The sequence below is a fragment of the Pengzhenrongella phosphoraccumulans genome (assembly GCF_045689905.1).
Classification (GTDB): Bacteria; Actinomycetota; Actinomycetes; order Actinomycetales; family Cellulomonadaceae; genus Pengzhenrongella; species Pengzhenrongella phosphoraccumulans.
The window spans coordinates 2626782-2738584 of record NZ_CP144210.1 but is presented as its reverse complement, the minus strand read 5'-3'; the positions used below and the strand labels follow the sequence as shown (position 1 = coordinate 2738584).

Annotated in this window: 118 protein-coding genes, 4 tRNA genes and 1 pseudogene (2 of these 123 cut by a window edge); 32 read left to right on the top strand and 91 right to left on the bottom strand. The window is 70.0% G+C overall.

Annotated features, from left to right (window positions below; all coding sequences use genetic code 11):
- Window positions 1–41, bottom strand: partial view of a DUF222 domain-containing protein gene (locus tag VTA80_RS12730; protein ID WP_407341465.1) — the 5' end (the start) only. It extends 1417 nt beyond the left edge of the window; 41 of the gene's 1458 nt are visible here — the first part of the coding sequence; it begins with the start codon at window positions 39–41; its stop codon lies off the left edge, out of view.
- A 47-nt stretch (window positions 42–88) separates the two neighbouring features.
- The gene (locus VTA80_RS12725; protein ID WP_407341464.1) at window positions 89–1159 is read right to left on the bottom strand and encodes an NAD-dependent epimerase/dehydratase family protein; all 1071 of its coding nucleotides are present in this window, start codon (window positions 1157–1159) and stop codon (window positions 89–91) included.
- 84 nt (window positions 1160–1243) lie between these two features.
- On the opposite strand from VTA80_RS12725, the gene arfB reads away from it, so the two are divergent.
- Window positions 1244–1672, top strand: a complete 429-nt coding sequence (arfB, locus tag VTA80_RS12720; RefSeq protein ID WP_407341463.1) for an alternative ribosome rescue aminoacyl-tRNA hydrolase ArfB — start codon at window positions 1244–1246, stop codon at window positions 1670–1672.
- Here arfB and VTA80_RS12715 read toward each other — a convergent pair.
- On the bottom strand, window positions 1638–2516 hold the full coding sequence (locus tag VTA80_RS12715; protein ID WP_407341462.1) for an SURF1 family protein: 879 nt from the start codon (window positions 2514–2516) through the stop codon (window positions 1638–1640). The two genes, arfB and VTA80_RS12715, sit on opposite strands and share 35 nt — an antisense overlap.
- A gap of 250 nt (window positions 2517–2766) precedes the next feature.
- Between VTA80_RS12715 and VTA80_RS12710 the strand changes: the two genes are divergently transcribed.
- The 3 genes from VTA80_RS12710 to VTA80_RS12700 are packed head-to-tail and all read left to right on the top strand — an operon-like array spanning window position 2767 to window position 8593.
- Entirely contained in the window at window positions 2767–5250 is a 2484-nt protein-coding gene (locus VTA80_RS12710) for a phosphoketolase (RefSeq protein ID WP_407345768.1), read from the top strand.
- Window positions 5247–7403, top strand: coding sequence for a phosphate acetyltransferase (pta, locus tag VTA80_RS12705; RefSeq protein ID WP_407341461.1), 2157 nt, complete (start codon window positions 5247–5249; stop codon window positions 7401–7403). The genes VTA80_RS12710 and pta overlap by 4 nt, the downstream gene beginning before the upstream one ends.
- On the top strand, window positions 7400–8593 hold the full coding sequence (locus VTA80_RS12700) for an acetate/propionate family kinase (protein ID WP_407341460.1): 1194 nt from the start codon (window positions 7400–7402) through the stop codon (window positions 8591–8593). Before pta ends, VTA80_RS12700 begins: the two co-directional genes overlap by 4 nt.
- A gap of 158 nt (window positions 8594–8751) precedes the next feature.
- Here the strand turns inward: VTA80_RS12700 and VTA80_RS12695 are convergent, their stop codons facing one another.
- The 3 genes from VTA80_RS12695 to VTA80_RS12685 all read right to left on the bottom strand — a co-directional run bounded on the left by VTA80_RS12695 (window position 8752) and on the right by VTA80_RS12685 (window position 13097).
- Window positions 8752–9639 (bottom strand): alpha/beta hydrolase fold domain-containing protein, encoded by an 888-nt coding sequence (locus tag VTA80_RS12695; protein ID WP_407341459.1) that lies wholly within the window; start codon window positions 9637–9639, stop codon window positions 8752–8754.
- The gene (locus tag VTA80_RS12690; protein WP_407341458.1) at window positions 9636–11255 is read right to left on the bottom strand and encodes a succinic semialdehyde dehydrogenase; all 1620 of its coding nucleotides are present in this window, start codon (window positions 11253–11255) and stop codon (window positions 9636–9638) included. Before VTA80_RS12690 ends, VTA80_RS12695 begins: the two co-directional genes overlap by 4 nt.
- 93 nt (window positions 11256–11348) lie before the next feature.
- Complete coding sequence (locus VTA80_RS12685; protein WP_407341457.1) at window positions 11349–13097, bottom strand: alcohol dehydrogenase catalytic domain-containing protein; 1749 nt, start codon at window positions 13095–13097, stop codon at window positions 11349–11351.
- Window positions 13098–13716: 619 nt separating this feature from the next.
- On the opposite strand from VTA80_RS12685, the gene VTA80_RS12680 reads away from it, so the two are divergent.
- The 3 genes from VTA80_RS12680 to VTA80_RS12670 all read left to right on the top strand — a co-directional run bounded on the left by VTA80_RS12680 (window position 13717) and on the right by VTA80_RS12670 (window position 17780).
- The gene (locus tag VTA80_RS12680) at window positions 13717–15342 is read left to right on the top strand and encodes a PTS mannitol transporter subunit IICB (RefSeq protein ID WP_407341456.1); all 1626 of its coding nucleotides are present in this window, start codon (window positions 13717–13719) and stop codon (window positions 15340–15342) included.
- Window positions 15339–15773 carry a PTS sugar transporter subunit IIA gene (locus VTA80_RS12675; RefSeq protein ID WP_407341455.1) on the top strand — a complete coding sequence of 145 codons (435 nt, stop codon included), beginning with the start codon at window positions 15339–15341 and terminating at the stop codon, window positions 15771–15773. Before VTA80_RS12680 ends, VTA80_RS12675 begins: the two co-directional genes overlap by 4 nt.
- Before the next feature lie 372 nt (window positions 15774–16145).
- On the top strand, window positions 16146–17780 hold the full coding sequence (locus VTA80_RS12670) for a DUF222 domain-containing protein (protein ID WP_407341454.1): 1635 nt from the start codon (window positions 16146–16148) through the stop codon (window positions 17778–17780).
- Window positions 17781–18002: 222 nt separating this feature from the next.
- Here the strand turns inward: VTA80_RS12670 and VTA80_RS12665 are convergent, their stop codons facing one another.
- Window positions 18003–19127 carry a GuaB3 family IMP dehydrogenase-related protein gene (locus tag VTA80_RS12665; RefSeq protein ID WP_407341453.1) on the bottom strand — a complete coding sequence of 375 codons (1125 nt, stop codon included), beginning with the start codon at window positions 19125–19127 and terminating at the stop codon, window positions 18003–18005.
- A gap of 102 nt (window positions 19128–19229) precedes the next feature.
- Here VTA80_RS12665 and VTA80_RS12660 point away from each other — a divergent pair, with 102 nt between their 5' ends.
- On the top strand, window positions 19230–19961 hold the full coding sequence (locus VTA80_RS12660) for an exonuclease domain-containing protein (protein ID WP_407341452.1): 732 nt from the start codon (window positions 19230–19232) through the stop codon (window positions 19959–19961).
- A 22-nt stretch (window positions 19962–19983) separates the two neighbouring features.
- Here VTA80_RS12660 and guaB read toward each other — a convergent pair whose 3' ends face one another.
- The 3 genes from guaB to VTA80_RS12645 form a co-directional block, all read right to left on the bottom strand.
- Window positions 19984–21513 (bottom strand): IMP dehydrogenase, encoded by a 1530-nt coding sequence (guaB, locus tag VTA80_RS12655; protein WP_407341451.1) that lies wholly within the window; start codon window positions 21511–21513, stop codon window positions 19984–19986.
- Window positions 21514–21553: 40 nt separating this feature from the next.
- The gene (locus tag VTA80_RS12650) at window positions 21554–22216 is read right to left on the bottom strand and encodes a LuxR C-terminal-related transcriptional regulator (protein WP_407341450.1); all 663 of its coding nucleotides are present in this window, start codon (window positions 22214–22216) and stop codon (window positions 21554–21556) included.
- 184 nt (window positions 22217–22400) lie between these two features.
- The gene (locus tag VTA80_RS12645; RefSeq protein WP_407341449.1) at window positions 22401–23291 is read right to left on the bottom strand and encodes a MerR family transcriptional regulator; all 891 of its coding nucleotides are present in this window, start codon (window positions 23289–23291) and stop codon (window positions 22401–22403) included.
- A gap of 222 nt (window positions 23292–23513) precedes the next feature.
- Between VTA80_RS12645 and VTA80_RS12640 the strand changes: the two genes are divergently transcribed.
- A complete protein-coding gene (locus VTA80_RS12640) occupies window positions 23514–23804 on the top strand; it encodes a WhiB family transcriptional regulator (RefSeq protein WP_407341448.1) in 291 nt (96 codons plus the stop codon).
- A 90-nt stretch (window positions 23805–23894) separates the two neighbouring features.
- Here VTA80_RS12640 and groES read toward each other — a convergent pair whose 3' ends face one another.
- Window positions 23895–24191 (bottom strand): co-chaperone GroES, encoded by a 297-nt coding sequence (gene groES / locus VTA80_RS12635; RefSeq protein WP_407341447.1) that lies wholly within the window; start codon window positions 24189–24191, stop codon window positions 23895–23897.
- 209 nt (window positions 24192–24400) lie between these two features.
- Here groES and VTA80_RS12630 point away from each other — a divergent pair, with 209 nt between their 5' ends.
- Together VTA80_RS12630 and VTA80_RS12625 are read left to right on the top strand one after the other, a co-directional pair.
- Window positions 24401–25588, top strand: a complete 1188-nt coding sequence (locus VTA80_RS12630) for a THUMP-like domain-containing protein (RefSeq protein WP_407341446.1) — start codon at window positions 24401–24403, stop codon at window positions 25586–25588.
- Window positions 25585–26721 carry a glutamate--cysteine ligase gene (locus VTA80_RS12625; protein ID WP_407341445.1) on the top strand — a complete coding sequence of 379 codons (1137 nt, stop codon included), beginning with the start codon at window positions 25585–25587 and terminating at the stop codon, window positions 26719–26721. Before VTA80_RS12630 ends, VTA80_RS12625 begins: the two co-directional genes overlap by 4 nt.
- A gap of 21 nt (window positions 26722–26742) precedes the next feature.
- Here VTA80_RS12625 and tsaD read toward each other — a convergent pair whose 3' ends face one another.
- Entirely contained in the window at window positions 26743–27786 is a 1044-nt protein-coding gene (gene tsaD / locus VTA80_RS12620) for a tRNA (adenosine(37)-N6)-threonylcarbamoyltransferase complex transferase subunit TsaD (protein WP_407341444.1), read from the bottom strand.
- A 99-nt stretch (window positions 27787–27885) separates the two neighbouring features.
- On the opposite strand from tsaD, the gene VTA80_RS12615 reads away from it, so the two are divergent.
- On the top strand, window positions 27886–28524 hold the full coding sequence (locus tag VTA80_RS12615; RefSeq protein ID WP_407341443.1) for a malonic semialdehyde reductase: 639 nt from the start codon (window positions 27886–27888) through the stop codon (window positions 28522–28524).
- Between the two features lie 45 nt (window positions 28525–28569).
- On the opposite strand, the gene VTA80_RS12610 is transcribed toward VTA80_RS12615, so the two are convergent.
- The 6 genes from VTA80_RS12610 to VTA80_RS12585 form a co-directional block, all read right to left on the bottom strand.
- The gene (locus VTA80_RS12610; RefSeq protein ID WP_407341442.1) at window positions 28570–29445 is read right to left on the bottom strand and encodes a sulfurtransferase; all 876 of its coding nucleotides are present in this window, start codon (window positions 29443–29445) and stop codon (window positions 28570–28572) included.
- Complete coding sequence (gene rimI / locus VTA80_RS12605) at window positions 29442–30077, bottom strand: ribosomal protein S18-alanine N-acetyltransferase (RefSeq protein ID WP_407341441.1); 636 nt, start codon at window positions 30075–30077, stop codon at window positions 29442–29444. The genes VTA80_RS12610 and rimI overlap by 4 nt, the downstream gene beginning before the upstream one ends.
- On the bottom strand, window positions 30074–30781 hold the full coding sequence (tsaB, locus tag VTA80_RS12600; RefSeq protein ID WP_407341440.1) for a tRNA (adenosine(37)-N6)-threonylcarbamoyltransferase complex dimerization subunit type 1 TsaB: 708 nt from the start codon (window positions 30779–30781) through the stop codon (window positions 30074–30076). Before tsaB ends, rimI begins: the two co-directional genes overlap by 4 nt.
- Window positions 30782–30786: 5 nt before the next feature.
- The gene (gene tsaE / locus VTA80_RS12595; protein ID WP_407345767.1) at window positions 30787–31278 is read right to left on the bottom strand and encodes a tRNA (adenosine(37)-N6)-threonylcarbamoyltransferase complex ATPase subunit type 1 TsaE; all 492 of its coding nucleotides are present in this window, start codon (window positions 31276–31278) and stop codon (window positions 30787–30789) included.
- 77 nt (window positions 31279–31355) lie between these two features.
- Window positions 31356–32528: an alanine racemase gene (alr, locus tag VTA80_RS12590; RefSeq protein ID WP_407341439.1), complete on the bottom strand. Its 1173-nt coding sequence runs from the start codon at window positions 32526–32528 to the stop codon at window positions 31356–31358.
- A gap of 37 nt (window positions 32529–32565) precedes the next feature.
- Window positions 32566–34197 (bottom strand): bifunctional ADP-dependent NAD(P)H-hydrate dehydratase/NAD(P)H-hydrate epimerase, encoded by a 1632-nt coding sequence (locus tag VTA80_RS12585; RefSeq protein WP_407341438.1) that lies wholly within the window; start codon window positions 34195–34197, stop codon window positions 32566–32568.
- A gap of 142 nt (window positions 34198–34339) precedes the next feature.
- Between VTA80_RS12585 and VTA80_RS12580 the strand changes: the two genes are divergently transcribed.
- Window positions 34340–35329 carry a TIGR03560 family F420-dependent LLM class oxidoreductase gene (locus VTA80_RS12580; protein ID WP_407341437.1) on the top strand — a complete coding sequence of 330 codons (990 nt, stop codon included), beginning with the start codon at window positions 34340–34342 and terminating at the stop codon, window positions 35327–35329.
- A 119-nt stretch (window positions 35330–35448) separates the two neighbouring features.
- Here VTA80_RS12580 and VTA80_RS12575 read toward each other — a convergent pair whose 3' ends face one another.
- Both VTA80_RS12575 and glmS read right to left on the bottom strand, forming a co-directional pair.
- Entirely contained in the window at window positions 35449–35799 is a 351-nt protein-coding gene (locus tag VTA80_RS12575) for a holo-ACP synthase (protein ID WP_407341436.1), read from the bottom strand.
- A 30-nt stretch (window positions 35800–35829) separates the two neighbouring features.
- Complete coding sequence (glmS, locus tag VTA80_RS12570; protein WP_407341435.1) at window positions 35830–37689, bottom strand: glutamine--fructose-6-phosphate transaminase (isomerizing); 1860 nt, start codon at window positions 37687–37689, stop codon at window positions 35830–35832.
- Window positions 37690–37761: 72 nt separating this feature from the next.
- Here glmS and coaA point away from each other — a divergent pair, with 72 nt between their 5' ends.
- Window positions 37762–38718, top strand: a complete 957-nt coding sequence (gene coaA, locus VTA80_RS12565) for a type I pantothenate kinase (RefSeq protein ID WP_407341434.1) — start codon at window positions 37762–37764, stop codon at window positions 38716–38718.
- Here the strand turns inward: coaA and VTA80_RS12560 are convergent.
- The 6 genes from VTA80_RS12560 to VTA80_RS12535 form a co-directional block, all read right to left on the bottom strand.
- Window positions 38715–39368, bottom strand: coding sequence for a DedA family protein (locus VTA80_RS12560; protein WP_407341433.1), 654 nt, complete (start codon window positions 39366–39368; stop codon window positions 38715–38717). The two genes, coaA and VTA80_RS12560, sit on opposite strands and share 4 nt — an antisense overlap.
- 108 nt (window positions 39369–39476) lie before the next feature.
- Window positions 39477–40160, bottom strand: coding sequence for a peptide deformylase (locus tag VTA80_RS12555; protein ID WP_407341432.1), 684 nt, complete (start codon window positions 40158–40160; stop codon window positions 39477–39479).
- 18 nt (window positions 40161–40178) lie between these two features.
- Window positions 40179–41528 (bottom strand): phosphoglucosamine mutase, encoded by a 1350-nt coding sequence (gene glmM, locus VTA80_RS12550; protein WP_407341431.1) that lies wholly within the window; start codon window positions 41526–41528, stop codon window positions 40179–40181.
- A gap of 103 nt (window positions 41529–41631) precedes the next feature.
- Window positions 41632–42120, bottom strand: coding sequence for a 30S ribosomal protein S9 (rpsI, locus tag VTA80_RS12545; protein ID WP_407341430.1), 489 nt, complete (start codon window positions 42118–42120; stop codon window positions 41632–41634).
- A gap of 44 nt (window positions 42121–42164) precedes the next feature.
- Window positions 42165–42614 carry a 50S ribosomal protein L13 gene (gene rplM, locus VTA80_RS12540; protein ID WP_407341429.1) on the bottom strand — a complete coding sequence of 150 codons (450 nt, stop codon included), beginning with the start codon at window positions 42612–42614 and terminating at the stop codon, window positions 42165–42167.
- 220 nt (window positions 42615–42834) lie between these two features.
- Window positions 42835–44517 carry an ABC-F family ATP-binding cassette domain-containing protein gene (locus tag VTA80_RS12535; RefSeq protein ID WP_407341428.1) on the bottom strand — a complete coding sequence of 561 codons (1683 nt, stop codon included), beginning with the start codon at window positions 44515–44517 and terminating at the stop codon, window positions 42835–42837.
- A gap of 122 nt (window positions 44518–44639) precedes the next feature.
- Here VTA80_RS12535 and VTA80_RS12530 point away from each other — a divergent pair, with 122 nt between their 5' ends.
- Window positions 44640–45050, top strand: coding sequence for a DUF5709 domain-containing protein (locus VTA80_RS12530; RefSeq protein ID WP_407341427.1), 411 nt, complete (start codon window positions 44640–44642; stop codon window positions 45048–45050).
- Between the two features lie 49 nt (window positions 45051–45099).
- On the opposite strand, the gene truA is transcribed toward VTA80_RS12530, so the two are convergent.
- Window positions 45100–45972 (bottom strand): tRNA pseudouridine(38-40) synthase TruA, encoded by an 873-nt coding sequence (truA, locus tag VTA80_RS12525; protein ID WP_407341426.1) that lies wholly within the window; start codon window positions 45970–45972, stop codon window positions 45100–45102.
- A 148-nt stretch (window positions 45973–46120) separates the two neighbouring features.
- Between truA and VTA80_RS12520 the strand changes: the two genes are divergently transcribed.
- Window positions 46121–46885: an ROK family protein gene (locus tag VTA80_RS12520; protein WP_407345766.1), complete on the top strand. Its 765-nt coding sequence runs from the start codon at window positions 46121–46123 to the stop codon at window positions 46883–46885.
- A 132-nt stretch (window positions 46886–47017) separates the two neighbouring features.
- Here the strand turns inward: VTA80_RS12520 and VTA80_RS12515 are convergent.
- From VTA80_RS12515 to VTA80_RS12300, 44 genes and pseudogenes are all read right to left on the bottom strand, one after another.
- A pseudogene (locus VTA80_RS12515) lies at window positions 47018–47569 on the bottom strand (alpha/beta fold hydrolase); the annotation flags it as partial.
- 188 nt (window positions 47570–47757) lie between these two features.
- The gene (gene rplQ, locus VTA80_RS12510; RefSeq protein ID WP_407341425.1) at window positions 47758–48288 is read right to left on the bottom strand and encodes a 50S ribosomal protein L17; all 531 of its coding nucleotides are present in this window, start codon (window positions 48286–48288) and stop codon (window positions 47758–47760) included.
- A gap of 70 nt (window positions 48289–48358) precedes the next feature.
- The gene (locus VTA80_RS12505; protein WP_407341424.1) at window positions 48359–49372 is read right to left on the bottom strand and encodes a DNA-directed RNA polymerase subunit alpha; all 1014 of its coding nucleotides are present in this window, start codon (window positions 49370–49372) and stop codon (window positions 48359–48361) included.
- A 203-nt stretch (window positions 49373–49575) separates the two neighbouring features.
- A complete protein-coding gene (rpsK, locus tag VTA80_RS12500; RefSeq protein ID WP_407341423.1) occupies window positions 49576–49977 on the bottom strand; it encodes a 30S ribosomal protein S11 in 402 nt (133 codons plus the stop codon).
- A gap of 85 nt (window positions 49978–50062) precedes the next feature.
- Entirely contained in the window at window positions 50063–50443 is a 381-nt protein-coding gene (gene rpsM, locus VTA80_RS12495; RefSeq protein WP_407341422.1) for a 30S ribosomal protein S13, read from the bottom strand.
- Between the two features lie 197 nt (window positions 50444–50640).
- Window positions 50641–50754 (bottom strand): 50S ribosomal protein L36, encoded by a 114-nt coding sequence (rpmJ, locus tag VTA80_RS12490; protein WP_009740505.1) that lies wholly within the window; start codon window positions 50752–50754, stop codon window positions 50641–50643.
- Between the two features lie 73 nt (window positions 50755–50827).
- Window positions 50828–51049 carry a translation initiation factor IF-1 gene (gene infA, locus VTA80_RS12485; protein ID WP_024286981.1) on the bottom strand — a complete coding sequence of 74 codons (222 nt, stop codon included), beginning with the start codon at window positions 51047–51049 and terminating at the stop codon, window positions 50828–50830.
- A 222-nt stretch (window positions 51050–51271) separates the two neighbouring features.
- A complete protein-coding gene (gene map, locus VTA80_RS12480) occupies window positions 51272–52117 on the bottom strand; it encodes a type I methionyl aminopeptidase (protein WP_407341421.1) in 846 nt (281 codons plus the stop codon).
- 61 nt (window positions 52118–52178) lie between these two features.
- A complete protein-coding gene (locus VTA80_RS12475; RefSeq protein ID WP_407341420.1) occupies window positions 52179–52757 on the bottom strand; it encodes an adenylate kinase in 579 nt (192 codons plus the stop codon).
- Complete coding sequence (gene secY / locus VTA80_RS12470) at window positions 52754–54052, bottom strand: preprotein translocase subunit SecY (RefSeq protein ID WP_407341419.1); 1299 nt, start codon at window positions 54050–54052, stop codon at window positions 52754–52756. Before secY ends, VTA80_RS12475 begins: the two co-directional genes overlap by 4 nt.
- Window positions 54053–54215: 163 nt before the next feature.
- Window positions 54216–54800: a 50S ribosomal protein L15 gene (rplO, locus tag VTA80_RS12465; RefSeq protein ID WP_407341418.1), complete on the bottom strand. Its 585-nt coding sequence runs from the start codon at window positions 54798–54800 to the stop codon at window positions 54216–54218.
- Window positions 54800–54982 (bottom strand): 50S ribosomal protein L30, encoded by a 183-nt coding sequence (gene rpmD / locus VTA80_RS12460; RefSeq protein WP_407341417.1) that lies wholly within the window; start codon window positions 54980–54982, stop codon window positions 54800–54802. The genes rplO and rpmD overlap by 1 nt, the downstream gene beginning before the upstream one ends.
- A complete protein-coding gene (gene rpsE, locus VTA80_RS12455; protein ID WP_407341416.1) occupies window positions 54982–55626 on the bottom strand; it encodes a 30S ribosomal protein S5 in 645 nt (214 codons plus the stop codon). The genes rpmD and rpsE overlap by 1 nt, the downstream gene beginning before the upstream one ends.
- A 40-nt stretch (window positions 55627–55666) precedes the next feature.
- Window positions 55667–56038: a 50S ribosomal protein L18 gene (gene rplR / locus VTA80_RS12450; protein ID WP_407341415.1), complete on the bottom strand. Its 372-nt coding sequence runs from the start codon at window positions 56036–56038 to the stop codon at window positions 55667–55669.
- A gap of 3 nt (window positions 56039–56041) precedes the next feature.
- Complete coding sequence (rplF, locus tag VTA80_RS12445; RefSeq protein WP_407341414.1) at window positions 56042–56581, bottom strand: 50S ribosomal protein L6; 540 nt, start codon at window positions 56579–56581, stop codon at window positions 56042–56044.
- A gap of 24 nt (window positions 56582–56605) precedes the next feature.
- Entirely contained in the window at window positions 56606–56998 is a 393-nt protein-coding gene (gene rpsH / locus VTA80_RS12440) for a 30S ribosomal protein S8 (RefSeq protein ID WP_407341413.1), read from the bottom strand.
- 78 nt (window positions 56999–57076) lie between these two features.
- Complete coding sequence (locus tag VTA80_RS12435; protein WP_407341412.1) at window positions 57077–57262, bottom strand: type Z 30S ribosomal protein S14; 186 nt, start codon at window positions 57260–57262, stop codon at window positions 57077–57079.
- A gap of 1 nt (window position 57263) precedes the next feature.
- Window positions 57264–57851, bottom strand: coding sequence for a 50S ribosomal protein L5 (rplE, locus tag VTA80_RS12430; protein WP_407341411.1), 588 nt, complete (start codon window positions 57849–57851; stop codon window positions 57264–57266).
- Window positions 57851–58192 carry a 50S ribosomal protein L24 gene (gene rplX / locus VTA80_RS12425; protein WP_407341410.1) on the bottom strand — a complete coding sequence of 114 codons (342 nt, stop codon included), beginning with the start codon at window positions 58190–58192 and terminating at the stop codon, window positions 57851–57853. Before rplX ends, rplE begins: the two co-directional genes overlap by 1 nt.
- A 2-nt stretch (window positions 58193–58194) precedes the next feature.
- On the bottom strand, window positions 58195–58563 hold the full coding sequence (rplN, locus tag VTA80_RS12420; RefSeq protein ID WP_130102614.1) for a 50S ribosomal protein L14: 369 nt from the start codon (window positions 58561–58563) through the stop codon (window positions 58195–58197).
- Window positions 58564–58708: 145 nt separating this feature from the next.
- On the bottom strand, window positions 58709–58990 hold the full coding sequence (gene rpsQ, locus VTA80_RS12415; RefSeq protein ID WP_407341409.1) for a 30S ribosomal protein S17: 282 nt from the start codon (window positions 58988–58990) through the stop codon (window positions 58709–58711).
- 8 nt (window positions 58991–58998) lie between these two features.
- A complete protein-coding gene (gene rpmC / locus VTA80_RS12410; protein WP_130102616.1) occupies window positions 58999–59238 on the bottom strand; it encodes a 50S ribosomal protein L29 in 240 nt (79 codons plus the stop codon).
- Window positions 59238–59657: a 50S ribosomal protein L16 gene (gene rplP / locus VTA80_RS12405; RefSeq protein WP_407341408.1), complete on the bottom strand. Its 420-nt coding sequence runs from the start codon at window positions 59655–59657 to the stop codon at window positions 59238–59240. The genes rpmC and rplP overlap by 1 nt, the downstream gene beginning before the upstream one ends.
- A gap of 3 nt (window positions 59658–59660) precedes the next feature.
- A complete protein-coding gene (rpsC, locus tag VTA80_RS12400; RefSeq protein WP_407341407.1) occupies window positions 59661–60509 on the bottom strand; it encodes a 30S ribosomal protein S3 in 849 nt (282 codons plus the stop codon).
- Window positions 60509–60877, bottom strand: coding sequence for a 50S ribosomal protein L22 (gene rplV / locus VTA80_RS12395; RefSeq protein WP_130102619.1), 369 nt, complete (start codon window positions 60875–60877; stop codon window positions 60509–60511). The genes rpsC and rplV overlap by 1 nt, the downstream gene beginning before the upstream one ends.
- 71 nt (window positions 60878–60948) lie before the next feature.
- The gene (gene rpsS, locus VTA80_RS12390) at window positions 60949–61230 is read right to left on the bottom strand and encodes a 30S ribosomal protein S19 (RefSeq protein WP_130102620.1); all 282 of its coding nucleotides are present in this window, start codon (window positions 61228–61230) and stop codon (window positions 60949–60951) included.
- 11 nt (window positions 61231–61241) lie between these two features.
- Window positions 61242–62078, bottom strand: a complete 837-nt coding sequence (rplB, locus tag VTA80_RS12385) for a 50S ribosomal protein L2 (RefSeq protein ID WP_130102621.1) — start codon at window positions 62076–62078, stop codon at window positions 61242–61244.
- A 32-nt stretch (window positions 62079–62110) separates the two neighbouring features.
- A complete protein-coding gene (gene rplW, locus VTA80_RS12380) occupies window positions 62111–62413 on the bottom strand; it encodes a 50S ribosomal protein L23 (RefSeq protein WP_407341406.1) in 303 nt (100 codons plus the stop codon).
- A complete protein-coding gene (gene rplD, locus VTA80_RS12375; protein ID WP_407341405.1) occupies window positions 62410–63111 on the bottom strand; it encodes a 50S ribosomal protein L4 in 702 nt (233 codons plus the stop codon). The genes rplW and rplD overlap by 4 nt, the downstream gene beginning before the upstream one ends.
- A 1-nt stretch (window position 63112) precedes the next feature.
- On the bottom strand, window positions 63113–63772 hold the full coding sequence (rplC, locus tag VTA80_RS12370) for a 50S ribosomal protein L3 (RefSeq protein ID WP_407341404.1): 660 nt from the start codon (window positions 63770–63772) through the stop codon (window positions 63113–63115).
- A gap of 22 nt (window positions 63773–63794) precedes the next feature.
- Entirely contained in the window at window positions 63795–64103 is a 309-nt protein-coding gene (rpsJ, locus tag VTA80_RS12365) for a 30S ribosomal protein S10 (protein WP_012867945.1), read from the bottom strand.
- A 351-nt stretch (window positions 64104–64454) separates the two neighbouring features.
- Complete coding sequence (gene tuf / locus VTA80_RS12360; protein ID WP_407341403.1) at window positions 64455–65648, bottom strand: elongation factor Tu; 1194 nt, start codon at window positions 65646–65648, stop codon at window positions 64455–64457.
- Window positions 65649–65771: 123 nt separating this feature from the next.
- Window positions 65772–67874 carry an elongation factor G gene (gene fusA / locus VTA80_RS12355; RefSeq protein WP_407341402.1) on the bottom strand — a complete coding sequence of 701 codons (2103 nt, stop codon included), beginning with the start codon at window positions 67872–67874 and terminating at the stop codon, window positions 65772–65774.
- 62 nt (window positions 67875–67936) lie between these two features.
- Window positions 67937–68407 (bottom strand): 30S ribosomal protein S7, encoded by a 471-nt coding sequence (gene rpsG / locus VTA80_RS12350; RefSeq protein WP_407341401.1) that lies wholly within the window; start codon window positions 68405–68407, stop codon window positions 67937–67939.
- The gene (gene rpsL / locus VTA80_RS12345) at window positions 68408–68782 is read right to left on the bottom strand and encodes a 30S ribosomal protein S12 (RefSeq protein WP_130102628.1); all 375 of its coding nucleotides are present in this window, start codon (window positions 68780–68782) and stop codon (window positions 68408–68410) included.
- Window positions 68783–69208: 426 nt separating this feature from the next.
- Complete coding sequence (locus VTA80_RS12340; protein WP_407341400.1) at window positions 69209–73084, bottom strand: DNA-directed RNA polymerase subunit beta'; 3876 nt, start codon at window positions 73082–73084, stop codon at window positions 69209–69211.
- A 124-nt stretch (window positions 73085–73208) separates the two neighbouring features.
- Entirely contained in the window at window positions 73209–76715 is a 3507-nt protein-coding gene (gene rpoB / locus VTA80_RS12335) for a DNA-directed RNA polymerase subunit beta (protein ID WP_407341399.1), read from the bottom strand.
- Window positions 76716–77042: 327 nt separating this feature from the next.
- On the bottom strand, window positions 77043–77426 hold the full coding sequence (gene rplL, locus VTA80_RS12330) for a 50S ribosomal protein L7/L12 (RefSeq protein WP_407341398.1): 384 nt from the start codon (window positions 77424–77426) through the stop codon (window positions 77043–77045).
- A gap of 87 nt (window positions 77427–77513) precedes the next feature.
- Window positions 77514–78050: a 50S ribosomal protein L10 gene (gene rplJ / locus VTA80_RS12325; protein WP_407341397.1), complete on the bottom strand. Its 537-nt coding sequence runs from the start codon at window positions 78048–78050 to the stop codon at window positions 77514–77516.
- Window positions 78051–78389: 339 nt separating this feature from the next.
- The gene (gene rplA / locus VTA80_RS12320) at window positions 78390–79112 is read right to left on the bottom strand and encodes a 50S ribosomal protein L1 (protein WP_407341396.1); all 723 of its coding nucleotides are present in this window, start codon (window positions 79110–79112) and stop codon (window positions 78390–78392) included.
- A gap of 144 nt (window positions 79113–79256) precedes the next feature.
- Entirely contained in the window at window positions 79257–79688 is a 432-nt protein-coding gene (gene rplK, locus VTA80_RS12315) for a 50S ribosomal protein L11 (RefSeq protein WP_407341395.1), read from the bottom strand.
- A gap of 85 nt (window positions 79689–79773) precedes the next feature.
- Window positions 79774–80601: a transcription termination/antitermination protein NusG gene (gene nusG / locus VTA80_RS12310; RefSeq protein WP_407341394.1), complete on the bottom strand. Its 828-nt coding sequence runs from the start codon at window positions 80599–80601 to the stop codon at window positions 79774–79776.
- 55 nt (window positions 80602–80656) lie between these two features.
- Window positions 80657–80950, bottom strand: a complete 294-nt coding sequence (gene secE / locus VTA80_RS12305) for a preprotein translocase subunit SecE (protein ID WP_407341393.1) — start codon at window positions 80948–80950, stop codon at window positions 80657–80659.
- 83 nt (window positions 80951–81033) lie between these two features.
- Window positions 81034–81106: transfer RNA gene (locus tag VTA80_RS12300), tRNA-Trp, on the bottom strand.
- Window positions 81107–81257: 151 nt separating this feature from the next.
- On the opposite strand from VTA80_RS12300, the gene VTA80_RS12295 reads away from it, so the two are divergent.
- The 4 genes from VTA80_RS12295 to VTA80_RS12280 all read left to right on the top strand — a co-directional run bounded on the left by VTA80_RS12295 (window position 81258) and on the right by VTA80_RS12280 (window position 85145).
- Entirely contained in the window at window positions 81258–82490 is a 1233-nt protein-coding gene (locus VTA80_RS12295) for a pyridoxal phosphate-dependent aminotransferase (protein WP_407341392.1), read from the top strand.
- Between the two features lie 77 nt (window positions 82491–82567).
- Window positions 82568–82957 (top strand): hypothetical protein, encoded by a 390-nt coding sequence (locus tag VTA80_RS12290; protein ID WP_407341391.1) that lies wholly within the window; start codon window positions 82568–82570, stop codon window positions 82955–82957.
- A gap of 1 nt (window position 82958) precedes the next feature.
- Window positions 82959–84470, top strand: coding sequence for a sensor histidine kinase (locus tag VTA80_RS12285; RefSeq protein ID WP_407341390.1), 1512 nt, complete (start codon window positions 82959–82961; stop codon window positions 84468–84470).
- Window positions 84471–85145 carry a response regulator transcription factor gene (locus tag VTA80_RS12280; protein ID WP_407341389.1) on the top strand — a complete coding sequence of 225 codons (675 nt, stop codon included), beginning with the start codon at window positions 84471–84473 and terminating at the stop codon, window positions 85143–85145. It begins immediately after the preceding gene.
- Window positions 85146–85230: 85 nt separating this feature from the next.
- Here VTA80_RS12280 and VTA80_RS12275 read toward each other — a convergent pair whose 3' ends face one another.
- From VTA80_RS12275 to VTA80_RS12265, 3 genes are all read right to left on the bottom strand, one after another.
- On the bottom strand, window positions 85231–85644 hold the full coding sequence (locus VTA80_RS12275) for a hypothetical protein (RefSeq protein ID WP_407341388.1): 414 nt from the start codon (window positions 85642–85644) through the stop codon (window positions 85231–85233).
- A 124-nt stretch (window positions 85645–85768) separates the two neighbouring features.
- Window positions 85769–87043 (bottom strand): phosphotransferase, encoded by a 1275-nt coding sequence (locus tag VTA80_RS12270; RefSeq protein ID WP_407341387.1) that lies wholly within the window; start codon window positions 87041–87043, stop codon window positions 85769–85771.
- Between the two features lie 30 nt (window positions 87044–87073).
- On the bottom strand, window positions 87074–87439 hold the full coding sequence (locus VTA80_RS12265) for a hypothetical protein (RefSeq protein ID WP_407341386.1): 366 nt from the start codon (window positions 87437–87439) through the stop codon (window positions 87074–87076).
- 142 nt (window positions 87440–87581) lie between these two features.
- On the opposite strand from VTA80_RS12265, the gene VTA80_RS12260 reads away from it, so the two are divergent.
- Both VTA80_RS12260 and VTA80_RS12255 read left to right on the top strand, forming a co-directional pair.
- A complete protein-coding gene (locus VTA80_RS12260; protein ID WP_407341385.1) occupies window positions 87582–88607 on the top strand; it encodes an adenosine deaminase in 1026 nt (341 codons plus the stop codon).
- A gap of 202 nt (window positions 88608–88809) precedes the next feature.
- The gene (locus VTA80_RS12255) at window positions 88810–90204 is read left to right on the top strand and encodes a DUF222 domain-containing protein (protein WP_407341384.1); all 1395 of its coding nucleotides are present in this window, start codon (window positions 88810–88812) and stop codon (window positions 90202–90204) included.
- On the opposite strand, the gene VTA80_RS12250 is transcribed toward VTA80_RS12255, so the two are convergent.
- Window positions 90155–91396 (bottom strand): hypothetical protein, encoded by a 1242-nt coding sequence (locus VTA80_RS12250; protein ID WP_407341383.1) that lies wholly within the window; start codon window positions 91394–91396, stop codon window positions 90155–90157. The two genes, VTA80_RS12255 and VTA80_RS12250, sit on opposite strands and share 50 nt — an antisense overlap.
- A 452-nt stretch (window positions 91397–91848) precedes the next feature.
- Between VTA80_RS12250 and VTA80_RS12245 the strand changes: the two genes are divergently transcribed.
- Window positions 91849–92628, top strand: a complete 780-nt coding sequence (locus VTA80_RS12245; protein WP_407341382.1) for a hypothetical protein — start codon at window positions 91849–91851, stop codon at window positions 92626–92628.
- 188 nt (window positions 92629–92816) lie between these two features.
- On the opposite strand, the gene VTA80_RS12240 is transcribed toward VTA80_RS12245, so the two are convergent.
- Entirely contained in the window at window positions 92817–94211 is a 1395-nt protein-coding gene (locus VTA80_RS12240) for a recombinase family protein (protein ID WP_407341381.1), read from the bottom strand.
- A gap of 508 nt (window positions 94212–94719) precedes the next feature.
- Here VTA80_RS12240 and VTA80_RS12235 point away from each other — a divergent pair.
- Both VTA80_RS12235 and VTA80_RS12230 read left to right on the top strand, forming a co-directional pair.
- The gene (locus VTA80_RS12235) at window positions 94720–95667 is read left to right on the top strand and encodes a hypothetical protein (RefSeq protein WP_407341380.1); all 948 of its coding nucleotides are present in this window, start codon (window positions 94720–94722) and stop codon (window positions 95665–95667) included.
- Complete coding sequence (locus VTA80_RS12230; protein WP_407341379.1) at window positions 95664–96041, top strand: GntR family transcriptional regulator; 378 nt, start codon at window positions 95664–95666, stop codon at window positions 96039–96041. The genes VTA80_RS12235 and VTA80_RS12230 overlap by 4 nt, the downstream gene beginning before the upstream one ends.
- Before the next feature lie 79 nt (window positions 96042–96120).
- On the opposite strand, the gene VTA80_RS12225 is transcribed toward VTA80_RS12230, so the two are convergent.
- From VTA80_RS12225 to VTA80_RS12215, 3 genes are read right to left on the bottom strand one after another with little or no spacing between them, the layout of a single operon-like run.
- Entirely contained in the window at window positions 96121–97275 is a 1155-nt protein-coding gene (locus tag VTA80_RS12225; RefSeq protein ID WP_407341378.1) for a UDP-N-acetylmuramate dehydrogenase, read from the bottom strand.
- Between the two features lie 10 nt (window positions 97276–97285).
- A complete protein-coding gene (locus VTA80_RS12220; protein WP_407341377.1) occupies window positions 97286–98557 on the bottom strand; it encodes an MFS transporter in 1272 nt (423 codons plus the stop codon).
- 13 nt (window positions 98558–98570) lie between these two features.
- Entirely contained in the window at window positions 98571–100082 is a 1512-nt protein-coding gene (locus VTA80_RS12215) for an MFS transporter (RefSeq protein WP_407341376.1), read from the bottom strand.
- 279 nt (window positions 100083–100361) lie between these two features.
- On the opposite strand from VTA80_RS12215, the gene VTA80_RS12210 reads away from it, so the two are divergent.
- Window positions 100362–101444, top strand: coding sequence for a LacI family DNA-binding transcriptional regulator (locus tag VTA80_RS12210; RefSeq protein ID WP_407341375.1), 1083 nt, complete (start codon window positions 100362–100364; stop codon window positions 101442–101444).
- Window positions 101445–101481: 37 nt separating this feature from the next.
- Here VTA80_RS12210 and VTA80_RS12205 read toward each other — a convergent pair whose 3' ends face one another.
- On the bottom strand, window positions 101482–101811 hold the full coding sequence (locus VTA80_RS12205) for a hypothetical protein (protein ID WP_407341374.1): 330 nt from the start codon (window positions 101809–101811) through the stop codon (window positions 101482–101484).
- 137 nt (window positions 101812–101948) lie between these two features.
- On the opposite strand from VTA80_RS12205, the gene VTA80_RS12200 reads away from it, so the two are divergent.
- The 4 genes from VTA80_RS12200 to VTA80_RS12185 all read left to right on the top strand — a co-directional run bounded on the left by VTA80_RS12200 (window position 101949) and on the right by VTA80_RS12185 (window position 104302).
- Window positions 101949–102812: a sigma-70 family RNA polymerase sigma factor gene (locus tag VTA80_RS12200; protein WP_407341373.1), complete on the top strand. Its 864-nt coding sequence runs from the start codon at window positions 101949–101951 to the stop codon at window positions 102810–102812.
- Between the two features lie 5 nt (window positions 102813–102817).
- Window positions 102818–103054 carry a hypothetical protein gene (locus VTA80_RS12195; RefSeq protein WP_407341372.1) on the top strand — a complete coding sequence of 79 codons (237 nt, stop codon included), beginning with the start codon at window positions 102818–102820 and terminating at the stop codon, window positions 103052–103054.
- Between the two features lie 45 nt (window positions 103055–103099).
- Window positions 103100–103534 carry an iron chaperone gene (locus tag VTA80_RS12190; protein ID WP_407341371.1) on the top strand — a complete coding sequence of 145 codons (435 nt, stop codon included), beginning with the start codon at window positions 103100–103102 and terminating at the stop codon, window positions 103532–103534.
- Between the two features lie 156 nt (window positions 103535–103690).
- Complete coding sequence (locus tag VTA80_RS12185; protein WP_407341370.1) at window positions 103691–104302, top strand: hypothetical protein; 612 nt, start codon at window positions 103691–103693, stop codon at window positions 104300–104302.
- 13 nt (window positions 104303–104315) lie between these two features.
- On the opposite strand, the gene VTA80_RS12180 is transcribed toward VTA80_RS12185, so the two are convergent.
- From VTA80_RS12180 to VTA80_RS12155, 6 genes are all read right to left on the bottom strand, one after another.
- Complete coding sequence (locus tag VTA80_RS12180; protein WP_407341369.1) at window positions 104316–104762, bottom strand: MaoC family dehydratase; 447 nt, start codon at window positions 104760–104762, stop codon at window positions 104316–104318.
- On the bottom strand, window positions 104759–105217 hold the full coding sequence (locus VTA80_RS12175; RefSeq protein ID WP_407341368.1) for a MaoC family dehydratase N-terminal domain-containing protein: 459 nt from the start codon (window positions 105215–105217) through the stop codon (window positions 104759–104761). Before VTA80_RS12175 ends, VTA80_RS12180 begins: the two co-directional genes overlap by 4 nt.
- Before the next feature lie 24 nt (window positions 105218–105241).
- Complete coding sequence (gene rpmG, locus VTA80_RS12170; RefSeq protein ID WP_227423372.1) at window positions 105242–105409, bottom strand: 50S ribosomal protein L33; 168 nt, start codon at window positions 105407–105409, stop codon at window positions 105242–105244.
- Between the two features lie 87 nt (window positions 105410–105496).
- A tRNA-Met gene (locus VTA80_RS12165) sits at window positions 105497–105573 on the bottom strand.
- Between the two features lie 49 nt (window positions 105574–105622).
- Window positions 105623–105695 (bottom strand) — tRNA-Thr (locus VTA80_RS12160).
- Between the two features lie 169 nt (window positions 105696–105864).
- Window positions 105865–105946, bottom strand: a tRNA-Tyr gene (locus VTA80_RS12155).
- A 118-nt stretch (window positions 105947–106064) separates the two neighbouring features.
- On the opposite strand from VTA80_RS12155, the gene VTA80_RS12150 reads away from it, so the two are divergent.
- Together VTA80_RS12150 and VTA80_RS12145 are read left to right on the top strand one after the other, a co-directional pair.
- A complete protein-coding gene (locus tag VTA80_RS12150; protein ID WP_407341367.1) occupies window positions 106065–106562 on the top strand; it encodes a YajQ family cyclic di-GMP-binding protein in 498 nt (165 codons plus the stop codon).
- A 308-nt stretch (window positions 106563–106870) separates the two neighbouring features.
- Complete coding sequence (locus tag VTA80_RS12145; protein WP_407345765.1) at window positions 106871–107455, top strand: DUF1345 domain-containing protein; 585 nt, start codon at window positions 106871–106873, stop codon at window positions 107453–107455.
- Window positions 107456–107570: 115 nt separating this feature from the next.
- Here VTA80_RS12145 and VTA80_RS12140 read toward each other — a convergent pair whose 3' ends face one another.
- The 5 genes from VTA80_RS12140 to VTA80_RS12120 all read right to left on the bottom strand — a co-directional run.
- Window positions 107571–108599, bottom strand: coding sequence for a YihY/virulence factor BrkB family protein (locus VTA80_RS12140; protein WP_407341366.1), 1029 nt, complete (start codon window positions 108597–108599; stop codon window positions 107571–107573).
- A gap of 49 nt (window positions 108600–108648) precedes the next feature.
- Window positions 108649–110079: a protein kinase domain-containing protein gene (locus tag VTA80_RS12135; RefSeq protein WP_407341365.1), complete on the bottom strand. Its 1431-nt coding sequence runs from the start codon at window positions 110077–110079 to the stop codon at window positions 108649–108651.
- Between the two features lie 50 nt (window positions 110080–110129).
- On the bottom strand, window positions 110130–111197 hold the full coding sequence (locus VTA80_RS12130) for an FUSC family protein (protein ID WP_407341364.1): 1068 nt from the start codon (window positions 111195–111197) through the stop codon (window positions 110130–110132).
- 46 nt (window positions 111198–111243) lie between these two features.
- Window positions 111244–111513 (bottom strand): GlsB/YeaQ/YmgE family stress response membrane protein, encoded by a 270-nt coding sequence (locus tag VTA80_RS12125; RefSeq protein WP_407341363.1) that lies wholly within the window; start codon window positions 111511–111513, stop codon window positions 111244–111246.
- 151 nt (window positions 111514–111664) lie between these two features.
- Window positions 111665–111803, bottom strand: partial view of a hypothetical protein gene (locus tag VTA80_RS12120; RefSeq protein ID WP_407341362.1) — the 3' end only. Its footprint extends 248 nt past the window's final position; the window shows 139 of its 387 coding nt (coding positions 249–387); its start codon lies beyond the right edge, outside the window — the gene reads right to left on this strand; its stop codon occupies window positions 111665–111667.

Sequence of the window (111803 nt, the reverse complement as noted above, 5' to 3'; positions counted from 1 at the left end):
TGACCAGCCATGACGCCCCGGGAACGCGATTGTTCGAACATGTGTATGACTCTAGAACGAGCCACTGACATGCGCTCTCGACCCCGCGTCAGACCCCGCCGGGGCGGGCGCCCTCAAGGAGCGCGCCCTCGATCGCCGGAGGCAGACCGAACGCGGGCCGGCCACCGCCAGTCGCCGGCGCGGACCCAGCCGCCGACGGCACCGTCCGAAGCCACGACCAGGTGTCCCGCAGCGTTTCCGCGATCGGGCGGCTCGCCAGGCCTGCCGCCCGAGCGCTCGTGGCATCCACCTGCCACGCGGTGCGGGCGGCGTCCGCAGCGAGCCAGAACGGCAGGTGGGTCCACTCCTGCGCACCCGCGGCCACGAGCGTGTCGTCGTCGAGCGGGACCCACCGGACCGGCCGCTCGACGTCGTCCCCGATCACCGCCCGAGCCGTCTCGAGGAGCCCGCCGTAGGTGGTCATCCCCGCGTCGCCGGTCGCGTTCACCACGCCGCCGGCCCGCCGGTGCGCGGAGTCCACGAGCCAGTCAGCCAGGTCGCGCACATCCACGAACGCGACGGGCACCTCGAGGTTCGACGCCGGCACGACGACGTCCCCGCCCCGCGCGATGCGGCGCAGCCACCAGCCGAGCCGACCCGTCGGGTCGCCCGGTCCGATGATCAGGCCCGGCCGGGCGATCAGGAGCCGGTCGCCGAGCACGCCCTCGAGCACCCGCTCGCACTCCGCCTTCATTGGGCCGTAGCCCTCGGGTTCGGCGTCGGCGTCCGGATCGGCATCCGGCCCGACGACGCGTTCCGACCCGAACGTCGGGTCCCCCGTCCCCGTGATCGGCCCCGGCGGCCAGTCGCGATACGCGCTGATGGAGCTCACGAAGGCGTAGTGCCCGACGTCGGCCAGGTGGGCCGCCGTCGTCCGGACGCCCGCGACGGTGTACCCCGCGGTGTCGACCACGGCGTCGAACCTCCGGCCGGCGAGCGCAGCGGTGACGTAGGCCGGTGACGAACGGTCGGCGACGAGGGCGTGGACCCCGGTCGGTGACGGGGCAGTTCGTCGGGCGATCCCCCGGGTCAGCGTCGTCACGTCGTCGCCCCGCCGCACGGCCGTCGCCACGACGCAGCCGCCGAGCCAGCCGGTGCCGCCGATCACGAGGAGCCTCATGCGGCTGCCCCCACGGCGGCCCACGCCGCGACCGCCGCGGAGAAAGGGTTCGCGGTTCGCGCCCGGACGCGAGATCCTGGACGCATGTTCGGACCGGTGATGCTGCGCGGCGGCGTCGTCGTACCCGAGGACGAGCTGTCGTGGCGGTTCTCGCGTTCGAGCGGTCCGGGCGGGCAGTCGGTCAACACCGCCGACTCGCGCGTCGAGCTCACCTGGGACGTGGCCCGGACCGGCGTGCTGACGCCCGAGCTGCGCGAGCGGGCCATCGACCGGCTGGCCGGCCGGCTCGTGGGCGGCGTGCTCACGATCGCCGCGTCGGAGTACCGCTCCCAGCTGCGCAACCGTGAGGCGGCGCTGGTGCGGTTCGTCGCGCTCCTCGACTCCGCACTCGCGCCCCCCGGTCCGGTGCGGCGGGCCACCCGCCCCAGCCGCGGCTCCCGGAGACGCCGGACGGCGTCCGAGCGCCGACGCCGGGACATCAAAGCCGGTCGCCGTCGGCCGCCGACGGACTGAGCGAGCTGGGCGACGGCGTCGTCGGCTCGGGCTCGGGCTCGGGCTCGGGCTCGAACTCAGGCTCGCCCGCCGCCTCGTCCTTGACCAGCCGCAGCCACAAGAACAGCGCGAACCCGCCGAAGATCCACCACTGCAGCGCGTAGGCGAGGTTCTGGATGTTCCAGCGCCCCCCGTCGCTCTCGAGCGTCGGCGGTCCCAGCACGGAAAGGCCGGCCGGCTGCGGCGGCTGCGCCGTCTCGAGCACCACGTACGCCGAGTAGATCGGCCCACCCCACTCGTTGACGAGCTCGGCCGAGCTGATCGCGTCCACCTGCCCCGCGGGCGCGGCTCCGTTGCCCGGCGCCTCCGAGCCCTGCAGGAAGCCTGTGAGTTCCACCACGCCGTCGTCCACCGCGAGCAGGTCGCTCGCGCCCGGGTCCGCCACCCAGCCGCGCACGACGGGCAGCACCGGATCCGGACCCGCCCAGCCCGCGGCGCCGTCCGCCCCGGTCGCGCGCAGCGGGGTCAGCACGAGGTAGCCGGTGCGCCCGTCGAGCACCCGGCCGGGCACCAGTCGCTGGCCGGCGACGTCGTAGGTCCCGGTGACCGTCACCCGGCGTCCGACCAGGTCACCGCGGAACGACGCCTGGGGAGCGAGCACGTCGCCGAGCGGCGCCGGAGCCGCGGCCTCCTGCGACGCGACCTGCGCCTGGCCCTCCCTGTCCCCCCGCGCCTGGGCCCGGTCGAGCTGCCACACCCCGAGCCGCGCGCAGAGCGCCGCCGCCCCGAGCAGCACCACGAGCAGGACGAGCATGCGCGGGCGCACGGCGGCGCGCACGAGGGTCGTCGGCTGGTGCGGGGACACCCCCGCACGGTACCCGGCCCGGCCGCGGTCGAGGCAGCCCGCGCGGCGAGGGTCCGCGCCGCGGATATGGTTGCACCACGGGTACGCCTGATGATGGGCCGCCAAGAGCAATGTGCAGGGCAAAAGCCCTGTGGCTCCACCAGAGCTCGCGGGCTTCGTGCGTCATCAAGCCGACGGACCGGTGACGCGACCGCGTCCCGGGTGGCTACGTCAGCACAGGAGACGATTCATGCACACGCAAGCAATCGCAATGACGCCGGGGACCGCCACCCCCTGGGCCGGACGGCCGGATCAGCCCGTCAGCGACGCCACGCTCGACCTCGTCGACGGCTGGTGGCGCGCCGCGAACTACTTGTCGATCGGGCAGATCTACCTGCTCGACAACGCGCTGCTCCGCCGCCCGCTGACCCGCGACGACGTCAAGCCGCGCCTGGTCGGCCACTGGGGCACGACCCCGGGCCTGAACTTCATCTACGCGCACCTCAACCGCGCGATCGTCGAGCGCTCGCAGTCCACGATCTACATCACCGGCCCCGGCCACGGCGGGCCCGGCCTGGTCGCCAACGCGTACCTCGACGGCACCTACACCGAGATCTACACCGACATCACGCAGGACGACGAGGGGCTGCACCGGCTCTTCCGGCAGTTCTCGTTCCCGGGCGGGATCCCGAGCCACGTGGCGCCCGAGACGCCCGGCTCGATCCACGAGGGTGGCGAGCTCGGCTACGCGCTCTCGCACGCCTACGGCGCCGCGTTCGACAACCCCGACCTGCTGGTCGCGTGCGTCGTCGGCGACGGTGAGGCCGAGACCGGGCCGCTGGCGACGAGCTGGCACTCGAACAAGTTCGTCAACCCGGTCCAGGACGGCGTCGTCCTGCCGATCCTGCACCTCAACGGGTACAAGATCGCCAACCCGACAGTGCTCGCGCGCATCCCCGAGGAAGAGCTGCTCGACCTCATGCGCGGCTACGGGCACAAGCCGCACGCCTTCACCGGCGGGTTCGACGGCGAGGACCACGCGGCCGTGCACCGCCGCTTCGCCGAGCTGCTCGACGTCGTCCTGGACGAGATCGCCGAGATCAAGGCGAACGCCGCCGCCGGCGACCTCACGCGGCCGAAGTGGCCGATGATCATCATGCGCACCCCCAAGGGCTGGACCTGTCCGCCCGTCATCGACGGCAAGCAGGTCGAGAACTCCTGGCGCTCGCACCAGGTCCCGCTGTCGAGCGCGCGCGACACCGACGCGCACCTCAAGGTGCTCGAGGGCTGGCTCAAGTCCTACCGCGCCGACGAGCTGTTCGACGCGACCGGGCACCTGATCCCCGAGCTGCAGGCCACCGCGCCCGTCGGCCACCTGCGGATGAGCGACAACCCGGTCGCCAACGGTGGGCTCCTGCTGCACGACCTGCGGCTGCCGGACTTCCGCGACTTCGCCGTCGAGGTCCCGGTCCCGGGCGGCTCCATCAGCGAGGCGACCAAGGTCCTCGGACAGTGGCTCACCGAGGTCATCCGCCTCAACCCGACGAACTTCCGGATCTTCGGCCCGGACGAGACGGCGTCGAACCGGCTGCAGGCCGTGTACGACGTCACGAACAAGCAGTGGAACGCCCAGTACCTCGACACGGACGAGGGCGAGCACCTCGCCCGCGCCGGTCGGGTCATGGAGATGCTGTCCGAGCACCAGTGCCAGGGCTGGCTCGAGGGCTACCTGCTCACCGGCCGCCACGGCATGTTCAACTGCTACGAGGCGTTCATCCACATCGTCGACTCGATGTTCAACCAGCACGCCAAGTGGCTCAAGGTCTCCCACGAGATCCCGTGGCGCCGCCCGATCGCGTCGCTCAACTACCTGCTGTCCAGCCACGTGTGGCGCCAGGACCACAACGGCTTCAGCCACCAGGACCCCGGCTTCATCGACCACGTGATCAACAAGAAGGCCGAGATCGTCCGGGTGTACCTGCCGCCGGACGCCAACACGCTGCTCGCGACGTACGACCACTGCCTGCGCAGCAAGGACTACGTCAACGTCGTCGTGGCCGGCAAGCAGCCGGCGCCGAACTTCCTCACCATGGACCAGGCCGTGGCGCACTGCGCCCGCGGCCTCGGGATCTGGGAGTGGGCCGGCAACGAGAAGGACGGCGAGGAGCCCGACGTCGTCCTCGGCTGCGCGGGCGACGTCCCGACGCTCGAGACCCTCGCGGCCGCGGACCTGCTGCGCACCTACCTGCCCGACCTCACCGTGCGCGTCGTGAACGTGCTCGACCTGATGCGCCTGCAGGACGCCGGCGAGCACCCCCACGGCCTGTCCGACCGGGACTTCGACGCCCTGTTCACGACCGACAAGCCGGTCGTCTTCGCTTACCACGGGTACCCGTGGCTCATCCATCGCCTGACCTACCGCCGCCACGGCCACTCCAACATCCACGTGCGCGGGTACAAGGAAGAGGGCACGACGACGACGCCGTTCGACATGGTCATGCTCAACGACCTCGACCGGTTCCACCTCGTCATGGACGTCATCGACCGCGTGCCGAAGCTCGGCTCACGCGCCGCCGGCCTGCGCCAGCGGATGACCGACGCGCGCCTCGAGGCGCGCCAATACACCCGGGAACACGGTGAAGACATGCCCTGGATCGCCGACTGGGTGTGGCCCGACGCCGGGACCAACGCTTCCGAGACCGGCGCTGCCCCGCGCGGTTCCTCGGTAGTTGCAACAGGAGGAGACAACGAATGACGGATTCACTGCATCTTGCGGAACCCGAGGCTGCGGCACCCACCGCCGTCGCCGCCGCAGCCGCTCGGAGCATCTACATCACCTCCCCCGAGGGAGACACCGGGAAGTCCACGGTGGCCCTCGGGGTGCTCGACCACCTGACGCGCAAGGCACAGCGGGTAGGGGTGTTCCGCCCGGTCGCCCGGTCGGGAGACGCCCGCGACTACGTCCTGGAGCTCCTCCTCGCCCACGACGGTGTCGACCTCACCTATGACCTCTGCGTGGGTGTCACCTACGAGCAGGTCCACGACGACCCGGAGCAGGCCCTCGCCGACATCGTGGCCAAGTACCACGAGGTCGCGCGCCAGTGCGACGTCGTCGTCATCGTCGGCACCGACTACACCGACGTGGCCGGCCCGACCGAGCTGTACTACAACGCCCGCATCGCGGCCAACCTCGGCGCCCCCGTGCTGCTCGTGGTCAGCGGCGACGGCCGCAGCCCGGACGAGATCCGCCAGGTCGTCGGCGTCGCGATCGGCGAGCTGCGCACCCACCACGCCCAGGTCATCGGGATCGTCGCGAACCGCTGCCTGACCACGGACCTCGCCCGCGTGCGCGCGGCCCTGTCCGGCCCGGCCCCCGTGTGGACCATCCCGGAGGAGCCGTTCCTGTTCGCTCCCACCGTCGGTGCCCTCATGACGGCCGTCGAGGGACGGCTCGTGATCGGCGACGAGGAGCTCCTCAGTCGCGAGACGCTCGACGTCCAGGTCGGCGCGATGTCGTTCGAGCACCTGCTGGACCGGCTGTCCGACGGCGCCGTCGTCATCACCCCCGGCGACCGGTACGACATCCTGCTCGGCCTGCTCACCGCGCACGCTGCGAACGGCTTCCCGTCCCTCGCGGGGATCATCCTCAACGGCGGCTACTACCCGCCCGCGTCGGTGGCCCGCCTGGTCGAGAGCCTCGGCCAGCGCCTGCCGATCATCCGCACCGACCTCGGCACGTTCCGGACCGCGAACGCGGCCGCCACCACCCGCGGCCGGCTCTCGGCCGACTCGCAGCGCAAGATCGACACGGCCCTCGCGCTCTTCGAGAACCACGTCGACGGCGCCGCGCTGCTCGCTGCGCTGGACGTCCCGCGCACCGAGGTCGTCACCCCGCTGATGTTCGAGTACAACCTCCTGGACCGCGCCCGCGCGGACCGTCGCCACCTGGTCCTGCCCGAGGGCGCGGACGACCGGATCCTGCGCGCCGCGAGCAGCCTGCTCCAGCGCCAGGTCGCCGACCTCACGCTCCTCGGCGACGAGACGGCGATCCGCACCCGCGCGACCGAGCTCGGCCTCAACATCGACGAGGCCAAGATCATCGACCCGCGCTCGGGTGAGCTGCACGAGCAGTTCGCCAAGGCGTACACCGGGCTGCGTGCCCACAAGGGCATGACGCTCGAGCGGGCCCGCGAGATCGTGGCGTCGGTGTCGTACTTCGGCACCATGATGGTCGGCCTCGGCCTGGCGGACGGCATGGTCTCGGGTGCGATGCACACCACCGCGCACACCATCAAGCCGTCGTTCGAGATCATCAAGACGGTCCCGGGCGTCTCGGTCGTCTCCAGCGTGTTCCTCATGTGCATGACGGACCGCGTGCTGGTCTACGGCGACTGCGCCGTGAACCCGGACCCGACCGCCGAGCAGCTGGCCGACATCGCCATCTCCTCGGCCGAGACCGCCGCGCAGTTCGGCATCGAGCCGCGCATTGCGATGCTCTCGTACTCGACCGGCGAGTCCGCCGGCGGGGCCGACGTCGACAAGGTCCGCACCGCGACCGAGCTGGTCCGGGCGCGCCGTCCCGACCTGATCATCGAGGGACCGATCCAGTACGACGCCGCGGTCGACGCCTCCGTGGCCAAGACCAAGATGCCGGACTCGCTCGTCGCTGGCCGCGCCACCGTGTTCATCTTCCCGGACCTCAACACGGGGAACAACACGTACAAGGCGGTCCAGCGCTCGTCGGGCGCCATCGCCATCGGACCGATCCTGCAGGGCCTGCGCAAGCCGGTCAACGACCTCTCCCGAGGCGCGAACGTGCAGGACATCGTCAACACCGTCGCCTTCACGGCGATCCAGGCCCAGGCGCTCCGCGCGCAGTCCCAGCACACCTTGGAGCAGAACACGTGAGCTCGCTAGTCCTCGTCATCAACTCGGGGTCCTCGTCGATCAAGTACCAGCTGGTCGACGCCGACTCGGGCGACGCGCTGGCCGGCGGCATCATCGAGCGCATCGGTCAGCCGATGGGCTCGATCAAGCACGACGGGCTCGACGGGCGCACCAAGCTCGAGGAGCCGGTCGCCAACCACGAGGCCGGTCTTGCGACGATCCTCGGGCTGTTCGCCACCCACGGCCCCCAGCTCGAGGCCTCGAAGCTGACCGCCATTGGGCACCGCGTCGTGCAGGGCGGTACCCAGTTCACGGGTCCGACCCTGATAGACGACGACGTGGAGAAGGCCATCGAGGAGTGGTCCACCCTCGCGCCGCTGCACAACCCGCCGAACCTGGACGGCATCCGTGCCGCCCGGGCCGCGTTCCCCGGGGTGCCCCACGTCGCGGTCTTCGACACGTCGTTCCACACGACCCTGCCGGCCGCCGCGTACACGTACGCGATCGACCGCAAGGTCGCCGCGGACTACTCGATCCGTCGCTACGGCGCGCACGGGACCTCGCACCAGTTCGTCTCGCGGACCACCGCGGAGCTGATGGGCAAGGACCCGAGCGAGGTCAACGTCATCGTGCTGCACCTCGGTAACGGCGCGTCGGCCACGGCCGTGCGCGGCGGGCTCTCCGTCGAGACCTCGATGGGGCTCACGCCGCTCGAGGGCCTGGTCATGGGCACCCGGTCCGGGGACCTCGACCCGGCGCTGCTCATCCACCTCGGCCGGGTCGCCGGCATGAGCCTCGACGACCTGGACGGGCTGCTCAACCGCACGTCCGGAATGCTCGGGCTGTGCGGGTTCTCGGACATGCGCGACGTGCACGCCGCGGTCGAGGCAGGCAACGAGGACGCCGCCACGGCGCTCGAGGTCTACTACCACCGGATCAAGGGCTACGTCGGCAACTACTACGCCCAGCTCGGGCACGTGGACGCGATCGCGTTCACGGCCGGGATCGGCGAGAAGGACAGTGCGGTGCGCGCCGGCGCCCTGGCCGGTCTCGAGGGCCTCGGCATCGAGATCGACCCGGTCCGCAACGCGGTCCGGTCCGACGACGCGCGGATCATCTCGACGGACGCCTCCAAGGTGACCGTCTGGGTCGTCCCGACCAACGAAGAGCTGGAGATCGCCAGGGAATCGGTCAAGGTCGTCACGGCCTGACCCGCACTCCCACCCAGCATCACCACCCGCAGGTAGAACCACCAGCAGGTAGAACCACCAGCAGGTAGAACCACCCCGCGAACTCGGACATCCGGTTCGAACTAGGACACTGCAGTGTCCTAGTTCGAAGGATTCCTCCGAGTTCGCGGGGTGGTTTTCTATGCCAGGTGGGTGGTGAAGTGCTTGACCGTCTCGTCCAGCGGGGGGCGGGGGTCGGTGCCCTCGAAGCAGTGGTCCGCGCCCGGGACGAGGGTCAAGGTGACGTCGCGGGCGCCGGCGGCCAGCAGGGCGTCGCGCAGGCGCACGCTCTGGTCCAGTGGCACGATCGTGTCCGCGTCGCCGCTCAGCAGGAGCATCGGGGGGGCCGACGACGTCGCGTGCGTCACCGGCGACGCGGCCGCGGCCCACGACGGCGCGTCGGCCGGGGTGAAGCCGAGGAACCTCGCCTCCACGGCGTCCGACTCGTCGTCGGACGCGAGCGGGTGGGCGGACCGCCGCGATGTGAAGTCGGTGACGCCGTAGAGGATCGCTGCGGCCTGCACCGCGGTGCTCGGTCCGGCAAGACCGACGTCGCCCTCGAACGCCGGGTCGTCGCCGGTCAGGGCGATCATGGCCGCGAGTTGCCCCCCGGCGCTCTCCCCGCACACCCCGAACCGGCCGGGGTCGATCCCCAGGTCGCCCGCGTGCGCGCGCAGGAACCGCACCGCAGCCTTCACGTCGTGCAGCGCCGCCGGGTAGCGCGCCTCGCCCGAGAACCGGTAGTCCACGGTCGCGACCGCCAGGCCCGCGGCCACGAGCGCCTCGAACAGGTAGTCCGGCGGCCAGGTCGACGGCGTGAACCGACGGTCGCCGGCCTCCCAGCCCCCGCCGTGCACCCACACGACGCACGGCACGGACCCGGTGACGCCCGTTGGGACGTGCACGTCCAGCAGCAGAGGGCGGAACCCGCCGACCTCCGCGAAGGTCACCCCGCGGTGGCTCGTCGCACCGCGGATCGTCGCCGGGACGTCGAGCTTTCCGCCGACGAGACCACCCGTGACCGTCACGCCCGACCGACAGCCTTGAGGACCCGCAGCGCTCTCGTGAACAGCGCCGTCCACTGCTCGGCGGGCAGCCCGTAGAGCCGCCCGAGCCCGAGCTGCACCCCGTGCGCGCCCCGCTGGACGGCGATCGTCTGCACGTCGGTGACCTGCTCGATCCCCTCCGCCCCGTGCCGCGAACCCAGGCCCGACGCCTTGCGGCCACCCTGCGGCGCCGCGACCGATCCCCACGCCGCGGCGTACCCCTCGTTGACGTTGACCGTGCCGGCCACGATGCGCGCCGCGATCGCGCGCCCACGCGCCCCGGACCGCGTCCAGATGCTCGCGTTCAGCCCGAAGTCGGTGTCGTTCATCGCGGCGACCGCCTCGTCGTCGGACGCGACGCGGTACACGGACACCACGGGCCCGAAGGTCTCCTCGCGGTACACCGCGGCGTCGGTGGGCACGCCCTCGAGCACCGTCGGCTCGTAGAAGAGGGGCCCGAGGTCTCCGCGCTGCACCCCGCCCACCAGCGCGCGGGCACCGCGCGCAAGCGCGTCGTCGACGTGCGCAGTCACCTGGGCGAGCTGCGCGGCCGTGGTGAGCGAGCCGACGTCGGCCGTGTAGGCCAGGGCGCCGCCGAGCGTCAGCGCACGGATCCGACGAAGGAACGCGGCGATGAACTCGTCGGCGACGTCCTCGTGCAGGTACAGCCGCTCGATCGAGATGCACAGCTGACCGGCGCCCGAGAAGCACGCGCGCACGGCACCCTCCGCGGCCACCTCGACGTCGACATCCTCCGCGACATACATCGGGTTCTTTCCCCCGAGCTCGAGGCTGGCCCCGATGAGCCGCCCGCCGGCCCGCGCCGCGACCGAGCGGCCGGTCGCCGTCGAACCGGTGAACAGGACGTGGTCGACGGCGTCGACGACCGCGGACCCGATCGAGGGGCCGTGCCCGACGACGACCTGGAGCAGCCCGGCGGGCAGGCCCGCGGCTTCGAGCTGCTCGACCCCCCACAGCGCGGTGAGCACGGTCTGCGTGTCGGGCTTGAGCACGACCGCGTTGCCCGCGACGAGGGCCGGCAGAACATCGCCGAGCGAGAGGGCGAGCGGGTAGTTCCACGGCGAGATCACGCCGACGACGCCGACCGGGTGGTGCAGCACGGTCACGCCGGTGAGCACCGGGACGAGCCCGGGAACGCGGCGCGCGGCGAGGTAGTCGGCGGCGCGCAGACCGTAGTGGCGGGCCACCTGAGCGACGTCGACCACCTCTTCGAACGCGGCCGCGCGCGCCTTGCCGGACTCGAGCTGGATGAGGTCGAGCACGTCGGACTGGTTCGCCAGGATGAGGTCGTGCAGACGCAGCAGCACCGCGGCGCGCTCACGCACGGGCGTCAGCGCCCAGGGGCGTTGGGCCGCGCGGGCCCGGATGGCCGCCCGGGCGACGTCGTCGGGCGTGGAGAGCGGGACGGCCGCGAGCGGGCCGCCGGTGAAGGGCGCGTAGGTCGTCTCCGTCCCGGCCCCGGCGGACACCGCGATCCGGACCAGGAGCGCGCGGACGTCGTCGGGTTCCAGGACGTAGGTCGCGCGGGGGTCCGTCTCCGGATCGATCAGGTGGTGCGCATGCGGGTCGGAAGCCATGTCGGCCAGGCTACGACCTGGGGACAGGTCCGCACACGGCAACGCCGGAGCCCCGCACATCAGGGCCCCGACGTTGGTCGTGCTCGAGCATGCCTACGGCTCGATCGTGACCTTCCAGTAATTGTCGATGAACGCCTTTTCCGCCTCGTTGTTCCACATATCGCCGGACCCCAATTTTTCGGCGACCTCCGGCAGTTTCTCCTTGAGTTCACCGAGCCCCATCAGGGGAAGGTCGTGGATCTGGGGGAAGATGATGACCTTTCCGGAGTACCGACCTTCGACCAAAGCCCGGAGACCGTCCTTGGCCGCCCGCATGCCGCCGATGGCGCCCACGATGGACCCCGGAGAGAGAGCGCCTTGATCGGCCAGGTCCACCACCTGCTGCTGATCGCCTATGGTCAATCCGGAGGTCCCCGTGTATTGGGCATTGTTGAGGTAAACCGCACTCAGGTTCAACGGCGCCAGGGTGCCGTTGGGAACGCCGGCGAAAAAGACCAGCATGCCGTCGGCACTCATCACCGTGCCAGCCTCGGCCATCACGTCGGCGATGGGGACACTGACCACCACGTCGTCGGCCCCCTTGTTGTGGGTGACCTCCATCACGAAATCGTGGAGGGACTGGCTCTGGGTCTGGGGATTAAAGGTGAGCAGCTCGCAGCCGTTGCTCGCCGCGAGGGGGGCCAGACGTTCCAGGAGGCTCTTCAGGCGGTCATCGCTCATCTCCGTGGCGACAATCCTGCGAGGACCGTCGGACTGCTGAATAGCCCGCTGGACATGCATCAACCCCATGGGGCCGCCGGCGCCCACGAAAACGGTGGTGCCCCCGGAACGCAGATCGCAGCGGTTGCGCGCATCCCCGTAGGAGGCGGCGATATCCGGTCCCTGGTTGCCGAGGTAGGCGGTGTAGTCGTAATGCATGCGGCCCACATCGGTGCTCACCAGACCGTCCAGGGCGGTCTGCCCCACCAGGTTGAGGGTGCCCCGCCGGGCGATGCGCTTGGCCACGGCACCCACCGTCGCTGCGGACCGGGGATCGAGCACGACGATGTCGTCAAAGCCGATGCCGTCAGTCAGCTCGTCCACGAGAGCTTGATACTGGTCGGCGCCGATGTCATTGCGCACGATCACGTTGGCCGAGGTCTGCGCCACCAGTTTTTGCACCGTGGCGGGCACGTCGGTCATCACAATGGTGGCCGGGGCGTCCAGACCGGAGGAGAAGCGGTATTCCCGCTCATCGTCGGGCCGGCCCATGATCCACATGATCCCGCCGGTCTTGGGTTCCAGGCGGCGACGTTGGGTATAGGCCGCCATTACACAGCCCCAAGGCTCCAGCGTGGAGGCCTCCGCATAACCCATGCTGTCATTGAGGGGCAACAGGCAGACGCCGGCGTCGGTGTCGAGCATTTCCGAGCCCATCACGTGATACTGAATCAGGCCCCCGGGAATGGTGTAGCCGTACGCCGTACTCTTACCGTTCTGGAAGATATCGGGCTGCACGGCGAGCCGCTGGCCGTGGTGATACCGGTCTTTGAGGTTTTCTCCGACCTCGATGACCGTCAGGCTGACCTCGTGCCCTAGCCGCGTGGGATTCTTGCTCAGATCGCGATTGTAGAGCTTCGGGTGGCTGCCGCCCGCGCGCATGATCTTCACGTCGGAAAAGCAGAGTCCCACGCTGTCGATGCGCACCAGCATCTGGTCGGCATTCGGCTGGGGGATGGGCAGCAGTTCGGGTTCATCATGCGTGCCAAAGTTCTCTTCGCCCGCGCCATGCAAATTCCAGGCCCAGACTTCTTCGGGCAGGGCGATATCGGCCGCGCGGTAGCGGTTGTAAGCAGATGTCATAATTCCTCCGTGTTGGACCGGAGGATGCCCGTCTCGGGTTCCTCCGCAGTACACAGCGCTTCGGCGCGCGTGACGGACGGGCTGTTGAGGGATAGAGCTGCGTCGAGGACGTGGAGGCCGGCTCACCGACTCCCCTGTCCACATCCAATCCGTCGTCGAGTCCATCCTCGGTTTCGGCCTCGATGTACGGCGCCCTCCGTCTTAGGTCTACAAGAAGATGCGCCCCAAGTCAAACCCATTCGGACACGTTCGGAGGCAAACGGACATGGAGCGAGGTGGCATAGGTAGTACTTGTACGCGCGCGCCCTGCGCCGGATGGGTGTCGTGATGTGACATCGCCTGTGCGATCGGAGCTCAGGGCTTGACTGCGCGGCAAAACAGAAGTATACAAAGACATAGCAACATCGAGATGAGTTGCGACAGCATCAGACAACGAAGTCGGGAGCAGGCGTGGATGGGCTGTCGCACCATCGGCAGCACCCACGCCCGACCTGAGGGCGTCCTCGCTCGGCAGCACTGGTCAACAAGTCAGCACTGGTCGAAAAGTCAGCACTGGTCGAAAAAGTCAGCACTGGTCGAACCGTCAAGTTCGAACCGTCGAAGAGAAAGCGTGTCAATGATGACAACGGTTGCAGCTGGTCCCCCGAGCAGGTCAGGGGCGAAGACCGCTCAGGTGGGCGTCCAACGGTTCGGAGCCTTCCTGACCGGCATGATCATGCCGAACCTCCCCGCGTTCGTCGCCTGGGGGTTGATCACGTCACTGTTCATCGCCGTCGGGTGGACGCCGAACGGCATCCTCGGTGGGTTCGGCAATGCCGACGCGATCGGCTGGCAGGGTGCGGCAACCGCGCTGGCCACTGCCGCGGACGGCACGACGTTCCACCAGTACATCGGGCTCGTCAGCCCGATGATCGTGTACTTGCTGCCGCTGCTCATCGCCAACCAGGGCGGCCGGATGGTCTACGGCGAGCGTGGTGGCGTGGTCGCCTCCATCGCCTGCATGGGTGTCATCGTCGGTAGCTCGGTCCCCATGTTCCTGGGCGCCATGATCGTCGGCCCGCTGGCCGGCTGGCTCATGATGAAGATCGACCGGCTCTGGGACGGCAAGATCCGGCCCGGGTTCGAGATGCTCGTGAACATGTACTCGGCCGGGATCCTCGGCATGGGGCTCGCGATCGGAGCGTTCTTCGGGATCGCGCCCATCGTGACCAAGTTCAGCGAGATCCTCGGCAACGGCGTCCAGTCGCTGGCCGACGCGAACCTCCTGCCGCTGATGAGCATCATCGTGGAACCCGCGAAGGTGCTGTTCCTCAACAACGCGATCGGCAACGGCGTCCTCGTTCCGCTCGGAGTTCAGCAGACGCTCGACGCCGGCCAGTCGCTCCTGTTCCTCGTCGAGGCCAACCCTGGCCCCGGCCTCGGCCTGCTGCTCGCGTACATGCTCTTCGGGGTCGGCAGTGCCAAGGCCTCCGCACCCGGCGCGATCATCATCCAGTTCTTCGGTGGCATCCACGAGGTCTACTTCCCCTTCGTGCTGATGAAGCCGATCCTCATCATCGGCGTCATCGCCGGTGGCATGACCGGGGTCGCCACGAACCAGCTGCTCGGTACCGGGCTGCGAGCACCCGCCGCTCCCGGCAGCATCTTCGCCGTGCTCGCGCAGACGCCGAAGGGCAACTTCTTCGGCGTGATCCTCTCGGTGGTGCTCTCAGCCGCCGTGACGTTCCTCATCTGCGCCGTCCTGCTGCGGGCCTCCCGCTCGCGGGACCTCGCCTCCGGCCTGGGTAGCGACCTCGAGGCCGCCATCGCCCAGACCGAGGCCAACAAGGGCAAGAGCAGCAGCGTCCTCGGCGGCCTCAAGGCCACCGCGCCCGTCGCCGCTCCCGTCGTCCCCGCTCCGGTCAACGCATCGACGGCCACCGCCGTGCTGACCCGGCCGATCCAGAGCATCATCTTCGCCTGCGACGCGGGGATGGGCTCGAGCGTCATGGGCGCGAGCGTCCTGAAGTCCAAGCTGAAGAAGGCTGGCATCGAGGGCGTCTCGGTCGTCAACATGGCGGTCGCCAACCTCAAGGACGACGCCGACATCGTGATCAGCCAGATCCAGCTGACCGACCGGGCCCGACGCAACGCGCCGACCTCGGTGCACATGTCGGTCGACAACTTCATGAACAGCCCGGTCTACGACACGGTTGTCCAAGAGGTGCTCGCCTCCCGCGAGCAGCCCGGCGGGGTGAGCGTATGAGTGGGGTCCTGACGCCGGCGCTGATCAGCGCCTCGGGTACCGCGACCACGAAGGCCGAGGCCATCCAGGAGGCGGGCGACCTGCTCGTCAAGGCGGGCGCGGTGACCCCCGCGTACGTCGACGCCATGCGGGAGCGGGAGCTCACGGTCTCCACCTACATGGGCAACTTCCTGGCGATCCCGCACGGCACGAACGAGGCCAAGGAGGACATCCTGCACTCGGCCGTCTCGTTCGTCCGCTATGCCAGCCCGCTCGACTGGAACGGGCACGAGGTGCGCGTGGTGGTCGGGATCGCCGGGATCGGCAACGAGCACCTCGGCATCCTGTCGAAGATCGCGGTGATCTTCTCGGACATGGACGAGGCCCAGAAGCTCATCGACTCGACCACCGTCGAGGAGCTGTTCGAGCTGCTGGAGAACGTCAACGCCTGAGCGCGGCTGACTGCACGAGAACCACGAGGACCTCCTGACACATCCGGTGTCAGGAGGTCCTCGTGCGTGCAGGGCATGCCTGGGTGGGTGGTCGACGGCGGCCTCATCAGCAACGTCGCCCGTCGTTGGACGACGCCTTTCTCGTCGCCCAGCTGGCCGCCGTATTGCGATCAATGAGCCACCCCCAGTCAGAGCTCGCGAATGCTCATCCACAGATTTCGGTGTGTTGTTCTTTGTCCACATCCCGTGCCCGACGACGGGGCGGGGAATGTCAGTGGCCCCGGTTAGTGTGGGTTGCATCGGAATGGTGAGGGTTCACCGGTTCTGAGGCGGCAGGGGTATTCCCGACGAGCGGCGATGTGGGGGTGTGAGATGACCTTTAAGGAGGACGAGCGCGCGTCGGCGCGGCCGGCTGCACCCACTCCGCCAGCCGTCGCGCAGCGGCCCGCGTCGACGCCGCCATCCCCGCAACGGCCCGCGGCAACGCCGCCATCCCTGCAGTCGACGCCCGCGCCCACCTCGCCGCTCGGCGAAGGTCCGTCCCAGCCGCCCGCACCCACGCCCACGGCGCCAGCCTCGTTGTCGTTGGCGGATCGGGCAGCGGCGATCCGGGAGCACGTGGACGCGTTGGCAGCCGTGTCTCCGCGGGATCTGGACGGGGCCGGGGCGTTGGAGCTGTTCGACAGGGTGTTTGAGCTCTCGGACCGGTTGCAGGCCATCGCCACCCGCGCGCTGCCCGTGGTGGAGTCCGACGTGCCGTGGAACGTCAGCGGGGCGCGCACGTTCCCGACGTGGCTGGCCCGCCGCGCGCACCTGACCTACGCGAAGGCCAAGCGGATGACCCGCCTGGCTCACGCGTTGCGCGACGAGCTGCCGTTGACCGCCGCGGCGGTGGTCACCGGGGGTGAGGGTCGGGTCAGTGTGGAGCAGGCCGAGATCCTGACCACGGCCGCGGCGACCAGCGACCTGCGCCGGAAGGTGTTGTCCGACCCCGACGCCCCGGTCGGGGAACGGTTCCTGCTGGACCAGGCCGCGCAGGTCAGCGCCGACACGTTGCGCATGCTCGCCCGCCGGTGGGCCGCCGCTGCGGACCCGGAGGCGGACGAGCGCGGGTACGCCGGCGCCACCGAGCGGGAGTTCTTCGACGTGTCCGCCACCACCGGTGGGTGTCATCTGTCCGGGTTCTTGACCACTGAGCACGGCCAAGGGCTGCTGGTCGCCCTGCAGGCCGTGCAGGGCGTCCCGGTCGCCGGGGATGACCGGACCGCGTCGCAACGTCGCGCGGGGGCGTTGTCGGACCTGGCCCGGTTGACGTTGGACCAGGGCCTGACCGGCAAAGGCGCCTCGGTACGACCGCACATCAGTGTGCTGGTGGACTACCCGACCCTGATCGCCATGACCACCCGCGCCGGGGTGACCCACCTGCTCGACCCGGCCCTGCACCCCACCGACTGCGGTCGGGTGGACCCGGCCCTGCTGTTCCCGCCCCCCGCACCCGGCGGCCTGCTCGACCCCGGGCTGTTCGACCAAGGCCTGCTCGACCCTGCGGTGCTCAACTCCGGTGTGCTCGACCCCGCACGGACCCACGGGTCGCCGCTGGTCCCGCAGGTGCTGCGTCCGGCGGTGTTCGAGGACGGGCAACCGGTCTCACGCAAGGTGCTGGACCGGCTGTTGTGCGACGCGGAGATCAGCCGGTTCATGTTCAGCCCCGATTCACAGCTCATCAATATCGGCCGATCCAAACGCACCTTCACCGGACAATTACGTCGGGCGATCATCGCCCGCGACAAACATTGTCAGTACCCCGGTTGCACCGCGCCGCCGCGCATGTGTGAATGCCACCATTCCATCCAGTGGTTCCGTGATCACGGTGACACCGATGCCACCACCGGGGTGCTGCTGTGCTGGCACCACCACGACCACACCCACGACCACGGCATCGAGATCACCTGGACACCTCACGGCTGGCAATTCACCGACCGCCACGGCGTCGTGATCCGCCGCTGACCCGAGGCCCGCAGCCCTGACGCGCCGCTGAACCGACGCCTCGCAGACCTGACGCGCCTCTGAGCCGATGCCCGCTGAACTGGCGCGCCGCTCAACCCGAGCCGGGATCGGACGTCGCAGCCGCGGGCGGAGAGATCGGTTGAGGCATCCAGCGGGAGCCCCTGCGATGATCGCCGGGGCTCCCAGGTGCGCGTTCCGGTGCGGCTAGTGCGGCTAGCGCGACTAGTGCGGCTGGTACGGCGAGACGACGACCTCGACGCGCTGGAACTCCTTGACGTCGGAGTACCCGGTCGTGGCGAGCGCGCGCTTGAGCGCACCCATGAGGTTCAGCGTTCCGTCGGCCTGGCGGCCCGGCCCGAACAGGATCTCCTGGAGCGTCCCGGCGGAGCCCACGTGCACGCGCTCGCCGCGCGGAAGCTCGGGGTGGTGCGCCTCCGAGCCCCAGTGCCAGCCGCGCCCCGGAGCCTCGGTGGCGCGCGCGAGCGCGGCCCCGAGCATGACGGCGTCGGCGCCGCACGCGACGGCCTTGACGAGGTCGCCGGAGCGGCCGACGCCGCCGTCGGCGATCACGTGCACGTAGCGGCCGCCGGACTCGTCGAGGTAGTCGCGGCGCGCGGCGGCGACGTCGGCCACCGCGGTCGCCATCGGCGCGTGGATGCCGAGCGAGACGCGCGTCGTGTGCGCGGCGCCACCGCCGAAGCCGACGAGCACGCCGGCCGCGCCGGTGCGCATCAGGTGCAGCGCCGCGGTGTAGGTCGAGGCCCCGCCGACGATGACGGGCACGTCGAGCTGGTAGATGAAGCGCTTGAGGTTGAGCGGTTCGGCGCGGCTCGAGACGTGCTCGGCCGAGACGGTGGTGCCGCGGATCACGAACAGGTCGACGCCGGCGTCCACGACGGTCTGGGAGAACTCCTGCGTGCGCTGCGGAGACAGCGCCCCGGCGACCGTCACGCCTGCGGCCCGGATCTCCTGCAGCCGCTGGGTGATCAGCTCGGCGCGGATCGGGGCCGAGTACAGCTCCTGCATCCGGGCGATCGAGCGCTGGGCGTCGAGCTGGGCGATCTCCGCGAGCAGCGGCTCGGGGTCGTCGTACCGCGTCCACAGGCCCTCGAGGTCGAGCACGCCGAGGCCACCGAGGTTTCCGAGCGCGACGGCGGTCGCCGGGCTCATGACCGAGTCCATCGGGGCGGCCATGACGGGCAGCTCGAAGTGGTACGCATCGATCTGCCAGCCGACCGAGACGTCCTCCGGGTCGCGCGTGCGCCGCGAGGGCACCACGGCGACGTCATCGAAGGAGTAGGCGCGCCGTCCGCGCTTGCCTCGGCCAATCTCGATCTCGTTGCTCACGCCCCCAGGTTACCGGGGGTTCGTCGGGGCCTTGAGCCGCGTCGGTCCCGGGGAGTGTGGGTGGCCGGTGGCAGGCTGCGAGCCAACCGCAAGGAGAACACGATGAACTGGATCGACGGGCCGATGCTCGGATTCGACACCGAGACGACCGGGGTCGACGTCGACTCCGACCGGATCGTCACGGCCGCGCTCGTCCGGCGGGACGCGACCGGCACGCACGTGCGGACCTGGCTCCTGGACCCCGGGGTGGACATCCCGGAGGGCGCCACCGCGATCCACGGCATCACCACCGAGCACGCGCGTACGCACGGCGAGCCCGCGGCCATCGCGCTGGAAGAGATCGCCACCGTGCTCGCCGAGTCGATCGCCGCGGGGGTGCCGGTGGTGGCCTTCAACGCCACCTTCGACCTGTGCATCCTCGCGGCGGACCTGCGCCGCCACGGCCTTGCGACCCTGTCCGAGCGCCTCGGACGCGAGGTCGTGCCCGTCATCGACCCGCTCGTGCTCGATCGGTCGGAGGACCGCTACCGCTCCGGCAAGCGCAAGCTCGTCGACCTGTGCGGCATCTACCAAATCGCCGACGGCGGCCGCCTGCACACCGCCGATGTCGACGTCATCGCCACCCTTGATGTGCTCACGGCGATCGTCGACCGCTACCCGCACCTCGGCGTGCTCGAGCTGTCGGGCCTGCACGCCTATCAGGTCACGGCCCACCGGGCGTGGGCCGAGGGGTTCAACGCGTGGCGAACCCGCAAGGGCCTGACCGGTCCGGGTGCCGAGCTCACCTGGCCGCTGCGGCGTCCCGAGCCCGCGGCTGCCGGGGTCGCGGGGTGACCCGCAGCCCCGGCAGGAGGCGTCAGCGGCTGGTGTAGTTCGGCGCCTCGATCGTCATCTGGATGTCGTGCGGGTGGGACTCCTTGAGTCCCGCCGGCGTGATCCGGATGAACTGGCCCTTGTCCTGCAGCTCCGGGATGGTGCGTGCGCCGACGTAGAACATCGACTGGTGCAGACCGCCGACGAGCTGGTGGGCGACGAAGCGCAGCGGTCCACGGAAGGGCACCTGGCCCTCGATGCCCTCGGGCACGATCTTCTCGTCGCTGACCACGTCGGCCTGGAAGTACCTGTCCTTGGAGTACGAGACCCGACCGCGCGACGCCATCGCGCCGAGCGATCCCATGCCGCGATAGTGCTTGTACTGCTTGCCGTTGACGAACACGAGGTCTCCCGGGCTCTCCTCGCAGCCCGCGAGCAGGGAGCCGAGCATCACGGTGTCAGCCCCGGCGACGATCGCCTTGGCGATGTCCCCGGAATACTGCAGACCGCCGTCGCCGATCAGTGGCACGCCCGCGGGCTTCGTCGCCTTGGACGCCTCGTAGATCGCGGTGATCTGCGGGACGCCGACGCCGGCCACCACTCGCGTGGTGCAGATCGAGCCCGGTCCGACTCCCACCTTGACGCCGTCGACGCCGGCGTCGACGAGCGCCTGAGCGCCCGCCCGTGTGGCGACGTTCCCGCCGATCACCTCGACGCCCCGCGCCGCGGGGTCGGTCTTGAGGCGGCGGATCATCTCGAGCATCGCCTGCGCGTGCCCGTGCGCGGTGTCCACGACGATGATGTCGACGCCCGCGTCGACGAGCGCGATAGCGCGCTCCCACGCGTCACCGAAGAAGCCGACGCCGGCGGCGACCCGCAGGCGCCCCTCCTCGTCCTTCGTCGCGTCGGGGTACTGCTCGGTCTTGACGAAATCCTTCACCGTGATGAGGCCCGAGAGGCGTCCGGCCGGGTCGACCAGCGGGAGCTTCTCGATCTTGTGCTTCGCGAGCAGCGCCGCGGCGTCGTCCCGCGTGCAGCCGACCGGCGCGGTGATGAGCGGCATCGGCGTCATGACCTCGTGCACGCGGCGCGCGGCGAAGTCCGACTGGGGCACGAAGCGCAGGTCGCGGTTGGTGATGATGCCGAGCAGCACACGGTTCTCATCGATCACGGGCAGGCCCGAGACCCGGTACTTGCTGCACAGCGCGTCGAGCTCGGCGAGCGTCGCCTGGGGACCCACGGTGACCGGGTCGGTGATCATGCCCGACTCGGAGCGCTTGACCAGGTCCACCTGGTGCGCCTGGTCCGCGATCGACAGGTTGCGGTGGAGCACGCCGATGCCGCCCTGGCGCGCCATCGCGATCGCCATGCGCGCCTCGGTGACCGTATCCATGGCTGCGGAGGCCAGCGGGACCGCGACGGAGATCTTGCGGGTCAGCCGAGAGAAGGTGTTCACCTCGGACGGGACGACGTCGCTCTCGCCGGGCAGGAGCAGGACGTCGTCATAGGTCAGGCCGATGAGGCCGAACGGGTCGCGGGGAAGGGAGGATCCGGGAGTGCCGAGCTCGGTCATCGGGTGATTCTACGTCGACGCGTCGACGCACCAGATCGGCCTAGAGGATCAGCCCGCGCCGGAGACCGATCGCGACCGCCTGGGCGCGGTCGGACGCACCCAGCTTGCGGAACAGGCGGCGCGCGTGGGTCTTGACCGTGTCCTCCGAGAGGTATAAGTCCGCGCCGATCTGCGCGTTCGACCGGCCGTGGCTCATCCCGGAGAGGACCTCGAGCTCGCGCTTGGTCAGCTCGGGCACCACGACGCCGTCCACCGTGAGGCGTCGGCGCGGGTCGTTCTGCGCAGGGACGGCGACGCCGCCGGCGCGGACGTTGCGCGCCATGGCCTGCGGGGAGAGCGGGGTTGACAGCACGTGGGCGGCGACCGCGGCGAGCTCTGCGCGGCCGACGTCGGGCGCGAGGAATCCGCGCGCTCCGAGGACGATGGCGCGGTCGAGCGCGATCTCGTCGCCGGGCTGAGCCAGCATCACGATGACGGCGCCGACGTTCATCAGGCGCAGCCGGCGGATGGCCTCGACCGGTCCGGTCCCCGGCAGGTGGGCGTCGAGCAGGACGATCGTCGGCGGCTGGCGGCGTGCCAGGACGAGAAGCTCCTCGCCCGAGGCAGCCAGGCGCGCCGGCGCGAGAGCGGCAATTCCCTGCGCGGCACCGACGAGACGCTCGCGCACTACCGGTGAGCCGTGGCACACAACTACGCCCGTCACTCCGACCCTCCCTTGTGCTTCCCACGCCACTGCATGGTGCAGCCGCGACCCTCTGTCGAAGATCACTATCGACCTGGCCCCGGCGTACTTGAGGTACCACCAGGTGAAAACACAGGACGAACCCGAGCAGAACCGGGGCAAACCGCCCGCAATCCGTCAGTTCAGCCCCCGCCAGGCACCCACGTCAGCCGGTGACTGCCAGGACCTCGTCGACCAACCCGGCCAGTCCGCGCGCGCGCTGCCCGCCCGCCATCTCCAGCACGACCGGGATGCCGGGCTCCGCCGCCACCAGTGCTGCCACCACCGCGAGGTCCGGTGCGGTGCGCTCGCTGAGCAGAGCCACCGCCACCGGTCGCGCCTGCGCCACGAGCTCGAGCAGGTGACCCGGGTCGACCGCCCCGGTGACCACCCGGGCGTCGAGACCCCGATCGAAAAGGCCCAGCGCGAGAGCGTGCGCCAGGAGCGACGGCCGCTCCGGGGGGACCGCGAACACGAGCACGGGTCGATCTGGGGCGTCCGGGTCGCCGGTCGACGTGACCCGGCTCCGCAGCGCCGCGAGCGCCGCCGACTCGAGCACCCCGGCGGGGTCCTCGCCCGCGTGCGCGAGCACGGTGATCGCCCCCAGAGCGGCACGGGCGGGTTCGACGAGCTCGCACCACCACGTCAGGACGTCCGGCGCGACCGCCAACAGCTGCCGGCACGCGCCCTCGTCCGGGCGCAGCGCGGCCTCGACGAGCGCGGCGAGCCGGGCCGCCTCGTGCCCGACGTCGGTCGGCCGCGCCGGTCCGGCCGCCAAGGCCGACCGGGCCGCATCGCCCGGGGCCACTCCCCCGGAGGTCAGCCGGCGCATCACGACCAGGCGGGCGACGTCGTCCGTCGTGTAGCGGCGGTGGGAACCCGCGGAGTGCGCCGTCGGCCCGAGCCCGTACCGGCGGTCCCAGGTCCGCAGCGTCGCGGGTGCCACGCCGAGCCGCCGCGCGACGACGGCCACGGCCAGCGGCAGCTGATCACCAGTCTTCGTGTCGGTGGGTGCTTTCCCGGTCTGATCGCCCCGGGGTGCCCGAGCGGCGCTCATGAGGCCGATTCTGCCGACCCGCCCGGAGGCGTGCCACCGGAAAAATCCAGGACCACCAGGGCCTTGAACAACTTTTGAAGCGGTTGTAGCGTTCGATTCACCAGCGTTCACCAGCACAGACGTTCCTCAGCACAGACACAGATGTTCACCACGCGAATCGCAGAACCGCGATCGGCCCGGAGCAATGTTGCTCCAGCCGGTTACCGAGTCGAGGAGGACCCCGTGACCGAGATCTCGCGTCTGCCAGGACCAGTGATGGACCTGTGGGAGTGGCAGTTCGAAGGAGCGTGCCGCGACGTCGAGGAGACGCTCTTCTTCCACCCCGAGGGCGAGCGGGGCTCAGCCCGCCGTCGCCGCGCCGAAGCGGCCAAGGCGGTGTGCTCGACCTGCCCCGTCATCAAGGAGTGCCGCGAGCAGTCGCTCACCGTCCGCGAGCCGTACGGCGTGTGGGGCGGGCTCTCGGAGGACGAGCGGGCGGCGATACTCTCCCATCCGATCAAGAAGGCGATCTGACGTACGACGACGCCCCCGCACCCCGGTTCTCACCGGGGTGCGGGGGCGTCGTCGTACGTGCCGTGGTGCAGAACTACAGGTGGTGCAGGACTACTTGACGACGATCGCGAGGATGTCGCGAGCGGAGAGGATGAGGTACTCCTCGCCGTCGTACTTGACCTCGGTGCCGCCGTACTTGCTGTAGATGACCTTGTCGCCGACGGCTACGTCCATGGGGACGCGGACGCCGTTGTCGTCGACACGGCCGGGACCAACAGCAAGGACTTCGCCCTCCTGGGGCTTCTCCTTGGCGCTGTCCGGGATGACCAGGCCGGAGGCCGTCGTCTGCTCAGCCTCGAGCGTCTTGACGACAATCCGGTCCTCGAGCGGCTTGATGGAGACCGACACTGCGGACCTCCCCTTCGCTTGTGAGATGTGAACGTCGAATGTCGCACCCAGGGTTTCGCCCGTCATCGCGGGAGCCGGGAGAACCTGTCGATGCGATTGGCGTCCTCGTGTCGAGAGCGCCATCCCTCACTCTAGGAACCCATTAGCACTCGGTCAAGGTGAGTGCCAGCCTTTCCCCGACTTCAGGCCGCCCGTGGCAGGATCGCGCCATGGATGCCGCAGGCCTGGCCAAACTGCTCAGCCCCGACGGGTGGGCCCTGCTGTCAGCGCTGCCGCCCTACGACGAGACGCGCACGATGGCCCTCTCGGACCGCCTGCGCCGGGAGGGCATCGACCCCGAGCTCACAGCGGCCGCGCTCACGCAGTCCCGGCTGCGCGCCAAGGCGCACGCGAAGTTCGACCTGTTCGCCGACGGGATGCTGTTCACCCCGGCCGGGCTCGAGCAGGCCACCCGGCTGACCGTGGCGGCCCATCACGCGCGGCGTTACATCGCCGCCGGGGTGACCAAGGTGGCGGATCTCACGTGCGGCATCGGCGCCGACTCGATGGCGTTCGCGGGCGTGGGCCTCACCGTCCTCGCGACGGACACCGACGAGCTGACGGCGGCGCTCGCGACCGTCAACCTCCGGCACTTCCCGGAGGCCGAGATCCGGCACGCCGACGGGCTCACGCTCGATCTGGCCGCCGAGGGTGTGGACGGGCTCTACGCGGACCCGGCGCGCCGGGCGTCGTCGGGCAAGCGCGTGTTCGACCCGGCCGCGTACTCCCCGCCGCTCGATGCGGTGCTCGCGCTGCGCGCCCAGGTCCCGGCCCTCGGGGTCAAGATCGGCCCCGGCATCCCGCACACCGCGCTCCCGCCCGACGCCGAGACGCAGTGGGTGTCGGTCGACGGCGACGTGGTCGAGGCCGGGCTGTGGTTCGGCCCGCTCGCGCCCGACGGCCCCGGGCGCACCGCCCTCGTGCTGCGCGGGTCGTCCGCGCGGGTGGTGCGCGACGAGTTCGGGGGCCAGCCGCCCGCCGTCGGCCCCGTCGGCGAGTACCTGTACGAGCCCGACGGGGCGGTGATCCGCGCGGGGCTCGTGGCGCAGGTGGCGCTCGAGACCTCCGGCCGGCTCGTGGACGCCACGATCGCCTACGTCACGTCCGACATCCTGCACCTGAGCGACGCGGCCACCGGGTACCGCGTGCTCGACACCCTCCCCTTCGGCCTGAAGCGCCTGCGCACCTACCTGCGCGAGCGCGACGTCGGTCGGCTGACGATCAAGAAGCGCGGCACGGCGGTGCTGCCCGAGCAGCTGCGCAAGCAGCTCGACCTGCGGGGCACGCAGGAGGCGACCATCGTGCTGACGCGCGTGGCGGGCGTCCAGCACATCATCGTCGTCGAGCGGCTCGCATGAAGATCCCGTTCGCGCGGTCCGCGCGCTCGAGCGTCGGCATCGAGTGGGAGCTGGCGCTCGTCGACAAGGACTCCGGCGACCTGCGCCAGGTCGCCCAGACGGTGCTCGACGCCGTCCGGCCCGAGGCCGGCGTCGACCATCCGAGCATCCACCAGGAGCTGCTGCTCAACACCGTCGAGGTGGTCTCGGGCGTGCAGGAGACCGTGGGGGCGGCCGGGGCGGACCTGCAGCGCGCGATCGACGAGGTCCGGGTGGTCACCGACCCGCTCCGCGTCGAGCTCATGAGCGCAGGCACGCACCCGTTCGCCCGGTGGTCGCAGCAGAAGGTCTCCGACAAGCAGCGCTACGCGATCCTCATCGACCGGACCCAGTGGTGGGGCCGGCAGATGCTCATCTACGGGGTGCACGTGCACGTGGGCATCGAGGACCGCGACAAGGTCCTGCCGATCCAGCGCGCGATGCTCACGTGCTTCGCCCAGCTGCAGTCGCTCTCGGCGTCGAGCCCGTACTGGGGCGGCCGCGACACCGGCTACGCCTCGAACCGCGCGCTGATGTTCCAGCAGCTGCCGACGGCGGGGCTGCCCTTCCAGTTCGAGCGCTGGGACCAGCTCGAGGCGTACGTCGCCGACATGGTGCACACGGGAGTGATCGACCAGGTCGACGAGGTGCGCTGGGACGTGCGCCCGTCGCCGCGGTTCGGCACCCTCGAGATGCGCATCTGCGACGGCGCGTCCAACCTCACCGAGGTCACCGCCCTCGCCGCGCTCACGCACTGCCTGGTGGAGCACTTCTCGACGATGCTCGACGAGGGCCGCGAGCTGCCCACCATGCCGCCGTGGTTCGTCCAGGAGAACAAGTGGCGCTCGGCGCGCTACGGCATGGACGCGATCATCATTCTGGACGCGGCCGGCAACGAGGAGCTCGTGACCGACGCCGTCGGGCGGATGCTGGTCGAGCTGCGCCCGGTCGCCGAGCGGCTCGGCTGCGTCCCGGAGCTCGATGCCGTCAAGGTCATCCTGCGCCGCGGGGCGTCGTACCAGCGCCAGCGTGCGGTCGCGCGGCACCACGCCGGCGAGCTGGACGCGGTGGTCGCCTCGCTGGTCGCGGAGATGCGGGCGGGCCGGCCCCTCTGACCCTGCGGGCAGGGAGTGGGGCTACGCGGTGGTCCGGGTGAGCGGCATCGACGAGTCGACCGGGAGGTCGAGGCTGCTCGGGGCGACGCCACGCTCCAGGGCGGCCGACCCGAGGGCCGCGATCATGGCGCCGTTGTCGGTGCAGAACCGGATCGGCGGGATGCGCAGCTCGATCCCCGCCTCGGCGCACCGCAGCGCGGCGAGCTCACGCAGCTGGGAGTTGGCCGAGAAGCCGCCGCCGATCACGAGCGTGTCGATCGAGTGGCGCCGGCACGCCGCGATGGTCTTGGCCGTGAGCACGTCCGCGACCGCCGCGGCGAACGATGCCGCGACGTCGGCCACGGGGATCTCCTGCCCGGCGTCCGCGCGCGTCTCGACCCAGCGCGCGACCGCCGTCTTGAGCCCGGAGAACGAGAAGTCGTAGGCGTGCAGCCCCTGGTCCTTCGGCGCGGTCAACCCGCGCGGGAACCGGATCGCGGTCGGATCGCCCTCACGGGCGAGCCGGTCGACGTGCGGACCGCCGGGGTAGGGCAGCCCGAGCAGACGCCCGACCTTGTCGAAGGCCTCCCCGGCCGCGTCGTCGAGCGTCGAGCCGAGCTCGGCCACCCCGGTCACGATGTCGTCCACCAGGAGGAGCGACGAGTGCCCGCCGGAGACCACGAGCGCCATCAGCCGCTCCGGGAACTGCCCGTGGACCAGCTCGTCGACGGCGGCATGCCCGATGACGTGGTTGACGCCGTACAGCGGGACACCGAGCCCGATCGAGAGGGCCTTGGCCGCGGCGGCGCCGATCGTGAGCGGCCCGACCAGCCCCGGCCCCGCCGTCACGGCGATCGCGTCGACCTGGCCCAGATCGACGTCGGCACCCTCGAGCGCCCGCCGGATCGTCGGCACCATCGCCTCGAGGTGGGCGCGCGAGGCGACCTCGGGGATGATCCCGCCGTATCGGGCGTGCTCGTCCATCGAGCTCGCGACCGCGTCGAAGAGCAGTTCGCGGCCTCGGACGAGCGCGACGCCGGTCTCGTCGCAGGACGTCTCGATGCCAAGGACGAGGGGGGCAGACATGACATCCAGGGTAGTCGGACCGGCTCGCAGCCCCCTCCCGTGAGGTAGGTCACACCAAGCCGGGGTATCACGGCGGGATAGTTGAACGTTCTAGCAACCATGACCATTGACACGTCCCTGACGGAGCTCGACTTCACCCCCGGCGAGCTCGTCGTGAGCCCGATCGTCGCCGACCTGCTGTTCCGCGAGGCACACACGGTCAGCACGTTCCACGACACCGACGTTCCGGACGAGCAGATCCAGGCGGCCTACGACCTGCTGCGCTGGGGCCCGACCGCGATGAACACCCAGCCGCTGCGTCTGCTCCTCGTGCGTTCCCCGCAGGCCCGGGCGAACCTTGCCGTGCACATGTCCGAGGGCAACCGGGCGCGCGTCCTCGGCGCCCCGCTGACGATCGTGGCCGCGGCCGACACGAACTTCCACGAGAACCTCGACACGCTTGTCCCGCACCTGCCCCACGCCCGCGACATGTTCGCCGGCGACGCGGCCGGGCGCGAGACGATGGCACGGACCTCGGCGCTGATCCAGGTCGGCTACCTCATCGTGTCGCTGCGCGCCGCGGGCCTGCACGCGGGCCCCATGGGCGGGATGGACGCGGCGGCGATCGACGCGGAGTTCTTCGCCGAGAACGGCTGGAAGTCGCTCCTCGTGATCAACGTCGGCACCCCCGCGGGCCCCGCGTCGATCCGGCCGCGCGCCCCGCGCCTCGAGTTCGCGCAGGCCTCGTCCTCGGTCTGACCCCTGGCGGTCAGACCCGTGATGGTGTGACCGCGATGCGGTAAATCAGCCTGGATCCGGCCCGACGACGACGTCGCGGGCCGGGTCGGCCGACCACGCCGACCACGAGCCGGGGTACAGCGCCGCGACGACACCGATCGACGCCAGCGCCGCCACCTCGTGCGCCGCCGTGACGCCGGACCCGCAGTAGACGCCGACCGGGCTGGCCCCCACGCCGAGCGCCTCGAACCGCGCGCGCAGGACGTCGTCGGGCAGGAAGCGACCCGCGGAGTCGAGGTTCGCTCCCGTCGGGGCGCTGACCGCGCCGGGGACGTGCCCGGCACGCGGGTCGATCGGCTCGACCTCGCCGCGGTACCGCTCGCCGGCGCGCGCATCCAGCAGCACACCGCCGGCGCGGTCCCCCGCGAGGGTGGCGGCCTGATCGGCGTCGAGCGTCGGCAGCGCGCCCGGCACCAGGGTCACGTCGCCGGACGACGCTCGCGGCACCGGGACGACGATGCCCGTCTCCAGCTCGCCGCCGCCTGCGACCCAGGCGGCCAGCCCGCCGTCGAGCAGCCGGACGTCGCTCACGCCAGCCCAGCGCAGCAGCCACCACGCGCGCGCGGCCGACTGGCCACCGAGCGCGTCGTAGACCACCACCGGCGTACCTGCGCGCACCCCCCAGCTGCGGGCGGCGGCCTCGAGGCTCGCCACGGGCGGGAGCGGGTGCCGTCCGGCCGCGGGGCTCGGTGGTCCGGCGAGCTCGGTGTCCAGGTCGACGTACACCGCCCCGGGCACGTGACCGGCGGCGTGCTCGGCGCGGCCGTCCGCGCGGCCGAGTGCCCATCGGACGTCCAGGAGCACGACCGTCTCGCCGGCCGCGATCAGCGCGGCCAGCGCCTGCGCCGTGACGAGCACGGCGTCCCGGGAGCTGCGGGTCACGCCTGCCCGGCGTGGTCAGGTACTGCGTGGTCAGCAAGGGCGTGGTCAGGCACGGCGTGGTCAGGCACGGGATGGGGGTCGCGCGTGTCGCTGGCGTTGCGGCCCTGGCGCAACGAGGCGCCGATGGTCGGCTGGGCCTGCACCTGGCCGGGCAGCGCGAGGCGCATGGTCCACGCGTCCACGTTCTCGGGCTGGTAGTAGCCGCGTCGCAGGCCGAGCCGCTGGAACCCAAAACGTTCGTACAGCGCGAGCGCGGCCTCGTTGTCGACCCGGACCTCGAGCAGCACCGATCGGGCGCCGACATCCTTCGCGCGCCGCACGAGCGCCGCGAGGAGGGCGCCGCCGATCCCGCGACCCTGGAGCGAGTGCGCGACAGCGATCGTCATGACCTGCGCGTCGTCGCCGTCGAACCACAGCCCGGCATACCCCACGAGGCGCTCGGCGTGCGAGCTGGGCTCGGCGGGCAGGTCGGCCGCGACGTACCAGCGCCCGGGCCCGTCGAGCTCCTCGGCGAGCATGACCCCGGACCACGCACTCAGGCCGAACAGGACGCCCTCGAGGGAGACGACCGTCGGCAGGTCCGCGGCGACGAGCGGCCGCAGGAGCACCGACAGGTGCGACTGGCCCCTCATGCCAGGGCCCGCTTCCGTGCGGCGGGCGGCATGACGTCGGGTCGACGCAGGTACAGCGGCGTGGTCGGGAGGTCCTCACCGTGGGCGACCCGCGCGAGCGCGAGCTGGGCGAGCACGACCGGGTCGGGGTCGATCGGCGCCCCCGGGACCGGAGCGAACACCTCGGGGTACAGGCTCGCACCCGGCCCGACGACGACGGCGCCCTCGGCGTACCCCTCGGCGGCGACCTGGGCCGCGCTGGCGACCCCCGGGCCGGCGACGAGCGTGACGGTCACGGAGCTGGTCGGGACGGCGCTGCGCGAGCGGCTGACGCGGTACCGCGCCCAGTAGACCTCGCGGCGTCGGGCGTCGGTGACCACGAGCACCTCGGTCGCGCTCGCGAGCGAGAGGTCGACGGCCGCCTGCGCAGCGATGGCATCGAGCCCGCACACGCCGTAGACCGGGATGTCGAGGGCCAGCCCGAGCGTGCGGGCGGAGACGAGGCCGACGCGCAGGCCGGTGAACGGGGCCGGGCCGGTGCCCACGACGACGCTGGTGAGCTCGGTGCGGTCAGTCCCGGTCTCGGCGAGCACCTCGGCGATCATCGGCGCGAGCTGCTCGGAGTGCCGCCGCTGCTCGTGGACGACCCGAGAGGCCAGGGTCACACCCTCCTTGATGAGGGCTACCGAGACCGCTGCGGACGTGTCGAGCGCGAGAACAGGCACGGAGGTCAGGATACGACCGGAAACCGCACCGCGGACCATCGCGGGCCCCGTGCCCGGATATGTACCGTGCGCGTTCCCCCGGCCGGGTCCAGGTCGTCGGACGCGAGGTCGAGCCCGCCGTGCGGCCGCTCGATGTCGATCTCGAGGCGGTCCGGCGCGAGCGCCTCGAGCAGCCCGGACCCCCACTCGACGACGGTCACGGACTCCTCGAGGCTGGTGTCGAGGTCGAGCGCCTCCACCTCGTCGAGCGAGCTCAGCCGGTAGGCGTCGACGTGCACGAGCGCGGGGCCGTCGCCGAGCGACGGGTGCACGCGGGCGATGATGAACGTCGGCGACGCGACCTGGCCCCGGACGCCGAGGCCGGCTCCGATGCCCTGCGTGAGGGTGGTCTTGCCGGCCCCCAGCGCGCCGCTGAGCAGCACGAGGTCCCCGGCGCGCAGCAACCCGGCCAGGGCGTGGCCGTAGGCGCGGGTGGCCGCCGCGTCGGGCAGCTCGATCCACGCCTCGGGCTCGGTCGCCTCCGGCTCGTTCGACTCCGGCCCGGTCGAGTCCGGCCCGGTCGAGTCCGGCCCGGTCACGGTGCGGCCGCCGGCTGCGGCGCGTTCAGGTAGACCCGCGGGACCCGCGCCCCGAGGCGCGTGACGATCTCGTAGTTGATCGTGTCGGCCGCCTGCGCCCAGTCCTGCGCGGTCGGGCCGCCGTCCGCGCCCGTGCCGAAGAGCTCGACGCGGTCCCCGGCCGCGTCCGTCGCACCCGGACCGAGGTCGACGACGAACTGGTCCATGCAGACGCGGCCCGCGACCGCGAGCCGGCGCCCGCCGACCTGGACCGGCCCGCCCGGGCGGACCGGCAGCGATCCGGAGGCGTGCCGCGGGATGCCGTCGCCGTACCCGAGCGGCACGACCCCGAGCGTCGTGGTCCGCGTCGTCGTGTAGGCGTGCGCGTACGAGACGCCCTGCCCGGCCGGGACCACCTTGACGCTCACGAGCTCGGCCTCGAGCGTCATCGCAGGCACGAGGCCGAAGTGCTCCGGCCCCGCGAGCTGCGGCACCGGCGAGAGCCCGTAGACCGCGATCCCCGGTCGCACGAGGTCGTAGTGGACCCCGGGGTTGGTCAGCGTCGCGGCCGAGTTCGCGATGTGCCGCACCTCGAGCGCGGCGCCGCGGGACTCGGCGAGCGCGACGGCGGCGGCAAAGACGTCCGCCTGGGCGATCACTGTCGGGTGGGCGGGCTCGTCGGCGAACGCGAAGTGCGACCAGACCCCGACGACGGCGACGGCGCCCTCGGACTGGGCGCGGACGGCGTCGTCGACCACCGCCGCGAACACGGGCGGGAGCATCCCGTTGCGGCCGAGGCCGGTGTCGATCTTGAGGTGGATGCGGGCGGTGCGACCGCACTCGCGCGCGGCGCGCACGACGGCGGCCAGCGCCCACGGGGCGGCCACGGACAGGTCGACGTCGGCCTCGATCAGCTCGCGCAGGGGCGCGTCCGGCCCGTACAGCCAGGTGAACACCCGCGTGCCGATCCCGGCGGCCCGCAGGGCGAACGCCTCGTCCGCCTGGGCGACCCCGAGCCAGGTGGCACCGCCGGCGAGCGCGGCCTGGGCGACCGGGACCAGACCGTGCCCGTACGCATCGGCCTTGACGACCGCCATCACCTGGGCCGTCGGGGCGTGGTCCGCCAGGACCCGCACGTTCGAGCGGATGGCGGCGAGGTCGACGACGGCACGTGCGGGGTAGTGGCTCACGGGGGCCAGTCTGGCATCAGCGGTGGAGCGCCCCCGGTCACTCCCCGGCGAGGACCCCGGCCACGGTGGCCGGCAGCGCGTCGGCCACCGCGAGGGCGCTCACGGGTCCCCCGGGCTGCGCGCGGTGTGCGGCCCGGCCGTGCACGAGCGCAGCGGCCGCGGCCAGCGCGGCCGCGAGCGACGGCTCCTCGACGACGTCGGCCGCCCGACCCGCGAGCAGCGCCCCGAGCACGCCGGTCAGGACGTCCCCGGCCCCGGCGGTCGCGAGCCACGCCGGGCCGTCGGCCTGCGCGTACACGGCGCCACCCGTCCCGACGACGACGGTCGTGGCGCCCTTGAGCAGCACGGTCGCACCGGTGAGCTCGTGGGCACGGCGGGCCCAGCGCAACGGCTCCGCCTCGATCGCGCTCCTGTCGATGCTCTCCCCGCGCTCGACGAGCAGCGCCGCGAGCTCACCGGCGTGCGGCGTCAGCACGACCCACGGCGCGAGCAGGTCCGGCAGCAAGGTCAGCGCGCCGGCGTCGACCACGGCCGGGATCGCCGTCGTCAGCGCCCGGGCGAGCGCGTCACGTGCCCGGGTGGCCTGCGCGCTGTCGTCGGGGTCCAGCCCCGGCCCGAGCGCCCACGCCTGCACCCGCCCGTCCCCGGCCACCACCTCGGGCCGCGCGGCCAGCACGACGGCGGTCACCCCGGGTGAGCCGGTGAACCGCACCATCCCGGCACCGGCGCGCACCGCCGCGGTGACCGTGAGGACGGCAGCACCGGGGTAGGCCGGTGTGCCGGCCACGACGCCGAGCACGCCGCGCGTGTACTTGTGCGCCGTCCGGGCCGGCACGGGCCAGAGCCCGGCGACGTCCGCACCCTCCAGGCGCGCGCAGGCCGGCTCCGCCCCGACGAGGTCGAGCCCGAGGTCGACGAGCTCGACGCGTCCGGCCACCTCGCAGGCCGGGGGCAGCAGCAACCCGGCCTTGACCGCCCCGAAGGTCACCGTGAGCTCCGCGCGCAGCACCGGGCCCGGCAGCGCGCCGTCGTCCACGCCGATCCCGCTCGGGGTGTCGACCGCGACGACGAACGGGCGCGGGCGGGGGGTACGGGCCCGGTCGCCGTCGGTCTGGTCACCGTTGGTCTGGTCGCCGTTCTCCAGTCGCAGGGCGAGTGCGCGGACGACGTCGGCCGCAGGGCCCCGCAGCGCGCCGCGCGCCCCGATGCCGAGCAACCCGTCGAGCACGACGTCGGCGCCGACGCACGCCGCGACGGCGTCGGCCAGGGGCACGAGCGCTGGCGCTGGAACTGGGACGCCTGGGCCGCCGTCGGCCAGCGTGACGTCTGCCAGCGTGACGTCTGCCAGCGTGACGACGCGACCGCCCGCCGTGCGCAGTGCGACCAGGCCGCCCGGGTGGATCGACGCCGCGGTGGCGACCGCGATCACGCGCGCGCCCCGGCGGGCAAGCTCGGCGCCGGCGTAGAGCGCGTCACCGCCGTTGTTGCCGGGCCCGACGAGCAGCATCACCGACGCCCCACCGACCCGACCCCGGCGCGCCCGCAGCGCCCGGGACACGTGGACCGCGAGCGCGAAGGCCGCCTGCTGCATGAGCGAGTCGGGCGGGGAGGTGTCGAGCAGAGGCTGTTCGGCGGCCCTGACCTGGGCGGCGGCGTATCCGAGGAGCACGCTGCCATCATGCCGCGCGGGCGGGTGTCGCGGCGGCTCGGCGGGGCGGGACCCGCGGGCGGCTTCAGGTCAGGTTCGGGTCAGGCGCAGGGCAGAGTCAGGGCAGGTTCAGGGCAGGTTCGTATCACGGTAAGTTCGGGCCATGCGCTTCGGACTCTTCATCCCGCAAGGCTGGCGACTCGACCTCACCGGCATCGACCCCCGCGACCAGTGGGGTGCGATGCACGCCGTCGCCGCCCACGCGGATGCGGGCGACATCTGGGAGTCGGTCTGGGTCTACGACCACTTCCACACCGTCCCGGAGCCGACGCACGAGGCGACGCACGAGGCGTGGTCCCTGATGGCCGCCCTGGCGGCGAGCACCTCGCGGGTGCGCCTGGGGCAGATGTGCACCTGCATGGCGTACCGCAACCCCGCCTACCTCGCCAAGGTCGCCGCGACCATCGACGCCATCTCCGGCGGGCGCGTCGAGATGGGGATCGGCGCCGGCTGGTACGAGCACGAGTGGCGCGCGTACGGCTACGGCTTCCCGGGCGCCGGTGCGCGGCTCGCGGCGCTCGCGGAGGGCGTGCAGATCATGCGCCAGATGTGGGAGACCGGCTCGGCGACGCTCGCGGGCGAGTACTTCCAGGTCGACGGCGCCCGGGCCTACCCCCTGCCGCTCCAGGAAGGCGGGATCCCGCTGTGGATCGCCGGTGGCGGGGAGAAGAAGACGCTCCGGATCGCTGCCGAGCACGCCACCTACACGAACTTCGACGGCTCGCTCGAGGGGTTCGCGCACAAGTCCGAGGTGCTCGCCGCGCACTGCCGCGACCGGGGCCGGGACTTCGCCGAGATCACTCGGAGCGCCAACTACAACGTGGTGATCGGCGAGACCGCGGCCGACGTCGAGGACAAGCTCGCGTGGATCGACGCGCACTACCGCAAGACCGTTCCAGAGCGCGCCGACGGCGTCGTGGCGGACTTCCGCGGCGGCCCGCTGGTCGGCACCCCGGAACAGATCGTCGAGCGCCTGCAGGAGCTCAACGCGCTCGGCATGACGTACGCGCTGACCTACTTCGCGGACGCCGCCTACGACCGCTCGAGCATCGAGCTCTTCGAGCGCGAGGTCGTCCCGGCACTGAGCCGCTGACGGCCCCACCCCGTCGAACGGCGTCGAACCCGGAGTTGTGGTCGTCCTGATCGACTCAGGACGACCACAGCTCGCGGTTCGGTGGGCCCACCGGCTCGGTGAGGTGCCTGCCGGGGTCGTCAGCGTTCGGCGATGACCATCGCGGAGGCGATGCCCGCGTCGTGCGAGATCGACAGGTGGAAGCCCGTCACGCCCAGCTCGGCGGCCTTCGCCGCGACCGAGCCGATCACCTCGACGACGGGCTGCGCTCCCGGCGTCCGCCGGATGGTCGCGTCCTGCCAGCTCATCCCCGCCGGCGCGCCGAGCGACTTGGCGATCGCCTCCTTGGCGGCGAAGCGAGCCGCGAGCGAGGCGGGCGGCAGATGCCGCTCGTCGGGCGTGAATAGCCGCTCGCGCAGCGCCGGGACACGCTCGAGCGTCGCGAGGAACCGCGCGATGTCGACGACGTCGATCCCGACCCCGACGATCATCGGTGCGCGGCGATCATCGGTGCGCGGCGATCATTCGACCGTGACGGACTTGGCGAGGTTGCGGGGCTGATCGACGTCGAGCCCCCGCGCGGTGGCGAGCTCGCACGCGAAGATCTGCAGCGGCACCGTCGCGAGCAGCGGTGACAGCAGCGTCGGGCACTGCGGGACGTAGAACACGACGTCGGCGTACGGGAGCACGTCCACGTCGCCGTCCTCGGCGATCACCAGCGTCCGGGCACCGCGAGCGCGGATCTCCTGGATGTTCGAGATGACCTTGGAGTGCAGCGAGTCGCGGCCCCGAGGCGAGGGCACGACCACGAAGACGGCCTGTCCCTCTTCGATCAGCGCGATCGGGCCGTGCTTGAGCTCGCCGGCCGCGAAGCCCTCCGCGTGGATGTAGGCGACCTCCTTGAGCTTGAGCGCCCCCTCGAGCGCGACCGGGAAGCCCACGTGCCGGCCCAGGAAGAGCACCGAGGTCGTGTCGATCATGTCCCGTGCGGTCTGGCGGACGTCGTCGGCGCGGTCGAGGACCACCTGGATCTTGTCGGGCATCTGGCGCAGCTGCTCGAAGATCTCCTTGATCTCGTCCGGGAACTTGTTGCCGCGCAGCTGGGCGAGGTAAAGGCCCAGCACGTAGGCGGCGGTGATCTGTGCCAGGAACGCCTTGGTGGAGGCGACCGCGATCTCCGGTCCGGCGTGCGTGTAGAGCACGGCGTCCGACTCGCGCGGGATGGTCGACCCGTGCGTGTTGCAGATCGCCAGCACCTTTGCGCCCTGCTCCCGCGCGTGCCGCACGGCCATCAGGGTGTCCATGGTCTCGCCCGACTGGGAGAACGCCACGACGAGCGTGCGCGCGTTCACGACCGGGTCGCGGTAGCGGAACTCGTGCGCGAGCTCGACCTCGACCGGGATACGGCACCAGTGCTCGATCGCGTACTTCGCCACGTGCCCCGCGTAGGCGGCCGTGCCGCACGCGACGACGACGATCTTGTCGATGGACCGGAGCACGGCCTCGTCGATGCGCAGGTCGTCGAGCACGAGCTTGCCGGTGAGATCGGTCCGGCCGAGCAGGGTGTCCGCGACGGCCTGCGGCTGGTCGTGGATCTCCTTGTCCATGAACGACGAGAAGCCACCCTTCTCGGCCGCGGCGGCGTCCCAGTCCACCGTGAACCGCCGGGCCTGCGCCGGGGCGCCGTCGAAGTCGGTCACCGTGACGGCGTCGGGCGTGATGGTGACGACCTGGTCCTGGCCGAGCTCGAGCGCCTCACGCGTGTGGGCGATGAACGCGGCGACGTCGCTGCCGAGGAAGTTCTCGCCCTCGCCGATCCCGACGACGAGCGGGGAGTCGTGCCGGGCGCCGACGACGACGTGGGGGGCGTCCGCGTGCACCGCCAGCAGGGTGAAGGTGCCGTGCAGGCGGCGGGCGACGGCACACATCGCGACGGACAGGTTGCCAGCCTCGACGTAGGCGCGCGCGAGCAGGTGCGCGGCGACCTCGGTGTCGGTCTCGGAGCGGAACACCACACCGGCGGCGACCAGCTCGGCCTTGAGCGGGGCGAAGTTCTCGATGATCCCGTTGTGGATCAGCGCGATCGGGCCTGCCACGTGCGGGTGCGCGTTGACGTCGTTGGGCGCGCCATGGGTGGCCCACCGCGTGTGCCCGAGGGCGACCGTCGCCGCCGGGAGCGGGTGCTCCTCGAGCTCCTCGATCAGGTTGATGAGCTTCCCGGCCTTCTTGGCGGTCACGAGACCGCCACCCTCCCCGGTCACCAGTGCTACCCCGGCCGAGTCGTAGCCCCGGTACTCCAGTCGTCGGAGCCCCTCCATCACGACCTCGAGCGGTCGATTGCTCGCCTGACGGGGACCGACGTAACCCACGATTCCGCACATGGCCGGGAAGTCTACTAAGAGCCCCGACCCGGTACGGTGCGTCCGGCCGCCTGCATCGGGCACAATCGCCACGTGGCAACAACCGTTCAGCTCACGCCGTCCACGCCGTATGTGGAGCTGGACCGCCAGGTCTGGACCCGGCTGTCCGGCACCACCCCTCTTCCGCTGACCGACGCGGACGTCGAGCGGCTGCGCGGACTCGGCGACCCGATCGACCTCGCGGAGGTCGATGCGGTCTACCGACCCATGTCTCGGTTGCTGAACCTCTACGTCGAGGCGACCAAGAACCTGCACAAGGCGTCGTCGACGTTCCTGGGCGAGAACTCAGGCGGAACACCGTTCGTGATCGGCATCGCGGGCTCGGTCGCGGTAGGCAAGTCGACCACCGCACGCCTGCTGCGTGAGCTGCTCGCGCGCTGGCCCGAGACGCCGCACGTCGAGCTCGTGACGACCGACGGCTTCCTGCTCCCCAACGCCGAGCTGGCCCGGCGTGGACTGATGGACCGCAAGGGTTTCCCCGAGTCCTACGACCGGCGGGCCCTGGTCAGGTTCCTGTCCAAGGTCAAGGCAGGGGCGGCAGAGGTGCGCGCACCTGTCTACAACCACCTCACCTACGACATCGTGCCGGGCGCGGAGATCGTCGTGCGCCGGCCGGACGTGCTGATCGTCGAGGGCCTCAACGTGCTGCAGCCCGCCCGCCCGTCGCCCGTCGGCACCTCCGACCTGGCGGTGAGCGACTTCTTCGACTTCTCGATCTACGTCGACGCCCGGTCGTCGGTCGTGCGGCAGTGGTACATCGACCGGTTCTTGTCCCTGCGCGCGACGGCGTTCACCCGGCCCGAGTCGTACTTCCACCGGTTCGCCTCGCTGTCGGACGAGGACGCGACCGCACGGTCGGCCGAGATCTGGGACTCGATCAATGCCCCCAACCTCGTGCAGAACATCCTGCCTACCCGCAGCCGGGCCACGCTGGTGCTGACCAAGAGCGCGGACCACTCCGTCCAGCGGATGCGGCTGCGCAAGCTCTAACCGCCCTTGCGCACGCCCTCCGGGGCTGAGGCGTTCGAGGACGCGGCCGCATCCTCGCCTGAGCCCCTGCGCCGCTGCAGGAACCCGAGGACCCAGTCGAGCGCGAGCCCGATGATCAGGCCGCCGACGACGCCGACCACGATCGCGACGAAGGGGTGGCCCTTGAACCACGCCCCGGCACCGAGCCCGATCGCCGCGGAGTACATGGCCCAGGTCACCGCAGCGAGCGCGGTCAGCCCGACGAACCGGCGGCGCGGGTAGCCGACGGCGCCCGCCGTCATGTTCACGGCCACGCGCCCGACCGGGATGTAGCGCGCAGCGAGGATGAAGGACGGCCCGCGACGCGCGAGCGCACGCTCCGCCCAGTCGAGCGTCTTCTGGCCTCGCGGGCCGCGCAGGAAGGCCACCTGGCGGACGTTGATCCGCTTGCCGATGGAGTAGGCGACCTGGTCCCCGGTGAACGCCCCCGCCGCGGCGACCAGCACGATCAGGGCGAGGTTCGGCTGCCCGGTCGACATCGACAGCGCAGCGAGCGCGATGACCACGGACTCGGAGGGGATCGGCGGGAAGAAGCCGTCGATCGTCGCGAAGACGTACAGACCGAGATAGACGAGTGGCGAGGCCGCCAACGCAAGAATCCAGTCCTGCACGTGTCATCTGCTCCCGGGTCGATGGCGCGGAGATGAGCGGAGCACACCGGTCCTCACCGGCTGAGACCACCCTAAGCACCTCGAGCCTGCCGCGCCCAGAGAGCAGCGTCATCCACCTCCGGGGGGACCGCCCGCTCCCCCGAGGGGACCACCCGCGCCTTGCGCGAGATCGAAGCCGAGCACCCGGGCCGCCGTCGTCGGGGACGGCTCCGAGCCCAGGATCGCGCCGATGCCCTCGTCGGCGATGAGCGAGCGCAGCTCGGCGCGATCGATGTAGAGCATCCCGCCGAGATGGTCGGTCTCGTGCTGGACGATCCGCGCCGGCCAGCCGGTGACGACCTCGTCGATCGCCTGCCCGGTCTCGTCCGAGCCGGTCAGCCGCACGGTCCGGTACCGCGCCACGACCGCCTGCCAGCCCGACACGCTCAGGCACCCCTCGTAGAAGGACACCCGCTGGGCACCCACGGGCTCGTACACGGGGTTGATCAGCACCCGGAACGGCAGCGCGGCACGCTCGCGCACGTCGATCACGTCCGAGTCGAGCGCGCCCGGGTCCTCCAGGACGGCGATGGCGAGCGGCAGCCCGATCTGCGGGGCGGCCAGCCCGACGCCGGGAGCGTTGTGCATCGTGCGCCGCATGAGCTCGATCAGGTCGTGCAGCATCCCGGGCTCGAGCTGCCCGCGGTAGGGCGCCGCGTGGGCCCGCAGCACGGGGTGCCCCGCCTGCACGATGGCGGCGGGGTCGGGTCCCGCGAGCAGCAGCCCGACACGCTCGACGAGACTCAGGGTCACCGGATCACCGCGATCGCGTCACAGCGCCAGGCGCACGCGCACGACGCCCGCGAGCTCCCCAGCCACCCGCTCGGCGTGCTCGAGGCTCGCCGCCTCGACCATGACCCGCACCAGCGGCTCGGTGCCGGACGAGCGCAGCAGCACCCGCCCGGTCTGGCCGAGCTCGGCGGACGCCGATGCGACGGCGGCCAGCAGGCCCTCGTCGGTTGCCGAGCGGCTCCGGTCGACGCCACGCACATTGATGAGCACCTGCGGCAGCCGGTTGACGACGCTCGCGAGCTCCGACAGATTCTGACCGGTCGCGGCGACCCGGGCGGCCACGTGCAGAGCGGTCAGCGTCCCGTCACCCGTCGTCGAGTGCGCGCCCATGATCACGTGGCCCGACTGCTCGCCGCCAAGGGAGTACCCGCCGAGCCGCATCTCCTCAAGGACGTACCGGTCGCCGACGCCGGTCTCGATCATCGAGATGCCGGCGGCGTTCATGGCCAGCCGCAGTCCGAGGTTGCTCATCACGGTCGCGACGAGCGTGTCGCTCGCGAGCTGGCCGGCGTCGCGCATCGAGATCGCGAGCAGCCCCATGATCTGGTCGCCGTCCACGAGTGCGCCGGTGTGGTCGACCGCGAGGCAGCGGTCGGCGTCGCCGTCGAACGCCACCCCCAGGTCGGCGCCCGAGGCCACGACGGCGGCCTGGAGCTGCTCGGGGTGGGTCGATCCGCACTGCTGGTTGATGTTGCGGCCGTCCGGCGACGCGTTGATGACCACGACGTCGGCGCCCGCGGCGCGTAGCGCGGCCGGCCCGACCTCGCTGGCCGCACCGTTCGCGCAGTCGACCGCGATCCGCAGGCCGTCCAGCCGGGTGGTGAGCGTGCCGACCAGGTGCTCGACGTACTCCTCGCCCGCGTGGCCCGAGTCCATCGTGATGCGCCCGACGGCGGCTCCGGTCGGCCGGTCCCACGGCTCGCGCAGCCGGGCCTCGATCGCGTCCTCGACCACGTCGTCGAGCTTGAGGCCGCCGCGCGTGAAGAACTTGATGCCGTTGTCCGGCATCGGGTTGTGCGACGCCGACAGGACAACGCCGAGGTCGGCGCCGAGCTCACCGGTGAGGTAGGCGATGGCCGGCGTGGGCAGCACCCCGACGTTCACCACGTCGACGCCGGCGCTCGCCAGGCCGGCGGCGGTGGCGGCGGAGAGGAACTCGCCCGACACGCGCGAGTCGCGCCCGATCACGGCGCGGGGACGGTGGTCACCGAACGCGCCGCTCGACCCGAGCACGTGGGCCGCGGCGACGGCGAGATCCAGGGCGAGCTCTGCGGTGAGGTCCCGGTTGGCGAGGCCTCGCACCCCGTCGGTTCCGAACAGGCGTGCCATCAGATGTCTCCTTCGTCGTCGTGCCACTGCGTCACCACAGGATTTGATACGCAAATGGCCCCGATGGAGTATCCATCGGGGCCATCGGCCAGCGCGAGACGAATCAGCGCTTGGAGTACTGCGGGGCCTTGCGGGCCTTCTTGAGCCCGGCCTTCTTGCGCTCGACGACGCGAGAGTCACGCATGAGGAAGCCGGCCTTCTTCAGCGCGGCACGGTTGTGCTCCTCGTCGATCAGGTTGAGCGCACGGGCGATGGCGAGGCGCAGTGCGCCGGCCTGACCCGAGACGCCGCCACCGGTGATCTTCGCGACCATGTCGAAACGACCCTCGACGTCGACCAGCTTCAGCGGCGAGTTGACGAGCTGCTGGTGCACCTTGTTCGGGAAGTAGTCCTCGAGGGTGCGGCCGTTGACCTTCCACGTCCCGGTGCCGGGCACCAGGCGAACGCGAGCGATCGCTTCCTTGCGTCGGCCGAGGGCCGCGCCGGGAGCCGTCAGGCTCTGTCCGCGGCCCGCGGGGGCCGTGGTCTCAGAGGTATAGCTGCTGGGCGTGTCGTCGCCCGCGACGTCGATATCGACGGTGGTCTCGGCCACTGGTGGTGTCCTCGCGTCCTGTGTTGTGACTACTCGCGGCAGGCCTAGGCCTGCTGCGAAACCTGGGTGATGGTGTACGGCGTGGGCTGCTGCGCGCTGTGAGGGTGCGCAGAGCCTGTGTAGACCTTGAGCTTGGTGATCTGCGCGCGAGCGATCGAGTTCTTGGGGAGCATGCCGCGAACAGCCTTCTCCACCGCCCGATCGGACTTGGTTGCCAGCAGGTCGCCGTAGCTGGTCGCGGTGAGCCCGCCCGGGTAACCGGAGTGGCGGTACGCGATCTTGGTCTCACGCTTGTTGCCGGTCAGGGCAACCTTGTCGGAGTTGATGACGATGACGAAGTCACCGTTATCGATGTGGGGGGCAAATGTCGCCTTGTGCTTGCCGCGCAGCAGCGTGGCCACGTGTGTGGCCAGACGGCCCAGGACGACATCGGTCGCATCGATGACGTACCAGGTCCGCTCGACGTCGCCGGGCTTCGGGGTGTACGTGCGCACGGTCGTAGCCTTCGTTTCGAGTAGCTGAATGTGTTCACTCCCGACGCAGCCGAAAAACGTGGCTGGTCGAGGAATGCTCGCCCGCGCATCACCCTCCACGAGACCGGAGAGTGGGATCACCGGACCGCTGGGGACGCACAACGACACATCAGAGTAGCCGTACGCCTCGGAGCGGTCAAAACGTGGCCAGAACCGACCCCGTTCGCCAGCGCCCCGCCGCCTACCGGCTGCGGTGCACCCGCCCTGCGTCCCACACGGCCTCGGGGGTCTCGACGACCTCGCCGTCGGCCCCGAAGACGAGGAACCGGTCGAAGCCGCGCGCGAACCAGCGGTCGTGCGTGACGGCCACGACCGTGCCCTCGAACGCCGCGAGACCCACCTCGAGCGCCTCGGCGGAATGCAGGTCGAGGTTGTCGGTCGGCTCATCGAGCAGCAGCAGGGTCGCGCCGGACAGCTCGAGGAGCAGGATCTGGAAGCGCGCCTGCTGGCCGCCCGAGAGCGTCTCGTAGACCTGTTCGGCAGCCGCGACGAGCTCGTAGCGGTCCAGCGCCTTGCTCGCAGGCTCGCGCCCCATCCCCGAGCGGTGCGCATCCCCGCGGTGCAGGATCTCGAGGAGCGTGCGCCCGACGAGCTCGGGATGCGCATGGTTCTGCGCGAACCAGCCCGGTCGCACGCGCGACCCGAGCATCGCCCGGCCCGCGTGCTTGACGGGGATGATCTCGGCATCGTCGACCGGGGCGTGCTCGAGATCGGGGTCGGACCCGCCCGCGGCGAGCAGCCGCAAGAAGTGCGACTTGCCTGACCCGTTCGACCCGAGCACCGCGAGCCGCTCGCCGAACCAGACCTCGAGGTCGAACGGCTTCATCAGCCCCGACAGCTCGAGCCCCGTCGCGACGATCGCTCGCTTGGCCGTGCGCCCACCCACGAGGCGGACCTTGACGTTCTGGTCGCGCGCCATCACCTGCGGCGGACCGGCTTCCTCGAACTTGCGCAACCGGGTCTGGGCCGCCGAGTACCGGGAGGCCAGCCCGTCGTTGAACGCGGACTTGTTCTTGAGCGTGAACACGAGCAGCTTGAGCTTGGCGTGCTCCTCGTCCCAGCGCCGCAGCAGCTCGTCGAGCCGCGAGCGCCGGTCGTCGCGCGCCGCCGCGTAGGTGGCGAACCCGCCACCGTGCACCCAGATCGTCGAGCCGGCCGGGGTCGGCTCGACGCTCGCGACCTGCGTGGCCGTGCGGGCGAGCAGCTCGCGGTCGTGGCTCACGTACAGCACCGTCTTGGGGGATGCCGCGAGCTGCGCCTCGAGCCACCGCTTGGTGGGCACGTCGAGATAGTTGTCCGGCTCGTCGAGCAGGAGCACCTCTTCGGGGCCCCGCAGCAGCGCCTCGAGCACGAGCCGCTTCTGCTCACCCCCGGACAGCGTGCGGACCTCGCGCCACTGAGCGGCGTCGAAGGGCATCGAGAGCACGGCGTCGGTCACCTTGTCCCAGCCCGTCTCGGCCTCATAGCCGCCGACGTCGGCCCAGTCCACCAGGGCGCTCGCGTACCGCATCTGGGCGGGCTCGTCGTCGACCGCCATGATCCCCAGCTCGGCGGCCGCGAGCTCGACCGCGGCGTCCCGCACCGCGGCCGGGGCCAGCGAGGACAGCAGCTCGCGGATCGAGCGCTCGTCGGAGATGCGCCCGACGAACTGCCGCATGACGCCGAGCCCGCCGCTGCGCGAGACGGTCCCCGAGTGCGGGGCCAGGTCGCCGGCCACGATCCGCAGGAGCGTCGTCTTGCCCGCGCCGTTCGGGCCGACCAGGGCCACCTTGGCGCCGTCGGCGACCCGGAGGTCCACCTCGTCGAGGAGGGGTCGCCCGTCGGGCAGGAAGAAGCTCACGGCGCTGATGTCGAGGTGTCCCACCACCCCATTCTGCGCCGGTCGTCGCACCGGCCCTCCATTCGCGAGGTCTGCGCCGTTCTGGACCCAAATCGCCCCGGCGATTACCCCTGGCGGGAGGCGGTTCGCGGTGACACCGTGGATGCATGAGCGAAACCACGCCCGCCACCAGCGCCGATCCGGAGACCGGGGTCGAAGGCAACACCGACCAGCTCCCGCTCGAGGACACCCTCCTCGACCGCGGCGTCGACGATCTCCTCGACGAGGGCTACTCGCCGCCGGAGCGACCGCGGTCCAACCGCCACGGCGAGACGGCCTGGGAGCAGGCGCACGGCGAGACGCTCGACCAGCGGCTCGGCGAGGAGGAGCCCGAGATCTGGGAGGCCCCGGAGCGCGGCGCCCGCGAGCCCGACCGCGCGGGTCGACTGGTGCAGGACGACGACGCGCTCGAGGGCCACCGCCCGAACGACACCTTCGCGCGGGAGGTCGGCATCTCCGGCGGCGCCGCGAGCGCCGAAGAGGCCGCGATGCACATCATCAAGAAGCCCCGCCGCTGAGGAACCCACCGCTGAGAAGCCCCGCCGTCAGAAGTGAGACGCCCTGCCGTCAGGAAGCCCCGCCGAGCTCGACGCCCGACCAGCCCCGGCCGCGCCGGTTGCGCGTCTGCTGGGCCCGCAGCGCCAGCTCGGCGTCGTCCGGGTAGGAGACCTCCTCGAGTGTGAGGCCGCGCGCGGGTGAGACCCCCGCGCCGGGGTCCCGCAGCCCCGCGGCGAGCAGCACCTCGGGGAAGTCGTCCGACCGGCGGTGCTCCCCGACCGCGATGCAGGCGCCGACCAGCGCCCGCACCATGTGGTGGCAGAACGCGTCGGCCTGCACGACGGCGACCACGAGGCCGGCGTCCGGCCCGTCGACAGGCCGGCTCCAGTCGAAGATCTCGAGCGTGCGGATGGTGGTCGCGCCGGGGCGCGGCTTGCTGAACGCCGCGAAGTCGTGCAGGCCCACCAGGGGGCGCGCCGCGGAGTGCATCGCCTCGACGTCGAGCGCGCGCGGGTGCCACAGGATCTGGTCGCGGCGCAGCGGGTCGCGCAGCGCGGGGTCGTCGGCGATCCGGTATGCGTAGCGCCGCCGGAGCGCGGAGAACCGCGCGTCGAACCCGGGGGACGCCGGCTCGGCCCGGCGCACGACGATGTCGCGCGGCAGGAGTCCCCCCAGGCGCGCGACGAGCGTGTTCCCCGGGGTCCGCGGCGCCCGGCCCGCCAGGCTCGCCCAGGCGTCGTCCTCGACGTCGACGTGCGCCACCTGGCCCTGGGCGTGGACCCCGGAGTCGGTCCGCCCTGCCACGGTCACCCGCACGGGCGCCCGCAGCACGACCGCGAGGGCCCCCTCGAGCAGGCCCTGCACCGTGCGCAGGCCCGGTTGGATCGCCCATCCGGCGAAGGCCGTGCCGTCGTAGGCGAGGTCGAGGCGGATCCGGAGCACGGGCCAAACCTATCCGCTCGCCCCGCCGCCCCTCCCCGACGCCTCCACGGTGGCCCGGCGGTGGTCCGGCGGTGGCCCGGCGGTGGCCCGCAGGTGGCCCGCAGGTGGCCCGACGCCGAACGATCGGTAGCCTGGCCGCGTGATCGAGATGCCGAGCGCACAGCTGCACACCCTGGCCGTCGACTGCGGCGGCGGTGGCATCAAGGCCTCGGTGCTCGACGCGGCCGGGACGCTCCGCGCGCCCGCGGTGCGCGTGCCGACGCCGTACCCGCTGCCGCCCGAGCGCCTGGTGGAGACGCTGGTCGAGATCGCCGCCTCCCTGCCGGTCGCGCAGCGCGTCACCGTCGGGATGCCGGGGATGATCCGGCACGGCGTCGTTGTCGCGACCCCCCACTACGTGACCCGCTCCGGCCCGCACAGCCGGGTCCTGCCCGAGCTCGTCGAGGCCTGGGCCGACTTCGACATGGAGGCCGCCGTCGGCGCCGCCTTCGGCCTGCCCGCGCTCGTGCTGAACGACGCCGAGGTGCACGGCGCCGGGGTGGTGGCGGGCAGCGGCCTCGAGCTCGTGCTCACGCTCGGCACCGGTCTCGGCTCGGCCCTGTTCGACGGCGGCGTCCTGGCACCGCACCTCGAGTGGTCGCACGCGCCGGTCCGGTGGGGCACCAGCTACGACGACTACGTCGGGCAGATCGAGCGCGCCCGGCTCGGCGACGGACGGTGGTCGCGCCGCGTCCGTCGCGTGGTCGACGGCCTACGACCGGTGTTCGTGTGGGACCGGCTGTACCTCGGCGGCGGAAACTCGCGCCAGATCACGCCGCAGGTGCTCGCGCGGCTGGGGGACGACGTCGTCGTCGTCCCCAACTCCGCGGGGATCGTCGGCGGGGTGCGCGCGTGGAGCCTGCGCGGACGCTGAGCCCGCTGCCGGCTCGAGCCCGGCCCGCTCGACCTCGAGCCGCACGAGCGCCTCGAGCAGCACGCGGTCGAACGGCACGGGGGCGTCCAGGCTCACGAGATGCTTCGCCCCGGGCACGACGACGAGCCGGCCGTCCCGGCACGCCGCGAGGTACGCCCGCTCCTGGCTGCGGAAGTGGTCGAGGCGGCCGTTCACGAGCCAGACCGGCACCGGCACGCGGGCGAGATCGGCGACCGGGTCGAGCCCCCGCACGGCGCGCAGCGCGTCGATGACCACGTCGTACGCGAAGCCGCCGGCCGCGACGTCGGCGGCGCCGACGGGGTTGAGCGTGCGGTCCACCAGGAACTGGTTGAGCCGCGCGCCCGAGTCGGGCAGGCGTGCGATCGCGCGCGCGGCGAGGACCCATGCGTCGACCACGGGCCGGGTGGGTCGCGTCGAGCAGGACGCAGCCACCAGGCCGGCCACCTGGTCCGGGTAGCGGGCAGCGTGCGTGATCGCGACGTAGCCCCCGAGCGAGAGGCCGACGACGAGCGCCCGCTCCCCCGCGGCGATCGCCTCACCGATGGCGCCGACCGCACCGTCGAGCGTGAACCGTTCGGCCCGGCGTCGGCCATGCCCCGGCAGGTCGATGGCGACCGCGCGGTGACCCGCACGGGTGAGCGCCTCGACCTGCGCGCGCCACATGGTGCGCGAGGTGCGCAACCCGTGCACCAGCACCACCGGAACCGGCGCACAACCCCCGTCCAGACCCATACCGGCGACCCTATGGCGCCGCCGGCCGGCCCACCCCCGCACAACAGAACAACGCCCGAGCGCTGAGGTCCTGGTGGACGTCAGCGCTCGGGCGTTGCGGACTGCAGTGGTGCTGGTCGTCAGGCCTTGTCGGCCTCGACGGGCTCCGCCGTGTCGGCCACGGGGGCCTCCTCGACGGGGGTCTCGACGACAGCCTCGTCGGCCGACTTCTCGACCTTCTTGGCGGACTTCTTCGGCGCGGCCTTCTTCGTGGCCTTCTCGGCCTCGCGGACGGTGGCCTGCTTCGGGCTGAGCGGCTCGAGCACGAGCTCGATCACGGCCATCGGCGCGTTGTCGCCCTTGCGGGGACCGATCTTCGTGATCCGGGTGTAGCCACCCTGACGCTCGGCCACGGCCGGCGCGATCTCGGTGAACAGGACGTGCACGACGTCCTTGCTCTTGACGACCGTGAGCACGCGACGACGGGCCTGCAGGTCACCGCGCTTGGCGAACGTGATCAGGCGCTCGGCGAGCGGGCGAAGGCGCTTGGCCTTGGCCTCGGTCGTCGTGATGCGCTTGTGCTCGAACAGGCTCGTGGCCAGGTTGGCCAGGATCAGCCGCTCGTGCGCCGGGCCGCCACCGAGCCGGGGACCCTTAGTGGGCGTAGGCATGGTCTAACTCCTCAAAGTTCCAGTGATGAACGAGCGAGGCGGGCACAGGTGCCCTCCGCCCGACGCAGCGTCAGTACTGCTCTTCCTCGGTGAACTCGCCCTCTTCGCCGTCGTAGTACCCGGCGGCCTTGGTCGGATCGAAGTCGAGCGGGCTGTCCTTGAGGGACAGGGTCAGCTCAGCAAGCTTCTCCTTGACCTCGGTGATCGACTTCGCACCGAAGTTCCGGATGTCGAGCAGGTCGGCCTCGCTGCGAGCCACGAGCTCACCCACGGTGTGGATGCCCTCGCGCTTGAGGCAGTTGTACGACCGGATCGTCAGCTGAAGGTCCTCGATCGGGAGCGCGAGGTCAGCGGCGAGGGCGGCGTCCGTCGGGGACGGGCCGATCTCGATGCCCTCGGCCTCGACGTTCAGCTCGCGGGCGAGACCGAACAGCTCGACGAGCGTCTTACCGGCCGAGGCCAGTGCGTCGCGGGGCGAGATCGAGTTCTTCGTCTCGACGTCGACGATCAGCTTGTCGAAGTCGGTGCGCTGCTCGACACGCGTGGCCTCGACCTTGTAGGTCACCTTGAGAACCGGCGAGTAGATCGAGTCGACCGGGACGCGCCCGATCTCGGCGTCGTACGACTTGTTCTGCGAGGCAGAGACGTACCCGCGGCCACGCTCGACCGTGAGCTCGATCTCGAGCTTGCCCTTGTCGTTCAGGGTCGCGATGTGCAGGTCCGGGTTGTGGACCTCGACCCCGGCCGGCGGGACGATGACGGCGGCCGTGACGGCGCCGGCACCCTGCTTGCGCAGGTACATCACGACGGGCTCGTCGTTCTCCGACGAGACCACGAGGTTCTTGATGTTGAGGATGATCTCCGTGATGTCTTCCTTGACGCCCGGCACGGTGGTGAACTCGTGCAGCACGCCGTCGATCCGGATGGACGTCACGGCAGCACCCGGGATGCTCGAGAGCAGGGTGCGACGGAGGGAGTTTCCGAGCGTGTAGCCGAAGCCCGGCTCCAGTGGCTCGATGGAGAACCGCGACCGGTACTCCGAGATGACCTCTTCGGTCAGGGTGGGGCGCTGTGCTATGAGCACTTCTGGGTTCCTCTCAGTGAGCGTCCGCCATATGACGCTCTGCGGTGGTGCGAGCCTGCCGGGTCTCGGTCTACCGAGCAGGCAATCTGCGCGAAAGCTGCCGGGCCTGCGGAGGGGCCCGTCAACCGGTCAAGCAAACCGTCCGACCGAACGAGCCGCGCGGTGAACCGAAGTCACCGCGCGGACTCGCGCGTTCGAGCAGATCAGACGCGGCGGCGCTTGGAGGGACGGCAGCCGTTGTGAGCCTGGGGCGTCACGTCCTGGATCGAGCCGACCTCGAGGCCGGTCGCCTGGAGCGAACGGATCGCGGTCTCGCGACCTGAACCCGGGCCCTTGACGAAGACGTCGACCTTCTTCATGCCGTGCTCCTGCGCGCGGCGAGCAGCGGCCTCGGCCGCGAGCTGGGCCGCGAACGGGGTCGACTTGCGCGAACCCTTGAAGCCGACCTGGCCGGACGAGGCCCAGGCGATGACGGCACCCGTGGGGTCCGTGATCGTGACGATGGTGTTGTTGAACGTGCTCTTGATGTGCGCCTGGCCGTGGGAGACGTTCTTCTTCTCCTTGCGGCGCGGCTTGCGCACGGCGGTACGAGTCTTGGGAGGCATGTGCTTGTTTTCTCCTGGTCTGGGTCGGCTGAGTGCAGTACCGCTCTCGGGCTGGCGCTAGGCCTGACCGGGCGGGCTACTGCTGCTACTTGCGACCGGCCTTCTTCTTGCCGGCGACGGTGCGCTTCGGGCCCTTGCGGGTGCGCGCGTTGGTCTTGGTGCGCTGACCGCGCACCGGGAGGCCACGGCGGTGCCGCAGGCCCTCGTAGCAGCCGATCTCCACCTTGCGGCGGATGTCAGCTGCGACCTCGCGCCGAAGGTCACCTTCGAGCTTGAAGGAGGCCTCGAGGTAGTCGCGCAGGGCGACCAGCTCAGTGTCGCCCAGGTCCTTCACGCGGACGTCCGGGCTGATGCCCGTGGCGGCCAGCGTCTGCTGGGAGCGGGTACGGCCGACGCCGTAGATGTAGGTGAGCGCGATCTCGAGCCGCTTATCGCGGGGGAGGTCGACTCCGACAAGACGTGCCATGTGACTGGTGACTCCTGTACTGCGTCGGAGGCCGTCCGCATCACCCTCCCGCGTGTTCCGCGGGCCTCGGCCTCCGACCGAGGGTTCGCCGCCTGCGGCCCGTGGGGCCGAGGAGGAGTGGTGGTGCGCTGGTGGTGCCTCGCCTGATGGCTCGGAACCGGACGATCTGCTCGGGTGCGTCCCCGAGCGTCAGGGCTTCAGCCCTGGCGCTGCTTGTGACGCAGGTTCTCGCAGATCACCATGACGCGACCGTGCCGGCGAATCACCTTGCACTTGTCGCAGATCTTCTTGACGCTGGGCTTGACCTTCATGCTTTGTTCCTCCGCCGCCGCGGTTCGCGTCCGTACCCGCAGGTACGAGCGCGACGGCGTGATCGAGTGATGGTTACTTGTAGCGGTAGACGATCCGGCCGCGGGACAGGTCGTACGGGCTCAGCTCAACAACCACGCGGTCCTCGGGGAGGATCCGGATGTAGTGCTGACGCATCTTGCCCGAGATGTGGGCGAGCACTCGGTGGCCGTTGGCCAGCTCCACGCGAAACATCGCGTTCGGCAGGGCCTCGACAACGCTGCCCTCGATCTCGATGACACCGTCCTTCTTTGCCATATCCTCCGCTAACTCTCGGTTGCTATATCTCCCCGGCGCCACCCGTTCGCAGTCACGTTCGATCACGAGGGGTCGAGCCGGATTGGTGGCGCACCGACACGGCGCGCGCACCCAACGGGCTACCCTACGGCATCGAAGGGGTGAGCGGAAACCGCTGAGCCCCTCGAAGACGCTCCGGTGCCGTCGGTGCCCCTCGAGGACGCAACGGCGCCGTCGGTACCACTAGTCGGCGAGCGGGGTGACCCGCACGCCCAGGGCGGCGAGGCGCTCGGCGCCGCCGTCCTGCGCGGTCAGCACCCAGATGCCGTTCTCCAGGAGCGCGACCGAGTGCTCCCAGTGCGAGGCCCGCGAGCCGTCGTCGGACACGACGGTCCAGTCGTCCTCGAGGGTCTGGGTCGTGCGGTCACCGCGCACGAGCATCGGCTCGACGGCCAGGCACATGCCGGGCTTCAGCCGGGGTCCACGGTCGCGGGTGCGGTAGTTGAGCACGTCGGGCGGCTGGTGCATCGCGCTGCCGATCCCGTGGCCGACGAACTCCTCGATGACCCCGTACCGGGCCCCGGCGTTCGCGCCGGCCGTCTGAGCGGCGTCGACGACGTCCTCGACGGCCTCCCCCACGCCGCCGAGGCGGTTACCGGTCGCCAGCGCGGCGATGCCGGCCCACATGGCATCCTCCGTGGTCGTCATGAGCTCGACGTCGAGCGGGTCGGCGTCGGGCAGCACGAGCGTCATCGCCGAGTCCCCGTGCCAGCCCTCGACGATCGCACCGCAGTCGACCGAGACGACGTCGCCGGGCTCGAGCACGCGCGGTCCGGGGATCCCGTGCACGATCTCGTCGTTGACCGACACGCACAGCGTCCCGGGGAAGCCGTCATACCCCAGGAACGACGGCGTGGCGCCCGCCGCCCGGATGATCTCGGCCGCGATCGCATCGAGGTCGGCCGTCGTCTGCCCGGCCCGGGCCTGGGCCCGTACCGCCGCCAACGCGTCGGCGACCACGAGTCCGGCGCGCCGCATGAGCAACACCTGCTCGTGGGTCTTGTACTCGATCTTGTCGCGCCCGAACATGACTGGTCCAGCTCCTCGTCGCTTGGTCAACGCACGCGGTGTGCCCCGCGTCGGCGGGTCTTCAGCCCACGTGGGTCGCGAGGGCGGCAAGCAGCCGCTCCGTGACGTCGTCCACGTCGCCGATGGCGTCCGCGACGACGAGCAGGCCGCGCTGGGCATAGCTCGTCGTGAGCGGAGCGGTCTGCTCCGCGTAGATCTCGAGCCGGCGACGGATCGCGTCCTCGGTGTCGTCCGCGCGGTTCTCGATCTCCGCGCGCTTGTGCAGCCGGGCGAGCAGCTCCTCCCGGGGCGCGTCGAGCTCGAGGACCGCATCCAGCGCGGTCCCGGCACTCGCGAGCACGCCGTCGAGCACGTCCGCCTGGTCGGCGGTGCGCGGGTAGCCGTCGAGGATGAACCCGTCAGCGGCGTCGGGCTCGGCCAGGCGGTCCGCGACCATGGCGTTGGTGATCTCGTCGGGGACGAGGTTGCCCGCATCGGTGAACACCTGCGCGCGCTTGCCCAGCGGGGTGCCGCCCTTGATGTTCGCCCGGAAGATGTCTCCCGTGGAGATCGTCGGGACCCCGAGGCGGGCCGCCAGGCGCGCCGCCTGGGTGCCCTTGCCGGAGCCCTGGGGGCCCATGATGATGAGCCGTGCGGTCATCGCAGGAACCCTTCGTAGTGGCGCTGCTGAAGCTGGGACTCGATCTGTTTCACAGTCTCGAGACCGACACCGACCACGATGAGGATCGACGCTCCGCCGAACGGGATGTTGCGGCTGATGTCGAGCAGGATGAACGCGATCGTCGGGACGAGTGCGACAAGCGCAAGGTACACCGAACCCGGGGCCGTGATCCGGGAAATCACGAACGACAGGTACTCCGCCGTCGGCCGCCCGGCCCGGATGCCGGGGATGAAGCCGCCGTACTTCTTCATGTTGTCCGCGACCTCGACCGGGTCGAACGTGATCGCCGTGTAGAAGTAGCAGAAGAAGATGATCAGCGCGACGTACAGGAGCAGGTGCAGCGGCGCAGCCGAGTCGACGAGGTTGATCGACAGCCACACCTTCCAGGACGCGGTCTGGTCACCGAACTGGGCCAGCAGGGCGGGCACCTGGAGCAGCGACGACGCGAAGATGATCGGGATGACCCCGGCCATGTTGATCTTGATCGGGATGTAGGTGCTCGAGCCGCCGTACATCTTGCGACCGACCATGCGCTTGGCGTACTGCACGGGGATGCGGCGCTGCGACTGCTCGACGAACACGACGAGCCCGATCACGAGCACGACGATGGCGAGCACGATGGTGAACTTCGTCGGGCCGTTGTCGCCACCGGCGATGGACCACAGCGCGGTCGGGAAGCTGGCCGCGATCGACGTGAAGATGAGCAGCGACATGCCGTTGCCGACACCGCGCTCGGAGATGAGCTCGCCCAGCCACATGATCAGGCCGGTCCCGGCAGTCATGACGAGGACCATGAGCAGGATCGTCTGGATGCTGTCGTCCGGGATGACCTTGACCGAGCAGCCCTGGAACAGCTGTCCGGTGCGCGCGACCGTGATGACGGTCGTCGACTGCAGGATCGCCAGGGCGATGGTCAGGTACCGCGTGTACTGCGTGAGCTTCGCGGTGCCCGACTGACCCTCCTTGTGCAGGGCCTCGAAGCGCGGGATGACCACGCGCAACAGCTGGACGATGATGCTCGCCGTGATGTACGGCATGATCCCCAGCGCGAACACGCTCAGCTGGAGCAGGGCCCCACCGCTGAACAGGTTCACCAGACCGAGCAGATCGCTGTTACCGGCGGTCTCGTCGATACAGGTCTGGACGTTGGGGTACGAGACCCCAGGCGTCGGCAGGAACGAGCCGACCCGGAAGATCGACATCATCGCGATGGTGAAGAGCAGCTTGCGCCGCAAGTCGGGCGTCCTGAACGCCCGGACGAATGCGCTGAGCACCTATCCTCCTGCTCCGCCGAGGGCGGTGTGTGGTGACGCCGGGCGATCCCGGCCGTCGAACGAAGCACCCCCGGGGGGCGCCCCGCGAAACCTTATCCGATCAGTGCGTGGATACGGGAATGGGGCCGGTGGGACGGATGTCCCACCGGCCCCATTCATCCGATCAGTCCTGCTCGACGGTCCCGCCGGCAGCCGCGATCTTTTCCTTGGCCGACGCCGAGTAGGCGTCCACCGCGATAGAGACCTTGACGGTGAGCTCGCCGGTGCCGAGCACCTTGACAAGCTGGCCCTTGCGGACCGCGCCCTTGGCTACGAGGTCATCGACCGTCACCGAACCACCCGAGGGATACAGCTCGGACAGCTTGTCCAGGTTCACGACCTGGTACTCGGTGCGGAACGGGTTCTTGAACCCGCGGAGCTTCGGAAGCCGCATGTGCAGCGGCATCTGTCCACCCTCGAAACGCTCGGGGATCGTGCGCTTGGCCTTCTGGCCCTTGGTGCCTCGACCGGCCGTCTTACCCTTGGACGCCTCGCCACGACCCACGCGGGTCTTGGCGGTCTTGGCGCCCGGGGCCGGACGGAGGTGGTGCACCTTGAGGGTGCCACCAGCGCCCAGCTCGGGCTCGGCTGCCTTCGCAGCCGGAGCCTTCTTGACGGCAGCGGCCTTGGCCGGAGCCTTCTTGGCCGGAGCCTTCTTCACGGGAGCCGTCGCCTTCGCGACGTCATCCTGCGTCTTGTCGTCAGCCATCAGTCGACCTCCTCGGTCACGACCATGTGCACCACGGTCGAAACCATGCCGCGGATCTCCGGACGGTCCTCCTTGACGACAGTGTCGCCAATTCGCTTCAGACCGAGGGAGCGCAGCGTCTCGCGCTGGTTTCGCTTGCCGCCGATGGCGGACTTGGTCTGGGTCACCTTGATCCGGCCCATCAGGAGTGCACCCCCAGTGCCCGGGCTCGCAACAGCGAGGCAGGGGCGACGTGCTCGAGCGGGAGGCCACGGCGTGCTGCCACGGACTCCGGCTGCTCGAGCCCACGCAGCGCGGCCACCGTCGCGTGAACGACGTTGAGCGAGTTGGTGGAACCGAGCGACTTGCTCAGCACGTCATGGATGCCGGCGCACTCCAGGACGGCGCGGACCGGACCACCGGCGATGACGCCGGTACCCGGGGACGCCGGACGAAGGAACACGACGCCCGCGGCGGCCTCACCCTGGATGGGGTGAGGAATGGTGCCCTGGATACGGGGAACCTTGAAGAAGTTCTTCTTGGCTTCCTCGACCCCCTTGGCGATTGCCGCGGGGACCTCCTTGGCCTTGCCGTAGCCGACGCCGACCGTGCCATCGCCATCGCCGACGACGACGAGCGCCGTGAAGCTGAAGCGACGACCGCCCTTGACGACCTTGGAGACGCGGTTGATCTTGACGACGCGCTCGACGAACTGGCTCTTCTCGGCCGAGTCACGCCGACCGCCGTCACGGCGACCGCCGTCACGACCGCCGCCGCCGCCGCTGCCGCCCGCGGGGGCGCCGGTGCCGGCGCCCGCCCCGGTGTTGCTGCGCTGAGGTGCAGCCATCAGTGGATCCTCTGCTTCCGTACGGAGGTGGGTTCAGTCGTCACAGGGTCAAGCCGCCTTCGCGAGCCCCGTCGGCGACTGCTGCCACCCGGCCGTGGTACTTGTTGCCGCCGCGGTCGAACACGACCGCGTCGATTCCGGCTGCCTTGGCACGCGCGGCGACGAGCTCGCCGACCTTGTGCGCCTTGGCGGTCTTGTCTGCGCTCAGCGCCCGGAAGTCGGCCTCGAGGGTCGACGCCGAGACAACGGTGCGGCCGACGCTGTCGTCGACAACCTGCACCATCATGTGCCGAGCGGAACGGGTGACCACGAGACGCGGACGAACCGCCGTACCCGAGACCTTCTTGCGAAGACGCAGGTGACGGCGAGCACGCGCGACGATCCTGCCCTTGCCCTTGATCTTGAGAGCCATGGCTTACTTACCCGCCTTTCCGACCTTGCGGCGGACAATTTCGCCGGCGTACCGAACGCCCTTGCCCTTGTAGGGCTCAGGCTTCCGGATCTTGCGAATGTTGGCCGCAACCTCACCGACCTGCTGCTTGTCGATGCCGCTGACCGAGAGCTTGGTCGGGCTCTCCACCGTGAACGAGATGCCAGCCGGGGGCGTGATGTTCACCGGGTGGCTGAAGCCGAGTGCGAACTCGAGCGTCTCCCCCTTGGCGACCACGCGGTAACCGGTACCGACGATCTCGAGCTTCTTCACGTAGCCCTCCGTCACACCGGTGACGAGGTTCGCCAGCAGCGTGCGGGTGAGGCCGTGCAACGAGCGCGAAGCGCGCTCGTCGTTCGGCCGGGTGACCACGATGGCGCCGTTGTCATCGCGGGCAACCGCGATGGGGTTCGGAACCGTGTGCGTCAATGAGCCCTTGGGGCCCTTGACGGTCACTGTCGGTCCAACAATGGTGACGTCCACGCCGGTGGGTACCGGGACGGGGACTCTGCCGATTCGAGACATGGCTAGCTCCTTTCGTCTCGGGACTTACCAGACGTAGGCGAGGACTTCCCCACCCACGCCCTTCTTGGCGGCCTGCTGGCCAGTGAGGAGACCGGAGGACGTGGACAGGATCGCCACGCCCAGGCCGCCGAGCACCTTGGGCAGATTGGTCGACTTCGCGTACACACGCAGGCCCGGCTTGGACACGCGGCGTACACCGGCGAGCGAACGCTCGCGGTTCGGGCCGAACTTCAGTTCGATCGTGAGGTACTTGCCGACAGGCGCGTCCTCAACCTTCCAGCCGGCGATGTACCCCTCGGCCTCGAGGATTTCAGCTACGTGCGACTTCAACTTCGAGAACGGCATGCGCACCGTGTCGTGATAAGCCGAGTTCGCATTCCGCAGACGCGTGAGCATGTCTGCGATCGGGTCAGTCATCATTGGGCTTCCGCCCTTCCTCGCCGGGGTATCCCCACCGGGTGTGAACCCATGTGGTGAGGACCAGCGGCGTAGTAGTTACCAGCTGCTCTTGGTGACGCCGGGAAGCTCGCCTGCGTGTGCCATCTCGCGCACGCAGATGCGGCAGAGCCCGAACTTGCGGTAGACGGAGTGCGGACGTCCGCACTTCTGGCACCGGGTGTAGCCGCGCACCTTGAACTTCGGGGTCCGGGCTGCCTTCTGGACTAGGGCGGTCTTCGCCATGTCAGATCTCCTTGAAGGGGAAGCCGAGACGCTTCAGCAACGAGCGGCCCTCAGCGTCGGTGGTCGCGGTCGTGACGATGGTGATGTCCATACCCCGCACGCGGTCGACCTTGTCCTGATCGATCTCGTGGAACATTGCCTGCTCCGTGAGACCGAAGGTGTAGTTGCCGTTGCCGTCGAACTGCTTCGGCGAGAGCCCGCGGAAGTCGCGGATACGCGGCAGCGCGGTGGAGAGCAGCCGGTCCAGGAACTCCCACATCCGGTCGCCACGCAGCGTGACGTGGGCGCCGATCGGCATACCCTCACGCAGCTTGAACTGGGCGATGGACTTGCGAGCCTTGGTGACCTGGGCCTTCTGGCCGGTGATCGCGGCAAGGTCCTTGACCGCCCCGTCCATCAGCTTCGAGTCCTTGGCTGCGTCGCCGACACCCATGTTCACGACGACCTTGGTCAGCCGTGCGACCTGGTTGACGTTCTCGTGGGCGAACTCCTCGCGGAGCCCGGAGACGATCTCCTCGGCGTAGCGCGTCTTCAGGCGCGGGACGACGGGCGCGACCTCGGGGGTCGTCGCAGTGCTGTCAACGCTCATCAGATGTCCTTACCGGAGCGCTTGGCCACACGGATCCGCACCGTCTTCTTGCGGCCGTCGCGCTCGATCTCTTCGATCCGGAACCCGACGCGGGTGCCCTTCTTGGTCTCCGCGTCGACAACCATCACGTTGCTGATGTGGATCGGGGCCTCAATGGTCTCGATGCCACCGGTGCGGGTGCCGCGCTGCGACTGCCCGACCTTGACATGCTTCGTGACGCGCTGGACGCCCTCGACGACGACGCGCTGCGTCTCGCTGAGGACCTCGAGAACCCGACCCTGCTTGCCGCGGTCGCGGCCTGAGATGACGACGACGAGGTCGCCCTTCTTGATCTTCGCCATGGTTAGAGCACCTCCGGAGCAAGCGAGATGATCTTCATGAACTTCTTGTCGCGCAGCTCGCGGCCCACCGGGCCGAAGATGCGCGTGCCACGGGGTTCGCCGTCGCTCTTGAGGATCACGGCCGCGTTCTCATCGAACTTGATGTACGAGCCGTCGGGGCGACGGCGCTCCTTCTTGGTACGGACGATGACCGCCTTGACGACATCACCCTTCTTGACGTTTCCGCCCGGGATCGCGTCCTTGACGGTGGCGACAATGGTGTCGCCAATTCCGGCGTAACGACGTCCCGAGCCACCGAGAACACGGATGCAAAGGATTTCCTTGGCACCAGTGTTGTCGGCGACTTTGAGTCGCGACTCCTGCTGGATCATTCGATGAACTCCTGACGTCTGCTGGTTCTCGCGCTGCGAGCCTGGCCGAACGGGTAGCTGCCGTCATGCACCCGTGGCGGCGGCGTCGGCCGGAGCCGGCGCCCCCGACCACGGGGGCAACTGATGTCTGTACTGCTTCGAAGGCCTACTTCGCCTTCTCGAGGATCTCCACCACGCGCCACCGCTTGGAAGCGGAGAGCGGGCGGGTTTCCATGATCATGACCAGGTCGCCGACGCCGGCCGCATTGGCCTCGTCGTGCGCCTTGACCTTGCTCGTGCGCCGGATGACCTTGCCGTAGAGCGGGTGCTTGACCCGGTCTTCGACCTCCACCACGACGGTCTTGTCCATCTTGTCGCTGATGACGTAGCCGCGCCGCGACTTGCGGTCGGCGCGGTCAACCGCAGCCTCGTTCTTGGTTTCGCTCATGGTCGACCTCACTCGCTCGCGCTCGGGGCAGTACGGATGCCGAGCTCGCGCTCACGCAGGATCGTGTAGATCCGCGAGATGTCGCGACGCACGGCCTTGAGACGCCCGTGGCTCTCGAGCTGACCGGTGGCCGACTGGAAGCGCAGGTTGAACAGCTCTTCCTTGGCCTTCTTGAGCTCGGCGACCAAACGCTCGTCGTCAAACCCGTCCAGCTCGGTGACGGCCAGATCCTTCGTTCCGATAGCCATCAGACGCCACCACCCTCGCGGACCACAAAACGGGTCTTCATCGGGAGCTTGTGCTGCGCGCGACGCATGGCCTCGCGAGCAAGCTCCTCCGGAACACCGGCGAGCTCGAAGAGAACTCGACCCGGCTTGACATTGGCGATCCACCACTCGGGCGAACCCTTACCGGAACCCATGCGGGTCTCCGCCGGCTTCTTGGTGAGCGGGCGGTCCGGGTAGACGTTGATCCAGACCTTGCCACCACGCTTGATGTGGCGGGTCATGGCGATACGAGCGGCCTCGATCTGCCGGTTCGTCAGGTACGCGGGCTCGAGAGCCTGGATACCGAACTCACCGAACGAGATCGCAGTACCACCGGTCGCGGCGCCGGAGCGCCCCGGGTGGTGCTGCTTGCGGTGGGCAAGCCTGCGCGGGATAAGCATTGCTCAGGCCTCCGAACCGGACTCGGGGGCGGGCGCTGCGGCCGGGGCGACAGCCTCGGCAGGTGCAGCGACGGGGGCCGAGGCAGGAGCCTCGGTGCGCTCGGGACGACGTGCTGCTCCGGCGCCACCGCGAGCGGGGCGGTCGGGGCGATCGGTCCGGGGTCCACGCGGTGCACGCGGGGCCTGGGTGGCCTGCTGCTGCGCATACTCCTTCTCGGTCATGTCGCCCTTGTAGATCCAGACCTTGACGCCGATGCGGCCGAACGTGGTCCGGGCCTCGTAGAAGCCGTAGTCGATGTTCGCCCGGAGGGTGTGCAACGGCACGCGTCCCTCGCGGTAGAACTCGCTCCGGCTCATCTCGGCGCCGCCGAGGCGACCCGAGCACTGGACCCGGATGCCCTTGGCACCAGCGCGCTGGGCGGACTGCATGCCCTTGCGCATGGCACGACGGAACGACACGCGGCTCGCAAGCTGCTCCGCGATCCCCTGGGCGACGAGCTGAGAATCCATCTCAGCGTTCTTCACCTCGAGGATGTTGAGCTGCACCTGCTTGCCGCTGAGCTTCTCGAGCTCGCCGCGGATGCGGTCGGCCTCCGCGCCACGACGCCCGATGACGATCCCGGGGCGTGCGGTGTGGATGTCGACGCGAACCCGGTCACGGGTCCGCTCGATCTCGACCTTGGAGATCCCGGCTCGTTCGAGCCCGGTCGCCATGAGCTTGCGGATGGCCACGTCCTCACGGACGTAGTCGCGGTAACGCTGTCCCGGCTTGGTGCTGTCGGCAAACCAACGCGACCTGTGGTCGGTGGTGATGCCTAGGCGGTACCCGTGCGGGTTGACCTTCTGTCCCACTATCGGGCCCTCTCCTTCTTCTCGACGGGGGCCACGACCACGGTGATGTGGCTGGTCCGCTTGAGGATCTGGCTTGCCCTGCCCTGTGCCCGCGGCCGGAACCGCTTGAGGGTCGGACCCTCGTCGACGTACGCCTCAGTGATGACGAGCGCGTGCTCGTCGAACGCTTCGCTCGCACGATCGGCCTTGACCCTCGCGTTGGCGATCGCACTTTCGACCACCTTGCGGACGGTCTCCCCAGCAGCCTGCGGCGCGAACTTCAGCGTCGCCACGGCCACGTCGGCCTGCTTGCCACGGATGAGGTCCACGACGCGCCGGGCCTTCTGGGGCGTGACGCGGACGAACCGCGCCTGCGCCTTGGCTTCCATTGCTGTCCTGCCTTCTGTCTCGTCTATCTCAAAGAACGGTGAAAGGTGTTGCCGCTACCGACCGGTGAAGGTCAGCGACGACGCGCCTTGCGGTCGTCCTTCTCGTGGCCGCGGAAGGTCCGCGTAGGGGCGAACTCGCCCAGCTTGTGTCCGACCATCGCCTCGGTGACGAAGACGGGTGTGTGCTTGCGGCCGTCGTGCACCGCAAACGTGTGACCCAGGAAGTCCGGGGTGATGAGCGAACGACGGGACCACGTCTTGATGACGTTCTTGGTCCCCTTCTCGTTCTGGACGTCGACCTTCTTCTGCAGGTGCCCGTCGACGAACGGGCCCTTCTTCAGGCTGCGTGGCATCTCGAGCTCCTTCAGCGCTTCTTGTTGAGGCGCCGACGGCGCACGATGAGCTTGTCGCTCGGCTTGTTGGGACGACGGGTGCGGCCCTCAGGCTGACCCCACGGGCTGACCGGGTGTCGTCCACCTGAGGTCTTGCCCTCGCCACCACCGTGCGGGTGGTCAACCGGGTTCATGGCGACACCACGGACGGAGGGGCGCTTGCCCTTCCACCTCATGCGGCCGGCCTTGCCCCAGTTGATGTTCGACTGCTCGGCGTTGCCGACCTCACCGATGGTGGCGCGGCAGCGCAGGTCGACGTTGCGGATCTCGCCGGACGGCATGCGCAGCTGCGCATAGATGCCGTCCTTGGCAACGAGCTGCACCGAGACACCGGCCGAACGGGCGATCTTGGCGCCACCACCGGGCTTGAGCTCGATGGCGTGCAGGACCGTACCGGTCGGGATGTTGCGGAGCGGCAGGTTGTTGCCGGGCTTGATGTCCGCGCCAGCACCGTTCTCGACGAAGTCGCCCTGCTTGAGCTTGTTCGGCGCGATGATGTAGCGCTTCTCGCCGTCCACGTAGTGGAGCAGCGCGATGCGCGCGGTGCGGTTGGGGTCGTACTCGATGTGAGCGACCTTCGCCGGAACGCCGTCCTTGTCATGCCGACGGAAGTCGATGACGCGGTAGGCCCGCTTGTGGCCACCACCCTGATGACGGGTGGTCACCCGGCCGGTGGAGTTGCGTCCACCAGTCTTGTGCAGCGGACGGACCAACGACTTCTCCGGCGTGGAGCGCGTGATCTCGACGAAGTCGGCGACGCTCGAGCCGCGACGGCCCGGCGTAGTCGGCTTGTACTTACGGATTCCCATGGGGATCTGTCCTCAATCTGCTCTCGGTCGGCTCAGCCGACCGGTCCGCCGAAGATGTCGATCGTGCCCTCGCGGAGGGTGACGATCGCACGCTTGGTGTCCTTGCGCTTGCCAAGGCCGAACTTGGTCCGCCGCGTCTTGCCCTTGCGGTTGATGGTGTTCACCGAAGCGACCTTGACGGAGAAGATCTGCTCGATGGCAACCTTGATCTCCGTCTTGTTCGCACGCGGATCCACGACGAAGGTGTACTTGCCTTCATCGAGAAGCCCATAGCTCTTCTCCGAGACGACCGGCGCGATCAGAATGTCGCGCGGGTCCTTCGCCACGGTAGTCACTTGGTGTCCTCCTCGATCTCGGCAGCCTCGATGGACGTTCCGACGGCCTTCACCGAGCGGCCGGTAGCCGGCCCCGCCAGGAACGCGTCGAGCGCGCCCTGCGTGAAGATGACGTCGTCGGAGACGAGCACGTCGTAGGTGTTCAGCTGGTCGGCGACCAGGAGGTGCACCTGCTCGACGTTGCGGAGCGACTTCCAGGTGATCTCGTCCTGACGCTCCACCACCACGAGCACGTGCTTCCGGCCCGACAGGCGGGCCAGAACCTCGAGGGCAACCTTGGTCGACGGCGCGGCGCCCGGGGCGAACCCGGAGACGACGTGCACGCGGCCGGCACGAGCGCGGTCCGAAAGAGCACCGCGGAGCGCCGCGGTCTTCATCTTCTTCGGGGTCCGCTGGCTGTAGTCACGCGGCGTCGGGCCGTGAACGACCCCACCACCGGTGAACTGAGGAGCGCGGGTCGAGCCCTGACGGGCGCGGCCGGTGCCCTTCTGCTTGTGCGGCTTACGGCCACCACCACTCACCTCGCCACGATTCTTCGTGGAGTGAGTTCCCTGGCGAGCCGCCGCAAGCTGCGCGACGACGACCTGGTGGATCAAAGGGATGTTCGTCTGGACGTCGAACACCTCGGCGGGCAGCTCAGCGCTGCCTGCCTTCTTGCCCGAGGAGTCCAGTACGTCGACGGTCAGTGTCTCAGCCACGTCATGCTCCCTTCGCGGCGGTCCGCACGAGCACGATGCCGTTCCGGGGTCCGGGGACCGCGCCCTTGACGAGCAGCAGACCCTTCTCGGCGTCGACCGCGTACACGGTGAGGTTCTGGGTGGTCATCTGGTCGAAGCCCATCCGACCAGCCATCTTCATGCCCTTGAACACGCGCGACGGGGTCGAAGCCCCACCGATCGAGCCGGGCTTGCGGTGGTTGCGGTGCGCACCGTGGGAAGCGCCGACGCCGTGGAAGCCGTGACGCTTGATGACACCCGCGGTGCCCTTGCCCTTGGTGGTACCGGAGACGTCGACGCGTGTTCCTGCTTCGAACGCCACCGCAGTGATCTCCTGGCCGAGCGAGTACTTGCCCGCGTCAGGAGTACGAACTTCGGCCACATGCCGGCGGGGGGTAACCCCGGCCTTCTCGAAGTGGCCCTTGAGGGGCTGGCTTACCTTGCGCGGGTCGATCTGGCCGTAGGCCAGCTGGACCGCGGCATAGCCGTCTGTCTCAGCGGTGCGCACCTGGGTGACAACGTTCGTGCCGACCAAGACGACAGTGACGGGGATGAGGAGGCCGTTGGCGTCCCACACCTGCGTCATGCCGAGCTTGGTACCGAGCAAGGCCGTGATCGGGCGCGCGTTCTGCTGGGTGGTCATGGTGATCAGTTCCTTCCCAGCTTCAGAGCTTGATCTCGATGTTCACGTCTGCCGGCAGGTCGAGGCGCATGAGCGAGTCGACCGCCTTCGGCGTGGGATCGATGATGTCGATGAGCCGCTTGTGCGTGCGCATCTCGAAGTGCTCGCGGCTGTCCTTGTACTTGTGAGGCGACCGGATGACGCAGAAAACGTTCTTCTCCGTCGGCAGCGGCACCGGGCCCACGACCGTCGCACCAGCGCGGGTCACCGTGTCGACGATCTTGCGCGCCGAACTGTCGATGACCTCGTGGTCGTACGACTTGAGCCGGATGCGGATCTTCTGTCCCGCCATTCGTCTGACTCTTTCTCTAGAACGGCTCTGTCCGACCCCCGCACTCGGGCGTGTCGCTTATTGCGGACACACTTTTGCGCTGCACACTCGTGAAAGGTACGAGGTCGTTGGATGCTGTCTGAGCTCCGCCACCGGGTTGACCCCGAGGCTCTGGAACCCTCAACGTTTGTTTCACCTGGGGAAGATCGCACGTGGTTGCACGCGCTCGGCTCCCGCCGGGCAACCTGGCTAGTGTGCCAGAGGAACGCCGCGAAGGCCAATTGCGTGAATCGGCCGGCGACGTGGTGTTCCCCGCCTCACGGCGGGGTGCGGGCAGGGCCCGGGCGAGATGCCCGGGCCCCACCCTCAAGATCACTTGATGATCTTGGTGACCTTGCCTGAACCGACGGTCCGGCCACCCTCGCGGATGGCGAAGCCGAGGCCGATCTCCATGGCGATCGGCTGGATCAGCGCGACCGTCATCTCGGTGTTGTCGCCGGGCATGACCATCTCGGTGCCCTCGGGCAGCGTGATGACGCCGGTGACGTCCGTGGTGCGGAAGTAGAACTGCGGGCGGTAGTTCGCGTAGAACGGGTTGTGACGCCCACCCTCATCCTTGGCGAGGATGTAGACCTGCGCCTCGAAGTCCTTGTGGGGGGTGATCGAGCCGGGCTTGACGACGACCTGGCCGCGCTCGACGTCCTCGCGCTTCGTGCCACGCAGCAGCAGGCCGACGTTCTCGCCAGCCTCCGCGTAGTCGAGCAGCTTGCGGAACATCTCGACGCCGGTGACCGTGGTCTTGATCGCCTTCTCGCGAATACCGACGACCTCGACCTCCTCGTTCACCTTGAGCTTGCCGCGCTCCACGCGGCCGGTGACGACCGTGCCACGACCGGTGATCGTGAAGACGTCCTCGATCGGCATGAGGAACGGCTTGTCGATGTCGCGGATCGGGTCCGGGACGGACTCGTCGACGGCGTCCATGAGGTCGGAGACCGACTTGACCCACTTGGGGTCACCCTCGAGCGCCTTGAGCGCCGAGACCTGGATGACGGGGACGTTGTCGCCGTCGAAGCCCTGCGCGGTGAGGAGCTCGCGCACCTCGACCTCGACGAGCTCGAGGATCTCTTCGTCGTCCACCAGGTCGGCCTTGTTCAGCGCGACGAGGAGGTACGGCACGCCGACCTGGCGGGCGAGCAGAACGTGCTCACGCGTCTGGGCCATGGGGCCGTCGGTCGCCGCGACCACGAGGATCGCGCCGTCCATCTGCGCCGCACCCGTGATCATGTTCTTGATGTAGTCCGCGTGCCCAGGAGCATCGATGTGCGCGTAGTGGCGCTTCTCGGTCTGGTACTCGACGTGCGCGATGTTGATGGTGATCCCGCGCTGCTTCTCTTCGGGCGCCTTGTCGATCTCGTCGAACGGCGTGAAGGGGTTCAGGGTCGGGAACTTGTCGTGCAGCATCTTCGAGATTGCAGCCGTCAGCGTCGTCTTGCCATGGTCGACGTGACCGATGGTCCCGATGTTGACGTGCGGCTTAGTCCGCTCGAACTTGGCCTTGCCCACTGTGTCCTCCTCGGACTCAAGGTAGTGATGTGACGAAACGATGCAGGAGCCATGCTGACACCTGCCGGGCGTTCGGTCCTACCGGTCGATTGAAATGCGGAACTTGATTGCGACCAGTGGGACTTACTCGCCCCGGGTCTTCTTGATGATCTCCTCGGCAACGTTCCGAGGAACCTCGGAGTAGCTGTCGAACTGCATCGAGTACACCGCGCGACCCTGGGTCTTCGACCGCAGGTCACCGACGTACCCGAACATCTCTGACAGAGGAACAAGGGCGCGAATAACCTTGACGCCCTTAGCGTCCTCCATGGACTGGATCATGCCGCGGCGCGAGTTCAGGTCACCGATGACGTCGCCCATGTACTCCTCGGGCGTGCGCACCTCGACCTCGAACTTCGGCTCGAGCAGGACCGGGTCGGCCTGACGGACGGCTTCCTTGAGGATCATGGAACCCGCGATCTTGAACGCCATCTCCGAGGAGTCGACGTCGTGAGACGCACCGTCGAGCAGGATCGCCTTGATGCCGACGAGCGGGTAGCCCGCCAGCACGCCCAGCTGCATCGCGCTCTGGATGCCGGCGTCGACCGACGGGATGTACTCCCGCGGGATACGGCCACCGGTGACCTTGTTGTCGAACTCGTACAGCTCGCCCTCGGACGCGTTGAGCGGCTCGAACGTCATCTGGATCTTGGCGTACTGACCCGAACCACCCGTCTGCTTCTTGTGGGTGTAGTCGAGCTTGACCACGCTACGACGGATCGTCTCGCGGTAGGCCACCTGCGGCTTGCCGACGTTCGCCTCGACCTTGAACTCGCGGCGCATGCGGTCCACCAGGATGTCCAGGTGGAGCTCGCCCATGCCGGCGATGATCGTCTGACCCGTGTCGATGTCGAGGTTGACCCGGAACGTCGGGTCCTCCTCGGCCAGCTTCTGGATCGCGAGCGACAGCTTCTCCTGGTCGCCCTTCGTCTTCGGCTCGATGGCCACCGAGATGACGGGCTCAGGGAAGGTCATCGACTCGAGCACGATCTGGTTCGCCGGGTCGCACAGGGTGTCACCGGTGGTGACGTCCTTCAGCCCGATGAACGCGTAGATGTGACCGGCCGTGGCGTCCTCGACCGGGTTCTCCTTGTTGGCGTGCATCTGGAAGAGCTTCCCGATGCGCTCCTTCTTGCCCTTGGTCGAGTTGTAGACCTGGGCACCGGACGCCACGTGACCGGAGTACACGCGGACGTACGTGAGCTTGCCGAAGAACGGGTGCGTGGCAACCTTGAACGCCAGGGCCGAGAACGGCTCCGTCGACTTCGGTGCGCGCGTGAGGATCTTCTCTTCGTTGCCCGGCGCGTGGCCCTCCATCGGAGGAACGTCGAGCGGCGACGGGAGGTAGTCGATGACCGCGTCGAGCATGGGCTGGACGCCCTTGTTCTTGACGGCAGAACCGCACAGGATCGGGTACGCCTCACCGGTGATCACGAGCTGGCGGATGCCGGCCTTGATCTCGGCGATGGTGAACTCCTCGCCCGCGAGGTACTTCTCGAGCAGCTCTTCGCTCGTGTCGGCGACGGCCTCGATGATCGCGGCCCGGTACTCGGCCGACTTCTCGACCATGTCGGCCGGGATCTCCTCGGTCGAGTAGACCTCGCCCAGCGCGGTCTCGCCGCGCCACACGAGCGCCTTCTGCTCGATCAGGTCGATGACGCCGATGAAGTCGTTCTCGGCGCCGATCGGGAGCTGGATCGGCAGCGGCTTGGCCTTGAGGCGATCGATGATCGTCTGCACGGTGTAGTAGAAGTCGGCACCGAGCTTGTCCATCTTGTTGACGAAGCAGATGCGGGGGACGTCGTACTTGTCCGCCTGCCGCCACACCGTCTCAGACTGGGGCTCGACACCTTCCTTGCCGTCGAAGACCGCAACGGCACCGTCGAGGACGCGCAGCGAGCGCTCGACCTCGACCGTGAAGTCCACGTGGCCCGGCGTGTCGATGATGTTGACCTGGTTCTCTCTCCAGTAACAGGTCGTCGCGGCGGACGTGATCGTGATGCCGCGCTCCTGCTCCTGCTCCATCCAGTCCATCGTCGACGCACCATCGTGCGTCTCACCGATCTTGTAGTTGACCCCGGTGTAGAACAGGATCCGCTCGGTGACGGTCGTCTTGCCGGCATCGATGTGCGCCATGATGCCGATGTTCCGGACCTTGTTCAGGTCCGTCAGCACGTCGAGTGCCACTGTGTCGCCCTTTCCAAGCATCGGGTGGCGCCGCTGGGATCAACCCAGCGGCGCCGACTGGCTCACCAGCGGTAGTGCGCGAACGCCTTGTTGGACTCAGCCATCTTGTGCATGTCCTCGCGACGCTTGACCGCGGCACCCAGGCCGTTGCTCGCGTCGAGGATCTCGTTCATGAGGCGCTCGGTCATCGACTTCTCGCGACGGACGCGGGAGTAGTCGGTGAGCCAGCGCAGTGCCAGCGTCGTGGAGCGGACGGGGCGAACCTCGACGGGGACCTGGTAGGTCGCACCGCCGACGCGCCGCGACTTGACCTCGAGCGCGGGACGGACGTTCTCGAGCGCGCGCTTGAGGACGACGACGGGATCGCCGCTCACCTTGGCCTCGACACCCTCAAGGGCGCCGTAGACGATGGCCTCAGCGACGGACTTCTTGCCGTCGCGGAGAACCTTGTTGATGAGCTGCGTGACGACCGGGGATCCGTAGACCGGGTCGATGATGAGCGGCCGCTTCGGGGCCGGACCCTTGCGAGGCATTTACTTGCTCCCCTTCTTGGCGCCGTAGCGGCTGCGAGCCTGCTTGCGGTTCTTCACGCCCTGCGTGTCGAGTGCACCGCGGACGATCTTGTAGCGGACACCGGGAAGGTCCTTCACGCGGCCACCGCGCACGAGCACGATGGAGTGCTCCTGCAGGTTGTGCCCCTCACCGGGGATGTAGGCCGTGACCTCGATCTGGCTGGACAGCTTGACGCGCGCGACCTTGCGAAGAGCCGAGTTCGGCTTCTTCGGGGTGGTCGTGTACACGCGGGTGCACACACCGCGCCGCTGCGGGCTGCCCTTGAGCGCCGGGGTCTTCGACTTCGTGGACTTGGGCTGCCGGCCCTTACGGACCAGCTGCTGGATCGTAGGCACTACGTCTCCGTGTCTGTTCGATGTGATTCTCTGGTCAACCGAAACCTTGTCCGGTTTAGAAGGATCGACCTGTTGGGGCCGACCCGGAGGTCTTGAGTCCCGCTCCGACCCCCGCACCCGGGCGTGTCGTCCCATCCTCACGTGGCGGCCACCACCCGAATCGCTCCGGTGGGGTGTACGCACGCGAAGGCAGAAGATCCGCCTGGCACCGGGTCCGACTGCCGAGGCAGCCGATGATCGCGATGCGTGCACGAGGGCCCGACGGCGCGGGCACGGTGGATCACGATACCGGCAGGTCCCAACTGAGTCAAAGCAGTCGGCCCGGCGCGCTCCCGGGCCCGTTCCGGCCCGCCCCCGTCCGGTAACGCCGCGAGGGGCCCACCGTGCGGTGGGCCCCTCGCGGGTCGTCAGTGCTCTAGCCGTCGCTCAGCGGAAGTCCCCGAAGTCGAGGTCTTCCAGCGGGATCGCTTCGCCCGAGCCGAGGCCCAGGGCGGGGAAGTCGATCTCGTCGTACCCGAAGCTCGGGTACAGCTCAGCCTTCGCCTCTTCGGTGGGCTCGACCGACACGTTGCCGTACCGGGGAAGACCGGTACCTGCCGGGATGAGCTTGCCGATGATGACGTTCTCCTTGAGGCCCAGCAGCGGGTCGCTGCGGCCGCTCATCGACGCCTCGGTCAGCACGCGGGTGGTCTCCTGGAAGGAGGCCGCCGAGAGCCACGAGTCGGTCGCGAGCGAGGCCTTGGTGATGCCCATGAGCTCGGGACGACCCGAGGCCGGCTGGCCACCCTCCGCGACCGCACGGCGGTTGGCATCCTCGAACCGGCCACGCTCGGCGAGCTCGCCGGGCAGCAGGTCCGAGTCACCGGAGTCGAGAACCGTCACGCGCCGCAGCATCTGCCGCACGATGACCTCGATGTGCTTGTCGTGGATGTCCACGCCCTGCGAGCGGTAGACCTCCTGGACCTCATCGACGAGGTGCTTCTGCGTGGCCCGCGGGCCGAGGATGCGCAGCACCTTCTTCGGGTCGACGGCGCCCTGGACGAGCTGGGTGCCGACCTCGACGTGATCGCCGTCGGCCACCAGCAGGCGAGACCGCTTGGTGATCGGGTAGGCGAGCTCCTCGGAGCCGTCGTCCGGGGTGAGCACGATGCGGCGGGTCCGGTCGGACTCGTCGATCGTGACCTGACCGGAGAACTCCGCGATGGGTCCCTCACCCTTGGGGGTGCGGGCCTCGAAGAGCTCCTGCACGCGGGGCAGACCCTGCGTGATGTCGTCGGCCGAGGCCACACCACCGGTGTGGAAGGTACGCATCGTGAGCTGCGTGCCGGGCTCGCCGATCGACTGGGCCGCGATGATGCCGACGGCCTCGCCGATGTCGACGAGCTTGCCCGTCGCGAGCGACCGGCCGTAGCACTTGGCGCACGTACCGACCCGCGACTCGCACGTGAGGACCGAGCGGATCTTGAGCTCGGTGACCCCGGCGGCGAGCAGGGCGTCGAGGAGCACGTCGCCGACGTCGTCCCCGGAGTGCCCGAGAACCTTGCCGTCGACCTCGACCGTCGTGGCGAGCGTCCGGGTGTAGACGCTCGTCTCGACCTTGTCGTGGCGGCGCAGGGTGCCGTCGCCGGCCGGGACGCCGATCGTCATGGTCAGGCCGCGCTCGGTGCCGCAGTCGTCCTCGCGGACGATGACGTCCTGGGAGACGTCCACGAGCCGACGCGTGAGGTACCCGGAGTCGGCGGTCCGCAGTGCGGTGTCCGCCAGCCCCTTGCGGGCGCCGTGCGTGGCGATGAAGTACTCAAGGACGGACAGGCCCTCGCGGTAGTTGGACTTGATCGGGCGCGGGATGATCTCGCCCTTCGGGTTCGCCACAAGGCCGCGCATACCGGCGATCTGACGGACCTGCATCCAGTTACCACGGGCACCTGAACCGACCATCCGGAAGATGGTCGAGCTCGGCGGGAAGTTCGTCCGCATCGCCTCGGCCACCTTGTCGGTCGCCTGGGTCCAGATCTCGATGAGCTCCTGGCGGCGCTCGTCGTCGGTGATCAGACCCTTCTCGTACTGGGTCTGGACCTTGGCGGCGCGCCCCTCGTGCTCCTCGAGGATCGCGGCCTTCTCGACCGGGGTGATCACGTCGGAGATCGAGATGGTGACGCCCGAGCGGGTGGCCCAGCTGAAGCCGGCCGCCTTGAGCGCGTCCAGGCTCGCCGCGACCTCCACCTTCGGGTACCGCTCGGCGAGGTCGTTGACGATCGTCGACAGACGCTTCTTGTCGACGACGCCGTTCTCGTACGGGTAGTCCACGGGCAGCAACTCGTTGAACAGGGCCCGGCCGAGCGTCGTGCCGAAGATGACCGGCTCAGCGCCGGTCCAGCCCTCGGGGGCGTCGAAGCCGTCCACGGGCGGGATGAAGTCCTCGAGGCGGATGAGGATCTCGGCGTTCAGGTCGATGGTGTGAGCATCGAACGCCATCATCGCCTCGGAGACCGAGCTGAAGGCCCGGCCGGCGCCCAGGGCGTCCGCCTTGTCCGACGTCAGGTGGTACAGCCCGATGATCATGTCCTGGGAGGGCATGGTCACGGGACGTCCGTCGGACGGCTTGAGGATGTTGTTGCTCGAGAGCATGAGGATCCGGGCCTCGGCCTGGGCCTCCGCGCTCAGGGGCAGGTGCACGGCCATCTGGTCACCGTCGAAGTCGGCGTTGAACGCGCCGCAGACGAGCGGGTGCAGGTGGATCGCCTTGCCCTCGACCAGCTGGGGCTCGAAGGCCTGGATGCCGAGACGGTGGAGCGTGGGGGCACGGTTGAGCATGACCGGGTGCTCCGTGATGACCTCTTCGAGGACATCCCAGACCACGGGGCGGGCGCGCTCGACCATGCGCTTGGCGCTCTTGATGTTCTGCGCGTGGTTGAGGTCGACGAGCCGCTTCATGACGAAGGGCTTGAAGAGCTCGAGCGCCATCTGCTTGGGCAGACCACACTGGTGCAGCTTGAGCTGCGGGCCGACGACGATGACCGAACGGCCCGAGTAGTCGACGCGCTTGCCGAGGAGGTTCTGACGGAACCGCCCCTGCTTGCCCTTGAGCATGTCCGAGATGGACTTGAGCGGGCGGTTGCCCGGTCCGGTCACCGGGCGTCCGCGGCGGCCGTTGTCGAACAGCGCGTCGACGGCCTCCTGGAGCATCCGCTTCTCGTTGTTGACGATGATCTCGGGCGCACCGAGGTCGAGCAGCCGCTTGAGGCGGTTGTTCCGGTTGATCACGCGGCGGTACAGGTCGTTGAGGTCGGAGGTCGCGAAGCGGCCACCGTCCAGCTGGACCATCGGGCGCAGGTCCGGGGGGATGACCGGGACGGCGTCCAGGACCATGCCCTCGGGCGTGTTCGACGTGGTGAGGAACGCGTTGACGACCTTGAGCCGCTTGAGCGCGCGCGTCTTGCGCTGGCCCTTGCCGTTCTTGATCGTGTCGCGCAGCGACTCGGCCTCGGCCTCGAGGTCGAAGGCCTGCAGCCGCTTCTGGATCGCGGCGGCACCCATCGAACCCTCGAAGTAGTTGCCGTAGCGGTCCGACAGCTGGCGGTAGAGCAGCTCGTCGCCCTCGAGGTCAGCGACCTTGAGGTTCTTGAACCGGTCCCAGACCGTGTCGAGGCGCTCGAGCTCGAGGTCCGAGCGCTTGCGCAGCTGCGTCATCTCGCGCTCGGCGGAGTCGCGCACCTTGCGGCGTGCGTCGGCGCGAGCACCCTCGGCCTCGAGCTCGGCCAGGTCGGCCTCGAGCTTCTTGGCGCGGGCCTCGATGTCGTTGTCGCGGCGGTCGGTGATCTCCTTCTTCTCCAGGTCGATCTCGTTCTGGAGGTTGGGGAGGTCCTCGTGCCGACCGGCCTCGTCGACGCTCGTGATCATGTACGCGGCGAAGTAAATGACCTTCTCGAGGTCCTTCGGCGCGAGGTCGAGCAGGTAGCCCAGGCGGGACGGCACACCCTTGAAGAACCAGATGTGGGTCACGGGTGCGGCGAGCTCGACGTGGCCCATGCGCTCACGGCGCACCTTGGACCGCGTGACCTCGACACCGCAGCGCTCGCAGATGATGCCCTTGAAGCGCACGCGCTTGTACTTGCCGCAGTAGCACTCCCAGTCCCGGGTGGGGCCGAAGATCTTCTCGCAGAAGAGCCCGTCCTTTTCCGGCTTGAGCGTGCGGTAGTTGATGGTTTCGGGCTTCTTGACCTCGCCATGAGACCAGGCGCGGATGTCTTCGGCCGTGGCCAGACCGATACGCAACTCATCGAAGACGTTGACGTCGAGCAATGCGTCCTACTTCCTTCGCTTGCCGGGTGTCCGCATCAGGCGGCCCAGCGGTGATGGAGTTCTACGGGGGTGGGTCCCCGGCGCCGCTCCCCCGGTTTCGGGGGTGGCAGCGCCGGGGCCGAGGTCAGATCTCTTCGACGCTGGAGGCGTTGGGCCGGCGCGAAAGGTCGATGCCGAGCTCTTCCGCTGCGCGGTAGACCTCGTCGTCGTTCTCCTTCATGTCGATCGAGACGCCGTCCGAGGACAGCACCTCCACATTCAGGCAGAGCGACTGCATCTCCTTGAGGAGCACCTTGAACGACTCCGGGATGCCCGAGTCGGGGATGTTCTCGCCCTTGACGATCGCCTCGTAGACCTTGACGCGTCCGGGGACGTCGTCCGACTTGATCGTCAGGAGCTCCTGGAGCGTGTACGCGGCGCCGTACGCCTCGAGTGCCCAGACCTCCATCTCGCCGAACCGCTGTCCACCGAACTGCGCCTTACCACCCAGCGGCTGCTGCGTGATCATCGAGTACGGACCCGTGGAGCGTGCGTGGATCTTGTCGTCGACGAGGTGGTGCAGCTTGAGGATGTACATGTAGCCGACCGCGACCGGCTCCGGGAACGGCTCGCCGGAGCGACCGTCGAACAGCCGCGCCTTGCCCGTGCCGTCGACCATGCGGACGCCGTCGCGGTTCGGGAGCGTGACCGAGAGCAGACCCGTGAGGGCATCCTCCTGGACGCCGTCGAACACCGGGGTCGCGACCGGGACACCCGGGAGCGACTTCGAGGCGATCGCCGGCACGTTCTTCTTCCAGGACGGCTCACCCTCAGCAAGCGTGACGTCCCAGCCCTGCTTGGCGACCCACCCGAGGTGGGTCTCGAGGACCTGGCCGACGTTCATACGGCCGGGCACACCGAGCGGGTTGAGGATGATGTCCACGGCGGTGCCGTCGGGCAGGAACGGCATGTCCTCGATCGGAAGGATCTTGGAGATGACGCCCTTGTTACCGTGACGACCGGCCAGCTTGTCACCGACGGTGATCTTGCGTCGCTGGGCGATGTAGACCCGGACCAGCTCGTTGACGCCGGCAGGAAGCTCGTCGCCGTCCTCGCGGTTGAACGTTCGGACCTCGATGACCGTGCCGGACTCGCCGTGGGGAACCTTGAGCGACGTGTCGCGAACCTCGCGGGCCTTCTCGCCGAAGATCGCCCGGAGCAGGCGCTCCTCCGGGGTGAGCTCGGTCTCGCCCTTGGGCGTGACCTTGCCGACGAGGATGTCACCGGCGCCGACCTCGGCACCGATGCGGATGATCCCGCGCTCGTCGAGGTCCGCAAGGACCTCCTCGGAGACGTTCGGGATGTCCCGCGTGATCTCCTCCGGCCCGAGCTTCGTGTCGCGGGCGTCTACCTCGTGCTCCTCGATGTGGATCGAGGACAGGACGTCGTCCTGCACCAGGCGCTCGCTGAGGATGATCGCGTCCTCGTAGTTGTGCCCTTCCCAGGACATGAACGCCACGAGCAGGTTGCGACCGAGGGAAAGCTCGCCCTCGTCCGTCGCGGGTCCGTCGGCGAGCACGGAACCCTTCTCGACGCGGGCGCCGTCGTCGACCAGGACGCGCTGGTTGTAGCACGTGCCCTGGTTCGAGCGGCGGAACTTGGCGACCCGGTGGCTCGTCGTGGTGCCGTCGTCGTTGGAGATGACGATGAGGTCGGCGGAGACCTCGGTGACGACACCGGGCTTCGAGGCCACGATGACGTCCCCGGCGTCGATCGCCGCACGGCGCTCCATGCCCGTACCGACCACGGGCGCCTCGGACCGCACCAGCGGCACGGCCTGACGCTGCATGTTCGCGCCCATGAGCGCGCGGTTGGCGTCGTCGTGCTCGAGGAACGGGATGAGCGCCGTCGCGACGGAGACCATCTGGCGCGGCGAGACGTCCATGTAGTCGACGTCCTCACCGGGGACGACCTCGACCTCGCCGCCCTTGGTGCGGACCAGGACGGTCGCCTCGGCGAACGAGCCCGTGGGCTTCAGCGGGGCGTTGGCCTGCGCGATGACGTACCGGTCCTCGTCGTCGGCCGTGAGGTAGTGGACGTCGTCCGTGACCTTGCCCTTGATGACCTTGCGGTACGGCGTCTCGATGAAGCCGAACGGGTTGATCCGTCCGTACGTCGCGAGCGAGCCGATGAGGCCGATGTTCGGGCCCTCAGGGGTCTCGATCGGGCACATGCGGCCGTAGTGCGAGGGGTGGACGTCGCGGACCTCCATGCCGGCGCGGTCGCGGGACAGACCACCCGGGCCGAGCGCGGACAGGCGCCGCTTGTGTGTGAGCCCCGCGAGCGGGTTGTTCTGGTCCATGAACTGCGACAGCTGCGAGGTTCCGAAGAACTCCTTGATCGACGCCACCACGGGGCGGATGTTGATCAGGGTCTGCGGGGTGATCGCCTCGACGTCCTGCGTGGTCATGCGCTCGCGGACGACGCGCTCCATGCGGGACAGGCCGGTGCGGACCTGGTTCTGGATCAGCTCACCGACCGCGCGGATGCGACGGTTGCCGAAGTGGTCGATGTCGTCGGTCTCGACGCGGATCTCGACGGCCTCACCGGCGCGCGTGCCCGGCAGGGTCGCGACGTCGGCGTGCAGGGCGGCGAGGTACTTGATGGTCGCGACGATGTCCCGGACGGCGAGGACGGACTCGCTCAGGGGCGCGTCGACACCGAGCTTCTTGTTGACCTTGTAACGCCCGACCTTGGCCATGTCGTAGCGCTTGGGGTTGAAGTAGAAGTTCTCGAGCAGGGCGCGGCCGGCCTCGATCGTCGGCGGCTCGCCCGGGCGGATCTTCCGGTACAGGTCGAGCAGGGCCTCGTCCTCGGTCGAGACGTGGTCCTTCTCGAGGGTGTCGATGACGGCCGGGAACTGGGCGAACTCTTCGCGGATCTGCGACTCGCTCAGGCCGAGGGCCTTGAGCAGCACGGTCACCGACTGCTTGCGCTTGCGGTCGACGCGCACGCCGACGGCGTCGCGCTTGTCGATCTCGAACTCGAGCCAGGCACCGCGGCTCGGGATGATCTTGGCGGTGAAGATGTCCTTGTCGGACGTCTTGTCGGCGGTGCGCTCGAAGTACACGCCCGGGGACCGCACGAGCTGGGAGACGACGACGCGCTCCGTGCCGTTGATGATGAACGTGCCACGCTCGGTCATGAGCGGGAAGTCGCCCATGAACACGGTCTGGCTCTTGATCTCACCGGTGGTGTAGTTCACGAACTCGGCCGTGACGAACAGCGGCGCGGCGTAGGTGAAGTCCTTCTCCTTGCACTCCTCGGCCGTGTACTTCGACGGCTCGAAACGGTGCTCGCGGAAAGACAATGACATCGAGCCACCGAAGTCCTCGATCGGGGAGATCTCTTCGAAGATCTCCTCGAGGCCTGCGGTCTCGGGAACGTCCTGGCGGCCGGTCTCGACGGCGGAGGCGACGCGCGCCTGCCACTTGTCGTTACCGAGCAACCAGTCGAAATTCTCCGTCTGAAGCCCGAGCAAGTCCGGAACCTCGAGCGGCTCACGGATCTTTGCGAACGAGATTCGGCGGGACGCTGTGCGATTCGCGATAGCGTCGACGGACGGAGCAGAAGGGATGCGCGAGGCAGCCAAGAGGGGTCCTTCCCTGCGGATCGAGTGCAAGCTGCGCAGGGCCCGGCGGGGCGCGACCCCCCGGCCGCAAGTCCCTCAGACATCGCGCACGACGACGTCAATTCGGGTCTCGGGTTATTCGGGGACGCGGGCACAGGCCAACGCAAAGCGCTAGCCTAGCGGAGCGGACCTAATGTGTCCACTCGGTTGGTTGAGCTGGATGAAGCGACTTTCGGGTGGTACGGGCGACAGGCGAAGCCCGCACCCGACCAGCGGGTGCGGGCTTCGTTGCCGCGGGTCCTCTCAGGCGAGGACCGGTCGTGCACTCGCCCTAGGGGCGAGCGGAGATCACTTGATGACGACCGTGGCGCCAGCGGCCTCGAGGGCAGCCTTGGCCTTCTCGGCGACGTCCTTGGCAACGCCCTCGAGCACAACCTTGGGGGCTGCGTCGACGAGGTCCTTGGCCTCCTTGAGACCGAGGCTCGTGAGCACGCGGACCTCCTTGATGACCTGGATCTTCTTCTCGCCGATGGCCTCGAGGAGAACGTCGAACTCGGTCTGCTCCTCGACCTCTTCGGCCTCGGCAGCGGCGCCACCGGCGGCGGCAACGGCCACGGGGGCCGCGGCGACGACGTCGAAGGTCTCCTCGAAGGCCTTCACGAAGTCGGAGAGCTCGATGAGCGTGAGCTCCTTGAATGCATCGATCAGCTCGACGGTGCTGAGCTTCGCCATGGTGGCGTTCCTTCCGGGTTGTCTCCCGTCAGCTGGCGTGATGCCGGCCGACGGGCGGGGTGATGGGTGCGTCTGGGCCAGAACGGCTCAGGCAGCTTCTTCTGTCGATGCCGCAGCCTGCTTCTCGCGCAGGGCGTCGATGGTGCGCACGGCCTGAGTCGCGGGCGCCGTGAAGAGGTAAGCCGCCTGGTAGAGCGACGCCTTGAAGGCGCCGGCCAGCTTGGCCAGCAGAACCTCGCGGGACTCGAGGTCCGCGAGCTTGGTGATCTCCGCAGGGCTCAGGACGCGTCCGTCAAGGACACCGCCCTTGATGATCAGTGCGGGGTTTGCCTTGGCAAAGTCACGCAGTCCCTTGGCAGCCTGGACCGGATCACCGGTCACGAAGGCAATGGCCGAGGGGCCGGCCAGCTTGTCGTCAAGTCCGACGACGCCGGCCTGCTTGGCCGCGATTGCGGTCAGCGTGTTCTTCACCACGGCATAGGTTGCGTTGCCGCTGAGCGCGCGCCGCAGCTGCTTGAGCTGGGCAACGGTGAGCCCGCGGTACTCGGTCAGCACGGCCGCGTTCGAGTCACGGAACTGATCCGTGAGCTCTGCGACTGCGGCTGCCTTGTCCGGCCTCGCCATGGCAATCCTTCCGGTGGTGGTGCCACCGGGCGTTACGTCCGCCCCGAAACAACAATGAGCCCCGCGCAGGCGCGGGCTCGATGCCGCGCGAGCGGCTGCGAACTCTCACCTACGCTGGACCCCGCTGAGCGGGACTTCGGTGAGCCATCACTCACTTGCGAGTGACAGCCGACGACCGGCGGTCTTGGGCAGGAAGAAGAATACGTCACCCCCGGGTCAGGGCCAAATCCGCAGAGCATCGACGCGTGGGCACGGGCTGGAGATGCAGCAGGGCCCGACGACCGAAGTCGTCGGGCCCAGTGCGTTGCTGCTGCGGGCTACCGCAAAGGTGAAGCGAGGTCAGGCGACCTCGGCCTCTTCTTCGCTCAGGTTCCGCGTCTTGTTCTGGTCGATCAGGATGCCGGGGCCGTTCGTGGTCGCCATCGTCGCCTTCGAGATGTAGCGACCCTTGGAGGCCGACGGCTTGAGCCGCAGCACCTCTTCGAGCGCCGCGCTGTAGTTCTCGACGAGCTGCACATCGGTGAAGGAGACCTTGCCGATGATGAAGTGCAGGTTCGAGTGCTTGTCGACGCGGAACTCGATCTTCCCGCCCTTGATCTCGTTGACCGCCTTCGCGACGTCCATCGTGACCGTGCCGGTCTTCGGGTTCGGCATGAGTCCGCGCGGACCCAGGACCTTTCCGAGACGCCCGACCTTGCCCATGAGGTCCGGCGTGGCCACGGCGGAGTCGAAGTCGGTGAACCCGGCCGCAACCCGCTCGATGAGCTCGTCGCCACCGACGATGTCGGCGCCGGCCGCGCGGGCCTGCTCGGCACGCTCACCCGTGGCGAAGACCAGGACCCGAGCGGTCTTGCCGGTGCCGTGCGGGAGGTTGACGGTGCCGCGCACCATCTGGTCGGCCTTGCGGGGGTCGATGCCGAGGCGGAACGCAACCTCGACGGTCGCGTCGAACTTGGCGACCGAGGTCGCCTGGGCCAGCCGAACGGCCGCGAGGGGCGCGTACGCGAAGTCCTTCTCGATCTTCTCTGCGGCGGCCTGGTAGGCCTTGCTGCGCTTGCTCATCTGCTCTCTCCTTGGTGCAGTCGTGGTCGTCGGGCCAGCGCGGCCCTGCCACTTACAGCGCTGACGTCCAGCGCCGGTACTCCGGGTGGTGCTGCCGCTCGGGACTCGTCGCCCGGGCGGATCGTGCTGGCGTTGCTGGGTCGATCAGCCCGCGACCGCGATGCCCATGGAGCGGGCGGTGCCGGCGATGATCTTCTCAGCGGCGGCGATGTCGTTGGCGTTGAGGTCCTCGAGCTTGACCGTGGCGATCTCACGGACCTGCTCGGCCGTCAGCGTCGCGACCTTGACGGTGTGCGGCGTCGGCGAACCCTTGGCGACTCCGGCGGCCTTCTTGATGAGCTCCGCGGCCGGCGGGGTCTTGGTGATGAACGTGAAGGAACGGTCCTCGTAGATCGTGATCTCGACGGGGATGACGTTCCCACGCTGCGACTCGGTCGCCGCGTTGTAGGCCTTGCAGAATTCCATGATGTTGACGCCGTGCTGACCCAGGGCGGGGCCGATGGGCGGTGCCGGCGTGGCCATCCCAGCCTTGATCTGGAGCTTGATCAGGCCGGAGACCTTCTTCTTCGGGGGCATGTCGGGTCCTTGCTTTCAGTGAACTTCTTCGGACGTGCACTACCGACGACGTCGCGCGACGTCGCCAGCTGGTCAGACAGTCAGATCAGATCTTGGCGACCTGGCTGAACGACAGCTCGACCGGGGTCTCCCGGCCGAAGATCGAAACGAGCACCTTGAGCTTCTGGCTCTCGGCGTTGATCTCGGAGATCGACGCGGGCAGCGTGTCGAACGGCCCATCGGTCACGGTGACGGACTCGCCCACCGTGAAGTCGACCTTGATCTCGCTCGCGGCCTTCGCGGCAGCAGCAGCTGCCTGCGTCTTGGGCGCGAGAGTCGGGGCGAGCATCGAGAAGACCTCGTCGAGCGTGAGCGGGACGGGCTGGTGGGTGTGCCCCACGAAGCCGGTGACGCCCGGGGTGTGCCGCACGGCGCCCCACGACTCGTCGGTGAGGTCCATGCGAACCAGGACGTACCCGGGGATCCGGACGCGGCGCACGACCTTGCGCTGCGCGTTCTTGATCTCGGTGACCTCCTCCATGGGGACCTCCACCTGGTGGATGTAGTCCTCCATGTTCAGGCTCTGGGTGCGGTTCTCCAGGTTGGCCTTCACGCGGTTCTCGTACCCGGCGTAGGAGTGCACGACGAACCAGTCGCCGGGCAGGCGCCGCAGCTCGGACTTGAACTCCTCGATCGGGTCGACCTCGACCTCGACCTCTTCGTCCTCGATGGCCTCGGCGTTGTCGTCCGCGACGTCGCTGGTGGGCGCGTCGGCGTCGTCGACCGCGATCTCGCCGCCGTCGGCGTCGACCTCAGCGGCCTCGATGTCTTCGGCGACGTCGACCTCGACGGCCGTCTCCACTGCCTCGACCGACGCGAGGCTGTCCTCGAGGTTCGCCTCCACGGCGGGCGACTCCTGCGACTCCTGCGACACGTCTGGACCTACTTTCTGAAAAGAATGTCAATCATGACAACGAAATGCGGACGGTTCAGCCGCCGAAGACCCACAGCGTGATCCGACCGATGATCAGGTCGAGCCCCGTCACGAAGGCCATGACGACCATGACGAACACGACGACGACCGTGGTGTAGGTCACGAGCTCCGAGCGAGTCGGCCGGACGACCTTCTTGAGCTCGGCCACGACCTGACGCAGGAAGAGCGCGATCCGGGCGAACAGCCCGGCCTTCTGCGCATCCTTCGACGAACCGCTGCGGGCAGGCACGTGACGCTCAGCGGCCTCGCCATCGGCGCCGGACGCCGCAGCAGGTGCGGAATCGCTCACAGTTGGTCCCTCGGTCTCGTGATCTCGACATGGTGTCGTGGGAACCGGGCCGGCCCGAAGGCCGGACCGGATCTCCCCGTTCGCAGGGCAGGCGAGACTCGAACTCGCAACCGCCGGTTTTGGAGACCGGTGCGCTACCAATTGCGCCACTGCCCTTCGGTGGCCTGAACCGACACGACCCGCAGGACCGGAACGAGCAGCAAACCTGCTCCCGGGCACCACTGATCATGGCGGACGTCAACCACCGGTGGATCACTGTACGCGAGGACCCGGCAGCGGTCGAACCAGTCATGCCAAGATGGCTCGCGTGAGCGAATCGAAGCAGCAGGGTGTCCCGTCGTCCGCCAAACCGCGCGTCTCCGCACGTCTCGCGGCAATTGCCGAGTCTGCGACGCTCGCGGTCGATGCGAAGGCGAAGGCCCTCAAGGCCGCTGGTCGGCCCGTGATCGGGTTCGGCGCGGGCGAGCCGGACTTCCCGACGCCGGAGTACATCGTCGACGCCGCCGTCGCCGCCGCGCGCGTGCCGGCCAACCACCACTACACGCCGGCCGCGGGCCTGCCGGCGTTGAAGCAGGCCATCGCCGCTAAGACGCTGCGCGACTCGGGGTACGAGATCGCGCCGTCGTCGGTGCTCGTGACCAACGGCGGCAAGCAGGCCGTCTACCAGGCGTTCGCGGCGATCGTGGACCCGGGCGACGAGGTGCTGCTGCCGGCGCCGTACTGGACCACGTATCCCGAGGCGATCCGGCTCGCCGGTGGCGTCCCCGTGGAGGTCTTCGCCGGGGTGGACCAGGGCTACCTGGTGACCGTCGAGCAGCTCGAGGCCGCGCGCACGCCGAAGACGAAGGCGCTGCTGTTCTGCTCGCCGTCCAACCCGACCGGCGCGGTCTACTCCCCCGAGCAGACGGCCGCCATCGGGCAGTGGGCCCTCGAGCACGTCGTGTGGGTCATCACCGACGAGATCTACGAGCACCTGACGTACGACGACGCCGTGTTCACACCGATCCTGCGCGCGGTGCCCGAGCTCGCCGACACGACGATCGTGCTCAACGGGGTCGCGAAGACCTACGCGATGACCGGCTGGCGCGTGGGCTGGATGATCGCGCCCGCGGACGTCATCAAGGCCGCGACCAACCTGCAGTCCCACCTGACGTCGAACGTCTCGAACGTCTCCCAGCACGCCGCGATCGCCGCGCTCAGCGGGGACCTGTCGGCCGTCGAGCTCATGCGCACCGCGTTCGACCGCCGTCGGCGCACCATGGTCGAGATGCTCTCGGCGATCGACGGCGTCGTGTGCCCGATGCCGCAGGGCGCGTTCTACGCGTACCCGAGCGTCGAGGGCGTGCTCGGACGCACGATCCGCGGCGTCACCCCCACGACGTCGGCCGAGCTGGCCACGCTGATCCTCGAGGCCGTCGAGGTCGCCGTCGTCCCCGGCGAGGCCTTCGGTCCGAGCGGGTTCCTGCGGCTGTCGTACGCCCTGGGCGACGACGACCTGGTCGAGGGCGTCTCGCGCATCCAGCGGCTGCTCGCCGAGTAGCCCACCGCGCGTCGTGGTCATCGGCGGCCGGCCCAGACTCTCATCTTGGTCTCACCAATCGCGCGGATACTAGGTGCATGTCCCGAGGAGCAGGTCCCGTGCGGACGCTGCTGCTCGTGCTGACCGCGGGCGGCACCGGCCTGCTGCTGGGGCTCGGAGCGGTCGCCGTCGCGGCCGCGCTCGGGAGCTCGCAGGTCCAGGATCTCGGTGACCCGGTGGTCTTCGACCCGGCCGCGATCACGCCGGCTCCGGTCCGGACGCCGTCCGAGCCCACGCCGGAGCCGTCCGCAGGCGACCCGAGCAGCGCGCCGACGACGACGCCGCTGCCGACCGCCGAGCCGGCCGTGACGCAGCCCCAGCAGGTCGCGCCCGCCGCGCCTTCGCCCGTCACGGACGACGACGATGCGGACGACGTCGACGACCCGGCCGACGCGGACGACGACCTCCCCGACCCGGACGACGACTGACGTGGGCACCCCTGCCCGCACGGCGGAACCCGCGACGCCGGTGACGGTCCTGCGCGACGACGTGGAGCCGGTCCCCGCACGCGTCGGCGGCCGACGGTCGGGCTCCCGGCTCACGGTGCGCACCCGGATCCTGGCGGCGGTGCTGGCCCTGGCGGCGTTCGGGCTCATGCTCGCCGGGTCGACGGCTTACCTCCTGCTGCGCGAGCGGACCGATGCGCGCATCGACGAGTACCTCGTCCGGTCCGTCCAAGAGTTCCGTGCGCTGGCCGCCGACGGCGTCGACCCGCGCACGGGCCTGCCGTTCGCCACGGCGAGCGACCTGGTCTACATCGCGATCCAGCGCACCGTCCCGCCGGCGACCGCGGGCGTCGTCGGACTGGTCGCGGGTGAGGTCGAGTGGACCGAGCCGGCGAGCGTGCAGCTGCGACCCGAGGACGATCCGGCGCTCGTGGCCCGGCTGGAGCTGGTCGGCGTGCACGACCCCGTGCAGCTGCGCAGCCTGACGACCCCGCTGACCGACTACCGCTACGTCGCGGTGCCGGTCACGGTGGTCGGTGACCCGGCGTCGGCCGTGCTGGTGTTCGTGCAGGACCGCAGCGCCGAGCACGCCGAGCTGACCGCGACGTACCGCACCTACGGGCTGGTCGCGCTCGCCTCGTTGGTGCTGATCGGCGCGGTGGGCTGGCTCGTGGCCGGACGGCTGCTGTCCCCGCTGCGGCTGCTCGGGTCGACCGCCCGTCGCATCACCGACTCCGACCTCTCGGGCCGGATCCCGGTGACCGGCCACGACGACGTCTCGGAGCTCACGCGCACCGTGAACGCGATGCTCGACCGGCTCGAGACCGCGTTCGACTCGCAGCGCGAGCTCCTGGACGACGCCGGGCACGAGCTGCGCACCCCGCTGACGATCCTGCGCGGGCACCTGGAGCTGCTCGATCCCACCGACGCCGCCGAGGTCGCCGCCACGCGGGCGCTCGCGCTCGACGAGGTCGACCGCATGCACCGGCTCGTGGACGACCTGGTCACCCTCGCGAAGGCCGAGCGTCCCGACTTCGCCCGGCCCGCGCCGGTCGACGTCGGCCGCCTGATCGACGACGTGCTCGACAAGGCCCGCACGCTCGGGACGCGCCGGTGGGTCATCGACGAGCGCACCGAGGCGACCGCCCGGCTCGACTCCCAGCGGATCACGCAGGGGTTGCTGCAGCTGGCCGCCAACGCGGTCAAGTTCTCCGCCCCGGACTCGACGATCGCGCTCGGCAGCCGGGTGGCGGACGGACGCGTGCGGCTGTGGGTCCGCGACGAGGGCCAGGGGGTGAGCCCTGAGGACGCCGAGCGGATCTTCGAGCGCTTCGCGCGGGGTCATGCCGGCCGGGGGGTCGAGGGCAGCGGGCTCGGGCTGCCGATCGTCGTCGCAATCGCAGAGGCACACGGCGGACGGATCCTGCTCGACTCCCGGCCGGGCCAGGGGTCCACCTTCACGCTCGACCTGCCGCACGTCACCGAGGAGCCCTGAGTGAGCCAGATCCTGATCGCCGAGGACGAGGAACGGATCTCGTCGTTCATCGCGAAGGGCCTCAAGGCCGCGGGCTACGCCCCCACCGCGGTCGCCACGGCGCACGAGGCGTTCGACTACGCGCGCACCGGCGAGTTCGACCTCCTCGTGCTCGACCTCGGGCTGCCCGACGAGGACGGCTTCTCGGTGCTCAAGCGCCTGCGCGCCCTGCGGATCGCGCTCCCGGTCATCATCCTGACCGCGCGCAGCTCGGTGACCGACACGGTCGCCGGGCTCGAGGGCGGCGCGGACGACTACATGGCCAAGCCGTTCCGCTTCGAGGAGCTGCTGGCCCGGATCCGGCTGCGGCTGCGTGCCGACATCGCCGCGCCGGGGGACGTGACCGTCCTGACCCACGGGGGGCTCGCGCTGGACCTGCGCACGCGCCGAGCCCTGGTCGGGGGGCGGGAGATCGACCTGTCGGCCCGCGAGTTCGCGCTCGCCGAGGCGTTCCTGCGCCATCCCGGGCAGGTGCTCAGCCGAGAGCAGCTGCTCTCACAGGTGTGGGGGTACGACTTCGACCCGGGCTCGAACGTCGTCGACGTGTACGTCCGGTACCTGCGGAACAAGGTCGGGGCCGAGCATGTGGCGACCGTGCGCGGGATGGGCTACCGCCTGGTGGACCCGGAGGCCTGACTCCGGCAGATGCCGGTGGCGCGGACGCCGACAGCCCCAGCACCCGGGACTGCGGCGGCTGGGGCTGGGGCTGGCGTCCTGGTCGTCAGTCGGCCGAGGGTGCGCTCGGCGCGCTCGGGGTTGAGACCGGGCTGGGGCTCGACACGGGGGTCTGTGCCGACGCCGTGCTCGGGGCCGAGATCACGGTGACGGTCGTGATCGCGCTGTCCGGCAGGGGCTGGGCCGGGTCGACCTGGGTGGCAGGTGCGGGCACGACGGCGGGGGTGGCGAGCGGGTCCGGGGTCGGCGCGACGACGACGTCGTCGGTCGCGTCGGGGGTCGCGTCGCCCTGGGCGTCGTGCGTCGCGGCGTCGGTGCTCACGCTCGGGGCCGGCGAGACGACGACGGGCGCCGGGTCGGGGTCCGGCACGGAGAACGGTTCGGAGGCGAACGCCGCGCCGGCACCCACCGTCAAGATGCCGAGGGTTCCGGTGAGGATCCAGGTCTTCCGGTTCTTCATGAGGTGCTCCTGAGGTAGGGCCGCGAGGTGCGGGGCTGATCTGCTGACGTGATCAGCCTCGTGGGCCGCGGTGAGACGACCAGGAGGTGGAGGTGAGAGGACTCTCAGAAAGCACGGCCCACTCTCAGACGGACGCGAGGGCGTCCGTCGCCCAGTCACGCGCGAGGCCGAGGCGCGCCGTGGCGTCGACCGCAGCGGCGTCCGCCCGAGCTGCGGGTGCGGGGTCGCCCGGGCTCCCGGTCGCGCCCGCCACGAGGGAGAGCACGACGGCGGCGACCCTGGCCCGGAGCGCGGCGGGGTCGACCACCGCGTCGAACGCGGTGAGCCAGCGCTGCACGGCCGCCGGTACGAGCGGGTAGACCGCAGGCGCGAGGCACGGCAGCACGAGCGCATGCCCGAGCAGGCAGGCCAGGTCGTCGACCCGGTGCCCGGGGCCGACCGAGTCGAGGTCCAGCAGCCCCGTGATCGTCGGGCCGGTGACCAGCAGGTTCGCCTCGTAGAGGTCACCGTGCGTCGGCACGACGGGTCCCGGATCGGTGCGTCGCACCAGCTCGGCGATCTGCGCGCCGAGCGCGCCGAGCTCGGCCGCCGCGTGCGGGAGGGTGAATGCCGCGCCGCGGGCATAGACCAGCGCGTGCTCCGACCACGCCGCGCGGCGCCGCAGGGCGCACGCGCCGGCGGACAGCGAGTCCAGGAGGTCGAGGAAGGCTGCCGGGTCGAGCCCGACGGCGCCGTCGGCCGCCAGGGCGTGGGCCAGCGAGGGGCCCTCGAGCGCGGCGAGGGTGAGGACGCCGTCGGGCGTCCAGCCGAGGCTCGCGGGGACGGGGATCCCCGCCGCGGCCAGCAGCTCGTGGCGGGCGTGCAGGGCCTCGACCCGACGGGGCCGGACGACCTTGCGGTAGGTCACGGCGGGCGAGCCGACCGCGCCCGGGCGCGGACGCACCCGCACGACGGCGCGGCGCAGCGGACGGTAGGCGACGAGGTCGAGGTCGGCGTCGACGGCCCGGCAGGCCGCGGCGAGGCCGGGCAGCTCGGGGTCGGCCGGGTGGCGCCAGAGGTGCACGGTGCGATCGCCGTCGGCCAGGGAGACGACGCCGGGGCGAGCGGCTGCTCGCTCGGTGAGCGGGGCGGTCGTGAGGCAGAGGTACTCCTGGACCGCCGGGCCACCCGGTGGTGACCAGTGCACCACCAGCCCGACCGTGACCCCGACCCCGGGCCGAGGATGGACCCGGTCGAGGGTCCACGAGTCGAGCGCGACGCCCTCCGCGGCGAGGACCGCGCCCGCGATCTCGCCGGCGGCCGGGCCGCTGAGATAGGCGACGTCCGCGCTTTCGCGGTCGGCGGCCTCAGCGGCCGGGGCTGGGGGCGAGGTCGGCGTCGGCGTCGGCGGTGATGTCACCGAGCCATTGGACACCTGCGCGCGGCCGGGTCAGCTGGCCGACGGGGCGGACGGGGCCGACGGCGTGGACTGGGGGCTCGGGGTGGAGGCCGGGCTCGGGGTCGAAGCCGCGCTCGCGGTGGAGGCCGCGCTGACGGCCGAGACGACCGTGACCGACGTGATGGCGCTGTCCGGCACGGGCTGGGCCGGGTCGACGTGCGTCGCGGGCGACGGCGCGACGGTCGCAGCCGAGGTGGACGCGTCCGCGCTCGGGATGGTCGCGGCCGGCTCCGAGTTGACGCCACGGTCGGCGTCGTCCCCGGTCCAGGACGCGTCGGCGGCGATGGCCGCACCGGTGCCCATCCCGAGGATGCCGAGCGTGCCGGTGATGATCCATGCGGTCCTGGTGAGCTTCATGAGGTTCTCCTTGAGTCGAGCCGCGGGTTCGCGGTCTGGGTTGCTTCATGTCCCAGACTGCGGCGGCACCGTGAGACCCGAAGGAGCCTGCGATGAGAGGACTCTCAGACGGCACGGCGTCGGCCCTGGCAGACTCACGGGCGTGCGCGACCTGACACTGCTCCCGAAGGCGCACCTCCACCTGCACTTCACCGGGTCGATGCGGGTCGCCACGATCGCCGAGCTCGCCGGTGTGGCCGGGATCCGGCTCCCGGCCGCCCTGGTCGACGGCGACCCCCTGCGGGTGCTGCCCGACGAGCGCGGCTGGTTCCGGTTCCAGCGCCTGTACGACGCCGCCCGCACGCTCGTCCGGTCGGAGTCCACGATGCGCCGGATCGTGGCCGAGGCCGCTTTCGACGATGCGGCGGAGGGATCGGGACGCCTGGAGATCCAGGTCGACCCGACGTCGTACGCGCCGTTCGTCGGCGGGATCACCCCGGCCATCGAGATCGTGCTGGACGCCGCCCGGGCCGCGAGCATCGAGACGGGGGTGGAGGTCGCCGTCGTCGTGGCGTCGTCGCGGATGCGGCACCCGCTCGAGGCGCGCACGCTGGCCCGGCTCGCGGTGCGGTACGCGGGCACCGGGCCGGGCGAGGTGGTGGGCTTCGGCCTGAGCAACGACGAGCGGCGCGGGACGACGGCGGACTTCGCCGAGGCGTTCACGATCGCGCGGCGTGCGGGCCTGGCGTCGGTGCCGCACGGCGGCGAGCTGCTCGGGCCGGCGCACGTCGAGGAGGTCGTGGGGCACCTGCACCCCGATCGGCTCGGGCACGGCGTGCGGTCGGCGGAGGACCCGCGGCTGCTCGACCGCATCGTCGCGGCCGGCATCGCGCTCGAGATCTGCCCGGCGTCGAACGTCTCGCTCGGGGTCTACGCGGACGACGCGCAGGTGCCGTTGCGGGCGCTCGTCGACTCGGGGGCGACCATCGCGCTCGGTGCGGACGACCCCCTGCTGTTCGGCTCGAGGCTCGTCACGCAGTACCAGGTGGCGCGGGACGTGCACGGCTTCTCGGACGACGAGCTCGCCGAGCTCGCGCGGGGGTCGATCCGGGCGTCGCGGGCGGGGTCGGCGACGACGGGGCGGCTGCTCGCGGGCGTGGAGGCGTGGCTCGCGAGCGATCCGGGCTGAGTTGGTTCGTGGCCGAGCTGGCTTGTTGCCGGCTCGGGTGAGGCTGGAGCCTGGCTCGATGCTGGCGCGGTCGCGTCCAACTGCCCTCGAAAGAACCTGCTCAACCTCTTGACCGTTGTGTCCGGGTTCGGTACGATTAGCACAGGTGTTCGATCTTCTGACTCGGTTCTGGCGACTCGATGGCGAGGGGGCGACTGTGGACGTGACCGCTGCGCCTCTCACCAGCATGGTGGCAGCCACCCACGGTCCTGGGGTGGCCGACGGCGGTCCGGTCGCGCAACCCGCGTGCGGGGTGGGCGGCGAGGTGGCCGCGTTGCGCGGGGCCACGGCGGCGCTCGCCGCCGCTGCCGCGGGGGCGCCCCAGTGGGCCGGGCCCGAGCGGCAGGGCGTGCTGACCGAGCTGAACCTGACCATCGACACCCTGCAGGCGATCCGGTCGAGCGTGCTCATCGCCGAACGCGACGCCGAGACGTGGCGCGGGTCCGGGGACCCGACCTTCGAAGCGTGGGTCGGACGCAAGACCCGCCTCGGCAAGCGCGGCGGGGCCGCGCGGGTGCGCCAGGCCGCCGAGCTCGACACCGTCCCCGACGTGCGCGAGGCCGTGACCGAGGGGCGTATCCCGCTGGAGCACGCCGGGATCATCGCCAAGGTCGCCGCCACCGGCACCCCCGCCCAACGCGAAGCCGCCACCTCTCCCGCCGGGCAGGAGACGTTGTTGGGGTTGGCTGCCGGGCAGGACGCGGGCACGTTCGCGCGCACCGCGGACCGGTGGGCCGCCCACGTGGACCCCGCCGGCCTGGAACGCGACCACCAGGCCCAACGCCGCGCGAGGTTCCTGCACCTGACCCACACCCCGCACGGCACCCACCTCAAAGGGCTGCTCGACTCGATCACGGGCCACCAGGTCGCCCTCGCCCTGGAAGCGGCCACCCCGCGACCGGCCGCCGACGACGACCGCGACTTCGGCCAACGCAACGCCGACGCCCTGGCCACCATCGCCGACCGCATCCTGGCGTCGGTGGACACCAAACCCGGCGCGCACGTGCCACCCCAGGTCTCGGTCATCCTGACCGAAGCGACCTGGGTTGCTGCCCAAGCCGACCGCGACCGCCGCCGGGCAGCCCTGGCCACCTTCGGCTTCCCAACCGACGACGCCGACGAGGGTTTCGGGCGCAGCGACACGACGAGCGACTCGGGATGCCAGGCGGGACCGGCGGTGCTTCCGGTGCTGGGATACGCGCCGGCCACCCTCGAGGACGGCACCCCCGTCCCGGCCTCCGAACTCGGCGTGATCATGTGCGACTGCGAGCTGACCCGCATCGTCATCAACGCCGACGGGGTCCCCCTGGACCTGGGGCGCACCGAACGGCTGTTCACCGGGGCCCAACGCAAAGCCGTCATCGCCCGCGACCGCGAATGCGCCTGGCCCGACTGCCACGCCCACGCCCGCTGGTGCCACATCCACCACCTGGCCTGGTGGCAACGCGACGGCGGCGTCACCTCCGTGGAAAACTGGACAAGTCCTAAGTACACCCCCTCCAGGCGAACTAGGGGGCGTCGGCCCTCGGCGGGAGTTTCTCTGTCAGGCCCAAGGTGAGGAGTGCTTTGCTGGCAATGCGCAGCGATCGAAGGTGACCGAAACGAAAGAACTGCGCCTGATGCTCCGAGACCATTCGACCGCCCGGGAAGGCGCCAAACAGGTCTTCGCCGCCATGTAGGCGCCCTTCGTGGGCAGTTTCGGATCGCCGCCTGTAAAGGTCGAGCAATGGCTGCTTTTCGCGGTTCGTCATGACAATGCCGAGGCCCTTCCTGAAGCGACGAGCCGCGCCGCTAGCAGAACCGCAGCACTCGCACGTCTCCAACGAGGCATACCTAGCGCCAATTCCCTCGATCGCCGCGACGTAGCCTAAAAGCGAAAACGAAGGGAATCTGGCTTCCATCATCATTGCTTGATGGTGGGCGCGAACGGCAGTTAACAAGTCTTCAGAATCGTCGAGGAGTTGAAGCGCCGAACCAACCCATTCAGGAACAGTCAATGCCTCAATCGCGTAAACCTGTTCAAGCGGCGGCAATTCGCTCCCTTGCGTTCGAGACGCGGGCAGCGTGTTCGGGTCTAGCTTGTAAGGGCGCGGGGCCTCACGGATCTCCCAGCAGGCGTCAGTTGCGACCGAAAGTATGGCGCACAGGCGACCGATGCGGTTCGCCGCCGCTTCGTCGGCAACCTGTCTTGAGTAGCCGAGGCTCGCACCGCTTATAACGACGGGCCAGCCAGTTCGAAATTGGCCTCCCTGGAGGCTCGGCATGAAGCCCTCAACTATCTCAGTGTGCGGCTTCGGTGAGGGTGTGAGGCGTAAATCGGCAATCATCTGTTCTGAGTTGAGACGCGCAGGAACTCCGAGGTCCGACGCGGCCATGATGACCGCCCACCAGTCATGGGAGGCCGCCTGCTCATCGAATCGAGCGAGCGCTTTGGATAGCGCATCCAGCCACGGGGCAATTTGGTCCGGCTTCAATTCCTTATCGCCACGGATAGCGAGATATACCGTGTGCGCGATGGTTGGGAAGGCGCACAGTTCTGACTCAAGATCTGATCCGCTCACGTTGAGGCGGTGATAAGCGTTGGGTTCGTCTGGAGTCGGGCCGTGGATTCCCCCGCTCCACCCCGTTACGCGGGGATCGGTTGCGGCGAGTTCCTGGAAGACGAGATTCAGCAGGCGATCGCCATGCTGAGACCAGTCGAGGGGAATCGGGTCGGCGGTGATCTGGAAGTAACTAGCGGCGGATGCCATGGCGCGAGCGTAGCGAGTGCTCTTGACTTGAAGTAGCAACATAACTCGGGCAGGCCTCTCGCGGACCTCCACGACCCGGGTGCGGGGTTCGGTGGCAAGGAACGCAGCGCCCGGAGCCCCGCAGGGGCGAGGACGAACGGTTGCGCGGCAGCCTCGCGGAGCGAGCGCCCCGCGTAGCGGTGGCGTAGACACGGCGACCGCTGGGGTGGTACTACTTGCCCAGCACGAAGCGGCGAACCACTCCAGGGCCGTGAACGAAACTATGTGGCCTTTCCTGGGGAAGGTCGAGCGACGCTGTGGCCAGCGCTAGAACGCTCAATGGATAACCGACTAGGCCCACCCGGAGCGAGACCGGATGCTGAGGCCGTCGGTGTGCATTCCACGATCTGCCATGTGTGCCGTACCCGGCGCGTCTCAGCGGTCCCCTGTCGGAGCCGCTGTGTGGAGTCCTCGTGGTTGGTGTCGAAGTCGTCGGTCCGGTCCTGCGTGAGCCTCGGCTCGCGCGCTGGGTCCTTTCGCTGTACCCGAAAGCAGGTGAGGGCGGCGGCTGCTTCGTCTCCTCTCGCCCACCCACCCGCCCCGCGTACGTCGCCAGGGGAAGTGCGAAAGATCCCGAGCGCGCGGCTGAGGAGGCCGGGCGTCGGGCGCGTGGCAGGTTGCGCCGATACGCCGCTGCGAACCGGCTGAACAAACTGGGCACGCTCACCTACGCCGGTACCGGGTGCCACGATCCCCGCCAGGTCCGCGCCGACGTCGGGGAGTTCTTCCGGGCATTGCGTGAGGGCCTGGGCGGGGCACCATTGCCGTACGTGTGGGTACCCGAGTGGCACAAGACCGACCACGGACTGCACGCCCACTTCGCGGTCGCTCGCTACGTCCCCAAGACGCTGATCCGCCAGGCCTGGGGCCGGGGCTTCGTCCACATCAAACTGCTGGGCGACCTGCCGGTGGGGTCGGGTCCGTTGGCCGAGGCTCGGCTGGCTGCCAGGTACCTCTCGAAGTACGTCACCAAGACGTTCACCGACGACAACGCGCGCATCCCGGGCCTGCACCGGTACGACCTCGCTCAGGGTTTCCAGCCTCCGGTGCTTCGCCTTCGCGGACGCAGCTCGGACGACGTGCTCGGCCAGGCGTCGCAGTTGTTCGGCATGGCGCCGGCCTACCAGTGGAACTCGACGGACACCGAGGGCTGGTCCGGTCCGCCGGCTATCTGGGCGCAGTGGGCCGGATGATCTCCATGGGCTTCGACCCGGTGTGGCTGGCCGCGTTCGTCAAAGCGTCCTGCGACGCACAGGGCATCGCCGTCAAGGTCACCGATCCGGTCGTGCTCGCTCGGGTGGGCGCCCTGCTGGGGGTCAGGACGGGTGGCAGGCGCGCGCACGGGGCGCCAGCCCCGCGCACGCCAGCGCCCGCCGTGACCTCACAGCCGCCAAACGGGCTGCAACCTGGACGGCTCGAACCTGCGCGCACCGGAGACACCCGCACCGATGATCGCGTAGTCCAGCAGCGCGGCAACGATGGTCGCCTGTCGTTCGAGATTCTGGTCCGCCCAGCCTTCGGCTAGTTCCTGACCGTTGCCGACCAACCCCGCCAGGGCGCTGCTCCCGGCGAACTGCGCCAGTTGCCGCTCGGTGTCCCGGATGCGCTTGTCGATCGGCTCACGCGCGGTGCGCCACTCCGCCGCCGAGATCTCCCGCGCCGAGTACATCAGCGCCAGTTCGTCCATCTGCGTGCGGTCGGCCTCCAACTCGCCCATCAGGGCCATCTGCCGGTCGTCCACGCTCGCGCGCCCCGCCAGGGCGTCGGCCACCTCGGGGCTGTCCAACCGGTGCAGCACCATCGCCACGATCAACGTCTCCACCGGCTCCGCGACCGCCGTCAACCGCCCGCACCCGCCGTGGTCGGGACCAGCCAGGCACACGTACCGGCGCCGATCGCCGCGCACCGAGGAGAACAACCGGTTCCCACACTTGCCGCACCGCAGCATCCCCGAGAGCAGATACCGGCGCGGAGCACGGCGACCGGAGACCTTCTTCGAAGCGAACATCGCCAGGACCTGGGTCCGCTGTGCGGGGGTGATGATCGCGTCCCACACCGCCTCCCCGACGATCTGGCCGTTGTGCTCTCGCAGGCCCGCCGTGCGCGGGTTGGAAAGCACCCTCCGCAGGGTAGGGGTGCGCCACTCACCCACGCCCGTCACGGTGGGCACCTGCTGCGCGTTCAGCCACACCACCAACGACCGCACGGACTCCCCGGCCAGGTACCGCAGCGCCAGCGCCCGGATGACCTCGGCCTCGGACTCGACCACCGTGATCCGGTCCTCCCCGTACCCGTAGGGGCGCAGGTTGCCGCCGTTGGGTAGACCCTGCTCGGCCAGTTGCTGGTGCTTGCGCAGGATCCGCTGGGACCGGCGCCCGGACTCCTTGGCCGCGAACGCCGCGAAGATCCGCGCCATGAACAACCCGTCGTCGTTGCCCAGGTCGATGTCGGCGGTGACCGTGGCGACGTGTCGCACCCCGGCGCGCTCGCACAGCGCGGAGAACTCCTCGAGTTGGATCGGCTGACGGGTCAGACGGTCCAGGTTGTAGACGATCACCGCGTCCCGGTACCCGTCACGCAGATCCGCCAGCATCCGCTCGTAAGCCGGACGCGGATTGCCCTTGTACGCGGACAGGTCGTTGTCGATGTACTCCTCAGCGACCGTCCAGCCCTTCTCCTTGGCGAGCCTGCGGCAGTCCTCGACCTGGCGCGCGACACCGAGCGCCTGGCCGGTCGGGTCGGAGGAGATCCGGGCGTAGATCGCGGCTGTCTTCACAAGGGGTCACCTTAGCGATCAGCGGGCAACGGTGCCCTGCTGTGCAACTTCCACCACCACGAAGTCCACCGACTCGACCTCACCCTCACCCGCCACAGCACCGGCCAGCACGACGGCATCACCGGCATCGCCCGCGTCTGGTACCAATTCACCGACCCCACCGGACGACAACTCCGACAGACCGGGCCACCCAGCGGACCACCCGAACCGCTACGACCACCTGACGCACAACTACCCGGAGTGCGGCCACCCGGCCTCACTCGACCGTTGGTGCCACATCGGGCACCCGCACAGGACCTGCTCGACCTCGACCCGGCCGACGACTCCCTCGTCGCGTAGCCACTCGCCCGTATCGACGAGAGGCGTGACTGGCGACGTCACGAGCGACAGGCGCAGCAGTGGAGGCAGTGGATGCAGCACCAGTTGACGCGACCACGATTGTGGTTCATTGTATCAATCAACCGATAAATTGATACCTGAGTCGTCCTCAGGCAGGCCGGAGGTCCCGATGCACGTCGTCGTCGTCTTGGCGGTTGTCGCGCTGCCGCTCATCATCGGTGCGGTCCTCCTCGCGGTCCTCTCGCGGCGGCCCGACCCGGCGCCGTCCGAGGCTGCGGCGGCCGCACGTCGACACTCCGCCACCGTCAACGTGCTGGCGCTGACTGCACTGTTCGGCACCATGATCGCGGGCCTCACCCCGGTCAGTGTTCCTCCCGCCGGCATCACCCGAGGAGTTGCCCTCGGGCTCATCCCCGCAGCGGCCGGGATCGCCTTTGCTGCGGTGCAGGCCCTCGGCGAGCTCACCTGGCCCCGTCCGACCGGGACCCTGCGTCGGGCGCCACTCACCCGCCGGACCGCCGTCGACGTCGCCCCCCGCTGGCTGAGACGCGTGACCTGGTCGTGGGCTGCGCTGACCACGGTGACCCTCGTCGCCTGCGGTGCCGCATCGGACGACGGGCAGGGGATCACTCTCAGCTACACCGCCTTGGTGGGGGGCGCTCCCGTTTCCGGGAACTCCGGCGCGGGCCCCTTCCCCGGCTGGTTCTACGGAGTTCCGCTGCTCATCGCGACGGTCCTGGTGCTGGCCGCCACGGAGGGGGTCCTCCGGCTCATCGCGCGGCGGCCCGCGGTCATGGACGCCGCGAGCGAGTGGGACCTCGAGCTCCGCCGGACCTCGGCCCGCCGTCTCCTGCGTGGATCGCAGCTCGTCCTCGGCTGGACAGCGGTTGGCGTGCTGTTCTTCGCAGGCTCGGCCATGCGCCGTGCCGGTGCCGGAGGTTCGTCGGTGGACGGGATCCCGGTGGGGGGAAGCACCGCAATCATCGTCGCCGGCACGGTCATGGCGCTGGTGGCAGGCGCCCTCTGGCTGGTGAGCAGTGCCGTGATGTTCGTTCCCGGGCGTCCCGCGGCGTCGAACCTCACGGAGATGCGCCACCAGGACGTCCGACTCTCGTGAGTCTCCAGCTCGAGGTCGACCTCGCATCCGGCGTGCCGCCGTACGAGCAGATCCGCTCGCAGGTCGTCGCGCACGCCTCGGCCGGGCGGTTGCGTGCCGGGGACCGGCTGCCGACGATCCGCGCGCTCGCGACCGACCTCGGTGTTGCGGCCGGGACCGTCGCGCGGGCCTACCGCGAGCTCGAGGCGAGCGGGGTCGTCGCCACGCGCCGGCGGACCGGGACGGTCGTCGCGGCCGGCGCCCCCGCCGCGGACGACGCGCTGGGGCTCACCGCGGCAGTGTTCGTCGCGGCCGCGCGGGCCGCCGGGCTCGGCGACGAGGCGGTGCTCGACCTGGTCCGCGGCGCGTTGTTGGCGCCCGAACGCGACCGCTAGGTGCTGGACCGGCCCGCAGTGGCTCGACCGGCACGGAATCGCCGACCCAGCACGGAATCGCTCGTCGAACGGGTCGCGACTAGTCCAGCGCGCAGCCGACCAGGACGGGCTCCGGCTCGAGGACGACGCCGAACGCGGCCTGGACGCCCGCGCGGATGACCCGGGCGAGCGCGAGGAGCTCGTCGGTCGTGCCGTCGCCGCGGTTCGTCAGGGCGAGCGAGTGCTTGGTCGACAGGCCCACCGTGCCGGGCAGGCCGAAGCCTCGACCGAAGCCCGCGTGCTCGATGAGCCACGCGGCGCTCGTCTTGGTCAGTCCGGGTTGGACCGCGCCGGCGTGCGGTCCTGACGACCGCGCCGGCTGGGCCGACTGCACCGGGTAGCGGGGCGCCTCGGCGGGGAGCGCGGCGGCCTGCTCGACGTCGAGGATCGGATTCGTGAAGAACGAGCCCGCGCTCCAGGTGTCGGGGTCGGCGGCGTCGAGCACCATGCCCTTGCCGCGACGCAGCTCGAGGACGGCCGCGCGCACGTCGGGTGTCCGGGCCCGCTCCCCCACGGCCACGCCGAGCCGGCGGGCGAGCTCGGGATAGGCGATCGGCGCGGACAGATCGCCGAGGTACATCTGCAGACCGAGATCCAGCACCACGTAGCGCGGCGTCGGGCCCCACGGGGTCCCGGGCTCGGTCAGTGAACGCTTGAGCACGGAGGTGCGGTAGCCGAACGCGAGGTCGACCAGCGGGAGCGTGCGCACGCGCGACTGCTCCCGGTCCCAGACCCGCACGGAGGAGACGACGCCCGAGAGCTCCTGGCCGTACGCGCCGATGTTCTGCACCGGCGCGGCGCCGGCCGTCCCCGGGATGCCCGAGAGCGCCTCGACCCCGATCCAGCCCTCGACCACCGCGCGGGCCACGACGTCGTCCCACGCCTCGCCCGCCACGATGCGCACGCTCGCACCGCCGCAGGTGTCGGCCGACTCGATCTCGATCCCGCGGCGGGCGTCACGCACGACCACGCCGGGGAAGCCGCCGTCGGCCACCACCAGGTTGGAGCCGCCACCGATCACGAGGAGTGGCTCCCCCACCGCATCGGCGCTGCGCACGGTGTCGATCAGTTCCGCCTCGGTGGTCGTCTCGACCAGGCGGCCCGCCGGGCCGCCGAGGCGCAGGGTCGTCAGCTCCGCGAGGGTCCGGCCGGTCGTGGACCCGGCAGCAGCCGTGGGGAGGGCGTTGAGAGGCATGCCACCCAGGCTACGCGGGGCGCCCGGGCTTTCCCTGGCCGCCCGCCGCGGTGGGCAGGGGCGCCGCGGCCGGGATCACGAGCAGCCCGATGAGCACGGGTACCGCGATCGCGAGGAGCGCGTGCCGGTAGCCGACCTGGTCGGCCAGGAGACCGAGCAGCGGCGGACCGGCCAGAAAGGCGCTGTACCCGATCGTGGAGACGACGCTCACGCGCGCCGCCGCGCGGAGCGGGTCGTCGCTCGCCGCGCTCATGCCGACCGGGAAGCCCAGTGCGGCGCCCGCCCCCCACAGCACGACGCCGACCAGCGCCAACGGCAGGCTCGGGACGAGCCCGAAGATCAGCAGACCGGCGATCGAGAGCACCGCGCACAGGCGAAGCACGAGGACGCGGCCGTACCGGTCGAGCAGGCCCGTGCCGAGCAGCCGCATCGCGGTCATCGCGGTGACGAACAGCCCGAACGTCAGGGCACCGACCTCAGGGCGCTGGTCGAACCCGTCGACGACGGCGAGACCGACCCAGTCGTTCGCCGACCCCTCGGTGAGGGCCGCGGCGAGCACGACCAGGCCGATGAGGAGCGTGCGCGGCTCGAGCCAGACCCCGAACGCGCGCCGGGCGCGGGTGATGTCAGGCAACGCGTCGGCGGGCGAGAGCGGTGCAGCGGGTGCGACCCCGGCCTCCGACCCCGCGGGCAGGAACGCCCGGACCGCCCAGAGCACGCCCACGAAGCTCAGGCAGAGCGCGACCGCGAGGTGCCCCACCACGGGCACGTCGAGGCGCGCGGCAAGCGCACCGACTCCCGCGCCGGCCATCGTGCCGAACGAGAAGCCGGCGTGGAAGCGGGGCATGATCGCCTTGCCGAGGCGCTGCTCGACAGCCGCGCCCTCGATGTTCATCGCCGCGTCCCAGACGCCGGTGCCGACGCCGAACATCACCAGACCGACGCCGACGACGATCAGCTGGTCGATCGCGACCCCGGTCGACGCGATGAGCAGGCCGGTCGTGCTGGTGGCGGCGAACGCGACCACGGTGCGCGCGGCTCCCAGACGCATGACGACGATCCCCGCGAGCGGCAGGGCGAGGAGCGACCCGACCGAGCCGACCAGGAGCAGCAGGCCCATCTGCGCGGGAGACAGGACGAGCTCGTCCCGGACCGCGGGGATGCGCGAGGCCCAGTTGGCGAAGTTGAAGCCGTTGAGCACGAACACTGCGAACACGGCGATCGTGGCAGCACGAACGGTCCGGTCCGCGGGCGGGCTGGCGGCAGCGTCGGTAGTTCTCATGCTCACTTCGCACCTACGGGGATCCGCGCAGCGGCGGGGAGAGAAACGGAAGACGTGGAGACCGAGCGCGCGGGCGCCGTCGTGGTCGCGTCGCTGTCCACCGAGCCCCCCACGGGTCACGCTCACCTGAACGGATGGGCGACAACGAGTCTGCCACGGGGGCTCCAGACACCGGGACTGCCGCGACACCGGCGAGCGAAGGCGCGGGCCGGCGCGGGTCGCGGGCGGCGACCGGCTCCGCGACGGGGGCGACGTGCCGGGACAGGCTCACGCTGATGACCATCGCGACGCCGATCAGCACCAGCGCCCGCCGAGTGCCGAACGACTCGGCGGCGATCCCGAGCAGCGGAGGAGCGGTGAGGGACGCGATCGAGGCGAAGGCCGAGATGACGGCAACCCGACCGGCCGCCTTGAGCGGGTCGCTCGATGCCGCCGAGATGCCGATCGGGAACGCGAGCGCCGCACCCAACCCCCACGCGATCACGCCGACGCCGGCCAGCGCGAGGGTCGGCGCGAGGCCGAACAGCAGCAGGCCCGCGAGCGAGACGAGCCCGGACACCCGCAGCACGAGGACCCGGTCGAAGCGGTCGAGCAGGCGCGTGCCGAGCAGCCGCACGGTCGTCATCGCGGCGAGGAACAGCCCGAAGAAGATCGCGCCGACCGACTCCACCTGGTCGAACCCGTCGACGACCGCGAGGGCCACCCAGTCGTTGGCCGCGCCCTCCGACAGGGCTGCGGACATGATGACGAGCCCGATGAGCAGCGTGCGGGGCTCGCGCCAGGCGCCGAGGGCCGAGCGCGTCCGGACCCCGGGCAGGGCGGCAGCGAGCGGGATCGCGTGGGCCGCGGGGTCGGTCCCGCCGTCCACCAGCGCCTGTTCGAGCCGGGCCCGCGCGAGGCGCGCCGCGATCCGGTGGGCGGGGACCGTGTCGAGGATGACGTGCGGGTTGCTGGCCAGTCGGCAAGCCGTGCCGAGCACGGCGGTCACGGTGAACTGGACCAGGAGCGACACCGCGAAGTGCGCCGACACGGCGCCGACGGCCGAGCCGAGCACCGCGCCGATGGAGAACACCGCGTGGAACTGGGGCAGCACGGAACGACCCATCCGGCGCTCGACGGCCGCCGACTCCACGTTGATCGGCACGTTGCCGAGCGCGGCCGAGACCCCGCCGAGGAAGACCGCGGCCACGACCAGCGGCCGGCTGCCGAGGGTCGGCCCGATCCCGAGCAGCAGGAACGATGTCGCGAACGCCGCCGTGGCGATGTTGAGGCTCGTGAGCCCGCCGAACCGCGCCACCACCACGCCGGCCACCGACACCGTCAGGAGCCCGCCGAACGCGCCGGCGAGCAGCAGCACGCCGAGCTCGCTCTGGGACATGCCGAGGGCGTCGCGGATCGCGGGCAGCCGGGCGAGCCAGCTGGCGAAGGTCAGCCCCTGGAGAGCGAACAGGCCCATGAGGAGCCAGCGGGCCAGCTGGAGCCGGGTGGCAGGGGGTCGACCGTCGACGGGTCGCGGGTGACGCATGACGTTCTCTCTTCGAAAGCAGGTGCGGTGAGTGCCCGACCTCGAATCGATTCGACAACGTGTCGACAGAACGCCGACCGTAAGGTCGAATCGATTTGATCGGAGGTATCAGTGTGCGGGTACGCTGACCGCGCCGTCAAACTACGGCGACCCGGATGCGCCGTCCTGCCGCAGTCTTTGCCACACTGCGATCACACTGCGCCCCCCGCCACACCTGCACCCGCCTTTCCCGCTTGATCCCGCCCCATCCCGCTCGGCCGCCCTCGGAGGTGTCCTGCCATGAGCCACAGCCGCCCGACCCTCGCCGACGTCGCCGTCGCCGCGGGGGTCTCGGTCTCGACCGCCTCGCTGGCCTTCTCGGGCGCAGGTCCCATCGCGGCCGCGACGCGCGACCGGGTGCTGGCCGCCGCCACCGACCTCGCCTACCCGGGCCCGAACCCGCTCGGTCAGCAGCTGCGCACGGGCCGCTCGGGGATCGTCGGCGCCGTCTTCGGCGACCGTCTGCGGCGCAGCTTCCGGGACCCCGTCTCGATCCAGATGCTCGACGGGCTCGCGCAGTCGCTCGGCGCGCACGACGTCGGCATCCTGCTCATCCCGTCCGAGGCCGGCGAGGTCCCGCCGCTCGTGGCGCACGCCGCCATGGACGCGGCCGTCGTGGTGCTCTGCAACGGGCCCGACGACGCCGTCGTCGCGACCCTGACCCGGCGCGGGATCCCCGTCGTCCTCGTCGAGGGCGACCTCGGGGCCGACGACGCCGAGGCCGCCGGGCACCGGACCGCGCAGGTGGGGATCGACGACCGCCGCGGCACGGAGCACCTCGTGCGCGAGCTGCTCGCCCTCGGGCACGAACGCTTCGGGGTGGTGTCGCTGCCGTACGGCCACGACCGCCGGCTCGGGGAGCCCGATCCGGCCCGGGACCCCAGGTCGGGCTACCTGGCCACGCAACGACGGCTCGCCGGCATCGCGGACGCCGGCGTTGTGCCCGAGATCGTCATCGAGACCCCCGCCTCCCTGGTCGAGCACGGCCGCAGCGCGGGTCACGAGATCCTGTCCCGCCCGAACCCGCCGACGGCGATCGTCGCACTGAGCGACCTGCTCGCCTCGGGCGTCGTGCTCGCCGCGCGCGAGCTCGGCCTTCGCGTGCCCGACGACGTCTCGATCGCCGGGTTCGACGGGCTCGACCTGCCATGGCTCGCGCCCGACGTGCTCACGACCGTCCGTCAGCCGCTGGCAGAGAAGGGCCGCCAGGCGGGCGAGGCCGCGATCGCGCTCATCGCGGGGAACGTGTTCTCGCCGGTGATCCTGCCGGTGGAGTACCAGCCGGGCACGACCACTGCCGCACCCCGGGCCTCGACGGTCTAGCGGGCGGTCCGGGCGCTCCCGTCAGGGCCGGGGCGTGTCAGGGCCGGGGAGCTACGCGCTCATCGTGCCGCGTCGAGGCGTCGCCGCGTCGACGCCGAAGCGCTCCTAGGGAGTCGGTCGCGGTTGCGGCGAGGGATCCCAGCGCGAACCCCTGAATCGCCTGCGGCGCCAGATCGCTCATGTTCACGGTGCCCAACGCCAGGGCCACCCCGACGGCCAGCACCCAGAACGGCGCCAGCGCAGCCCAGCGGCGCCAGTCCTGCGGGCCGAAGCGCCGGTCAACGAAGCCCGCATAGACGAAGCCCGCGGCGACGCTGACAACGGTGAGGAGTAAGAACACGACCCGCTCCTTGAGATAGGCAACCAACCGCTGTCAAAGTAGCGCGGGTGCCTCGACGGCCCGTTGATGTCAGCCTGGCAACGGCGAAGGCGAGAGCACTCGGTCACACCTTGCTGGTTCGGTACGTCAGTGGGGTAAGGGACTCAGAGACAGGGGTGAGCAGCATGCACCAGGCGGACGCCTTCGACGCCGAGAGGCCGCGGCTGCTGGGCATCGCCACGCGCGTTCTGGGCGACCCCTCGGAGGCCGAGGACATCGTGCAGCAGGCCTGGCTCCGGCTGCACGGCACGGACGCCAGCATCGACAGCCTGCCGGCGTGGCTCACCACCGTGACCGTGCGCCTGTGCCTGGACCGGCTCCGTCTGCGCACCCCCACGCCCATGGCCGAGATCGAGCTCGCCGAGACCGCACCCGACCCGGCGGACGAGGTGGAGCTCGCGGACGCCGTCGGCGTGGCGCTGCAGGTCGTGCTCGAGCGCCTCACGCCGAAGGAGCGCGTCGCGTTCGTGCTGCACGACAGCTTCGGCTTCGAGTTCCCCACCATCGCGGCCATCCTCGACACCACGCCGACGGCGGCGCGCAAGCTGGCCTCGCGAGCCCGCAGCAGGGTCAGCCAGAGCGCACCCCAGGACCAGCTGGCCGACTGGGAGGTGGTCGACGCGTTCCTCGCGGCGGCCCGCGGGGGTGACTTCGCCCGTCTGCTGCAGCTGCTCGCCCCCGACGTCGCCGTGCGCGGTGACGAGGCCGCGATCCAGGCCGGCACCCCCCAGCGCATCGACGGGCGCCACGAGGTGGCGACGTTCTTCAACGGCAGCGCGGCATCGGCACTGGCCGTCTTCGTCGGCGAGCGGCCCGGAGCGGCGTGGTTCTACCGCGGGCAGGCCCGGGTCGTTTTCGACTTCACCATCGTGGACGGCCTCGTGGAACGCATCGACTTCCGTGCCGACCCTGACCTGCTGGCGCAGCTGCGCCGGCGGCGGCACGGGACATCGAACGGGACATCCAGCAGCACCGACCGAAAGGAATGAGATCGATGAAGACCATGACCTGCCAGGAGCTGGGCGGAGCGTGCGACCTCGCTCTTCGCGGCCAGAGCGCCGACGAGATCATCAAGGCCCAAGATCGACACCTCAAGGACGCCGTCACGGGCGGCGATGCGGCGCACGAGAGCGCCCATCGCGAGATGCAGGGTCGCTGGAAGCACCCGAAGAAGTCGCTGGACTGGTACACCGCGACCAAGAAGGCCTTCGCGCAGCTCCCCGAGGACTGACACCGCTGTTGATAACGACCGACCGACACGAGAGTGAGGACCCCCATGGCGACCAAGACGAAGACCGAAGGCTTCTCCGACCTGGAGAAGGCTGCGATGAAGGAACGGGCCCAGGAGCTGAAGGCGGCGGCCGCCGGCGCTGAGGGCGAGGCCGCGGTGCTGGCCAAGATCGCGGAGATGCCGGGGGTCGACCGGACCCTGGCGGAGCACTTCCACGCGCTCGTGGGCGCCGTCGCGCCCGACCTGGCGCCGCGCACCTGGTACGGCATGCCGGCGTACGCGAGGCCCGGCAAGAACGGCAAGATCATCTGCTTCTTCCAGAGCGCGGACAAGATGAAGACGCGGTTCAACACGATCGGCTTCAGCGACGCCGCCGCACTGGACGAGGGGTCGATGTGGGCGACGTCGTTCGCGCTCCTGGAGTGGACCGCCGACAACGAGGAGCGGCTTCGTGCCCTCGTGAAGAACGCGGTGGCGTAGGAGCAGTTGCGGAGGAACGGTCCCGCACAGGGGCAGTGGCTGTGCCGGGTGCCCGTCGGGAGGGCAGCGGCCCGCCCGGCGAGCGGAAGCAACGGATGCGCGGGATCGTCGAGGGACGGCGTGCCCTCGCCGACCCCGTCCACCGGAAGGATCGCGATGACTCGCTCCGCTCGGCAGGCCACCGTCCTCGCTCTCGCCGTGCCGCTCGCCCTCGCCCTCGCGGCGTGCAGCGGCAGCGACTCGTCCTCGGGCTCCGCCTCGACGCAGAGCCGCGCGGAGGCCAACCGCGAGTGGGCGAACTCGGTGTGCAGCTCGCTCAACGCCGTCCGGACCGACCTCGAGTCCATCAACGTCGACCTGACGCTGGATCCTGCGGCGGGCAGCGCGCTCGATCAGCTCAAGACCCAGCTCTCGGGCGCCGTCGACGAGGTCCGCGGATCCGTCGACGACCTGACTACCGCCATCGCCGCGGCCCCGGTCGACCCGGACGCCGCGGAGCTCAAGTCGAAGCTCGATGCGGCATCGGGCGACGTCAGCGACGCGGCCCAAGCAGCCGCCGACGCTGCGGACCAGGCCGCGAACGCGACCTCCGTCGCGGGGTTCCTCGCCGCGTCGGGCACTGCGCTCAGCGAGGTCGCTGCGGCGACCACGGCAGCGGGATCCTTCGCCACGACGCTCGGCAAGACGGCGAACCAGGCGAGCGACTCGTTGCAGGAGGCCTTCTCGACGGCCCCGGCCTGCGAGAGCATCCGGACGCCGGCGTCATGACTGCCAGCAGTGACTACAGGCGGACGCGGACCTGCGCCTTGGCCAGGACCCGGGTGGCGGCGTGCGTGACCGTGAGGTCGATGCGGACGGTCTGGGTCGCGGGGTCCAGCGCACCGACGACGCCCGCAACCTCGACGACGGCGGTTCCCGGGTCGGGCACGGGGACGGGCCGCGTGAAGCGCACCTGGTAGTCGACGACGGCGCCCGGGTCGCCAACCCAGTCGACGACGAGATTGACTGCCGCACCCATCGTCCACATGCCGTGCGCGATGACGCCGGGCAGGCCGACCGAGGTCGCGACCCGGTCGCTGTAGTGGATGGGGTTGAAGTCGCCGCTCGCGCCGGCGTAGCGGACCAGCCGGGCGCGGTCGACGTCGACCGCGGCTGTGCCGATCGAGTCGCCGACGGCGAGGTCGGCGAAGCTCGGCTTCGAGAAGGACGTGCCGGCGTCGGCGGTCACGAGGCGTCCACGTCCGCCCCGCGCACGGCGAGCGTCGAGACGACGGTGGCGACGGGGACGCCGTCGTCGGCCGCGATCTCCGCGCGGGTGGTGATCATCGCGAGCCCGGCCCGTTCGACGATCGAGTCGACGTGCAGGACGGTGACGAGCCGCATCCCCGCGTGGATCGGCCGATGGTGCGTGAAGCGCTCGTCGGCGTGCACCACTCGGCTGAAGTCGATCCCCGCGTCCGGGTCCGCGATGTACTGCTGCTCGGCGCGCTGAGCGACCACGACCGCGAACGTCGGCGGTGCGATGACGTCGGGGTAGCCCAGCCCGCGCGCCGCGTACACGTCATAGTGCGCAGCGTTCGTGGCACCCACCGCGAGCGCGAACTCGCGGAGCTTGACCCGACCTACCTCGTAGGCCGAGTTCGGCGGGTATTCACGACCTGCGTACTCGACGTTGACCGGCATGCGTGTTCGCCTGGAAGGCGAGCGTCAGCGGGTCTCGCGGTGCTGGGTGTGCTTGCCGTCGCGCGGGCAGAACTTCGACAGCTCGAGGCGGTCGGGGTTGTTGCGACGGTTCTTCTTGGTGATGTAGTTGCGCTCCTTGCACTCCACGCAGGCGAGGGTGATCTTGGGGCGAACGTCCGAGCTCTTAGCCACTTCGCGACTTCCTTCACATCTCGCGCCGCTCGCGCGACGCTCGTCAACTACTGCTGCGCACCACCGGCTGGCGCGCACGCTTCATGCTGGTAGCGGGAGCGGGACTCGAACCCGCGACACCACGATTATGAGCCGTGTGCTCTAACCACCTGAGCTACCCCGCCTTGCCGGCGGCGGGCCGACGAATGAACGTCAGCCCGCCAGACCGAACAGAGCCCCGAAAGGGAATCGAACCCTTGACCTTCTCCTTACCATGGAGACGCTCTACCGACTGAGCTATCGGGGCAGCGCGACCATAGGTTACACGCCGCTGGGCGTGCCTGCGAATCCCCTCTCAAATCCCGTTCACACGACCGGCCGACGGCGCCTGTTCGACGCCGCGGCGGCCCTGGTCAAGCCTCCCGAACCTCCGGGTACACGAACGGGGCGTCCTCGATGAGGACGCCCCGTGCCGGTGGCGGGTGAGGGATTCGAACCCCCGTAGGCGCTGCCAGCTGATTTACAGTCAGCCCCCTTTGGCCACTCGGGTAACCCGCCAAGGCCTGCTCGCCGTGCTCCGAGGAGCACCACGAGTCGTGCGGATGGAAGGATAGCAACACCCGGGGCGGTCTAACGAACGCGCCCCGGCAAACCCGCACCAAGCACTGGAGGAACCATGGCGAACGAGTCGTCGTTCGACGTCGTCAGCAAGGTCGACCGGCAGGAGGTCGACAACGCGCTGAACCAGGCCGCCAAGGAGATCGCCCAGCGGTACGACTTCAAGAACGTCGGCGCCTCGGTCGCCTGGAGCGGCGAGCAGATCGTCATGATCGCCAACGCCCCCGAGCGCGTGCTCGCCATCCTCGACGTGCTCGAGACCAAGCTGATCCGCCGCGGGATCTCCCTCAAGAGCCTGGACGTGGGCGAGAAGGAGCCCAAGCTGTCGGGCAAGGAGTACCGGCTCGAGGCCTCCATCGTCGAGGGCCTGAGCAGCGAGAACGCGAAGAAGGTCGCCAAGATCATCCGCGACGAGGCCCCCAAGGGCGTCAAGGCCCAGATCCAGGGCGACGAGCTGCGGGTGTCGGCCAAGAGCCGCGACGACCTGCAGACCGTCATGGCGGTGCTCAAGGCCGCAGACCTCGACGTCGCGTTACAGTTCGTCAACTATCGGTGAAGTAGTCCCTGACCTGCGGTGATGCCCCCGGAGTCCGCAAAGAGTCCGCAGGAGAGCCCGAAACCGCCGACATGAAGGACGTGGCAGCGGCCCGCGTCTTGTCCTCCGCGGACGCCCAGAGAAGGCCCGCGATCTTGGCCGTCGCTCGGCAATACCGGGCGGTCCGAGCGTGCATTTCTGAAGCGGCATACGGTAGCCGCATGCCCGCTGACCCCGGTCCAAATCCTTCCCCCGACGAGCTGCCCGCTCCAGATCAGGTCCCGTGGCGTGGGACCACCGGACGGACGCGACTCGCGGTCGCGGCCCTCGTGGGAGTGGGCGCAGGGGCAGCAGCCACGGCGTCGAGCACCTGGCGCCTTGGGCTGCTCGTTGGATGGATAGTGGCAGCCTCAGTGTTCCTGATCTGGCTGTGGCGCAGCATCTCGGGGATGGATGCGTCGACGACAGCTCGCCACGCCTTGGCCGAGTACCCCGGCCGCTCGGCCGCCGACACGACCGTTGTTGTCGCGGCTGTGGCGAGCTTGGCAGCGATCGCGCTGCTCCTCATCGGCAACTCCTCCGGGCCCGGAGGCAAAGACGTCCAGGCCGCCCTGACGGTGCTCAGTGTGGCGCTGGCATGGGCGTCGGTGCACTCGATCTTCACTACGCGCTACGCCCGCCTGTACTACAGCGGCACCGACGGCGGCATCGACTTCAACGAGACCGACCCGCCGCGCTACACCGACTTCGCGTACCTGGCCTTCACCCTCGGAATGACGTTCCAGGTATCCGACACCGCCTTGCAGACCAAGACCATCCGAACCACGGCTCTACGCCACGCACTCCTGTCCTACCTGTTCGGCGCGATCATCATCGCCACCACGATCAACCTGGTGGCCGGGCTCGGCGGGTAACGCCCGCTCCCCCGATGTGAGCGATCGGGCCCCTTCGTTCGCTACCGATCCGTTGCCCGGCGACAGGTAGTGGGGTCCACCCACCGCGGACCGGCGTGGCGGGACTCTGCCTTCATCAGGGTGCGGGCGTGGTTGGTGTGGCAGGGGGCGGACTGGGCTGGGGGTTCGCGGTCCAGGCCGCGGCGAGGAGCACGATCCGTGCGATGAGATTGATCCAGATCAGCAGCGTGACCAGCACGGCGAACGAGGCGAGCAGCGCATTGCTGCCGACGCTGCCGGCCACGACACTGGTGCCGAGAACCCGCACTGCACCGATGCCGACCGCGGCGATCACCGCCCCGCCGCGCAGGTCCCGCATGGGCGGGTGCATACCGGCCAGGACAACGACGACCAGGGCGAAGATCCCTGCGTCCACGACGAACGCGACCGCGATCCCCAGGATGCGCACGACCACGCCCGCGGCGTCGCTCAGGCCCACGAGCTCGAGGAACCAGCTCGCGGCCGTCGTCACCACGATGCTCAGCACGGCCGAGATCAGTACGGCCAGGGCCATCCCCGCGAAGCCTGCCAGCTCGCGGAGCTTGCCGTGCACGGCGCTCCCGCCGTCGCCGTTCGCACCGAACATCGCCCGGACCGCGGTGCGCAGCGCCGCCATGGCAGCCGTCGCGCTGAGCAGCAGAACGACAACGGCGATCACGCCCGCGACGTTCAGCCCTGCGCTGACCACGAGGTCCTCGGGCTTGAGCAGACCGTTGCCGTCGCCGGTGTCGATCAGTCCGGGCAGCGAGGTTGCCAGCGTGTTGAGCACGTCCTGGCGCAGGGCGGTGTTAGATCCGAGGATCGCCATGAAGACCGTGAAGCCGATCGTCAGGCCGGCGAAGACGGAGAACAGGGCGCTGTAGGCGATCCCCCCGGTGAGCACGCCTCCGCCGGCCGAACCGAAGCGGGCGTTGGCGCGCGCGGCCCTGGTTCGCTGCCACCATTCCAACAGGGCCTTGACCCGGGCGACCAGAGCAGCTGGTCTGCTGGGGTCGTCGACCACGACTCCCGGATCGAGACGTGCGACCGCTGCGATGTGCGCCGAACCGGCCCCGGTCGGGACCGTAGCGTCGTTGGCGGGTGCACTTTCGCCGGGCGGCTTCATCCGGTGACCCTATGGTCTACCGGCTGCAGGGATCGACCCTGCCGCACCGTCATGCCCCACTGCTGCCCGGTAGTCCGCGCGGCTGATCGGGATCGTCGTGCTCGGCGCGCCGGTTCTCGAGCCGGAGCTCCAGGTCGTTCATGACGATGGCGGCGAGGTCTTCGAGGGTCGTGAGGTCGTGAGCGTCGAGGGTGCGCGGCGCGCGGTCCAGGATGCACAAGGTCCCCAGGTTGAAGCCGTCGTGGGTGCGCAGCGGGACACCGGCGTAGAACCTCAGGCCGAACTCGCCGGCCACCAGTGGGTTCGACAGCGCACGCAGATCGACCGCGGCGTCCTCGATGATCCAGGGACCCTCGTGCAGGATGGCCGACGCGCACAGGCCCGCGTCTCGGTCGACCTGGTCGATCTCGAGCCCGGGGTGCGACTTGAACCAGATCCGGTCGTAGTCGACGATGCTCACGATGGCGATCGGCACGGCGAAGAGCCGGGCGGCCAGCGAGGTGATCCGGTCGAAAGCACCATCCGGTGGGCTGTCCAGGATGTCGTAGCGGTGCACGGCCGCCATCCGTGCGACCTCGTTCGCCGGGATGATCGAGGGCTCTGCCCGGCGGCGTCCTTTGCCTGCGGCGGTGATCTCGCGCAGTGTCAGTGCGGTCTCGCTCGCTGTGGGGCGAACGGCGGGGTCGGTGGCGGTCATCGCCTGGAGCAGTCGCGTCCATTGGGGTCCGAGCCCCGATGGGAGGTCCGGGGCGTGCATCAGTCGCGCGAGCGCGGCCTGCAGGGGCGGTCCCGGGTAGGCCCTGGTCCCCGTCAGGCACTCGAGCAGGACCAGACCAAGGGAGTAGATGTCGCTCGGTGCTCCGATCGGGTCCCCCATGGCCTGCTCCGGGCTGGCGTACGCCGCGGTTCCGGCGAAAGCCCCGTCACCGTCACCATCACTGATCAACGGGGACTCCATCATCATCGCGATGCCGAAGTCGGTGAGCTTGGCCCGCACCCGGTCGGTGTCGTTGGAGTAGTCGAACATCATGATGTTCGCGGGCTTCACGTCGCGATGGATCACGCCGTGATCGTGCACGTAGTCGAGACCCTCCGCGAGGTCGACCCCGATCTGGGCGACATCGCGCGCAGGCAACGCCCCCTCGACGAGTCGACTTTTCAGGTCGGGTCCGTCGATGAGCTCCATGACCAAGTACACCTGGGGGCGATCCACGTCGGACAGGTCCGTGCCGGCGTCGAGAAGGGTCACGAGGTTGTGGTGGTTGAGGTGGGTAAGAAGTCGGACCTCCTCGTCGTCCGCGCGGACGTTCCGCGCCTCCGCGGTCGGTCTCGCCAGGATCTTGACCGCGACGTCGCGACCCAACGACTCGTCGTGGGCGCGATGGACCGTTCCCATCGCCCCTCCACCGATCCGCTCATCCAGGCGATACCGCCCGCCCAGAACAGTGCCTGCTGCCGTACTCGCTGTGGCTTCCGACACGTGCTTTCTACTTTCTCGATCGTGCGCTGGTGAAGTTCAAGGACGGCGGGTCATGCGTGGTGCTGATTGTCCTCGTCGCCACGGCGGATGACGGTCAGGGACCGGCGCAGTGCGGTCAGCACGGAGGCTGTGACCAGCAGGTCTGGGTGCGAAGCGATGTCGGGGGGGTGGGCCCGAAGCGTGACGGCGAGGTGGTCGACGGCGTCAGCGGCCGTGGCGGTGAGCTGTGGGTCGGACCTGCCCGCGGTCACGGCGCGCACCGCGTCGGCAAGGGCGCGCAGTGCCTGGGCGGCGGGGAGCCGAACCTGCGGGGCCGACTCCAGTGATCCGCCGACGGCGTCGTGGTCATCCAGGAGCAGGTCGAGGTCCTGGACGAGGAACCCGAGCTGCTCCAGGGCCAGTGCCTGGCGGTGCAGGTCTCGCAGCGTCTGGCGCTGGTTGCGTGCGCGGCGATTCGCGTCTGCGGCCTCGCCGGACTCGCGCACGGCGGATCGCATCTCTCCCAGCAGGTGGTCCAAGTGCCGTTGGCTGGATCGCTCGGCGCGCTCGGTGCCGTCGTCGGTAGGAGGGCAGTAGTGGTCGGCGAGTGCGTCGAGCTCACCGGCGAGGGTGTCGCGCAGGTCGGTCAGTGAGCGCGCGGACCGCTGCAGCGGGAGGGCCGGCAGGAGCAGGTTCACACCCACGGCGAGAGCCGCACCCATCAGGGTCAGGCCCGCGTAGGCCAGCACGTAGTCCTGCTGGTCGTGGCCGCCGACCACCAGCGTGAGCAGCGCAGCCGTGGGCACCCACGCCCCTTGAGAGCCGAGCCATCGCATCCCGCCGACGAGGATCCCGACGGCGACCACCAGCGCGACCGTCAGGACGCTGACGCCGAGCATCGCTTCAGTCAGCAGGGCGATGAGGGCGCCGAGGACGATGCCCGCGACGTTGCGCCCCGCCTCGGTGAACGAACGGTGCACCGTCGGGTGAATCGCGATGACCGCACCCAGCGGTGCGTAGTAGGCGTAAGTGGCGACGTCGTCGGGCAGGAGCCGAGCCGCCACGAACCACGCCACTGCCGCCGCGAACGCACCCTTGAGAGCGAGTTGCACGCGCGCGCGCCGAACGGTGCCGCTCACGGCAAGTGCTCGGCGGCCAAGGCCGCCGAGCACCGGAGTCGAGGACTTAGCGACGACGACCACTGAGCGTCCGGGCGGCCAGCGTGACGCCGATGACGGCGAGCACGACCTGGAACAGCAGCTCGATCCAGTCGATCCCGGCGGTGTCCGCCGACGAGACGGCGTTCGCCAAAACCGTCCCCAGAAGCGCAGCGACGATCCCGATGAGGATCGTGACCAGGATGGAGATGTTCTGCTTTCCGGGTGCGAACAAGCGCCCGAGCGCGCCGATGATGGCGCCGATGACGATGGCGGTGATGAATCCTGAAACGGTCATGTGAGTCCCTCTCGCGAGTAAACGAGGGCCGGGCTCGGCCATCGAGCGGACGAAGGTACTCGAACGCGGACGAATCAGCACACTTGCACCGTGTCCCGATATGGGATATCCGGCAGTAGGCAGGATGACGACCTGCTGACCGGCCGGGACCCTACTCGAGTCCGTCGGCGTCGATCTTCTGGGCGTCGGTGGCCCGGCCGTCATCCAGGTTCGTCAGACCCGCCACGGACGAAGGCTGGTCGAGGCCGTCCGCCTCGATCCGCTCGGCAACGGTTGCGAGTCCGTGGTCC

Bases quoted from the DNA above. Each gene is read 5' to 3' on its own strand.
- VTA80_RS12530 (WP_407341427.1), top strand. From the start codon at position 44,640: ATGAGCGAAACCACGCCCGCCACCAGCGCCGATCCGGAGACCGGGGTC.
- VTA80_RS12475 (WP_407341420.1), bottom strand. From the start codon at position 52,757: ATGACCGCACGGCTCATCATCATGGGCCCCCAGGGCTCCGGCAAGGGC.
- rplL (WP_407341398.1), bottom strand. From the start codon at position 77,426: ATGGCGAAGCTCAGCACCGTCGAGCTGATCGATGCATTCAAGGAGCTC.
- rpsG (WP_407341401.1), bottom strand. From the start codon at position 68,407: ATGCCTCGCAAGGGTCCGGCCCCGAAGCGGCCGCTCATCATCGACCCG.
- rpsK (WP_407341423.1), bottom strand. From the start codon at position 49,977: ATGCCTCCCAAGACTCGTACCGCCGTGCGCAAGCCGCGCCGCAAGGAG.
- rplF (WP_407341414.1), bottom strand. From the start codon at position 56,581: ATGTCTCGAATCGGCAGAGTCCCCGTCCCGGTACCCACCGGCGTGGAC.
- rplR (WP_407341415.1), bottom strand. From the start codon at position 56,038: ATGGCTCTCAAGATCAAGGGCAAGGGCAGGATCGTCGCGCGTGCTCGC.
- VTA80_RS12630 (WP_407341446.1), top strand. From the start codon at position 24,401: ATGGATGCCGCAGGCCTGGCCAAACTGCTCAGCCCCGACGGGTGGGCC.
- rpsH (WP_407341413.1), bottom strand. From the start codon at position 56,998: ATGACTGACCCGATCGCAGACATGCTCACGCGTCTGCGGAATGCGAAC.
- VTA80_RS12275 (WP_407341388.1), bottom strand. From the start codon at position 85,644: ATGAAGAACCGGAAGACCTGGATCCTCACCGGAACCCTCGGCATCTTG.
- VTA80_RS12125 (WP_407341363.1), bottom strand. From the start codon at position 111,513: ATGACCGTTTCAGGATTCATCACCGCCATCGTCATCGGCGCCATCATC.
- VTA80_RS12200 (WP_407341373.1), top strand. From the start codon at position 101,949: ATGCACCAGGCGGACGCCTTCGACGCCGAGAGGCCGCGGCTGCTGGGC.
- VTA80_RS12225 (WP_407341378.1), bottom strand. From the start codon at position 97,275: ATGCCTCTCAACGCCCTCCCCACGGCTGCTGCCGGGTCCACGACCGGC.
- rpsJ (WP_012867945.1), bottom strand. From the start codon at position 64,103: ATGGCGGGACAGAAGATCCGCATCCGGCTCAAGTCGTACGACCACGAG.
- VTA80_RS12660 (WP_407341452.1), top strand. From the start codon at position 19,230: ATGAACTGGATCGACGGGCCGATGCTCGGATTCGACACCGAGACGACC.
- VTA80_RS12290 (WP_407341391.1), top strand. From the start codon at position 82,568: ATGTCCCGAGGAGCAGGTCCCGTGCGGACGCTGCTGCTCGTGCTGACC.
- rplN (WP_130102614.1), bottom strand. From the start codon at position 58,563: ATGATCCAGCAGGAGTCGCGACTCAAAGTCGCCGACAACACTGGTGCC.
- arfB (WP_407341463.1), top strand. From the start codon at position 1,244: ATGTTCGGACCGGTGATGCTGCGCGGCGGCGTCGTCGTACCCGAGGAC.
- rplE (WP_407341411.1), bottom strand. From the start codon at position 57,851: ATGAGCGTTGACAGCACTGCGACGACCCCCGAGGTCGCGCCCGTCGTC.
- rplK (WP_407341395.1), bottom strand. From the start codon at position 79,688: ATGCCCCCGAAGAAGAAGGTCTCCGGCCTGATCAAGCTCCAGATCAAG.
- rplX (WP_407341410.1), bottom strand. From the start codon at position 58,192: ATGGCGAAGATCAAGAAGGGCGACCTCGTCGTCGTCATCTCAGGCCGC.
- rplV (WP_130102619.1), bottom strand. From the start codon at position 60,877: ATGGAAGCCAAGGCGCAGGCGCGGTTCGTCCGCGTCACGCCCCAGAAG.
- pta (WP_407341461.1), top strand. From the start codon at position 5,247: ATGACGGATTCACTGCATCTTGCGGAACCCGAGGCTGCGGCACCCACC.
- VTA80_RS12680 (WP_407341456.1), top strand. From the start codon at position 13,717: ATGACAACGGTTGCAGCTGGTCCCCCGAGCAGGTCAGGGGCGAAGACC.
- VTA80_RS12195 (WP_407341372.1), top strand. From the start codon at position 102,818: ATGAAGACCATGACCTGCCAGGAGCTGGGCGGAGCGTGCGACCTCGCT.
- VTA80_RS12645 (WP_407341449.1), bottom strand. From the start codon at position 23,291: ATGAGCGCCGCTCGGGCACCCCGGGGCGATCAGACCGGGAAAGCACCC.
- VTA80_RS12710 (WP_407345768.1), top strand. From the start codon at position 2,767: ATGACGCCGGGGACCGCCACCCCCTGGGCCGGACGGCCGGATCAGCCC.
- rplJ (WP_407341397.1), bottom strand. From the start codon at position 78,050: ATGGCGAGGCCGGACAAGGCAGCCGCAGTCGCAGAGCTCACGGATCAG.
- VTA80_RS12520 (WP_407345766.1), top strand. From the start codon at position 46,121: ATGCCGAGCGCACAGCTGCACACCCTGGCCGTCGACTGCGGCGGCGGT.
- rpmJ (WP_009740505.1), bottom strand. From the start codon at position 50,754: ATGAAGGTCAAGCCCAGCGTCAAGAAGATCTGCGACAAGTGCAAGGTG.
- VTA80_RS12140 (WP_407341366.1), bottom strand. From the start codon at position 108,599: ATGAAGCCGCCCGGCGAAAGTGCACCCGCCAACGACGCTACGGTCCCG.
- rplC (WP_407341404.1), bottom strand. From the start codon at position 63,772: ATGACCACCCAGCAGAACGCGCGCCCGATCACGGCCTTGCTCGGTACC.
- VTA80_RS12220 (WP_407341377.1), bottom strand. From the start codon at position 98,557: ATGAGAACTACCGACGCTGCCGCCAGCCCGCCCGCGGACCGGACCGTT.
- rpsM (WP_407341422.1), bottom strand. From the start codon at position 50,443: ATGGCACGTCTTGTCGGAGTCGACCTCCCCCGCGATAAGCGGCTCGAG.
- VTA80_RS12235 (WP_407341380.1), top strand. From the start codon at position 94,720: ATGCACGTCGTCGTCGTCTTGGCGGTTGTCGCGCTGCCGCTCATCATC.
- VTA80_RS12435 (WP_407341412.1), bottom strand. From the start codon at position 57,262: ATGGCGAAGACCGCCCTAGTCCAGAAGGCAGCCCGGACCCCGAAGTTC.
- rpsQ (WP_407341409.1), bottom strand. From the start codon at position 58,990: ATGAGCGAAACCAAGAACGAGGCTGCGGTTGACCGCGCCGACCGCAAG.
- VTA80_RS12210 (WP_407341375.1), top strand. From the start codon at position 100,362: ATGAGCCACAGCCGCCCGACCCTCGCCGACGTCGCCGTCGCCGCGGGG.
- rpsS (WP_130102620.1), bottom strand. From the start codon at position 61,230: ATGCCACGCAGCCTGAAGAAGGGCCCGTTCGTCGACGGGCACCTGCAG.
- rimI (WP_407341441.1), bottom strand. From the start codon at position 30,077: ATGAGGGGCCAGTCGCACCTGTCGGTGCTCCTGCGGCCGCTCGTCGCC.
- VTA80_RS12215 (WP_407341376.1), bottom strand. From the start codon at position 100,082: ATGCGTCACCCGCGACCCGTCGACGGTCGACCCCCTGCCACCCGGCTC.
- rplQ (WP_407341425.1), bottom strand. From the start codon at position 48,288: ATGCCTACGCCCACTAAGGGTCCCCGGCTCGGTGGCGGCCCGGCGCAC.
- infA (WP_024286981.1), bottom strand. From the start codon at position 51,049: ATGGCAAAGAAGGACGGTGTCATCGAGATCGAGGGCAGCGTTGTCGAG.
- VTA80_RS12685 (WP_407341457.1), bottom strand. From the start codon at position 13,097: ATGACATCTGCTTACAACCGCTACCGCGCGGCCGATATCGCCCTGCCC.
- rpmC (WP_130102616.1), bottom strand. From the start codon at position 59,238: ATGGCTATCGGAACGAAGGATCTGGCCGTCACCGAGCTGGACGGGTTT.
- VTA80_RS12625 (WP_407341445.1), top strand. From the start codon at position 25,585: ATGAAGATCCCGTTCGCGCGGTCCGCGCGCTCGAGCGTCGGCATCGAG.
- rplA (WP_407341396.1), bottom strand. From the start codon at position 79,112: ATGAGCAAGCGCAGCAAGGCCTACCAGGCCGCCGCAGAGAAGATCGAG.
- VTA80_RS12265 (WP_407341386.1), bottom strand. From the start codon at position 87,439: ATGAAGCTCACCAGGACCGCATGGATCATCACCGGCACGCTCGGCATC.
- VTA80_RS12670 (WP_407341454.1), top strand. From the start codon at position 16,146: ATGACCTTTAAGGAGGACGAGCGCGCGTCGGCGCGGCCGGCTGCACCC.
- VTA80_RS12190 (WP_407341371.1), top strand. From the start codon at position 103,100: ATGGCGACCAAGACGAAGACCGAAGGCTTCTCCGACCTGGAGAAGGCT.
- guaB (WP_407341451.1), bottom strand. From the start codon at position 21,513: ATGACCGAGCTCGGCACTCCCGGATCCTCCCTTCCCCGCGACCCGTTC.
- VTA80_RS12690 (WP_407341458.1), bottom strand. From the start codon at position 11,255: ATGGCTTCCGACCCGCATGCGCACCACCTGATCGATCCGGAGACGGAC.
- rpmD (WP_407341417.1), bottom strand. From the start codon at position 54,982: ATGGGCCGGATCAAGGTGACCCAGACCAAGTCCGCCATCGGCGGCAAG.
- VTA80_RS12575 (WP_407341436.1), bottom strand. From the start codon at position 35,799: ATGATCGTCGGGGTCGGGATCGACGTCGTCGACATCGCGCGGTTCCTC.
- VTA80_RS12725 (WP_407341464.1), bottom strand. From the start codon at position 1,159: ATGAGGCTCCTCGTGATCGGCGGCACCGGCTGGCTCGGCGGCTGCGTC.
- rpsE (WP_407341416.1), bottom strand. From the start codon at position 55,626: ATGGCTGCACCTCAGCGCAGCAACACCGGGGCGGGCGCCGGCACCGGC.
- VTA80_RS12615 (WP_407341443.1), top strand. From the start codon at position 27,886: ATGACCATTGACACGTCCCTGACGGAGCTCGACTTCACCCCCGGCGAG.
- glmM (WP_407341431.1), bottom strand. From the start codon at position 41,528: ATGGCACGCCTGTTCGGAACCGACGGGGTGCGAGGCCTCGCCAACCGG.
- VTA80_RS12250 (WP_407341383.1), bottom strand. From the start codon at position 91,396: ATGGCATCCGCCGCTAGTTACTTCCAGATCACCGCCGACCCGATTCCC.
- rplB (WP_130102621.1), bottom strand. From the start codon at position 62,078: ATGGGAATCCGTAAGTACAAGCCGACTACGCCGGGCCGTCGCGGCTCG.
- VTA80_RS12150 (WP_407341367.1), top strand. From the start codon at position 106,065: ATGGCGAACGAGTCGTCGTTCGACGTCGTCAGCAAGGTCGACCGGCAG.
- glmS (WP_407341435.1), bottom strand. From the start codon at position 37,689: ATGTGCGGAATCGTGGGTTACGTCGGTCCCCGTCAGGCGAGCAATCGA.
- VTA80_RS12175 (WP_407341368.1), bottom strand. From the start codon at position 105,217: ATGCCGGTCAACGTCGAGTACGCAGGTCGTGAATACCCGCCGAACTCG.
- rplO (WP_407341418.1), bottom strand. From the start codon at position 54,800: ATGGCTGACGACAAGACGCAGGATGACGTCGCGAAGGCGACGGCTCCC.
- map (WP_407341421.1), bottom strand. From the start codon at position 52,117: ATGTTCGGGCGCGACAAGATCGAGTACAAGACCCACGAGCAGGTGTTG.
- VTA80_RS12580 (WP_407341437.1), top strand. From the start codon at position 34,340: ATGCGCTTCGGACTCTTCATCCCGCAAGGCTGGCGACTCGACCTCACC.
- rplP (WP_407341408.1), bottom strand. From the start codon at position 59,657: ATGCTTATCCCGCGCAGGCTTGCCCACCGCAAGCAGCACCACCCGGGG.
- VTA80_RS12185 (WP_407341370.1), top strand. From the start codon at position 103,691: ATGACTCGCTCCGCTCGGCAGGCCACCGTCCTCGCTCTCGCCGTGCCG.
- tsaD (WP_407341444.1), bottom strand. From the start codon at position 27,786: ATGTCTGCCCCCCTCGTCCTTGGCATCGAGACGTCCTGCGACGAGACC.
- VTA80_RS12675 (WP_407341455.1), top strand. From the start codon at position 15,339: ATGAGTGGGGTCCTGACGCCGGCGCTGATCAGCGCCTCGGGTACCGCG.